The 114,221-nt window shown below is 64.7% G+C and carries 101 protein-coding genes, 2 tRNA genes and 1 pseudogene (2 of these 104 only partly in view); 60 read left to right on the top strand and 44 right to left on the bottom strand.

Annotated elements, in window-relative coordinates:
• Together H7A76_RS05700 and H7A76_RS05695 are read right to left on the bottom strand one after the other, a co-directional pair.
• Positions 1 to 428, bottom strand: partial view of a methyltransferase gene (locus H7A76_RS05700; RefSeq protein WP_185697595.1) — the 5' portion only. 322 nt of this gene lie to the left of the window's left edge; 428 of the gene's 750 nt are visible here — the first part of the coding sequence; it begins with the start codon at positions 426 to 428; the stop codon falls past the left edge of the window.
• Complete coding sequence (locus tag H7A76_RS05695; RefSeq protein ID WP_185697594.1) at positions 425 to 730, bottom strand: MazG-like family protein; 306 nt, start codon at positions 728 to 730, stop codon at positions 425 to 427. The genes H7A76_RS05700 and H7A76_RS05695 overlap by 4 nt, the downstream gene beginning before the upstream one ends.
• Before the next feature lie 189 nt (positions 731 to 919).
• On the opposite strand from H7A76_RS05695, the gene H7A76_RS05690 reads away from it, so the two are divergent.
• The gene (locus H7A76_RS05690) at positions 920 to 1,213 is read left to right on the top strand and encodes a hypothetical protein (RefSeq protein WP_085595360.1); all 294 of its coding nucleotides are present in this window, start codon (positions 920 to 922) and stop codon (positions 1,211 to 1,213) included.
• 70 nt (positions 1,214 to 1,283) lie between these two features.
• The gene (locus H7A76_RS05685; RefSeq protein WP_185697593.1) at positions 1,284 to 2,630 is read left to right on the top strand and encodes an MATE family efflux transporter; all 1,347 of its coding nucleotides are present in this window, start codon (positions 1,284 to 1,286) and stop codon (positions 2,628 to 2,630) included.
• Positions 2,631 to 2,727: 97 nt separating this feature from the next.
• Here H7A76_RS05685 and speA read toward each other — a convergent pair whose 3' ends face one another.
• The 4 genes from speA to H7A76_RS05665 form a co-directional block, all read right to left on the bottom strand.
• Positions 2,728 to 4,641: an arginine decarboxylase gene (gene speA, locus H7A76_RS05680; protein ID WP_185697592.1), complete on the bottom strand. Its 1,914-nt coding sequence runs from the start codon at positions 4,639 to 4,641 to the stop codon at positions 2,728 to 2,730.
• 222 nt (positions 4,642 to 4,863) lie between these two features.
• Positions 4,864 to 5,235 carry a translation initiation factor Sui1 gene (locus H7A76_RS05675; protein WP_185697591.1) on the bottom strand — a complete coding sequence of 124 codons (372 nt, stop codon included), beginning with the start codon at positions 5,233 to 5,235 and terminating at the stop codon, positions 4,864 to 4,866.
• 197 nt (positions 5,236 to 5,432) lie between these two features.
• The gene (locus tag H7A76_RS05670; protein WP_022642067.1) at positions 5,433 to 5,969 is read right to left on the bottom strand and encodes an NUDIX hydrolase; all 537 of its coding nucleotides are present in this window, start codon (positions 5,967 to 5,969) and stop codon (positions 5,433 to 5,435) included.
• 3 nt (positions 5,970 to 5,972) lie between these two features.
• Positions 5,973 to 7,040: a DUF2333 family protein gene (locus H7A76_RS05665; RefSeq protein ID WP_185697590.1), complete on the bottom strand. Its 1,068-nt coding sequence runs from the start codon at positions 7,038 to 7,040 to the stop codon at positions 5,973 to 5,975.
• 291 nt (positions 7,041 to 7,331) lie between these two features.
• On the opposite strand from H7A76_RS05665, the gene H7A76_RS05660 reads away from it, so the two are divergent.
• From H7A76_RS05660 to H7A76_RS05600, 13 genes and pseudogenes are all read left to right on the top strand, one after another.
• On the top strand, positions 7,332 to 9,002 hold the full coding sequence (locus tag H7A76_RS05660; protein ID WP_185697589.1) for a PleD family two-component system response regulator: 1,671 nt from the start codon (positions 7,332 to 7,334) through the stop codon (positions 9,000 to 9,002).
• Positions 9,003 to 10,501: 1,499 nt separating this feature from the next.
• Positions 10,502 to 11,017: pseudogene (locus H7A76_RS32730) on the top strand (methyl-accepting chemotaxis protein); the annotation flags it as partial.
• Between the two features lie 319 nt (positions 11,018 to 11,336).
• On the top strand, positions 11,337 to 11,789 hold the full coding sequence (gene aroQ, locus H7A76_RS05650; RefSeq protein WP_185697587.1) for a type II 3-dehydroquinate dehydratase: 453 nt from the start codon (positions 11,337 to 11,339) through the stop codon (positions 11,787 to 11,789).
• A 48-nt stretch (positions 11,790 to 11,837) separates the two neighbouring features.
• Positions 11,838 to 12,302: an acetyl-CoA carboxylase biotin carboxyl carrier protein gene (accB, locus tag H7A76_RS05645; RefSeq protein WP_185697586.1), complete on the top strand. Its 465-nt coding sequence runs from the start codon at positions 11,838 to 11,840 to the stop codon at positions 12,300 to 12,302.
• A gap of 17 nt (positions 12,303 to 12,319) precedes the next feature.
• Positions 12,320 to 13,678 (top strand): acetyl-CoA carboxylase biotin carboxylase subunit, encoded by a 1,359-nt coding sequence (gene accC, locus H7A76_RS05640; protein ID WP_185697585.1) that lies wholly within the window; start codon positions 12,320 to 12,322, stop codon positions 13,676 to 13,678.
• A 180-nt stretch (positions 13,679 to 13,858) separates the two neighbouring features.
• A complete protein-coding gene (prmA, locus tag H7A76_RS05635) occupies positions 13,859 to 14,737 on the top strand; it encodes a 50S ribosomal protein L11 methyltransferase (RefSeq protein ID WP_185697584.1) in 879 nt (292 codons plus the stop codon).
• Positions 14,738 to 14,767: 30 nt separating this feature from the next.
• Positions 14,768 to 16,087, top strand: coding sequence for a DUF3426 domain-containing protein (locus tag H7A76_RS05630; RefSeq protein ID WP_185697583.1), 1,320 nt, complete (start codon positions 14,768 to 14,770; stop codon positions 16,085 to 16,087).
• A 196-nt stretch (positions 16,088 to 16,283) separates the two neighbouring features.
• Positions 16,284 to 17,297 carry a tRNA dihydrouridine synthase DusB gene (dusB, locus tag H7A76_RS05625; RefSeq protein ID WP_185697582.1) on the top strand — a complete coding sequence of 338 codons (1,014 nt, stop codon included), beginning with the start codon at positions 16,284 to 16,286 and terminating at the stop codon, positions 17,295 to 17,297.
• Positions 17,294 to 17,614: a DNA-binding transcriptional regulator Fis gene (fis, locus tag H7A76_RS05620; RefSeq protein ID WP_003186237.1), complete on the top strand. Its 321-nt coding sequence runs from the start codon at positions 17,294 to 17,296 to the stop codon at positions 17,612 to 17,614. Before dusB ends, fis begins: the two co-directional genes overlap by 4 nt.
• 83 nt (positions 17,615 to 17,697) lie before the next feature.
• Positions 17,698 to 19,305 (top strand): bifunctional phosphoribosylaminoimidazolecarboxamide formyltransferase/IMP cyclohydrolase, encoded by a 1,608-nt coding sequence (purH, locus tag H7A76_RS05615; protein ID WP_185697581.1) that lies wholly within the window; start codon positions 17,698 to 17,700, stop codon positions 19,303 to 19,305.
• Positions 19,306 to 19,493: 188 nt separating this feature from the next.
• Positions 19,494 to 20,783 carry a phosphoribosylamine--glycine ligase gene (purD, locus tag H7A76_RS05610; protein ID WP_185697580.1) on the top strand — a complete coding sequence of 430 codons (1,290 nt, stop codon included), beginning with the start codon at positions 19,494 to 19,496 and terminating at the stop codon, positions 20,781 to 20,783.
• Between the two features lie 101 nt (positions 20,784 to 20,884).
• Complete coding sequence (locus H7A76_RS05605) at positions 20,885 to 23,671, top strand: hybrid sensor histidine kinase/response regulator (RefSeq protein ID WP_185697579.1); 2,787 nt, start codon at positions 20,885 to 20,887, stop codon at positions 23,669 to 23,671.
• A gap of 41 nt (positions 23,672 to 23,712) precedes the next feature.
• A complete protein-coding gene (locus tag H7A76_RS05600) occupies positions 23,713 to 24,306 on the top strand; it encodes a MarC family protein (protein ID WP_185697578.1) in 594 nt (197 codons plus the stop codon).
• An 89-nt stretch (positions 24,307 to 24,395) separates the two neighbouring features.
• Here H7A76_RS05600 and H7A76_RS05595 read toward each other — a convergent pair whose 3' ends face one another.
• Positions 24,396 to 24,656 carry a hypothetical protein gene (locus H7A76_RS05595; protein ID WP_185697577.1) on the bottom strand — a complete coding sequence of 87 codons (261 nt, stop codon included), beginning with the start codon at positions 24,654 to 24,656 and terminating at the stop codon, positions 24,396 to 24,398.
• 91 nt (positions 24,657 to 24,747) lie between these two features.
• Here H7A76_RS05595 and H7A76_RS05590 point away from each other — a divergent pair, with 91 nt between their 5' ends.
• Positions 24,748 to 24,945 (top strand): hypothetical protein, encoded by a 198-nt coding sequence (locus H7A76_RS05590; RefSeq protein ID WP_185697576.1) that lies wholly within the window; start codon positions 24,748 to 24,750, stop codon positions 24,943 to 24,945.
• 362 nt (positions 24,946 to 25,307) lie between these two features.
• On the opposite strand, the gene cobJ is transcribed toward H7A76_RS05590, so the two are convergent.
• The 4 genes from cobJ to cobG are packed head-to-tail and all read right to left on the bottom strand — an operon-like array spanning position 25,308 to position 29,782.
• Positions 25,308 to 27,029, bottom strand: coding sequence for a precorrin-3B C(17)-methyltransferase (gene cobJ / locus H7A76_RS05585; protein ID WP_185697575.1), 1,722 nt, complete (start codon positions 27,027 to 27,029; stop codon positions 25,308 to 25,310).
• Positions 27,029 to 27,760, bottom strand: a complete 732-nt coding sequence (locus H7A76_RS05580) for a precorrin-2 C(20)-methyltransferase (RefSeq protein WP_031320795.1) — start codon at positions 27,758 to 27,760, stop codon at positions 27,029 to 27,031. Before H7A76_RS05580 ends, cobJ begins: the two co-directional genes overlap by 1 nt.
• A complete protein-coding gene (locus H7A76_RS05575; RefSeq protein ID WP_185697574.1) occupies positions 27,760 to 28,386 on the bottom strand; it encodes a precorrin-8X methylmutase in 627 nt (208 codons plus the stop codon). The genes H7A76_RS05580 and H7A76_RS05575 overlap by 1 nt, the downstream gene beginning before the upstream one ends.
• Positions 28,379 to 29,782 carry a precorrin-3B synthase gene (cobG, locus tag H7A76_RS05570; RefSeq protein ID WP_185697573.1) on the bottom strand — a complete coding sequence of 468 codons (1,404 nt, stop codon included), beginning with the start codon at positions 29,780 to 29,782 and terminating at the stop codon, positions 28,379 to 28,381. The genes H7A76_RS05575 and cobG overlap by 8 nt, the downstream gene beginning before the upstream one ends.
• Positions 29,783 to 29,830: 48 nt before the next feature.
• Between cobG and cbiE the strand changes: the two genes are divergently transcribed.
• The 25 genes from cbiE to ureC all read left to right on the top strand — a co-directional run bounded on the left by cbiE (position 29,831) and on the right by ureC (position 54,591).
• A complete protein-coding gene (cbiE, locus tag H7A76_RS05565) occupies positions 29,831 to 31,075 on the top strand; it encodes a precorrin-6y C5,15-methyltransferase (decarboxylating) subunit CbiE (RefSeq protein WP_185697572.1) in 1,245 nt (414 codons plus the stop codon).
• Entirely contained in the window at positions 31,068 to 32,165 is a 1,098-nt protein-coding gene (locus H7A76_RS05560; RefSeq protein WP_185697571.1) for a cobalt-precorrin-5B (C(1))-methyltransferase, read from the top strand. The genes cbiE and H7A76_RS05560 overlap by 8 nt, the downstream gene beginning before the upstream one ends.
• A complete protein-coding gene (locus tag H7A76_RS05555; protein WP_185697570.1) occupies positions 32,162 to 32,890 on the top strand; it encodes a cobalt-precorrin-6A reductase in 729 nt (242 codons plus the stop codon). Before H7A76_RS05560 ends, H7A76_RS05555 begins: the two co-directional genes overlap by 4 nt.
• Before the next feature lie 177 nt (positions 32,891 to 33,067).
• A complete protein-coding gene (locus tag H7A76_RS05550; protein WP_185697569.1) occupies positions 33,068 to 33,370 on the top strand; it encodes a type II toxin-antitoxin system RelE/ParE family toxin in 303 nt (100 codons plus the stop codon).
• Positions 33,371 to 33,373: 3 nt separating this feature from the next.
• Positions 33,374 to 33,664 carry an addiction module antidote protein gene (locus H7A76_RS05545; RefSeq protein ID WP_124345642.1) on the top strand — a complete coding sequence of 97 codons (291 nt, stop codon included), beginning with the start codon at positions 33,374 to 33,376 and terminating at the stop codon, positions 33,662 to 33,664.
• Positions 33,665 to 33,763: 99 nt separating this feature from the next.
• Positions 33,764 to 34,162 (top strand): DUF2946 domain-containing protein, encoded by a 399-nt coding sequence (locus tag H7A76_RS05540; RefSeq protein WP_022642041.1) that lies wholly within the window; start codon positions 33,764 to 33,766, stop codon positions 34,160 to 34,162.
• 49 nt (positions 34,163 to 34,211) lie between these two features.
• Positions 34,212 to 34,706: a copper chaperone PCu(A)C gene (locus H7A76_RS05535; RefSeq protein WP_409298334.1), complete on the top strand. Its 495-nt coding sequence runs from the start codon at positions 34,212 to 34,214 to the stop codon at positions 34,704 to 34,706.
• Positions 34,707 to 34,821: 115 nt separating this feature from the next.
• Positions 34,822 to 35,175 carry a DUF2946 domain-containing protein gene (locus H7A76_RS05530; RefSeq protein WP_409519180.1) on the top strand — a complete coding sequence of 118 codons (354 nt, stop codon included), beginning with the start codon at positions 34,822 to 34,824 and terminating at the stop codon, positions 35,173 to 35,175.
• A gap of 88 nt (positions 35,176 to 35,263) precedes the next feature.
• Positions 35,264 to 37,396 carry a TonB-dependent copper receptor gene (locus tag H7A76_RS05525; protein ID WP_185697568.1) on the top strand — a complete coding sequence of 711 codons (2,133 nt, stop codon included), beginning with the start codon at positions 35,264 to 35,266 and terminating at the stop codon, positions 37,394 to 37,396.
• Positions 37,397 to 37,567: 171 nt separating this feature from the next.
• Positions 37,568 to 38,950 (top strand): PepSY domain-containing protein, encoded by a 1,383-nt coding sequence (locus tag H7A76_RS05520; RefSeq protein WP_185697567.1) that lies wholly within the window; start codon positions 37,568 to 37,570, stop codon positions 38,948 to 38,950.
• 152 nt (positions 38,951 to 39,102) lie between these two features.
• Positions 39,103 to 41,241 (top strand): TonB-dependent siderophore receptor, encoded by a 2,139-nt coding sequence (locus H7A76_RS05515; protein ID WP_185697566.1) that lies wholly within the window; start codon positions 39,103 to 39,105, stop codon positions 41,239 to 41,241.
• Positions 41,242 to 41,278: 37 nt separating this feature from the next.
• Positions 41,279 to 42,067, top strand: coding sequence for an ABC transporter ATP-binding protein (locus tag H7A76_RS05510; protein WP_185697565.1), 789 nt, complete (start codon positions 41,279 to 41,281; stop codon positions 42,065 to 42,067).
• Complete coding sequence (locus H7A76_RS05505) at positions 42,064 to 43,023, top strand: ABC transporter substrate-binding protein (RefSeq protein ID WP_185697564.1); 960 nt, start codon at positions 42,064 to 42,066, stop codon at positions 43,021 to 43,023. Before H7A76_RS05510 ends, H7A76_RS05505 begins: the two co-directional genes overlap by 4 nt.
• Positions 43,020 to 44,030, top strand: coding sequence for an iron ABC transporter permease (locus H7A76_RS05500; protein WP_185697563.1), 1,011 nt, complete (start codon positions 43,020 to 43,022; stop codon positions 44,028 to 44,030). The genes H7A76_RS05505 and H7A76_RS05500 overlap by 4 nt, the downstream gene beginning before the upstream one ends.
• Positions 44,031 to 44,350: 320 nt before the next feature.
• Positions 44,351 to 45,616: an urea ABC transporter substrate-binding protein gene (gene urtA, locus H7A76_RS05495; protein ID WP_185697562.1), complete on the top strand. Its 1,266-nt coding sequence runs from the start codon at positions 44,351 to 44,353 to the stop codon at positions 45,614 to 45,616.
• Between the two features lie 138 nt (positions 45,617 to 45,754).
• Positions 45,755 to 47,257 (top strand): urea ABC transporter permease subunit UrtB, encoded by a 1,503-nt coding sequence (gene urtB, locus H7A76_RS05490; RefSeq protein ID WP_185697561.1) that lies wholly within the window; start codon positions 45,755 to 45,757, stop codon positions 47,255 to 47,257.
• Positions 47,258 to 47,386: 129 nt separating this feature from the next.
• A complete protein-coding gene (gene urtC, locus H7A76_RS05485) occupies positions 47,387 to 48,466 on the top strand; it encodes an urea ABC transporter permease subunit UrtC (RefSeq protein WP_185697560.1) in 1,080 nt (359 codons plus the stop codon).
• Complete coding sequence (gene urtD / locus H7A76_RS05480; RefSeq protein WP_185697559.1) at positions 48,463 to 49,323, top strand: urea ABC transporter ATP-binding protein UrtD; 861 nt, start codon at positions 48,463 to 48,465, stop codon at positions 49,321 to 49,323. Before urtC ends, urtD begins: the two co-directional genes overlap by 4 nt.
• A gap of 145 nt (positions 49,324 to 49,468) precedes the next feature.
• Entirely contained in the window at positions 49,469 to 50,167 is a 699-nt protein-coding gene (urtE, locus tag H7A76_RS05475; protein WP_068577069.1) for an urea ABC transporter ATP-binding subunit UrtE, read from the top strand.
• A gap of 30 nt (positions 50,168 to 50,197) precedes the next feature.
• A complete protein-coding gene (locus H7A76_RS05470) occupies positions 50,198 to 51,037 on the top strand; it encodes an urease accessory protein UreD (RefSeq protein WP_185697558.1) in 840 nt (279 codons plus the stop codon).
• 43 nt (positions 51,038 to 51,080) lie between these two features.
• Positions 51,081 to 51,383: an urease subunit gamma gene (gene ureA, locus H7A76_RS05465; RefSeq protein ID WP_185697557.1), complete on the top strand. Its 303-nt coding sequence runs from the start codon at positions 51,081 to 51,083 to the stop codon at positions 51,381 to 51,383.
• Positions 51,384 to 51,392: 9 nt separating this feature from the next.
• Positions 51,393 to 51,926 (top strand): GNAT family N-acetyltransferase, encoded by a 534-nt coding sequence (locus H7A76_RS05460; protein ID WP_185697556.1) that lies wholly within the window; start codon positions 51,393 to 51,395, stop codon positions 51,924 to 51,926.
• Positions 51,927 to 51,933: 7 nt separating this feature from the next.
• Complete coding sequence (locus H7A76_RS05455; RefSeq protein ID WP_185697555.1) at positions 51,934 to 52,467, top strand: N-acetyltransferase; 534 nt, start codon at positions 51,934 to 51,936, stop codon at positions 52,465 to 52,467.
• On the top strand, positions 52,464 to 52,769 hold the full coding sequence (locus H7A76_RS05450) for an urease subunit beta (RefSeq protein ID WP_185697554.1): 306 nt from the start codon (positions 52,464 to 52,466) through the stop codon (positions 52,767 to 52,769). The genes H7A76_RS05455 and H7A76_RS05450 overlap by 4 nt, the downstream gene beginning before the upstream one ends.
• A gap of 121 nt (positions 52,770 to 52,890) precedes the next feature.
• A complete protein-coding gene (gene ureC / locus H7A76_RS05445; protein WP_185697553.1) occupies positions 52,891 to 54,591 on the top strand; it encodes an urease subunit alpha in 1,701 nt (566 codons plus the stop codon).
• Positions 54,592 to 54,786: 195 nt separating this feature from the next.
• On the opposite strand, the gene H7A76_RS05440 is transcribed toward ureC, so the two are convergent.
• Together H7A76_RS05440 and H7A76_RS05435 are read right to left on the bottom strand one after the other, a co-directional pair.
• A complete protein-coding gene (locus H7A76_RS05440) occupies positions 54,787 to 55,092 on the bottom strand; it encodes a chaperone modulator CbpM (protein WP_185697795.1) in 306 nt (101 codons plus the stop codon).
• A 20-nt stretch (positions 55,093 to 55,112) separates the two neighbouring features.
• Positions 55,113 to 56,051 carry a DnaJ C-terminal domain-containing protein gene (locus tag H7A76_RS05435; RefSeq protein ID WP_185697552.1) on the bottom strand — a complete coding sequence of 313 codons (939 nt, stop codon included), beginning with the start codon at positions 56,049 to 56,051 and terminating at the stop codon, positions 55,113 to 55,115.
• A 298-nt stretch (positions 56,052 to 56,349) separates the two neighbouring features.
• Between H7A76_RS05435 and H7A76_RS05430 the strand changes: the two genes are divergently transcribed.
• Positions 56,350 to 57,615: an Hsp70 family protein gene (locus H7A76_RS05430; RefSeq protein ID WP_185697551.1), complete on the top strand. Its 1,266-nt coding sequence runs from the start codon at positions 56,350 to 56,352 to the stop codon at positions 57,613 to 57,615.
• A 95-nt stretch (positions 57,616 to 57,710) separates the two neighbouring features.
• Here the strand turns inward: H7A76_RS05430 and H7A76_RS05425 are convergent, their stop codons facing one another.
• The 7 genes from H7A76_RS05425 to H7A76_RS05395 form a co-directional block, all read right to left on the bottom strand.
• The gene (locus tag H7A76_RS05425; RefSeq protein ID WP_031320782.1) at positions 57,711 to 58,721 is read right to left on the bottom strand and encodes an AI-2E family transporter; all 1,011 of its coding nucleotides are present in this window, start codon (positions 58,719 to 58,721) and stop codon (positions 57,711 to 57,713) included.
• Positions 58,722 to 58,873: 152 nt separating this feature from the next.
• Entirely contained in the window at positions 58,874 to 59,329 is a 456-nt protein-coding gene (locus H7A76_RS05420) for a hypothetical protein (protein ID WP_260497911.1), read from the bottom strand.
• Between the two features lie 2 nt (positions 59,330 to 59,331).
• Positions 59,332 to 60,189 (bottom strand): hypothetical protein, encoded by an 858-nt coding sequence (locus H7A76_RS05415; protein WP_260497910.1) that lies wholly within the window; start codon positions 60,187 to 60,189, stop codon positions 59,332 to 59,334.
• Positions 60,186 to 69,827, bottom strand: coding sequence for a hemagglutinin repeat-containing protein (locus H7A76_RS05410; protein WP_185697550.1), 9,642 nt, complete (start codon positions 69,825 to 69,827; stop codon positions 60,186 to 60,188). The genes H7A76_RS05415 and H7A76_RS05410 overlap by 4 nt, the downstream gene beginning before the upstream one ends.
• A gap of 35 nt (positions 69,828 to 69,862) precedes the next feature.
• On the bottom strand, positions 69,863 to 71,566 hold the full coding sequence (locus H7A76_RS05405) for a ShlB/FhaC/HecB family hemolysin secretion/activation protein (protein WP_185697549.1): 1,704 nt from the start codon (positions 71,564 to 71,566) through the stop codon (positions 69,863 to 69,865).
• 237 nt (positions 71,567 to 71,803) lie between these two features.
• Positions 71,804 to 72,103, bottom strand: a complete 300-nt coding sequence (locus H7A76_RS05400; RefSeq protein WP_185697548.1) for a PsiF family protein — start codon at positions 72,101 to 72,103, stop codon at positions 71,804 to 71,806.
• Between the two features lie 71 nt (positions 72,104 to 72,174).
• Positions 72,175 to 72,963 (bottom strand): helix-turn-helix transcriptional regulator, encoded by a 789-nt coding sequence (locus H7A76_RS05395; RefSeq protein ID WP_185697547.1) that lies wholly within the window; start codon positions 72,961 to 72,963, stop codon positions 72,175 to 72,177.
• Between the two features lie 96 nt (positions 72,964 to 73,059).
• Between H7A76_RS05395 and H7A76_RS05390 the strand changes: the two genes are divergently transcribed.
• The gene (locus H7A76_RS05390; protein ID WP_185697546.1) at positions 73,060 to 73,947 is read left to right on the top strand and encodes a DMT family transporter; all 888 of its coding nucleotides are present in this window, start codon (positions 73,060 to 73,062) and stop codon (positions 73,945 to 73,947) included.
• Between the two features lie 12 nt (positions 73,948 to 73,959).
• On the opposite strand, the gene H7A76_RS05385 is transcribed toward H7A76_RS05390, so the two are convergent.
• From H7A76_RS05385 to H7A76_RS05375, 3 genes are all read right to left on the bottom strand, one after another.
• On the bottom strand, positions 73,960 to 74,850 hold the full coding sequence (locus H7A76_RS05385; RefSeq protein ID WP_185697545.1) for a triacylglycerol lipase: 891 nt from the start codon (positions 74,848 to 74,850) through the stop codon (positions 73,960 to 73,962).
• 105 nt (positions 74,851 to 74,955) lie between these two features.
• Entirely contained in the window at positions 74,956 to 75,270 is a 315-nt protein-coding gene (locus H7A76_RS05380; RefSeq protein WP_185697544.1) for a DMT family transporter, read from the bottom strand.
• A 9-nt stretch (positions 75,271 to 75,279) separates the two neighbouring features.
• Entirely contained in the window at positions 75,280 to 75,918 is a 639-nt protein-coding gene (locus H7A76_RS05375; protein WP_185697543.1) for an FMN-dependent NADH-azoreductase, read from the bottom strand.
• A gap of 137 nt (positions 75,919 to 76,055) precedes the next feature.
• Between H7A76_RS05375 and H7A76_RS05370 the strand changes: the two genes are divergently transcribed.
• A complete protein-coding gene (locus H7A76_RS05370) occupies positions 76,056 to 76,967 on the top strand; it encodes a LysR substrate-binding domain-containing protein (RefSeq protein ID WP_185697542.1) in 912 nt (303 codons plus the stop codon).
• A 121-nt stretch (positions 76,968 to 77,088) separates the two neighbouring features.
• On the top strand, positions 77,089 to 77,619 hold the full coding sequence (locus H7A76_RS05365) for a bacterioferritin (RefSeq protein WP_185697541.1): 531 nt from the start codon (positions 77,089 to 77,091) through the stop codon (positions 77,617 to 77,619).
• 58 nt (positions 77,620 to 77,677) lie between these two features.
• Here H7A76_RS05365 and H7A76_RS05360 read toward each other — a convergent pair whose 3' ends face one another.
• Positions 77,678 to 79,753 (bottom strand): AsmA family protein, encoded by a 2,076-nt coding sequence (locus tag H7A76_RS05360; RefSeq protein ID WP_185697540.1) that lies wholly within the window; start codon positions 79,751 to 79,753, stop codon positions 77,678 to 77,680.
• A gap of 385 nt (positions 79,754 to 80,138) precedes the next feature.
• Between H7A76_RS05360 and H7A76_RS05355 the strand changes: the two genes are divergently transcribed.
• The 7 genes from H7A76_RS05355 (at position 80,139) to H7A76_RS05325 (ending at position 85,331) form a co-directional block, all read left to right on the top strand.
• The gene (locus tag H7A76_RS05355) at positions 80,139 to 80,606 is read left to right on the top strand and encodes a hypothetical protein (RefSeq protein ID WP_185697539.1); all 468 of its coding nucleotides are present in this window, start codon (positions 80,139 to 80,141) and stop codon (positions 80,604 to 80,606) included.
• Between the two features lie 161 nt (positions 80,607 to 80,767).
• Positions 80,768 to 81,400, top strand: coding sequence for a TetR family transcriptional regulator (locus H7A76_RS05350; protein WP_185697538.1), 633 nt, complete (start codon positions 80,768 to 80,770; stop codon positions 81,398 to 81,400).
• A 266-nt stretch (positions 81,401 to 81,666) separates the two neighbouring features.
• Complete coding sequence (gene ureE, locus H7A76_RS05345) at positions 81,667 to 82,167, top strand: urease accessory protein UreE (RefSeq protein ID WP_185697537.1); 501 nt, start codon at positions 81,667 to 81,669, stop codon at positions 82,165 to 82,167.
• Positions 82,164 to 82,838 carry an urease accessory protein UreF gene (locus tag H7A76_RS05340; RefSeq protein ID WP_185697536.1) on the top strand — a complete coding sequence of 225 codons (675 nt, stop codon included), beginning with the start codon at positions 82,164 to 82,166 and terminating at the stop codon, positions 82,836 to 82,838. Before ureE ends, H7A76_RS05340 begins: the two co-directional genes overlap by 4 nt.
• Before the next feature lie 23 nt (positions 82,839 to 82,861).
• The gene (gene ureG, locus H7A76_RS05335) at positions 82,862 to 83,476 is read left to right on the top strand and encodes an urease accessory protein UreG (RefSeq protein WP_185697535.1); all 615 of its coding nucleotides are present in this window, start codon (positions 82,862 to 82,864) and stop codon (positions 83,474 to 83,476) included.
• Positions 83,477 to 83,510: 34 nt separating this feature from the next.
• On the top strand, positions 83,511 to 84,083 hold the full coding sequence (locus tag H7A76_RS05330) for a HupE/UreJ family protein (RefSeq protein WP_185697534.1): 573 nt from the start codon (positions 83,511 to 83,513) through the stop codon (positions 84,081 to 84,083).
• Positions 84,084 to 84,191: 108 nt separating this feature from the next.
• Positions 84,192 to 85,331 (top strand): AGE family epimerase/isomerase, encoded by a 1,140-nt coding sequence (locus tag H7A76_RS05325; protein ID WP_185697533.1) that lies wholly within the window; start codon positions 84,192 to 84,194, stop codon positions 85,329 to 85,331.
• A gap of 25 nt (positions 85,332 to 85,356) precedes the next feature.
• Here H7A76_RS05325 and H7A76_RS05320 read toward each other — a convergent pair whose 3' ends face one another.
• The 9 genes from H7A76_RS05320 to H7A76_RS05280 all read right to left on the bottom strand — a co-directional run bounded on the left by H7A76_RS05320 (position 85,357) and on the right by H7A76_RS05280 (position 96,434).
• Positions 85,357 to 86,262 (bottom strand): cation diffusion facilitator family transporter, encoded by a 906-nt coding sequence (locus H7A76_RS05320; RefSeq protein ID WP_185697532.1) that lies wholly within the window; start codon positions 86,260 to 86,262, stop codon positions 85,357 to 85,359.
• Positions 86,263 to 86,540: 278 nt separating this feature from the next.
• Complete coding sequence (locus H7A76_RS05315; protein WP_053132321.1) at positions 86,541 to 87,308, bottom strand: SDR family oxidoreductase; 768 nt, start codon at positions 87,306 to 87,308, stop codon at positions 86,541 to 86,543.
• A gap of 825 nt (positions 87,309 to 88,133) precedes the next feature.
• A complete protein-coding gene (locus H7A76_RS05310) occupies positions 88,134 to 88,850 on the bottom strand; it encodes an ABC transporter ATP-binding protein (protein ID WP_103325705.1) in 717 nt (238 codons plus the stop codon).
• On the bottom strand, positions 88,847 to 89,719 hold the full coding sequence (locus H7A76_RS05305) for an ATP-binding cassette domain-containing protein (protein WP_185697531.1): 873 nt from the start codon (positions 89,717 to 89,719) through the stop codon (positions 88,847 to 88,849). Before H7A76_RS05305 ends, H7A76_RS05310 begins: the two co-directional genes overlap by 4 nt.
• On the bottom strand, positions 89,716 to 91,011 hold the full coding sequence (gene livM / locus H7A76_RS05300; RefSeq protein WP_185697530.1) for a high-affinity branched-chain amino acid ABC transporter permease LivM: 1,296 nt from the start codon (positions 91,009 to 91,011) through the stop codon (positions 89,716 to 89,718). The genes H7A76_RS05305 and livM overlap by 4 nt, the downstream gene beginning before the upstream one ends.
• Before the next feature lie 2 nt (positions 91,012 to 91,013).
• Entirely contained in the window at positions 91,014 to 91,928 is a 915-nt protein-coding gene (locus H7A76_RS05295; RefSeq protein ID WP_022641909.1) for an ABC transporter permease subunit, read from the bottom strand.
• 161 nt (positions 91,929 to 92,089) lie between these two features.
• Positions 92,090 to 93,226 carry a branched-chain amino acid ABC transporter substrate-binding protein gene (locus H7A76_RS05290; RefSeq protein ID WP_185697529.1) on the bottom strand — a complete coding sequence of 379 codons (1,137 nt, stop codon included), beginning with the start codon at positions 93,224 to 93,226 and terminating at the stop codon, positions 92,090 to 92,092.
• A 362-nt stretch (positions 93,227 to 93,588) separates the two neighbouring features.
• A complete protein-coding gene (locus tag H7A76_RS05285) occupies positions 93,589 to 94,869 on the bottom strand; it encodes an NAD(P)/FAD-dependent oxidoreductase (RefSeq protein ID WP_185697528.1) in 1,281 nt (426 codons plus the stop codon).
• A 74-nt stretch (positions 94,870 to 94,943) separates the two neighbouring features.
• Positions 94,944 to 96,434: an aldehyde dehydrogenase family protein gene (locus H7A76_RS05280; protein ID WP_312026236.1), complete on the bottom strand. Its 1,491-nt coding sequence runs from the start codon at positions 96,432 to 96,434 to the stop codon at positions 94,944 to 94,946.
• Positions 96,435 to 96,604: 170 nt separating this feature from the next.
• Here H7A76_RS05280 and H7A76_RS05275 point away from each other — a divergent pair, with 170 nt between their 5' ends.
• The 3 genes from H7A76_RS05275 to nadE all read left to right on the top strand — a co-directional run bounded on the left by H7A76_RS05275 (position 96,605) and on the right by nadE (position 99,671).
• Entirely contained in the window at positions 96,605 to 97,498 is an 894-nt protein-coding gene (locus tag H7A76_RS05275; RefSeq protein ID WP_185697526.1) for a LysR family transcriptional regulator, read from the top strand.
• 127 nt (positions 97,499 to 97,625) lie between these two features.
• On the top strand, positions 97,626 to 98,840 hold the full coding sequence (gene pncB, locus H7A76_RS05270) for a nicotinate phosphoribosyltransferase (protein ID WP_185697525.1): 1,215 nt from the start codon (positions 97,626 to 97,628) through the stop codon (positions 98,838 to 98,840).
• A 3-nt stretch (positions 98,841 to 98,843) separates the two neighbouring features.
• Positions 98,844 to 99,671 (top strand): ammonia-dependent NAD(+) synthetase, encoded by an 828-nt coding sequence (nadE, locus tag H7A76_RS05265; protein WP_185697524.1) that lies wholly within the window; start codon positions 98,844 to 98,846, stop codon positions 99,669 to 99,671.
• Between the two features lie 56 nt (positions 99,672 to 99,727).
• On the opposite strand, the gene azu is transcribed toward nadE, so the two are convergent.
• Positions 99,728 to 100,174 carry an azurin gene (gene azu / locus H7A76_RS05260; RefSeq protein WP_185697523.1) on the bottom strand — a complete coding sequence of 149 codons (447 nt, stop codon included), beginning with the start codon at positions 100,172 to 100,174 and terminating at the stop codon, positions 99,728 to 99,730.
• Between the two features lie 350 nt (positions 100,175 to 100,524).
• Between azu and H7A76_RS05255 the strand changes: the two genes are divergently transcribed.
• Positions 100,525 to 101,112, top strand: a complete 588-nt coding sequence (locus H7A76_RS05255; protein ID WP_185697522.1) for a TIGR00730 family Rossman fold protein — start codon at positions 100,525 to 100,527, stop codon at positions 101,110 to 101,112.
• Between the two features lie 33 nt (positions 101,113 to 101,145).
• Here H7A76_RS05255 and H7A76_RS05250 read toward each other — a convergent pair whose 3' ends face one another.
• The 10 genes from H7A76_RS05250 to rnr all read right to left on the bottom strand — a co-directional run bounded on the left by H7A76_RS05250 (position 101,146) and on the right by rnr (position 112,410).
• Positions 101,146 to 101,607, bottom strand: coding sequence for a hypothetical protein (locus H7A76_RS05250; RefSeq protein ID WP_185697521.1), 462 nt, complete (start codon positions 101,605 to 101,607; stop codon positions 101,146 to 101,148).
• Positions 101,604 to 102,488: an NAD synthetase gene (locus H7A76_RS05245; RefSeq protein ID WP_221775132.1), complete on the bottom strand. Its 885-nt coding sequence runs from the start codon at positions 102,486 to 102,488 to the stop codon at positions 101,604 to 101,606. Before H7A76_RS05245 ends, H7A76_RS05250 begins: the two co-directional genes overlap by 4 nt.
• 223 nt (positions 102,489 to 102,711) lie before the next feature.
• On the bottom strand, positions 102,712 to 105,009 hold the full coding sequence (locus H7A76_RS05240; protein WP_185697519.1) for a YgiQ family radical SAM protein: 2,298 nt from the start codon (positions 105,007 to 105,009) through the stop codon (positions 102,712 to 102,714).
• A gap of 177 nt (positions 105,010 to 105,186) precedes the next feature.
• The gene (gene dnaB, locus H7A76_RS05235; protein WP_185697518.1) at positions 105,187 to 106,584 is read right to left on the bottom strand and encodes a replicative DNA helicase; all 1,398 of its coding nucleotides are present in this window, start codon (positions 106,582 to 106,584) and stop codon (positions 105,187 to 105,189) included.
• Between the two features lie 124 nt (positions 106,585 to 106,708).
• Positions 106,709 to 107,155, bottom strand: a complete 447-nt coding sequence (gene rplI / locus H7A76_RS05230; protein WP_007921484.1) for a 50S ribosomal protein L9 — start codon at positions 107,153 to 107,155, stop codon at positions 106,709 to 106,711.
• Positions 107,156 to 107,176: 21 nt separating this feature from the next.
• Positions 107,177 to 108,076, bottom strand: coding sequence for a hypothetical protein (locus H7A76_RS05225; protein WP_185697517.1), 900 nt, complete (start codon positions 108,074 to 108,076; stop codon positions 107,177 to 107,179).
• 36 nt (positions 108,077 to 108,112) lie between these two features.
• Positions 108,113 to 108,343 carry a 30S ribosomal protein S18 gene (rpsR, locus tag H7A76_RS05220; protein ID WP_002551829.1) on the bottom strand — a complete coding sequence of 77 codons (231 nt, stop codon included), beginning with the start codon at positions 108,341 to 108,343 and terminating at the stop codon, positions 108,113 to 108,115.
• Positions 108,344 to 108,371: 28 nt separating this feature from the next.
• Positions 108,372 to 108,797 carry a 30S ribosomal protein S6 gene (rpsF, locus tag H7A76_RS05215; RefSeq protein WP_022641809.1) on the bottom strand — a complete coding sequence of 142 codons (426 nt, stop codon included), beginning with the start codon at positions 108,795 to 108,797 and terminating at the stop codon, positions 108,372 to 108,374.
• A gap of 248 nt (positions 108,798 to 109,045) precedes the next feature.
• Positions 109,046 to 109,807, bottom strand: a complete 762-nt coding sequence (gene rlmB / locus H7A76_RS05210) for a 23S rRNA (guanosine(2251)-2'-O)-methyltransferase RlmB (protein WP_022641808.1) — start codon at positions 109,805 to 109,807, stop codon at positions 109,046 to 109,048.
• Positions 109,804 to 112,410, bottom strand: coding sequence for a ribonuclease R (gene rnr, locus H7A76_RS05205; protein ID WP_185697516.1), 2,607 nt, complete (start codon positions 112,408 to 112,410; stop codon positions 109,804 to 109,806). Before rnr ends, rlmB begins: the two co-directional genes overlap by 4 nt.
• A gap of 225 nt (positions 112,411 to 112,635) precedes the next feature.
• Here rnr and H7A76_RS05200 point away from each other — a divergent pair.
• The 4 genes from H7A76_RS05200 to H7A76_RS05185 form a co-directional block, all read left to right on the top strand.
• Positions 112,636 to 112,722: transfer RNA gene (locus tag H7A76_RS05200), tRNA-Leu, on the top strand.
• Positions 112,723 to 112,906: 184 nt separating this feature from the next.
• Positions 112,907 to 112,993, top strand: a tRNA-Leu gene (locus H7A76_RS05195).
• A gap of 183 nt (positions 112,994 to 113,176) precedes the next feature.
• Positions 113,177 to 114,202, top strand: a complete 1,026-nt coding sequence (locus H7A76_RS05190) for an extracellular solute-binding protein (RefSeq protein ID WP_185697515.1) — start codon at positions 113,177 to 113,179, stop codon at positions 114,200 to 114,202.
• Positions 114,202 to 114,221, top strand: the 5' portion of a protein-coding gene (locus H7A76_RS05185) for an iron ABC transporter permease (RefSeq protein ID WP_185697514.1). It continues 1,540 nt past the right edge of the window; the window shows 20 of its 1,560 coding nt (coding positions 1-20); the start codon lies at positions 114,202 to 114,204; the stop codon falls past the right edge of the window. Before H7A76_RS05190 ends, H7A76_RS05185 begins: the two co-directional genes overlap by 1 nt.

Below are 114,221 nucleotides of genomic sequence, written 5' to 3'. Positions count from 1 at the left end.
GCCAGGGACAGCCAGCCATCGGCGGCGGTCAGCTGGTGCAGCACCGGCAGGATCGAATGGGGTTCGGCCAGCCACTCCAGCACCGCATGGCACAGCACCAGGTCGTAGGACTCGGTCAGTTGCCCCAGCAGGTCCTGCCAGGGCGCCTGGATGAAGGTGGCCTGCTGGCCGGCCTCGGCGAACCGCTGACGGGCCCCTGCGAGCATCGGTGCGGCCGGCTCGGCCAGGGTCACCTGGTGCCCGTGCTGGGCCAGCCACAGGGACATGTGGCCCAGGCCGGCGCCGATATCCAGTACCCGCAACGGCCGCTCAGGCAAGGCTTCCTTGAGGTCCGCCTGGAGCACCGCCAGGCGGATCGCGCCCTTGGCGCCACCATAGATCTTCTCGGCGAAGCGTGTGGCCAGCTGGTCGAAGTGCCGATCGCTCATGAACAGAACCGCCGTTCGCTGTCCGCCAGCTTGCTGCGCACCACCTGGTCCATGTCCAGCCCCAGTTCGCTGCACAACAGCAGCAGGTAGAGGACGATATCGCCGACTTCCTGCCCGGCATGGGCCAGCTTGTCCGCCGGCAACTGGCGCGACTGGTCCTCGGTCAGCCACTGGAAGATCTCCACCAGTTCAGCCATCTCGACGCTGGCGGCCATGGCCAGGTTCTTCGGGCTGTGGAATGGCCGCCAGTCGTTGTGGTCGCGAATGGCATGCAGGCGTTGGGTGAGTTGCTCTAGGTTCATCGGGGTCTCCTGAAGGCCTATAGCTTCCGGGGGTTGGGCAGCGGACGCAAGAGCGCTTTCACCCGCCCGCGTGCTGCTCCAGAATGCGCACCACCGGCCAGCTTCTATGCTGATGGGGAACTCACCGCCAGCGTTGGCGGCCCAAGCATGAGCTCGGCTGACGCGCCCCTCTCTGATCAGGAAATGCACATGCAGGTAGAAAGCTTCTTCGAATGGCTCGGCCAGGCCATCGGCTCGGCCATCCGCTTCATCGTCGATCTGCTGGGCGGGTTGTTCAATACCTTGACCCATGCCGGCGGCAACTTCGTCGATGGCCTGGCCCGGGCGCTGGGCATGGACACCTCGATCGTCAGCATCATCGGCCTGATCATCGGCCTGATGTTCCTCTACTGGGCGATCCGCGCCTTCATGCGCGCCTCGATCCTGCTGGGCATCATCTGGCTGGTGCTCGGCCTCTGGCTGCTGAGCTGGATCATCCATTGACCCCGGCGGTGCCGGGCCTCGGCGCCAACAGGCTGCGCGGCTACAATGCCGGCTCACGCAAGGAGCCCGCATGTCCCCCCTGATCACCGATTGGCGTCATCACCCCACCCATCGTCGCGTCTGGGCCCTGGCCGCGCCGATGATCCTGTCGAACATTTCCGTACCCCTGGTGGCCCTGGTGGACAGCACCGTGGTGGGCCACCTGCCCCACGCCCATCAACTGGGCGCAGTGGCCGTGGGCGCCAGCCTCTATACCTTCCTCGCCTGGGCCATGGGCTTCTTGCGCATGGGCTCCACCGGGTTCGCCGCCCAGGCCGCCGGTCGCTGCGACGGCGCGGCGCTACGGCAGATCCTGCTCCAGGGCTTGTTGCTGGCGCTGGGCCTGGCCCTGCTGCTGGGAATCATCGGCGTGCCCCTCAGCGGTGCCGCCCTGCACCTGATGCAACCCTCGGCGGACCTGGACCAGATGACCCGGGCCTTCTTCCATACGCGCCTGCTGGGCCTGCCCGCGGCCCTGGCCAGCTTCGCCCTGGTGGGCTGGTTCCTCGGCACCCAGAACGCCCGGGCACCGCTGGCCATCCTGCTCAGCACCAACCTGGTGAACATCGCCCTGAACCTGTGGTTCGTCCTTGGCCTGGAATGGGGCGTGGTGGGTTCGGCCCGGGCCTCGGTGCTCGCCGAATGGACCGGGGCGCTGGTGGGCCTGGCCATGACCCGCCCGGCCCTGCGAGCCTATCCGGGGCAGATCGCCTGGGCGGCCCTGCGCCGCTGGCAGAACTGGCGCCCGCTGCTGGCGGTCAACCGCGACATCTTCATCCGCAGCCTGGCCCTGCAGTCGGTGTTCTTCCTGATCACCGTGCAAGGCGCCCGCCTGGGGGACGCCACGGTGGCGGCCAATGCCCTGCTGCTCAATGGCCTGCTGCTTACGGCCCATGCCCTGGATGGCCTGGCCCATGCGGTGGAGGCCCTGTGCGGCCACGCCATCGGTGCGCGCGACCATCGGGCCCTGCGCCGCTCGCTGGTGGTCGCCGGAGGCTGGTCACTGCTGGCGAGCCTGGGCTTCACGGTGTTGTTCCTCTTGGCCGGGCATCTGTTCATCGAGATGCAGACCGACATTGCCGACGTGCGCCAGACGGCCTTCACCTACCTGCCCTACCTTGCCGTACTGCCGCTGATCGCGGTCTGGAGCTACCTGCTGGACGGGCTGTTCATCGGTGCGACCCGGGCCCGGGAAATGCGCAACGGCATGCTGCTCACCGTGCTCCTGCTGCTGCCTTGCGCCTGGGCCTTGCAGGGCCTGGGCAATCACGGCCTGTGGCTGAGCTTCCTGCTGTTCATGCTATTGCGCAGCCTGACCCTGGGTGTCTTCGCCTGGCGCCTGGAGCGCAGCGGTGGCTGGTTCGCCAGGGCCCATTGAGCACAGCTTGTGCCGGAAATGAAAAAACGCCGTTTCCCCCACTGGGGAAACGGCGTTTGGCCTTGGCCCGCAGGCACCGCCAGGGGTGCCCGAAGCGTCAGGACGACAGGTAGGACGAGCGGGTCAAGCCCAGGCGCAGGGCGTCCAGGAACTGGGTGCGCTCGGCGGCGCTGATCCTGGCGCTGGCCACCTTGTCGCGGTAGTGGGTCATCAGCTCTTCGGGCGACAGGTGCACGTAGCGCAGCATGTCCTCGATGGTGTCGTGGGTCTCGATGCCGGCGTGGTACACGCTGCCGTTGGCCCGCTGGTAGATGTTCACCGAGTCGGTGTCGCCGAACAGGTTGTGCATGTCACCGAGGATTTCTTGGTAGGCGCCCACCAGGAAGATCCCCAGCAGGTAGTCCTCGCCCTCGTTGACCGAATGCACCGGCAGGCTGGTCTCGATGCTCTGCTCGTCGACGTACTGCTTGATCTTGCCATCGGAGTCGCAGGTCAGGTCTTGCAGCACCGCGCGGCGCAGCGGTTCTTCGTCCAGACGGTGCAGCGGCAGGATCGGCAGCACCTGGCCGATGGCCCAGGTGTCCGGCAGGCTCTGGAACACCGAGAAGTTGCAGATGTACTTGTCGGCAAGCTTGTCGTTGAGCTCGTCCAGCACCTGGCGATGAGAGCGCTGGCGGGCCTTGAGCGAATTATGCAGGCGCCGGCACACGGCGAAGTAGCACTGCTCGGCCAGGGCTTTCTCGGCCAGGGTCAGCTTGCCATCGGCGTATTGCGCGGCCACGTCGCTCATGTAGTGGGTGGCACGCCAGTAGGTCTCGGTGACCATCTCGATGTCGGTCGGGCCCAGCAGGTCCACCAGCCACTGCACGGTTTCCGGCAGCTCGTCCTTGTTCTCGATGACCGGCACGTCGTCGTTGTGCTTCTCGACGTCGGTCACCTGCACCACCAGCATGGCGTGGTGCGCGGTCAGGGAACGACCGCTCTCGGAGAAGATGTTCGGATGCGGCAGGCTCTGCGCGTCGCAGAACTCCTTGAGCATGCCCACCACCACGCCGGCGTAGTCGTCCATGTCGTAGTTGATCGAACTGGCGTTGCGCGAATGGGTACCGTCGTAGTCCACGCCCAGGCCGCCGCCGACGTCGATGTGGTCCACCGGCAAGCCGAGGTTGCGCAACTCGCCGTAGTAGCGGATGGCTTCCTTGAAGCCGTGCTGGTAGTCGGCCAGGTTGGCGATCTGCGACCCCATGTGGAAGTGCAGCAGGCGGATGCCCTGGTCCAGGCCCGCATCGCGGAAGCGCTCCACTACCGCCAGCAGTTGCGCCGCCGACAGGCCGAACTTGGATTTCTCGCCACCGGTGTCGGCCCACTTGCTCGAGGCCAGGGACGACAGGCGTACCCGCAGGCCGACCTGCGGCTTGACCTTGAGCGACGCCGCTTCCTCGATCACCAGGCCCACTTCGGACTCTTTCTCGATGACGATGAACACGTTGTGGCCCAGTTTCTGGCCCATCAGCGCCAGGCGGATGAACTCGCGGTCCTTGTAGCCGTTGCAGACGATGGTGCCGCCCTTGGGTGCCAGGGCCAGGACCGCCAGCAGCTCGGGCTTGGAGCCGGCTTCCAGGCCGATGGAGACGTTCTGGGTGGCGATGATGTTCTCGATCACCGCTTCCTGCTGGTTGACCTTGATCGGGTACAGGGCGGTGTACTTGCTCTGGTATTCCAGGCGCGCGATGTTGGCATCGAAGGCGCCGGTGAGCTGGCGCACGCGATCCTGGAGGATATCCGGGAAACGCACCAGCAAGGGCAGGGACAAGCCACTCTTGCGCAGCTGCGCGACCTGTTCGAACAGATCGATGGGCAAGCTGCCCGGACCGTTGGGGCGAACTTCGACGCGACCGGCGTCATTGATCGCGAAATATCCGGCCCCCCAATGGCGAATCCCATAAACACTGCGGCTGTCCGCAACTGTCCATTGGCTGCCATCGTCTTTACGTGTGCGTCGTACGGACATCGAAGTCCCCTATAAAGAAGTCATAGAGCGCCGCCCCGATCCAGGGCCGACGCAGTCTAAAGAATGAAAATGACGATTAGCCTGCACGCGCAATAGACCACGCCTGCAGGGCCGAGTTTAGAAACCGTTCATGAACAGGCTCTGTGAAAACCATGGAGACGACGCCGGCATCCCGAGCCAATCAGGACAGCGTCCAGTCAGAGGTGGTTTTCACAGAGGCTGCTAGCCGCCGGACTTCTTCGCCGTGAAACCGCGCTTGACCAGTTCCGCCAAGAGTAGCTCGACGTGGTCGCCCTGGATCTCGATCACGCCCTCTTTCAAGGCGCCACCGGTACCACAGCGCTTCTTCAACGCCGCGGCCAGTTCCTTGAGTGCGTCCTGGGCCAGGGGCACGCCGGTGATGGTGGTCACCGTCTTGCCACCACGACCCTTGCTTTCGCGACGCACGCGAGCAATGCCGTCGCCGGCTGGAATCACGCTTTGTTTGCAGATACAGGCGGCCACCGGCTGGCTACAGTCCGGGCAATGTCGACCTGCGTCGGTGGAAAACACCAGGCCGCCAAGGGCGGCGAAGGATGCGGCTTTTTTGGCCACCGGCAATCCTCTTGGGAGGACAAAGACTGGTCGGGGCACATGGCGGTGTCGCCGACCGCGAAGCCCCACTCAGGCAGGGGCAGCGCTACTGGGCCAGGTCCCTTGCGAGGAAAGCGCTGGCTCAGCTTGAAAAGGCGCGCAGTGTAACGGCAAAAAGCCGACTTGCTAAGAGCCAATCGGCGTCAATTTATGCAACTTTAACGACGTCGCGCCAGATAGCGCTGCAAGGCGGCCAGGGAGTCCGGGCAATAGGGCTTCTCGTGGATTTCCCGCAGCACCTGGTCCAGGGGCAGGAAGCGTGCCTCCAGCACTTCCTCGGGCTGCAAACGCAGCGGTCCGTCCCATACGGCGGAGAAAGCCGAGCACCACAGGCGGTTGTCGGTGTCCTCGAAGAAGAAGTGGTCGTGGGCGACCAGCTCGACCCCGCTCACCCCCAGTTCCTCTTCCAGTTCACGGGCCGCCGACTCGGCATAGCTCTCAGTGGCGAGGACCATGCCACCGGCGGCGACATCCCAGTAACCCGGATAGATGGCCTTGCTCAGGGTGCGCCGGTGCACGCATAGCTCACCGGCGGAGTTGAACAGCATGATGTAGGTCCCACGGCCGATCAGGCCCCGCTCGCGCAGCTCCGAACGGGCCATGGCCCCCAGCAGCTGGTCCTCGCCATCGACCCAGGCGATCTGTTCGGCATCGGAGGCGGCGCGGTGGGCCGCCTCATTGGTGGTCGCGACCATGGATCAGCCCTGGTTGAGCAGTTGGCGCAAGTCGATGACTGCAGCGTTGGCGCGGGAAATGTAGTTGGCCATGACCAGGGAGTGGTTGGCCAGCACGCCGAAGCCGTTACCGTTGAGGATCATCGGGCTCCAGACAGTCTCCTGGGAGGCCTCCAGTTCGCGGATGATCTGGCGCACGCTGACGGTAGCGTTCTTCTTGGCCAGCACATCGGCGAAGTCCACTTCGATCGCGCGCAGCAGGTGCGACAGCGCCCAGGCCTGGCCACGCGCCTCGTAGAACACGTTGTCGATCTGCATCCATGGGGTTTCTTCGATTTCCTCGCCCACCTGCGGAACCTGACCCGGAGCCGGGACTTCGGTCTTCAGCGCGGTGTTGAGCTTGACCCGGCCGACGCTGGCCGACAGCCGCTGGGACAGCGAACCCAGGCGGGTGCCCACGTCACCCAGCCAGTTGTTGAGGTTGTCGGCCCGGGCATAGAACTGCGCGGTCTTCTGGTTCGGGTCCGACAGCCGCGCCTGGTAGCGGCTCAGGGAATTGATGCCTTCCAGGTATTCCGACTCGCTGGAGGGCAGGATCCAGCTCTTGTTGTCGAAGTTGAAGCGTGGCTCGGCCTTGGCCAGGTCGGCGTCCTCGGCGGACTGCGACTGGGACCGGGCGAAATCCTTGCGCAGGGCGCGGGTCAGGTCGCGGACCTGGACCAGGACCCCATATTCCCAGCTGGGCATGTTGTCCAGCCAGATGCCCGGTGGAAAGCGATCATTGGAGATATAGCCGCCCGGCTTGTCGAGCAGGGTGCCGACCACGGTCTTGAGGGTTTCCACGGTGGTGTAGCCCACCACCATCTGCCGGCCTTCCTTCTCGGCGGCCAGCTGGGCGTTCTGCTGGACCGGGAACAGCGCCGGTTCCTGGCTCCAGTACCAGCCCAGGGCACCGGTGACCAGCAGGTACAGGCCCAGCAAGGTCGCCAGGGCGCGACTGAACAGCAGGCTACCGAAGTAGCTGCGAGTCGCCGACTTGGGTTGGGCGGCCCGTTCCGGCGCGCTGTCTGCGCGGTTCTTCCAATCCAGCATGGCTATATCCTTTCAATCACTTGGGTTCATCATCGATTCGACCACAACCCTGCTCCATCGTGCCTCGCCCTGGCGGGATAAATCTTCAGGCAAACGCGCGCCGCACAACGATTGCGTATCGGGCGACCACTATAAATGAAGCACAGTCCGCAGCCTATGCGAGCAATCGCTGGCGAACCCGGCCGAGTCGCCTAGCACATTATTGACGTACGACACTCATGTGAGACAAAAGTGGTGCTAGCATAGAGCCACCAGTCGATCTCAGCATGCACCCTAACTAGTAGTCAGGATATGACCGAGCCAGAAGACCCCAGCCGTGAGCGCCTCAAGCACCACTTTGCCCAGCGGGTAATTCATCAGGCACGGCAGATCCTCGAGATCTGGCAGCGGCTGCAGCGCAGCGAGTGGTCGTCCACCGACATGTCCGAACTCTGCGAAGCCAACCTGCGCCTGCTGCGTTTCGCCGAACGCTTCGAGCAACCCGAGCACACCCAGCTGGCCCGCAGCATCAGCCAGTCGCTGGAAGCGGTGGATGCCAACCGCGGCCGCCTGAGCAGCCACCTGATCACCGAACTCAACCGCCTGATGCAGCGCCTCTCGCGTACCGGCTTGCGCCATGGCGACCAGCTGGAGCAGACCTTCCTGCCGCCGCTGCGCAAGCCGATCTACGTGATGCTGCAGGATCACGACCGGGCCGAACGCCTGGCCAAGCAGCTGGAGTTCTTCGGCCTCAGCGCCCACCCCCTGGACAGCATCGCCGCGTTTCGTTCGTCCATGGTCGAGCGCCTGCCAGCGGCCATCGTCATCGACGTGGACTTCTGCGGCCCCGGCATGGGCCTGACCCTGGCCGCCGAAGCCCAGGTGGGCCTGGAGCAGAAGCTGCCGCTGCTGTTCTTCAGCCTGCACGAAACCGACACCCCGACCCGCCTGGCCGCCGTGCGCGCCGGTGGCCAGGAGTTCCTCACCGGCACCCTGGAAGCCTCCAGCCTGCTGGAAAAGATCGAGGTGCTGACCTGCGTCGCCCAGTACGAGCCCTACAAAGTGCTGATCATCGACGATTCGCGGGCCCAGGCCCTGCACACCGAGCGCCTGCTCAACAGCGCCGGGATCGTCACCCGCACCCTGATCGAGCCGATCCAGGCCATGGCCGAGCTGGCGGATTTCCAACCCGACCTGATCATCCTCGACATGTACATGCCGGCCTGCACCGGTACCGAGCTGGCCAAGGTGATCCGCCACAACGACCGCTACGTCAGCGTGCCGATCATCTACCTGTCCGCCGAGGACGACCTGGACAAGCAACTGGACGCCATGAGCGAGGGCGGCGACGACTTCCTCACCAAGCCCATCAAGCCGCGCCACCTGATCACCACGGTGCGCAACCGCGCGGCCCGGGCGCGCAACCTCAAGGCGCGAATGGTCCGCGACAGCCTGACCGGCCTGTACAACCACACCCATATCCTGCAACTGCTGGAAGACTGCTGCTTCCGCGCCCGCCGCGAGAACAAGCCGCTGAGCTTCGCCATGCTGGACATCGACCACTTCAAGCGGGTCAACGACAGCCACGGCCACCCCATGGGCGACCGGGTGATCAAGAGCCTGGCGCTGTTCCTCAAGCAGCGCCTGCGCAAGACCGACTTCATCGGTCGCTACGGCGGCGAGGAGTTCGCCATCGTCATGCCCGATACCGACCAGGACGCGGCATGCCAGGTGCTGGACGAAATCCGCCAGCGCTTCGCCGAGATCCATTACCCGGCCCAACCCCAGGACCTGTGGTGCACCTTCAGCGCCGGAGTGGTGCAAATGCAGGAAGACTCCGACAGCCTGATGATGGCCAGCCAGGCGGACGAGGCCCTGTACCGGGCCAAGCACAGCGGCCGCAACCGGGTGCAGAGCGCCCGGCAATCAAGTCAAAGTGCCATCTTTTCATCCGAATCCACCGATTCGGTCATAACCTTGTAATACAACCGCAATAAATTCAGGCGCTTGCCATTCAAGTCGTTGGTAGAGCCCCGATGCGCCTGAAGTTGCTGACCAATCTCAACACCCTTCTATTAGTTGCCGTGTGCGTGGCCCTGGGGGCGACGCTGTGGTGGTCGCAGCGCGCCCTGGAACGCCCCTACCTGCTGATGGAGCGCTACCTGGGCCTGTCCCAACAGTTCCAGAACCAGGCCGCGCGCAACATCGAGGACTACCTGACCAGCGGCGATGCCTTGCGCCTGAGCAGCGCCACCCAAGCCATCGAAGCCCTGCAAGGTGCCCTGCCCGAACTGCCGCCCCAACTGGCACGCAGCCTGAGTCCGAGCCTGGCCAGCCTCGCCGAGTTCAGCCAGACCGACCTGCTGGCCGCCGGCAAGCTGGCGGGCGATCCCCAGGCCCTGTTGTTGCAGGCCGAACGCGAGCTGGGCGCCAGCCTGGAGCAACTGAGCCAATACGCGAGCGGTGGCAAGACCGGCGAGGCCAATGCCTACCTGCCCCTGCTGCTGGCCGCTGCGCAGCACCTGGGCAAACTCTCGCTGGCCCGGGACAAGCTGGTCAGCACTGGGCGCAGCGAACTGGCAGCCGACGTCGAGCGCGAATTGAACAGCATCCGTGCCCAGGCCGAGCGCCTGGAGGCCCTGCCTTTACTGGGCGTGGCGACCAGCAGCGAGTCGAGCACCGATGACTTCGCCGCCATGATGGGCCTGGAGAACGCCCAGAAAAGCGCCGTCGAGGACGCCGGCATCGGCCTCAAGCGCGAGCTCAACAGTCTGCTCAATCGTTATCCCGCCGAGCTGGCGCGCACCCGCGAGCAGATCAAGAAACGCGCCGAGCTGAGCGCCGCGACCTTGCTGAAGATCACCGCCGTGCAGCAAGCGATCGCCGCACTGGAGCCGGAAGTGCGCGCCCAGCACGGCCAGATCCAGGGCGAAGTGCGACTGATGCAGGGGTTGATGATCGGCCTGATCCTGTTGATCGCCCTGGTGATCGACACCCTGCAGCGCAAGCTGGCGCGGGTCCTGACCAATCTCGCCCCGGCCCTGTCGACCTGGGCCGGGGGCGATTTCGGCCAGCCGATCCAGCTGGGCAGGACCAACTACGAACTGCATGCCATCGAAGCATCGCTGAACCGCTTGCGGGCCTACCTGGTGGACCTGGTGGATACCATTCGCCAGAACGCCGAACAGGTAGCCGGCAGCAGCCGGGCCTTGGCCGACCTCAGCAGCGGCCTGCACAGTGGCGCCGAACGCCAGGCTGGCGATACCGCGCAGATCCGCGATGCGCTGGGTGAACTGGAAGCCACCATCCAGCAGGTGGCCGGTGATGCCAGCCAGGCCGCGGAGGCCAGCCGCAGCGCCGGCCTGGCGGTCCAGCAGGGGCAGGAAGTCATAGGCCTGAGCCTCACCGGCTTGCATGCCCTTGTCGGGGAAGTCCAGGGCAATGCGCAGATGATCGAACACCTGGCCCAGGAGTCGGCCACCATCGGCGGCGTGCTGACGGTGATCCGCTCCATTGCCGAACAGACCAACCTGCTGGCGCTGAACGCCGCCATCGAAGCCGCCAGGGCCGGCGAGATGGGCCGGGGGTTTGCCGTGGTCGCCGAGGAAGTGCGCTCCCTGGCCCAGCGCACCGCTGGCGCCACTGCACAAATCCAGGCGCTGATCGCTGGCCTGCAAAGCGCCGCGCAGCAGTCGGTACAGGGCATGCGGGCCCAGGTCGAGCACGCCGAGGCCACTGCCAGCCAGGCCCAGGCGGCCGATGGCGCGCTGGATGAAATCGTCGGGGCGATCCAGACCATTGCCGAGACCGCGGTGCGGATCGCCGATGTCACGGCCCAGCAAAGTGGCGCGGTCAGCGAGATCCGCGACCACAGCGAGCGCATCCACCAACTGGGGGGCGACAACCTGCTGCGCATCGGCGAAGGCCGGACCCAGGGCGAGAACCTGCTGCACCTTGGCGACCAGTTGCACACGGCAGTGCAGGCCTTCCGCGTTTGAGCCGACCCACGCCGGCAACTGCCGCCCACTGTGCCAAGTCTGCGAGGGGCTTCCCTCCCGGGCCCACCGCGACCTGATCGGACCGCCGCCCCACATCGGCCGGAAAAACGCTCCGGGCGAAGCCAAGATCGGCGAAAAAGTCAGCAACCACTTCAGCAGCGCCTCATGACGGACATATGACCGGATTCCAGAGGCCAGTCACATATTTCGCGCAAACATCGGTCATCGTGCTGGCTATTGCCGGGAACTGGACAGTCACAAAGTCTTTCCGGCATAGTCGCCGGGTTCTGCCAACCGCCCCCCTGACAAGGAACGATCGATGGCCACCCTACTGGTTCTGCATGGCCCCAACCTGAATCTGCTCGGCACCCGCGAACCGGGAGTCTATGGCGCCACCACCCTGGCCCAGATCAACCAGGACCTGGAGCAGCGGGCCCGTGCCGCCGGGCATCACCTGCAGTACCTGCAGAGCAATGCCGAGTACGAACTGATCGAGCGCATCCATGCCGCGCGGGACGAAGGCGTGGATTTCATCCTGATCAATCCAGCGGCTTTTACACATACAAGCGTCGCATTACGTGACGCGTTGCTGGCGGTGAGCATCCCATTCATCGAAGTGCATTTGTCCAACGTGTACAAACGCGAACCTTTCCGCCATCACTCCTACTTTTCAGACGTTGCGGTAGGAGTGATCTGCGGCCTTGGCGCCAGCGGTTACCGACTGGCCCTGGAGGCCGCCCTGGAACAGCTTGAAATACAGGCAACTGCTTGAACAACAAGCGTTAAACGCCCCTGACCGACCCCTGGGAGTTGATGATTCATGGATATTCGTAAAGTCAAGAAGCTGATCGAACTGCTGGAAGAGTCCGGCATTGACGAACTGGAGATCAAGGAAGGCGAAGAGTCCGTACGCATCAGCCGTCACAGCAAGACTCCAGCCCAGCAGTACTACGCTCCGGCTCCAGTGGCCGCAGCTCCAGTGGCCGCTCCAGCCGCCGCTGCTCCTGCTGCCGCTGCCGCCCCGGCCGCTGCCGCCGCACCCGCGCTGAACGGCACCGTAGCCCGTTCGCCAATGGTCGGTACCTTCTACCGCAAATCCTCGCCAACCTCGCCAGCCTTCGTCGAAGTCGGCCAGAGCGTCAAGAAGGGCGACACCCTGTGCATCGTCGAAGCGATGAAGATGATGAACCACATCGAAGCTGAAACCAGCGGTGTGATCGAATCCATCCTTGTCGAAGACGGCCAGCCGGTTGAGTACGACCAACCGCTGTTCACCATCGTTTGAACCGCGGAGAGTCTTTGATGAAGCCTGCGAAGTTGGAAAAAGTCCTGATCGCCAACCGCGGCGAAATCGCCCTGCGGATCCTGCGTGCCTGCAAGGAAATGGGGATCAAGACCGTCGCCGTCTATTCCAAGGCCGACAAGGAGCTGATGCACCTGGGCCTGGCGGACGAGTCCGTGTGCATCGGCCCGGCGCAAGCCGCGCAGTCCTACCTGCACATCCCGGCCATCATCGCGGCCGCTGAAGTCACCGGCGCCACCGCGATCCACCCTGGCTACGGCTTCCTGGCGGAAAACGCCGACTTTGCCGAACAGGTGGAGAACTCCGGCTTTTCCTTCATTGGCCCCAAGGCCGAGACCATCCGCCTGATGGGCGACAAGGTTTCCGCCAAGCACGCCATGATCGCCGCCGGCGTGCCCACGGTTCCAGGTTCCGACGGCCCGCTGCCGGAAGACGAGGAAACCGCGCTGCGCATCGGCCGTGAAGTCGGCTATCCGGTGATCATCAAGGCCGCCGGCGGCGGCGGTGGTCGCGGCATGCGCGTGGTGCACAAGGAAGAAGACCTGATCGCCTCGGCGAAGCTGACCCGCTCCGAAGCCGGCGCGGCATTCGGCAACCCGATGGTCTACCTGGAGAAGTTCCTGACCAACCCACGCCACGTGGAAGTCCAGGTCCTTTCCGACGGCCAGGGCAACGCCATCCACCTGGGCGACCGCGACTGCTCCCTGCAACGCCGCCACCAGAAGGTACTGGAAGAAGCTCCGGCCCCGGGCATCGACGAGGCCGCCCGCCAGGAAGTCTTCGCTCGCTGCGTCCAGGCGTGCATCGACATCGGCTACCGTGGCGCCGGCACCTTCGAGTTCCTCTACGAGAACGGTCGCTTCTACTTCATCGAGATGAACACTCGCGTACAGGTAGAGCACCCGGTATCGGAGATGGTCACCGGTGTCGACATCGTCAAGGAGATGCTCAGCATCGCCGCTGGCAACAAGCTGTCCATCCGCCAGGAAGACGTGGTGATCCGCGGTCACGCCCTGGAGTGCCGGATCAACGCCGAAGACCCGAAAACCTTCATGCCAAGCCCAGGCACGGTCAAGCACTTCCATGCCCCGGGCGGCAACGGCGTGCGCGTCGACTCGCACCTGTACAGCGGCTACGCGGTTCCACCGAACTACGATTCGTTGATCGGCAAGCTGATCACCTACGGGGCAACCCGTGACGAAGCCATGGCGCGCATGCGCAATGCGCTGGACGAAATCGTCGTCGACGGGATCAAGACCAACATCCCGCTGCACCGCGACCTGACCCGTGACGAAGGCTTCTGCAAAGGGGGAGTGAACATTCACTACCTGGAGCACAAGCTGGCCGAGCAGCACTGATCGGCATTCGCCACACCCCCAAGGCCGCTTTCGAGCGGCCTTGGTGTTTCTGCGGGAACGAGGCTCCTGCAAATGCCTGCCTGCCTTGCCGCAGTCGTCTTCTGCCTCCTGCTCGCGTAAACTTGCGCGCTTCTCGCGGCCCACTAGGCTGCACATCACATATTTTCAAAGGTGCCCGCCATGCCTTGGCTGCAAGTCCGCCTCGCCATCAGCCCAGAACAAGCCGAAACCTATGAAGACGCTTTTCTTGAAGTCGGCGCCGTCTCGGTGACCTTCATGGATGCCGAAGACCAGCCGATCTTCGAACCCGAGCTGAACACCACCCCGCTGTGGTCCCACACCCATCTGCTGGCCCTGTTCGAGGGCGGCACCGAGGCCGCCAGCGTGCTGGCCCACCTCGAGTTGCTGACCGGCAGCCCGCTGCCCGAACATCACAGCGAAGTCATCGAGGACCAGGACTGGGAGCGCAGCTGGATGGACAACTTCCAGCCGATGCGTTTCGGCCAGCGCCTGTGGATCGTCCCCAGCTGGCACGCCGCTCCGGAACCGGATGCGGTCAACCTGCTGCTGGACCCGGGCCTGGCTTTCGGCACCGGCACCCACCCGACCACCGCCCTGTGCCTGGAGTGGCTCGACGGCCAGGACCTGAAGGACTGCGACGTCCTGGACTTCGGTTGCGGCTCGGGGATCCTGGCCATCGCCGCCCTGCTGCTGGGGGCCAGGCGCGCCGTGGGCACCGATATCGACGTGCAGGCCCTGGAGGCCTCCCGCGACAACGCCGGGCGCAACAACATCGCCGAGGAACTGTTCGCGCTGTACCTGCCGGAGCAGATGCCCCAGGAACAGGCCGACGTGCTGGTGGCCAACATCCTGGCCGGTCCGCTGGTGTCCCTGGCGCCGCAATTGTCCGGCCTGGTCAAGCCAGGTGGACGCCTGGCGCTCTCGGGCATCCTCGCCGAGCAGGGTGACGAGGTCGCCGCGGCCTATACCCAGGACTTCGATCTGGACCCGATCGCCAGCCTCGATGGCTGGGTGCGCATCACCGGCCGTCGGCGCTAGAATGGCCGCCTGCATAATCCGGATGGCCGCATGACCGACAGTTTCGTCACCCAGTGCCCGCATTGCCAAACCAGGTTCCGTGTCAGCCACGCCCAATTGAGCGTGGCTCGCGGAGTGGTTCGTTGCGGCTCCTGCCTGCAGGTGTTCAACGCTGCGCGGCAACTGCTCGAACAGCGCGCGGCCAAGGAAGGCGCGGCCGCCAAGCCGGCCGCCAAGCCGACCGCACCAGTGACGACACCCGCCCCCGTATCCCCTCCTCCGGCGGCGGAGCCGGAGCAACCGAAGCCGCAACCCGTTGCCGAGCCGGAACCGGCCCCGGTCCAGCGCGCCATCAGCCAGAAACAATGGTCGGCAGCGGAGATGGACCTGGACCATCTGGACCTCGACGAGGAACTGGCCAAGCTCGAGCAACGGGAAATCCAGCCGGCCAGGGCCTTCGGCCAGGAACGCGAGCCTCGGGAAAACGGCCTCAGCGCCCGGCGTGACCAACAGGACAACGACGAAGCCAACTGGCCCGGCGGCCTGTTCGGCAGCGCCGGCGAGCAGGACGAACCGGCCAGCCTCAAGGCCCCGGCCAAGGACGACGCCGAGCCCGAGCCGGCCAAGGCCGCCCGCACCGAACCCTCGCTGTCCTTCAACCTGGCGGACCTGGACGACGAGCCACCGTCCCCCAAGTTGCGCCTGGACGCCGACCTGGAACCCTTCGTGGCAAAGGTCCCCGCGCCCGCCCTCGAGGACGCAGACAAAACCCCAGTCCCGGCACCGGGCAAGAAACGCCGCGAACGCAGCGAACCGGGAGTCCAGGACGAAGTGCTGCTGGACCTGGTCGACGACCCGCTGCACCTGGATTGGCAAAAGCGTCGCTCGCCCTGGGGCCGGCGCCTGCTCTGGCTGTTGCTGATCCTGCTGGCCGCCGGTGGCCTGGCGGGCCAGTACATCGCCTATCACTTCGACGAACTGGCCCGCCAGGACCAGTACCGCCCCTGGTTCCAGCAACTGTGCCCGGAATTCGGATGTACGGTCCCCTCACGCGTGGACATCGGTCGGATCAAGAGCAGCAACCTGGTGGTACGCAGCCACCCGGAATTCAGCGGTGCCCTGGTAGTGGACGCCATCATCTACAATCGTGCGCCCTTCTCCCAGCCTTTCCCGCTGCTGGAACTGCGCTTCGCCGACCTCAACGGCCACCTGATCGCCAGTCGTAGCTTCAAGCCTGGGGAATACCTGGGCGGCGACCTGCAAGACGCGGCGGACATGCCACCGCAGACCCCGATCCACATCGCCCTCGATATTCTCGACCCCGGCCCCAAAGCCGTGAACTACAGTCTGAGTTTCCATTCGCCAGAGTGAAACGGCCGGAAGGGTTGGCGGACGACTCTGGATTGACGACAGATTCATGACAGTTCCCCGCGTATCGCTCACGGAAGCCGGCGGAAGAACTGTTCAGATTTTATCCAATTCAGCCTTTATCCGGTCATCGAGAGCGGGTATCATGCCAACCCTTTTTCGAACTCTCATGATCCGGCCCCCACAACAGGGAAGTCCTATGTCGGCGGTACGCATCGGCCCATACATACTGCAAAACGGCTTGGTTCTCGCCCCGATGGCGGGAGTGACCGACCAGCCCTTTCGTCAGCTTTGCAAGCAATTGGGTGCCGGCCTTGTAGTCTCGGAAATGGTCACCAGCGACATGAGCTTGTGGAACAGCCGCAAATCGCGGCTGCGCATGATCCACGAAGGCGATCCCGAGCCGCGCTCGGTACAGATTGCCGGTGGCGATGCACAGATGCTGGCGGACGCCGCCCGCGCCAACGTCGAGTTGGGTGCACAGATTATTGATATCAACATGGGTTGCCCGGCGAAGAAGGTCTGCAACAAGGCCGCCGGCTCCGCATTGCTGAAAGACGAAGTCCTGGTCAACGAGATTCTCCAGGCGGTGGTGGCCGCGGTGGACGTACCGGTCACCCTGAAGATCCGCACCGGCTGGGACCGGCAGAACAAGAACGGCCTGACCGTGGCGAAGATCGCCGAACAGGCTGGCATCACGGCACTGGCGGTCCACGGCCGGACCCGCGCCGACCTGTACACCGGTGAAGCCGAGTACGACACCATCGCCGCGATCAAGCAGGCGGTGTCGATCCCGGTCTTCGCCAATGGCGATATCGACTCGCCCGAGAAGGCCCGGCAAGTATTGAATGCCACCGGTGCCGACGGGCTGTTGATCGGCCGGGCCGCCCAGGGGCGGCCATGGATTTTTCGTGAGATCGAACACTTCCTGCGCACCGGTGAAACCCTCCCGGCACCGCAGCTGTTCGAAGTGGAGCGGATTCTGCTGGAGCACCTGGCCGCGCTGCATGCCTTCTATGGGGATGTCATGGGCGTACGCATTGCACGCAAGCATGTGGGCTGGTATCTCGCAACCCTGCCGGGCGCCAGGGAGTTCCGCGCCCACTTCAATCGTTTGGAAGATACGGAAGCACAGTGCGCCAACGTCCGTGAGTTCTTCGCCGGACGTTACAAGAGCCTGGAAACAGGGGACGGAGAGGGGGTGGCCGCATGACGATGATGACCGAGACTTTAGTGAGTGGAACAACACCCGTGAGCGACAACGTGAATTTGAAACAGCACCTCAATACCCCCAGCGAAGAAGGCCAGACCCTTCGCGGGAGTGTCGAGAAGGCGCTGCACAATTATTTCGCCCACCTTGAGGGCGCTGCCGTCACGGACGTGTACAACCTGGTGCTCTCCGAAGTCGAGGCCCCGCTGCTCGAAAGCGTGATGAACTACGTCAAGGGCAACCAGACCAAGGCCAGCGAACTCCTGGGCCTGAACCGCGGAACCCTGCGCAAGAAACTCAAGCAGTACGATTTGCTGTAAGCATTCAACCAAACCAGGAAGGCGCCCGCGTAAAAAACGGTCGCCTTTTTTGCTGACCCCCTAGCTTGTTGATGGAAATTGAGATGACCGACCAGACTACCCGCCTGCCGATCCGCCGCGCCTTGATCAGTGTTTCCGACAAGACCGGGATCCTCGAATTCGCCAAGGAGCTGGAAGCCCTCGGCGTCGAGATCCTCTCTACCGGCGGGACCTTCAAGCTGCTGCGGGACAATGGCGTGTCCGCAGTGGAAGTCGCGGATTACACCGGTTTTGCGGAAATGATGGACGGCCGGGTCAAGACCCTGCATCCGAAGATCCACGGCGGCATCCTGGGCCGTCGCGGTATCGACGACGCCATCATGAGCGAGCACGGCATCAAGCCGATCGACCTGGTGGCGGTCAACCTCTATCCCTTCGAAGCCACCATCTCCAAGCCCGGCTGCGACCTGCCGACCGCGATCGAGAACATCGACATCGGCGGCCCGACCATGGTTCGCTCCGCCGCCAAGAACCACAAGGACGTGGCCATCGTGGTCAACGCCAGCGACTACGCCAGCGTCCTGGATAACCTCAAGGCCGGCGGCCTGACCTACGCCCAGCGCTTCGACCTGATGCTCAAGGCCTTCGAGCACACCGCGGCCTACGACGGCATGATCGCCAACTACATGGGCACCATCGACCAGGCCAAAGAGACCCTGTCGACCGAAGGCCGCAGCGAATTCCCGCGCACTTTCAACAGCCAGTTCGTCAAGGCCCAGGAAATGCGCTACGGCGAGAACCCGCACCAGAGCGCGGCCTTCTACGTCGAGGCCAAGAAAGGCGAGGCCAGCATCTCCACCGCCCTGCAGTTGCAAGGCAAGGAACTGTCGTTCAACAACGTGGCCGACACCGACGCCGCGCTGGAATGCGTGAAGAGCTTCGTCAAGCCGGCCTGCGTCATCGTCAAGCACGCCAACCCCTGCGGCGTGGCCGTGGTCCCTGAAGACGAAGGCGGCATCCGCAAGGCCTACGACCTGGCCTATGCCACCGATACCGAGTCGGCGTTCGGCGGCATCATCGCCTTCAACCGCGAGCTGGACGGTGAAACCGCCAAGGCCATCGTCGATCGTCAGTTCGTCGAAGTGATCATCGCCCCGAAAATCTCCCAGGCTGCCCGCGAAGCAGTGGCGGCCAAGCAGAACGTGCGCCTGCTCGAATGCGGCGAGTGGCCGGCCGAGCGCGCCGCCGGTTGGGACTTCAAGCGGGTCAACGGTGGCCTGCTGGTGCAGAGCCGCGATATCGGCATGATCAGCGCCGATGACTTGAAGATCGTTACCCAGCGTGCTCCGACCGAACAGGAAATCCACGATTTGGTATTCGCCTGGAAAGTGGCCAAGTTCGTAAAATCCAACGCCATCGTCTACGCCAAGAACCGCCAGACCATCGGTGTCGGCGCCGGCCAGATGAGCCGCGTCAACTCCGCCCGCATCGCCGCCATCAAGGCCGAGCATGCCGGCCTGCAAGTGCAGGGCGCGGTCATGGCTTCCGACGCCTTCTTCCCGTTCCGCGACGGCATCGACAATGCCGCCAAGGTCGGCATCCGCGCCGTGATCCAGCCTGGCGGCTCGATGCGTGACGCCGAAGTGATCGCCGCCGCCGACGAAGCCGGCATCGCGATGGTGTTCACCGGCATGCGCCACTTCCGCCACTAATACGGCAGCGGCCGCACTGAAGCAGGCATCTGCTGCGTTGAGGCCGGTTCCACTGATGCTCATTGCCAGAAGGCAACTCCGCTCATCGGAACCGGCCCCGCCTTGCATCTACCTACTTCATTGCGACCTCCTGAAGCGTGAAGCGCTCCAGGCACCTAACAGAATTTGCGTCATCCGAGGTTTTTGAAATGAATGTGTTGATCATTGGTAGCGGCGGTCGTGAACACGCCCTGGCCTGGAAAGTCGCTCAGGACCCACGGGTCGAAAAAGTATTCGTCGCTCCCGGCAACGCCGGTACCGCCATCGAGGCCAAGTGCGAGAACGTGGCCATCGACGTGCTGGCCCTTGAGCAACTGGCCGACTTCGCCGAGAAGAACGTTGCCCTGACCATCGTCGGTCCGGAAGTGCCGCTGGTGGCCGGTGTGGTCGACCTGTTCCGTGCCCGTGGCCTGGACTGCTTCGGCCCGACCCAGGGCGCGGCCCAGCTGGAAGGCTCCAAGGCCTTCACCAAGGATTTCCTGGCCCGCCACAAGATCCCCACCGCCGACTACCAGAACTTCACCGAGATCGAGCCGGCCCTGGCCTACCTGCGGGAAAAAGGCGCGCCGATCGTGATCAAGGCCGACGGCCTGGCCGCTGGCAAGGGCGTGATCGTCGCCATGACCCTGGCCGAGGCCGAGGAAGCCGTGCGCGACATGCTCGCCGGCAACGCTTTCGGTGACGCCGGTTCGCGCGTGGTGATCGAAGAGTTCCTCGATGGCGAGGAAGCCAGCTTCATCGTCATGGTCGACGGCAAGAACGTGCTGCCCATGGCCACCAGCCAGGACCACAAGCGCGTCGGCGATGGCGACACTGGCCCGAATACCGGTGGCATGGGCGCCTATTCGCCTGCCCCGGTGGTCACCGCCCAGGTGCACCAGCGCGTGATGGACCAGGTCATCTGGCCGACCGTGCGCGGCATGGCCGAGGAAGGCAACGTCTATACCGGCTTCCTCTACGCGGGCCTGATGATCGACAAGGCCGGCAACCCGAAAGTCATCGAGTTCAACTGCCGTTTCGGCGACCCGGAAACCCAGCCCGTCATGCTGCGCCTGCAATCGAGCCTGGTGCTGCTGGTGGAAGCCGCCCTGGCCCAGGCCCTGGACAAGGTCGAGGCCCAGTGGGACCCGCGTCCGAGCCTGGGTATCGTCCTCGCGGCCGGCGGCTATCCTGGTGACTATGCCAAGGGCGCGGCCATCACCGGCCTGGACGCCGCCGCCGCGCTGGAAGGCAAGGTCTTCCACGCCGGCACCGCGCTCAAGGACGGCCAGATCGTCACCGCCGGTGGCCGGGTGCTGTGCGCCACTGCCATGGGCGCCAGCGTCGACCAGGCACAGCAGCAAGCCTACCGCCTGGCGAGCGAAATCGACTGGCAGGGCTGCTTCTACCGCAAGGACATCGGCTACCGTGCCATTGCCCGCGAGCGCGGCGAACAGTAAGGCTCGCACGAAACCCCGGCAAGGGCCTCCAGGCCCTTGCCGGGCGCTCATTGCGCCGCGCATAGTTATAATCAGGCATCAACCAACGAAGGGATTTCGCCGTGCGCTGGCTCAGGATTGCCCTAGGCTTCACCGTCACATTGCTGACCCTGCTCTGCATGAATCCGGCCCTGGCCGCTCAAGGCAGTGGCTGGGCGGTGCTGCTCGACGATCAGGGCGACCTGCAACTCAGTGACATCCGTTCCCCGCGCTACACCAACCAATTCAGCCCCATCGAACTGGACAAGCTCACCGCCGCCGAGCCCAACGGCGCCCTGTGGTTGCGCTTCAAGCTCCAGCCGGGGCCCCATGAGCAGATCCTGCGGATCTTCGCTCCCGACCTGTCCCACCTGAATCTCTACGTGCTCGAAGGCGACCAGCTGATCGAGCAAGTGAACACCGGCTCCAGCCAGCCCCAGACGGAAAAGCCGCTGCCCAGCAGCGACTTCGCGTTGCCATTGCCCCAGAGCAGCAAGACACTGGACGTCTACGTACGCCTGGTGTCCGAACACGAACTGCGCCCCTACATCACCCTGCAAGCGGCGGTGATGGCCGCCGCCAGCCAGGGCCAGACCCTGGTCTACGGCCTGCTGTTCGGCTGCCTGGCGATGCTGATCCTGCACAACCTCACACGCTTCGCCTACACCCGCTCGCGCAGCAGCCTGTGGCTGGCAGTCTGCGAGGCCCTGCTGACCCTCAGCCTGATGATGCTGCTGAACCTGTTCGGCCCCTGGCTGCCGGACTGGCAGTCCCTGCAGACGCCCGGCGCCTACCTGGCACTGCTGCTGACCGCCCCTGCCGGCATGATGTTCGCCTATCGGTTCTTCTCCCCGGTGGGGCCGCATCCGCTGAACCGCCTGCTAATGGGCAACATCCTGCTGATCGCCCTGGCCGGCCTGTTGCTGCTGTTCATCAGCAGCCTGCCGCTGAACATCGTCACTTATGCCCTGGTGGCCCTGGCCGGCCTGAGCATGCTGTTCATCGGCGGTTACCACTGGCACAAGGGCTATCGCCCGGCCCGCTGTTTCGTCGCCGCCATGGCGATCTTCAACTTCGGCACCCTGGTGATCATGCCCGCCCTGCTCGGCCTGACACTGGTGCCTCCCCAAGGGCTGATCGTGACCTTGATGAGCGTGGTGTGCGTGGCCGGCCTGCTGATGAGCGTGGCCCTGGGCGAGCGCCAGCGCCACATTACCGAGAACCGTTTCAGCGCCAGCCGCGACCTGGCCGCCAGCACCGCCGAGGTCAACGCCAAGGCCGAGTTCCTGGCCAAGATCAGCCACGAGATCCGCACCCCGATGAACGGCGTGCTGGGCATGACCGAGCTGCTGCTGGGCACGCCGCTGTCGGTCAAGCAGCGCGACTACGTGCAGACCATCCACAGCGCCGGCAACGAGCTGCTGACCCTGATCAACGAGATCCTCGACATTTCCAAGCTCGAATCCGGGCAGATCGAGCTGGACGACGTGCAGTTCGATCTCAATGCCCTGATCGAAGACTGCCTGAGCATCTTCCGGGCCAAGGCCGAGCAGCAGAACGTCGAGCTGATCAGCTTCATCCAGCCCCAGGTGCCGCGGGTCATCAGTGGCGATCCGACACGGCTGCGCCAGGCCCTGCTGAGCTTGCTGGAAAACGCCCTGAAGAAGACCGACGAAGGCGAAGTGCTGATCGTCGTCGCCCTCGACGAGCGCAGCAGCAAACCGCGCCTGCGCATTGCCGTGCAAGATAGCGGGCAGCCCATGGAGCCCGAGGAGCGCGACGCCCTGCTGCATACCGAGCTGCACAGCAAGAATTTCCTGGCCACCACCCGCCTGGGCGGTAACCTCGGCCTGGTGATCGCCCGCCAGTTGATCCTGTTGATGCATGGCGAGTTCGGGATCAAGAGCGGCAACCAGCAGGGCAGTACCCTGTGGCTGACCCTGCCGCTGGATGCCGAGCGCCTGGAGCATCCCACCGCCGACCTCGACGGCCCGCTGCAAGGGGCCCGGGTCTTGGTGGTGGACGACAACGACACCTGCCGCAAGGTCCTGGTGCAGCAATGCAGCGCCTGGGGCCTGAACGTCAGCGCCGTGCCTTCGGGCAAGGAAGCCCTGGCCCTGCTGCGGACCAAGGCGCACCTGCGCGACTACTTCGACGTGGTCCTGCTGGACCAGAACATGCCCGGCATGACCGGCATGCAACTGGCGGCGAAGATCAAGGAAGACCCGAGCCTGAACCACGACATCCTGCTGATCATGCTCACCGGCATCAGCAACGCGCCGAGCAAGGTGATCGCACGCAACGCGGGGATCAAGCGCATCCTCGCCAAGCCAGTGGCCGGCTACACCCTCAAGACCACCCTGGCCGACGAGCTCAGCCACCGTGACAAGGCGCCCGCCACGCCCTACAACCAGCCCCTGGCCCAGGTCCTGGGCCCGGAGCCGATCACCGTGCCCAGCGATTTCCGCATCCTGGTGGCCGAGGACAACAGCATCTCCACCAAGGTGATCCGCGGCATGCTCGGCAAGCTCAACCTGCAGCCCGATACCGCCAGCAACGGCGAGGAAGCCCTGCAGGCGATGAAAGCCAAGCGCTACGACCTGGTGCTGATGGACTGCGAGATGCCGGTGCTCGACGGGTTCTCCGCCACCCAGCAACTGCGGGCCTGGGAAGTGGGCAACCAGCGAGTGCGCACGCCGGTGGTAGCCCTCACCGCCCATATCCTGGCCGAGCACAAGGAGCGCGCGCGCCAGGCCGGCATGGACGGGCACATGGCCAAGCCGGTGGAGCTCTCGCAACTGCGCGAACTGGTGGAGCACTGGGTCACCCAACGCGATTTGCGCGAACGCAGCGCCGCCCACACCAGCTGAGTTAAACTCTGGCTCGCCCTCCCTAGTCGTGAGCTTCCACCATGCTCCACGTGCTGTTCAGCGTTTACCTGAAGATGCTGGTGCTCTACAGCCCCTTCTTCGTCCTCTCGTGTTTCATCAGCCTGACCCGTGGCTACTCCCTCAAGGAGCGTCGGCGCCTGGCCTGGAAAGTCGCCCTGGCGACCCTGGTCTCCAGCGTGCTGCTGTACCTGTTCGGGCGGGTGATCTTCGGTGTGTTCGGCATCACCGTGGATGCGTTCCGCATCGGCGCGGGCTCGGTGCTGTTCATCTCCGCCCTGGGCATGGCCCAGGGCAAGTCGGCGGTACAGACCGACAACGTGCAGCAGGACGTGACGATAGTCCCGCTGACCATCCCCCTGACCGTCGGCCCCGGCACCATCGGCGCCCTGCTGGTGATGGGCGTCAGCCAGCCACACTGGGACGACAAGCTCACCGCCATCCTCAGCATCGCCCTGGCCAGCCTCACGGTGGGCGTGGTGCTGTACCTGTCCAACCGCATCGAGCGCATCCTCGGCGACCAGGGCCTGCAGATCGTCAGCCGGTTGATGGGCCTGTTCGTCTGTGCCCTGGCGGCGCAGATCATCTTCACCGGGGTCAAGGGCTACCTGGGGTAGAAGCAGCTGCAAGCTTCAAGCTTTAAGCGGCAAGAACAAGCGGGCTCACTGGGGACAGTGAGCCTGTGCTGTTTCTGGGGTGGGGCTTTTTATGCCTGCAGCCGCCACTGCAAGGCATCCAGGGCGTCGCAGCCGTCTTGCAACAGGAGGTGAGCGGCGTTGACGAAGTGAATCAAATCCTGATCACCCACGCCTTTGACACTCAGGCAGTTGAGGCTGTGCATCAGATCTCGCGAGGCCTTGATGCGCTGCACCGCACCGCCATGCAAGTCCGCAGCGGGCGCGTTGCGGTCGAGGTGGAAAACCGGGGTGGGGGTGAGATTGCTTTGTAGGGGGATGAAGTCGGTCATTGGAAAGCTCCATGGTTAGCATTTCTGTATTCATAGAGTTGCTTTCCGACCGGCTAAGATCGGCCGCCGATGCGTCGGCGGCCGGGCAACTATGGCTTTGCAAAAAACCAGCGGCAATCGCCAAAGTGTTGCCATTGCCTTGCGCAGAACCAGACTTGCCGCACCAACCGGGAACGAACCCATACCTCCTGTAGCCGACCGGGAGGTCGCGCATGGCGCCGATTCCGGCTCCGTCGTCGGCTTTGGCTTTGGCTTTGGCTTTGGCTTTGGCTTTGGCTTTGGCTTTTGATCTTGCTTTTGATCCACCCGCCCCATCGGCAGGCCGAGTGGAGGTGTTCATCAGGGGGATGGCGCGTAGCGCCCCTCGACGCAGTCGAGGACATCGCCGGCGGCGATGGCCCCCTGATGGGCGCCGGAGCGAGGGCCGTACGCTAGGGGCAAGACCTTTTGGTTACTTTTGGCTGGGCCGGCATTCCGGGCGTTTGCCAAAAGTGACCCGCCGTAAGGGCGGAACCGTAAGCCGCCGTTACCGCAGCAACGGATATGTACACCGTCCAAAACATGCAGCGCCAGAACGGGCGCCATCGCGGGCAAGTCGGATCGCCGCCCGCTCGCTCCTACAAAAGCGTGCCCTACCGTGGCAGCGCAGGCCTACGGCTTCTCGCCATACCAACGAGGCGTATACACCCACTCCCCCCCTTCGGCTTTAGGGAACACGCACGTAGTGGACGATCCCACCAACACCATGGTCCGCATATCCACCTGTTCCGGCGTCAAGGCGCCCAGGGTAATGACCCGCAGGGTCTGCCCCGGCCGCCCGATGTCCCGCCCCAGCACCACCGGCGTCTGCGGCGTCCGGTGCTGACGCACAATCTCCAGCGCCCGCCCCAATTGCCACGGCCGCGAACGCGAAATCGGGTTATAGAACGCCAAAGCCAGATCGGCCTGGGAGGCCAGGTCCAGGCGCTTCTCGATGATCTCCCAGGGCTTGAGGTTGTCCGACAGCGACAACACGCAGAAGTCGTGGCCCAGTGGCGCGCCCGCCTGGGCGGCGGTGGCCAGGGAGGCAGACACCCCGGGCAGGATCTCCAGGTCGACGTTGTGCCAGCCCGGGTCGCTGGACTCATGCAGCGCTTCGAGCACCGCCGCGGCCATGGCAAAGACACCCGGATCACCGGAAGACACCACCACCACCGAACGGCCCTGGGCCGCCAGCTCGAAGGCGTGGCGGGCACGCTGCATTTCCTCGCGGTTGTCGGTGCAGTGCATGACCTGGTCGGCGCGGAACGGGCCGGCCATGCGCACATAGGTTTCGTAGCCGAGGATGTCCTGGGCCCGGGCCAGTTCGGCCTTGACCGCCGGCACCATCAGTTCGGCGGCGCCCGGCCCCAGGCCGATCACGGCCAGGCGACCACGGGGCTGGCCGATCCGCTGCGGGTCCAGGGGCTGGCTGGCCACGGCGATGGCAATGTCCTCGCCCACACTGAGGGGCGGCAGCAATTGCGGCACCGCTTGTTGCGCCAGCTCCGCCGCGCTGCTGGCCGCCGGAGCAAAACGCAGCGGCACCCCCAGCTCGGCGGCGGCTTCACGCAAGGCCGGGCTGGCCATTTCACTGGCGGCGGCCAGCAGGCAAGCGACGGATTGGCGAGCGATCCCGGCCTGGTGCAGAGCGGCCCGCAGATGCTCGGCCAACTCGGGGCCGCTATCGCGAGCCAGCTCGTTCCTGCAGGTGAGTGCGATGAGGACACTGCGCGGGTAGATCAGCAGTTCGTTGGCGGTGGGCTCGCGCTCGGCGGAACCGACCCGGATGGTCAACCGAGCTTCGCGATCTTCCGGCAAGCGGGCCTCGGCCAGCCAGGGCGCGGCGCCTTCGATGCGCACGCTTTCACCGCCCAGCAGGTCGGAGACGAAGCGCTTGCCCAGCTCCAGGTCGCCCAGGGCATAGCCGCTGGGTGGATTGAGCAGACAGGTGCCGAAGCGCAGCTCGCCACTGGTGGTGATGGCTGCTGCTACGCCCAGGCCGGCAGCGATTTCCCGCGCCATGACGTTGACCCCACCCAGGCCGCCCAGCAATGGCACCACCGCGCTGCCGTCCTCGGCCACTGCCAGTACCGGCGGCTCGGCGCCCTTCTCCAGCAGCAGCGGCGCCAGGGTGCGGATCACGATGCCGGCGGCGCACAGGGCGATGATCGGCGTGTCTTGTTGATAGAGCTGGCGCAGGGTCGCGCCGAACCCCTGGTAACTGCGGTCGGCGCCCGTGGTGCGCTCGGCCAGGCCGTAGACCAGGGCATCGGGGTACAGGCGCTGGATCCGCCGCGCGGTATCGAGGCTGCCTTGGCCAAGGATGACGATGGCCGGAATCGAACGCGCCATCAGCCTTGCCACCTTTGTCCGGGAACGATGATCAACGAGAAGTACGGCGACGACATCGGCTCCACCTCGTCCAGGGGCACGATCTTCTGGTTGGCCATGGTCGCGCGCTCGACATACAGCGCCCGCTGCGCCAGCCCCAGCTCATCCAGGACCTGGCGGACCTTGGGGAAATTGCGCCCCAGCTTCATCACCACTGCCGCGTCGGCATCGGCCAGGCGGCGCTTGAGCTCCTCATGGGGCAGCACCCCGGACAGCACCGACAGGCTCTGGTTGCGATACACCAGCGGCGCCCCCAGCACCGAGGCGCCGCCGAGCATCGAGCAGACCCCCGGCACCACTTCGGCCTGGTAGCGCTCGGCCAGGCGGTCGTGCAGGTACATGTAGGAGCCGTAGAAGAACGGGTCGCCCTCGCAGATCACCGCCACATCGCGGCCGGCATCCAGGTGCTCGGCCACTTGCACGCTGGCTTCGTCGTAGAAATCGCTGATCACCTGCTCATAGGACAGCGGCGCCGGCAGCGCTTCGGTGGTCACCGGGTAGACCAGCGGCAGCAGGGTCTGCGCCTCTTGCAGGTGCGCTTCGATGATGCCGAAGGCATTGCCCTTTTTCCCCTTGGCGACGAAGTAGGCCACCACCGGCGACTCGCGCAGCAGGCGCAGGGCCTTGAGGGTAATCAGTTCCGGATCACCAGGGCCCACGCCGAGGCCGATCAAACGTCCAGGTTGCTGCATCATTCGATCTCCGTGGCCAGGGCGTTGACGGCGGCGGCGGCCATGGCACTGCCGCCCAGGCGGCCTTGCATGATCACGAACGGCACGCCACGGCTGTCGGCGGCCAGCATCGCCTTGGATTCGGCAGCGCCGACGAAACCCACCGGGAAGCCAAGGATCAGCGCTGGCTTAGGTGCGCCAGCGTCGAGCATTTCCAACAGGTAGAACAGCGCGGTGGGGGCATTGCCGATCACCACCACGCTGCCTTCCAGGTAGGGCCGCCACAGTTCCAGGGCCACCGCCGAACGGGTGTTGCCCAGCTCCCGGGCCAGCTGCGGCACACTCTCGTCACGCAGGGTGCAGATTACCGGGTTGTTGGCCGGCAGCCGTGCCCGGGTGATGCCTTCGGACACCATCCGCGCATCGCAGAGGATCGGCGCCCCAGCAGCCAGGGCCTCGCGCCCGGCCTTGCCGGCGCCCTCGGAAAACTGCAGGCCATCGATGGCCTCGACCATGCCGCAGGCGTGGATCACCCGTACCGCGAGTTTTTCCAGGTCGGCCGGAATGCGTTCTAGCCTGGCTTCTTCGCGGATGATCGCGAAGGAGTTGCGATAGATCTCCTGACCGTCGCGGATGTAATCAATCATCAAGGTGGCTCCGTTGGCGGACATCAAGCAGCGCTTGTGCCGCTTCTATAGAAAGGTTGCGCGCGCGCAGCCTGCCGAACCCCGGCTGCGTGGCGTCGCGCACATACAAGTCGTAGCGTCCCGGGGCCACCGCCAGCAGGGTGGTGGGCGCCACATGGGCCGCAGCGCACGTGCGCAGGCAGCCAGAAAGGTGTACCGCCGCCTGTTGCCCCTGGGCCTGCAACAAGGCCGCCAGGCGCAGCGCATCGCCCTTGGTGTCGGCCTGGGCCTTGGCGCAACCGCTGGAGCCGGTGCAGGCGATCAAGTGGGCCAGGGCCTGCTCGGGGCGGCAGAGCAGGCCCAGTTCGGCCAGGCCAGCGGTGACCGCCGGAGCATCCGCCACGGCAATTTCGGGCAGCAGCAGACTCTGCCAAGGCGTCAGGCGCAGGCTGGAATCGCCATAGCGCTGGGCCAGTTGCGCGGCCCCCTTGAGCATGCCCGGGTCGAGCCGCCCCAGGGGCGCGACCGCACCGACATAGACCCGCCCGGCCACGGCCTGTGGATAAGTTCCCAGGTGCAAGCCCTCGGCTACCGCCGGCCGGCGCCAGCCATCGACGCTCAGCAGCGGGCCGCCCAGGCGCTGTCGCACCTGGAGCAGAAATTCCGCCACCGGCACCTGGGCCAGCAAGTGCCGCATACGGGTCTGCTCGGGGCTCGCCAGGTCGAGGAACGCCTCCAGCACCGCCACCAGCAGGTCATGGCCCTGCTCCAGCGGCACCGCCGCCAGCGGCGCATCCGCCAGGCAACCAGCCAGGCCGAAGGCCAGCAACCGCTGGCCCTCGCGCTCGCAAGCTGCCAGCCACAAGTCGTGATGATGCTGGAGCATGGCCAGGTCCTCGCCACCGTCCAGTTGCACGGCGAACTTGGGCGACAACTCGTGGAACCGTGGATGACCTTGCAGGGTGTGCAGGATCTGCGCCGCCAGGGGCCGGGTATCGACCAGGCACTGGCGGTCGATACCGGCGCTGGGGCTGAGCATCAGGTTGCGCACATCGTCGCCGGCCGCCGTGGTCGGCCCCAGGCCTGCCTCCAGCAGCTTGGCGATCAGCGCCTGGTGCTCGCCGCCGATGCCACGGATCTGCAGGTTGGCGCGGTTGGTGGCCTCGATCACCCCGCCGGCGAACAGCTGCGCTGCCTCGGCCACGGCCACGGCCTGGGCCGCACTGATGACCCCGCCGGCCAGCTTGATCCGGCAGATACCGCCGTCCAGGGCCGGGACGATACGCAACAACCCCGGACAGGCCGAGGGACGGATGGCAGTGGACAGCGGACGTGGGTTCAAAGGGGTGACCGGCAGTGTGGGAAAAACGCTTCGCGGGCGAAGGCGCGGTATTATGCCTGCTTTGTCCGAAGGCATGAAAAGCCTGCCTGTCGGAACCCTGGCTTTTGTGTTCGAGGAATATCCATGTCGCCCTGGCTGACAGTAGTGGGAATCGGTGAAGACGGCTTCAAGGGCCTGGGTCGCAATGCCCGCCATGCCCTGTTGGGCGCTTCGCGGATCGTCGGCGGGCAACGTCAGCTGGAGCTGCTGCCGGCTTGCATCCGTGGCGAACGCCAGCCGTGGCCCAGCCCGTTTTCCCTGGAGCCGGTGCTCGCCCAGCGTGGTACCGCGGTGTGTGTGCTGGCCAGCGGCGACCCGATGTTCTTCGGCGTCGGCGCCAGCCTGGCGCGGCAGCTGCCCGCCGAAGAACTGCTGATCTTGCCCGCGCCCTCCTCCTGCGCCCTGGCCGCCGCGCGCCTGGGCTGGTCGCTGCAGGAAGTGGTCAGCCTGTCGCTGGTGGCGCGGCCATTGGCCGCACTCAACGCGCAGTTGGCCAACGGCCTGCGCCTGCTGGTGCTGAGCAATGACCGCCACAGCCCGGCGGCGGTGGCCGGCCTGCTGCGCGAACGCGGCTTCGGCCCGAGCCGGATCAGCGTCCTGGAACACCTGGGTGGCCCGCTGGAGCGGCGTGTCGACGGCACCGCCGACGACTGGCAAGACCCGCCCATCGCCGACCTCAACCTGCTGGCCATCGACTGCCGCGCCCGCCCCGACGCACCCCGCCTGTCGCGCCTGGCCGGCCTGCCGGACGCGGCCTTTGCCCATGACGGCCAGCTGACCAAGCGCGACGTGCGCGCCATGACCCTGGCCCGCCTGGCCCCGATGCCCGGCGAGTTGTTGTGGGATGTCGGCGCCGGCAGCGGCTCGATTGGCATCGAGTGGATGCGCGCCCACCCCAGTTGCCGCGCCCTGGCCATCGAGGCCGACGCGGGCCGCCAGCAACTGATCGAACATAACCGCGACACCTTGGGCGTTCCCGGGTTGCAACTGATCCGTGGCAGCGCGCCCCAGGCCCTGGCTGGCCTGGAGCGTCCGGACGCGATCTTCATCGGCGGCGGCGTGACCCGCGACGGCGTGCTCGCCACCTGCTGGGAACGGCTCAAGCCCGGCGGCCGCCTGGTGGCCAATGCGGTGACCCTGCAAAGCGAGATGACCCTGATGGACTGGCGCCAGCGCCACGGCGGCGAGCTGACTCGCATCCATGTGGCCCAGGCCCAGCCGCTGGGCGAGTTCGACACCTGGCGCCAGGCCCTGCCCATCACCCTGCTGGAACTGCACAAACCCCAGGACCCAGCCTACACGCCATCCATGGACGCGCCCCATGCGTGAGGAAACCGCCGAACAGCCCGCTCCACTGCGCAGCGGCCTGACCACCGGCAGTTGCGCCACCGCCACCAGCCTCGCGGCCGCCCGCCTGCTGCTGGGCAACGTCGAGGCCGATGCGGTGGATATCGTCCTGCCCAAGGGCAAGGAGGTGCGGATGCGCCTGGAGTTCTGCCGGCGCACCGCCGACGGTGCGGAAGCCGGGACCATCAAGGATGCCGGCGACGACCCGGACGTGACCCATGGCGCCCTGCTCTACTCCCAGGTGCGCCTGACCCCTGAGCCGGGTATTCGCTTCGTCGCCGGGGCCGGGGTCGGCACCGTGACCCGCCCCGGGCTGGTCCTGGCGGTGGGCGAACCGGCGATCAACCCGGTGCCGCGACGGATGATCAGCGAGCACCTGCAACGCCTGGCCGAGGAGCAGGCCTACAGCGGCGGCTTCGAAGTCACGGTGAACGTCGAGGGCGGCGAGGCCCTGGCGCAGAAGACCATGAACCCGCGCCTGGGGATTCTCGGCGGGCTGTCGATCCTGGGCACCAGTGGCATCGTCCGGCCGTTTTCCTGCGCGGCCTACATCGCCTCGATCCACCAGGGCATCGATGTCGCCAGGAGCAACGGCTACCGGCACGTCGCCGCCTGCACCGGCAACGCCAGCGAAGACACCATGCGCCGGGTCTACGACCTGCCGGAAATCGCCCTGATCGAAATGGGCGACTTCGTCGGCGCGGTTCTCAAGCACCTGCGCAAGGCCCCTGTGGATAAACTCAGTCTGTGCGGCGGCTTCGGCAAGATCAGCAAGCTGGCCGCCGGGCACATGGACCTGCACAGCCGCCACTCCAGCATCGACCTGCCGCAGCTGGCGCAATGGGCCGCCGAAATCGGTGCCGACCAACCGCTGCAAGAGGCCATCCGCCAGGCCAATACCAGCCAGCAGGCACTGGCCCTGGCCAGCGCCGCCGGAGTCGCCCTGGGCGATGCGGTGTGCCGCCACGCCCTGGACTTCGCCCGCAGCGTGGTACCGGCCCAGGTCCAGGTGGAAGTCTTCGCCATCGACCGCCAGGGCGGCATCGTCGGCCATGCCGGAGCCCAGCCATGAGCCGCATCCTGCTGCTGGGTGGGGTCACCGAGGCCCTGGCCATCGCCCGCACCCTGGGGCCGGAACATGTCTACAGCCTGGCCGGCATCGGCCGGGTGCCCACGGACCTGGCCTGCCAGGTGCGGGTCGGTGGCTATGGCGGAGCCGAGGGCCTGGCGCAGTTCATTCGCGCCCAGAACATCACTCTGCTACTGGATGCCACTCACCCCTATGCCGCGCAGATCAGCGCCAATGCCCAGGCCGCCGCCCGGCTCGCCGGCATTCCCTGCTGGGCCCTGCGCCGCCCGGCCTGGCAAGCGCAGCCCGGGGACGACTGGCGCGAGGTGGCCGACTGGCCACAACTGATGCAAGCCCTCGAACCGTTCCAGCGACCGCTGTTCACTCTGGGGCGCGAACCCTTGCAGCATCTGGAGGAGATTCCCGCCAGCCAGTTCTGGACCCTGCGCGCCCTGGAAGCCTGCCCGGGCAACGAGCGCTGCGAAGTGATCGGCGCCCGCGGCCCGTTCCAGATCGACGACGAGCGCGAACTGTTCGCGCGCCGGCGCATCGATGTGCTGATCAGCAAGAACAGCGGCAGCAGCGCCACCGAACCCAAGCTGGAAGTGGCCCGTGAACGGGGAGTACCGGTGTTGATACTCAAGCGCCCCGACCTGCCCGAGGTCGATCGCCATTTTACCGAAGTGCCCCAGCTCCTGGCCGCCCTCGAGCGGCTGTCTAGCGCCTGACCGCCGAAAGCGCCGCGCCTCACCTCAACCTGGGAACGCCCTGGCTGTGCCCGCCAGTCTCCTGCCTTAACTTTCTTGGGAGCTCAGCAACGACCGGCTGCACGCCCGGTCGTCGCAGCGTTGCCTTTCATCTGGCAAATGAGTTGCCAGGGGCGTATCCCAAGGAATACAGTCGCCATGTTCGTCTTCGAGCAAACCCAGGAGTTCAGCCACTGGCTCACTCGCCTCAAGGACCCTCAGGGGAAGACCCGTGTACTGGCCCGGATCAGGGCAGCGCAACTAGGGCGGTTCGGCGACTGTGTATCAATAGGAGGGGGAGTCCATGAGATGCGTATCCACCGTGGGCCCGGCTACCGGGTGTACTTTTCACGGCGAGGCGAACGGATCTACCTGTTGTTGATCGGTGGCGACAAGAGCACCCAGAGTCGCGACATCCAACGAGCCCGGCAACGGGCTCACGACCTCAAGAGCGAGGACTGAAACATGCGCACCCCAGTGACCCGCTTCGATGCGGCCGACTACCTCAAGACCCCGCAGGACATGGTGGCCTACCTCGATGCCTGCTTCGAGGAAGATGCCGGCGATGGCGTGCTGATCCGCGCCGCCCTCAACGACATCGCCCGCGCCCGGGGCATGACCCAGATAGCCCGGGACACCGGCCTGGGCCGCGAAAGCCTGTACAAGGCGCTGGGCAGCCAGGGCAATCCCGAGTTCGCGACTATCATCAAGGTGATGAAGGCGCTGGGACTCAAGCTCCAGGTCAGCCCGGCCTGAGCCAGCACTGCGACACCACACCGCACACGTTGTTTTTTTACTTATCCACAGCGATCAGGCTAAATACCCGCCTGATCGCTCAACCGACGGATCGTCACCATGTCCCGACAACGGCTCGCATTTGCCTGGATCGCCTGCTTCGCAGTGCTGTTCAACATGCTTGCCATGCCGCTTTCCGGGGCCATGCAGAACAGCGACCAGGGGCTGGACGAACAACTGCTATGGGGCAGTTTCTGTTCCTCCAGCGGCACCAAGATGATCGCCATCTCCCTGGGCAAGCTCGAACAAAAAGCCCCGCAGGACGACGATCACTCGAACATGCAGCATTGCTGGTGCTGCTCCGGCTCGGCGCCCCTGGTGGCCCTGCCTGGCCATGCGCCGCAGCTGTACTTCACCCGCTTCATCGCCCAGCCGGGCGCCCCGCAACCACCGCTCGAACAACTCACCCCGCGCCAGCAATGGCCCAGCCTGAATCCCGGTGCACCGCCTCTGGCATGATTCCCTTTCGCAAGTGACCTGCGTTTTTGAATCGTTCTGGAGAACCACCATGCTCAAGTCTTCCCTGGTCAAGCACACCCTGCTGCTGGCCGCCCTGCTGTTGCCTGCCAGCTTCGCCAGCGCCCATGAATACAAGGCCGGCCAATTGCAGATCGACCATCCCTGGTCGCAGGAACTGCCGCCGAACGCGCCGACCGTCGCCGCCTATTTCGTGCTGCACAACCCGGGCAAGAGCGCCGACACCCTGCTCAGCGTCGAGACGCCGATCGCCGGTCGCGCCGAACTGCATGAGCATGTGATGCAGGGCGACATGATGAAGATGCAGCAGGTGGCCAAGGTGGCCGTGCCCGCCGGCGGCGAAGTGCGATTCGCGCCCATGAGCTATCACGTGATGCTCATGGAGCTCAAGGACCGCAGCCTGCTCAGCGATGGCAAGCGCTTCCCGCTGACCCTGCACTTCGAAAAGGCCGGCGACGTCACCGTCGAGGTCGCCGTGCAGAAGCAGGCACCCGGCGCTGCGCAAGAGCATCAGCACGCTCACTAAACACTGACCGCCGGTCCCATCCGTGAACGCCCCGCTCGCGCCTGGCCGCAGGCGGTCCGCCGCGCGCCGTCCCTCCATCGGAGTGCGGCGCGGCAGCTGGATCAGCCTGTTCGCCATGCTGATGATCTTCATCGGTCCGCTGATTTCCCAGTCGATGCCGATGGATCACGCGATGCCGATGGACATGTCCGTATCCATGGACATGGGCAGCGGCGTGTCCGGCTGCCACGGCGATAACCCACACGCTTCGCACCCCGCCAAACCCCAGGGCGAGCAGCATGTGCTCTGGGAGAAATGCGGTTATTGCAGCCTGCTGTTCAACTGCCCGGCACTGCCGTCAGGGCTGTCATTCGCCCAGCTCGATGCACCGCTGGCCCAGCCTTTCCTGGTCCCCACCACGCGCCTGGGCCACGCCCGGCAGACCGTGTTCCCCGGCGCCCTGACCCGCGCTCCGCCGATCGACGCCTGAGTCACCTGCTCACTCCACACGGCCGGCTGTCAGCACGACAGGCGTGCGCTCGCGGCCGTGTCATTCAAGACCGATCGATGGAACCATTATGTTTTCTGCTGACTCGCGCCTGGGCGTTGCCCAGCCATCCAAGCCTTTTGCCCTGAACCCGTCGCGCCAGCACTTCAACCGTGCCCTGGCGGTGCTGTGTGGTGCCCTGCTGGCGCCCCTGGCCGTGGCCGACGAGGCTTCGGCCGAACACGCCCACCACAGCACCGAGCTGAGCCCGACGGTGATCACCGCCATCGCCCCCAGCTCGCCCCTGACCGTGGTCACCAACCCCAAGGACCCACGCCAACCGGTGCCGGCCAGCGATGGCGGCGACTATCTCAAGACCATTCCCGGCTTCGCCCTGGTGCGCAACGGCGGCACCAACGGCGACCCGGTGCTGCGCGGCATGTTCGGCTCACGGCTGAACATCCTCACCAACGGCAGCATGATGCTCGGTGCCTGCCCTGGTCGCATGGACGCCCCGACCTCCTACATTTCCCCGGAAACCTACGACCGGCTGACCGTGATCAAGGGCCCGCAGACCGTGCTCTGGGGCCCCGGTGCCTCCGCCGGCACCGTGCTCTTCGACCGTGAGCCCGAGCACTTCGGCGAACTCGGCACCCGGGTCAACGCCAGCCTGCTGGCCGGCTCCAACGGCCGCTTCGACAAGACCCTGGACGCGGCTGCCGGCGGCCCCCTGGGTTATGTCCGGGTGATCGGCAACACCGCCCACTCCGACGACTACAAGGACGGTAACAACGACACCGTGGCCTCGCGCTACGACAAGTGGAACGGCGATGTCGCCCTGGGCTGGACCCCGGACGCCGACACCCTGCTGGAGCTGACTGCCGGCAAGGGCGACGGCGAGGCCCGCTACGCCGGTCGCGGCATGGATGGCTCGCAGTTCAAGCGCGAGAGCCTGGGCCTGCGGTTCGAGAAATCCAACATCGGCGAGGTCCTGGATAAGGTCGAGGCCCAGGTCTACTACAACTACGCCGATCACGTGATGGACAACTACAGCCTGCGCACCCCGTCGGGCAGCGGCATGATGGGCAAGCCCATGGTCAGCAACGTCGACCGCCGCACTCTCGGGGCGCGGATCAAGGCCACCTGGCGCTGGGCCGATGTGCAGTTGATCGGCGGCATCGATGCCCAGACCAACGAACACCGCCAGCGCGGCGGCATGGGCGTGGATGCGCACAAGGGCCAGCCCTGGGCCAAGGACGCCGACTTCCACAACTATGGCGCCTTCGGCGAGCTGACCTGGTACGCCGCCGAGCGCGACCGGCTGATCACCGGCGCCCGCCTCGACCGGGCCTCGGCCAAGGACTACCGGCAGAGCATCAAGTCGGGAATGATGAGCCGCCCCAACCCCACCGCCGGCGACACGCGGGCCGACACCCTGCCCAGCGGCTTCGTGCGTTACGAGCATGACCTGGCCGACAGTCCGACCACCTTGTACGCCGGTCTCGGCCACGCCCAGCGCTTCCCCGACTACTGGGAATTGTTCTCGCCGAAGATGGGCCCGGCCGGCTCGTTGAACGCTTTTGACTCGATCAAGCCGGAAAAAACCACCCAGCTCGATTTCGGCCTGCAGTACCAGGGCGCCGACCTGGAGGCCTGGGCTTCGGGCTACATCGGCCAGGTACGGGACTACATCCTCTTCGACTACAACTCGAAGATGATGGGCATGAGCACGTCCCGGGCCGAGAACATCGACGCCCGGATCATGGGCGGCGAACTGGGCGCGGCCTACAAGCTGACCTCGAACTGGAAGGCCGATGCCACCCTGGCCTACGCCTGGGGCAAGAACAGCAGCGATGGCAAGGCCCTGCCGCAGATGCCACCGCTGGATGCGCGCTTGGGCCTGACCTACAGCGAGGACGACTGGAGCGCCGGCGCCTTGTGGCGGGTGGTGGCGGCGCAGAACCGCGTCGACCTGAACAAGGGCAACGTGGTCGGCAAGGACTTCGGCCAGAGCGGCGGCTTCGGCGTGTTCTCGCTCAACGGCGCCTACCGCATCAACAAGAACCTCAAGCTCAGCACCGGGGTCGACAACCTGTTCGGCAAGGCCTACGCCGAGCACCTGAACCTGGCGGGCAACGCCGGCTTCGGCTACCCGGCCACTGATCCACAAGCCATCAAGGAACCCGGCCGCACCTTCTGGACCAAGGTCGACCTGAGCTTCTGACGAACCGTTGCGGCCGCTGCGCGACCGTACGCAGCCTGCGGCAGCGGCTACACCAGGCACCTGTAGCCGCTGCCGAGCGGGCGAGGCTGCGACAAGGCCCCCAGGGCCTTCAGCAGTGGTTTCAGGTGCCACCCATAACGACAGATCCACAACCTTGCGGAGCGCTTGCCGATGAACCGACCCAAAGTGTCTTTCTACAACCTGGCCTGGCGCTGGCATTTCTACGCCGGGCTGTTCGTCGCCCCTTTCATGGTGATGCTGGCCCTGACCGGCATCGTCTACCTGTTCAAACCGCAACTCGATCCACTGATGTACCCCAGCTTGCTCAAGGTCCCCGCCGGGCAGCACAGCCTGGCGGCCGACCAGCTACTGCAACGGGTCCAGGCGGCCTATCCCCAGGGCCGAATCAAGCAGTACCTGCCACCTGTGGATGCCGGGCGCAGCGCCCAGTTCGTGGTGCAGCACAAAGGCCAGGAACTCAACGTCTTCATCGACCCCTACCATGGCGACGTGCTTGGCGAGCAGGATGCCAAGCGCAACCTGCAGGCGGTGGCCCGGGCCATTCACGGCGAGCTGATGATCGGCACCGTCGGCGACCGGCTGGTGGAGCTGGCGGCCAGCTGGGGCATCGTCCTGGTGGTCTCGGGCCTGTACCTGTGGTGGCCACGGGGCAAGTCTTCGGCAGGCGTGCTCTGGCCACGCCTGAACGCAAGGGGCCGGCTGTTCTGGCGCGACCTGCATGGCGTGCTGGGGTTCTGGGGCGCGGCCTTCCTGCTGTTGATGCTACTCAGCGGCATGACCTGGACCGGCTTCTGGGGCAAGCAGTACGCCGACCTATGGAACCGCTTCCCGGCGGCCATGTGGAACGACGTACCGACCTCCGACCAGCAGGCCGGCGAGCTCAACAGCGCCACCCGCCAGACCGTGCCCTGGGCCCTGGAGAACACGCCGATGCCGATGTCCGGCGACCATGCCGAGCACATGGGCCAGGCCATGGCCGCAGCGGCCCCGGCAGCCCCAGCCATCAGCCTGCAACAGGTCCAGGACATCGCGCGCCAGCGCCAGGTCGAGCCCGGCTACAGCATCACCCTGCCCAGCAGCGCCACCGGGGTGTTCACCATCGCCCTGTTCGCCGACGACCCGCGCAACGACGCCACCCTGCATGTCGACCAGTACACCGGCAAGGTCCTGGCCGATGTGCGCTGGCAGCACTACAGCAATGTGGCCCGAGCCACCGAGCTGGGAGTGATGTTGCATGAGGGCAAGATGTTCGGCCGCGTCAACCAGCTGGTGGTGCTGGTGGTGTGCCTGATGATCCTGCTCGGTGCGGTGAGCGGCATCGTCATGTGGTGGCAGCGTCGCCCCGCCGGCCGTCTCGGGGTTCCGCCGCTGCGCCACGATTTGCCACGCTGGAAAACCGCAATGCTGGTCATCGCCCTGCTGGCCCTGGCGTTCCCCCTGGTCGGCGCCTCGCTGGTGGTGGTGTGGCTGCTGGATCGCCTGGTGCTTTCGCGCTTGGCCCGGGGTCCTGAATCCGCCTCATCTTCAACATGAAGCCGGCGAGATGCGCGTTGCAGAGCGCCCTGTAGAATTTCGCCGCTTCAGTCGTGCGGATTTATAATGTTACTTTATAACGCTGCATGTAAGATCCTGTCCGCAGCCTCGCCGCTGCGGACACCCTCTGGAAGAAGCGATCCTGCGTCCCGATGAACAAGTACCTGCTGTCCACTTTCTGCCTGCTCGCCCTACCGTCCCTGTCCCAGGCCGGCGATACCGCCCTGACCCTGCCCACCGGCACTATCTCTGCCGCAGCCAACGACAGCGACGACAGCATCAGCCTGAAGACCCCGACCACCGCCGGCTCACGCTTGGGCCTGAGCGCCCTGGAAACCCCGGCCAGCACCGACAGCCTGAGTGGCGAGCGCATTCGCGCCCGGGGCGATCGCAGCATCCAGGACGCGGTATCGCGCAGCGCCGGCATCAGCCGCACCGGCACCCCGGGTGATGGCGGCACCTCGTTGTCGGCCCGGGGCTTCACCGGGCAGAGTTCGGTGATGCAACTCTACGATGGCAACCGCATGTACACCGGCATGGGCACCGTGACCTTTCCGGTGAACAGCTGGGCCGTGGAACGGGTCGACGTATTGCGCGGCCCGGCCTCGGTGCTGTACGGCGAAGGCGCCACTGGCGCGGTGATCAACACCCTCCCCAAGAAGCCCTTCAGTGGCGAGATCGAGAACCACCTGCGCCTGGGCTACGGTTCCTTCGATCGCCAGCAACAGGCCCTGGACAGTGGCGGTTCGCTGAGCGACAGCCTGAGCTACCGGCTCAACCTCAATCGCGAGCGCAGCAACGGCTGGGTCGACCGTGGCGATTCCTCGGGGGATTTCGTCAGCGCCGCCCTGCGCTGGCAGGCCTGCGATGACCTGGCCTTCACCCTGGCCCACGACTACGGCGACCAGAACCCGATGAACGACTTCGGCACGCCACTGATCGACGGGCGCTTGCACAAGCGCCTGCGGGACAAGAACTACAACGTCAGCAACGACAAGCAGCACTACAACGACCAGTGGACCCGCCTGACCAGCGAGTGGCAGATTTCCGACAACCTCAGCGCCAGCAACGAGCTGTACTACCTCAAGGCCCAGCGCCGCTGGCAGAACGCCGAGAACTACAACTGGAGCACGGCGGACCGGCAACTGAGCCGCAGCGGCTACTTCGGTATCGGCCACCAGCAGGAACAGGTAGGCGACCGCCAGACCTTCACCCTCAAGCACTCTCTGTTCGGCCTCGACAGCCAGACCCTGGTCGGCATGGACTACAACCGCATCCGCTTCCATATGAAGAGCAATTCGCCCTTCAACGACAGCTTTGCCAATGGTCAACCGGTAGACGTCTACCATCCGGCCAAAGGCGAGTTCGCCAGCAACAGCCCCTACCGCGACCAATTCAAGACCACCACCCGGCAGATGTCGGTCTTCGCTGAAAACCGCCTGCAACTCAGCGAGCGCTGGTCCCTGGTGACCGGCGTGCGCCGCGACTATGCGCATATCGATCGCGATGACTTGAAGGACGGCAGCCAGAGCGACAAGACCCTGACCGGCAACAACTGGAAGGCCGGCCTGGTATTCGCCGTCACCCCGGACACCTCCCTCTATGGCCAGTACTCCACCAGCACCGACGGTGTCGGCGGGCTGATTTCCCTGAGTCCGGATCAGCAGCAATTCGACCTGTCCACCGCCAAGCAGACCGAGGTCGGTCTCAAGCAGGCGTTCTGGGACCAGCGCGGCGAATGGACCCTGGCGGCCTACCACATCGTCAAGAAGAAGCTGCTGATAGATGTGCCTCAAGTTGCCGGAGCTGCACCCCGCAAGGATCAAGTAGGCCAGCAATCCTCCAATGGCCTGGAGGCCAGCCTGGACCTGCAATTGCCCCGCGCCTGGCAAGTGCAGGCCAACGCCGCCATTGTTCGCGCCCAGTACGATGACTTCACCCAGATGGTGGATGACCAGCCAGTCTCCCGCGATGGCAAGCGCCCGGTGGACGTGCCACGGCGCACCGCCAACCTGTGGCTGAGCAAGGCCATCAACGACGACCTGCGGGCCGGCGCCGGGGTGCGCTACGTCGATGCGCGCTACGCCGACATGGCCAACCGCAACCAGCTGCCCAGCTACACCGTGGTGGACGCCAACCTCTCGTGGCAAGCCTTGCGCAATACCACCCTGGGCCTGCAATTGAACAATCTGTTCGACCGCCAGTACGCCCAAAGCCAATACAATGACGGCCAGCAATGGATACTCGGCGAACCGCGCTCGTTCTTCGTCACCGCCGACTATCGCTTCTGACCCCTGGCGGGACCACCGGCAACCACACGGACAAGGCATGACCTCGCTGAACCTCCTCGACCTGGCCTGGAGCCCCCTGGGCCAGGGCCACTGCCACCACCAGTTCCAACTGCGTGAGGCCAACCTGCACGTGCAGGCCGGGGAGTTCGTCGGCCTGATCGGGCCCAATGGCAGCGGCAAGACCAGCCTGCTGCGCTGCGCCTATCGCTTCAGCAAGCCGCAGCAGGGCGAGGTGCAACTGGCCCATCAGAATGTCTGGAAGCAGTCGCCACGCTGGTGCGCACAACGCATCGCCGTGGTGCTCCAGGAGTTTCCCGATGCCTTCGGCCTCACCGTGCAGGAAGTGGTCGCCATGGGCCGCACCCCGCACAAGGGCCTGTTCGACGGCGACACCCGGCACGACCGCGCCATCGCCCGCGAGGCCCTGGAGTCCGTAGGCCTGCTGGGCTTCGAGGAGCATGCCTTCGCGACCCTCTCGGGCGGGGAAAAACAACGGGTGATCCTGGCTCGGGCCCTGGCCCAGCAACCGCAGTTGCTGATCCTCGACGAGCCGACCAACCACCTCGACCCGCGCTACCAGCTGGAACTGCTGCAACGGGTCAAGCGCCTGGGCATCGGCACCCTGGCCAGCATCCACGACCTGAACCTGGCCGCGGCCTTCTGCGACCGCCTGTACGTCCTCGACCACGGACGCATCGTCGCCAGCGGCACTCCCCGCGAAGTGCTCACCGTCGAGTTGCTGCGCAACGTCTTCGGCGTCGAGGCGCTGATCGATGCCCACCCCCTGTCCGGCTACCCACGAATCACCTGGATCACCCAACCATGACCTTGCGCTCCCTGCTTCGCTCCAGCCTGCTCCTGGCCCTGTCACTGGGGGCCGCCCAGGCCTTCGCCGAGGCCACCCGCTACCCATTGACCCTCGCCAGTTGCAACCGCGAAGTGACCTTCAAGCAAGCGCCCAAGCATGCCCTGAGCCACGACATCAACATGACCCAGATGATGCTCGCCCTGGGCCTCAAATCGCGCATGGTGGGCTACAGCGGAGTCAGTGGCTGGAAGGCCGTGACCCCACAGATGAGCGTCCTGCTGGACGGCCTGCCGGAGCTGGCGGCCAAGTACCCGTCGGTGGAGACCCTGCTCAATGCCAACGTCGACTTCCTGTTCGCCGGCTGGGACTACGGCATGCGCGTGGGCGGCGACCTGACCCCGCAGACCCTGGCGCCCCTGGGCATCAATGTCTATGAGCTGACCGAGTCCTGCGCGTTCGTGATGAAGCGCCCGGCCGCCAGCCTCGACGATACCTACAACGACCTGCGCAACCTCGGCCGGATCTTCGACGTGCAGGATCGCGCCAATGCCCTGATCGCCCAGATGCAGGAGCAGGTGGCCCAGGTGCAACAGGACCTGCCCGCGGAAAAACCCCGGGTGTTCCTCTACGACAGCGGTGAAGACCGGGCCATGACCTCCGGCCGCCTGGGCATGCCCCAGGCGCTGATCGACGCCGCCGGCGGGCGCAACATCCTCGACGACGTCGAGGCCAGCTGGACCCGGGTCAACTGGGAGACCGTGGTGGAGCGCAACCCGCAAGTGATCGTCATCGTCGACTACAGCGAAGTCACCGCCGAGCAGAAGCAGCGGTTCCTGCTGGACAACCCGGCGCTGCAAGGCGTCGACGCCATCAAGAACCAGCGCTTCATCGTCATCCCCTATGTGCAGGCCACCCCGGGCATCGACAACGTGCTGGCGGTGGAAACCCTGGCCAAGGGTTTCCACGGCGAATGACTACACGTCGCTACAGCTGGCTGCTCTTGACCCTGGCCGGCCTGCTCCTGGCCTCTTGCGTGCTGTCCCTGGGCTTCGGTCCGGCGCGGGTGCCGGTGGACGTGGTGGGCCGCATCCTGTTGCACAAGACCCTGGGCCTGGGCGAGGTGGACTGGAGCCCCGGCCAGGAACATATCGTCTGGCTGATCCGCGTGCCGCGCATGCTCCTGGGAGCGCTGGTGGGCGCCGGGCTGGCGCTGATCGGCGCAGTGCTGCAAGCGGTGACCCGCAACCCGCTGGCCGACCCGCACCTGCTGGGCGTCACCTCCGGCGCCACCCTCGGCGCGGTGATCGTGGTCCTGCACGTGGGGCAGGTCATTGGCCTGTTGACCCTGCCCCTGGCCGCCTTCATCGGCGCCGTGGCGAGCATGCTCCTGGTGCTGGGCATAGCCGCCCGCAGCGGTCGCCTGGACAGCGACCGCCTGCTGCTGTGCGGGGTGGCGGTGTCGTTCGTGATGATGGCGGTGGCCAACCTGCTGCTGTTCATGGGCGACCACCGGGCCAGCTCGGCGGTGATGTTCTGGATGCTCGGCGGCCTGGGCCTGGCGCGCTGGGAGCTGCTGGCGATTCCCGCGATCAGCGTGCTGCTCGGGTTGCTGTTGCTGCTGGGCATGGCCCGGCCATTGAACGCCCTGATGGCCGGCGAGCAGACCGCCGTGACCCTGGGCCTGAACGCGCGCAACGTGCGCCTGAAGGTGTTCCTGATCGCCTCGCTGATGACCGGGGTGCTGGTGTCCATCAGCGGTTCCATCGGCTTCGTCGGGCTGATGGTGCCGCACATCGCCCGGCGCCTGGTGGGTGCCGAACACCGTCGGCTGCTGCCGGCCTGCGTGCTGCTGGGCAGCCTGTTCCTGGTGTGGGTGGACGTCGCCGCGCGAACCCTGATCGCCCCCGAGGACCTGCCCATCGGCGTGGCCACCGCGGCCATCGGCGGCTTGTTCTTCATCGGCCTGATGCGCCGACGCTGAGGTCCTTTGTATTTGTAGGGCGAGGCTTGCCCGCGATAGCGGTGTACCTGATGCGCCGCCATCGCGGGCAAGTCGGATCGCCGCCCGCTCGCTCCTACAGAAAAGCCATGCCGGGTTGCCTCCAACCCGGCACCAACCAAGCGCATTCGTCCGCACCAAAGGCTCCACCTGGCCCCGCAATGGTGCGCCAAGCCGGCTCCCCCACGCCGTGGGGGCAACGTTTCCATGCCTTGGCCAACCCGGCACAGCCCTTGCAAAACACCCTTCACTGGTTCGCATCTGCCTCTTAAAAAAATCCAAGAGTTCACGGAGATCGCACAATGAAGCGTCGTAGCTTGCTCAAGGCTTTCACCCTCTCGACCGCTCTTGCCGCCATGGGCCTGACCTGGACCGTCCAGGCCGCCGAGACCATCAAGGTGGGCATCCTGCATTCGCTGTCGGGCACCATGGCGATCTCCGAGACCTCGCTCAAGGACATGGCCCTGATGACCATCGACGAGATCAACGCCAAGGGTGGGGTCAACGGCAAGCAACTGGAAGCGGTAGTGGTGGACCCGGCCTCCAACTGGCCGCTGTTCGCCGAGAAGGGCCGGCAGTTGCTGAGCCAGGACAAGGTGGCGGTGGTGTTCGGCTGCTGGACTTCGGTCTCGCGCAAATCGGTGCTGCCGGTGTTCGAGGAACTCAACGGCCTCTTGTTCTATCCGGTGCAATACGAGGGCGAGGAAATGTCGCCCAACGTGTTCTACACCGGCGCGGCGCCGAACCAGCAGGCGATCCCGGCGGTGGAGTACCTGATGAGCGAAGACGGCGGCAGCGCCAAGCGCTTCTTCCTGCTGGGCACCGACTACGTCTACCCACGCACCACCAACAAGATCCTGCGCTCCTTCCTGCACGCCAAGGGCGTGGCCGACAAGGACATCGAAGAGGTCTACACCCCGTTCGGCCATAGCGACTACCAGACCATCGTCGCCAGCATCAAGAAGTTCGCCGCCGGCGGCAAGACCGCGGTGATCTCCACGGTCAACGGCGACTCCAACGTGCCCTTCTACAAGGAGTTGGCCAACCAGGGCCTGAAGGCCACCGAGGTGCCGGTGGTGGCCTTCTCGGTGGGCGAGGAAGAACTGCGCGGCATCGACACCAAGCCGCTGGTGGGCAACCTCGCCGCCTGGAACTACTTCGAGTCGGTGGATAACCCGGTGAACCAGAAGTTCGTCGCGGCCTGGAAGGCCTACGCCAAGGCCAAGAACCTGCCGGGGGCCGACAAGGCGGTGACCAACGACCCGATGGAGGCCACCTACGTGGGCATCCACATGTGGGCCCAGGCCGTGGAGAAGGCCAAGTCCACCGATGTCGACAAGGTCCGCGAGGCCCTGGCCGGACAGACCTTCGCCGCGCCCTCGGGCTACACCCTGACCATGGACCCGAGCAACCACCACCTGCACAAGCCGGTGATGATCGGCGAGATCCAGCCCGACGGTCAGTTCAACGTGGTCTGGCAGACCGCGGGCCCGGTCCGCGCCCAGCCCTGGAGCCCCTACATCCCGGGCAACGACAAGAAGCCGGACTACGCGGTGAAGAGCAACTGACCGCCGCCCCCATCTGTAGGAGCGCAGTTTGCTCGCGATAGCGTCCTCAAGAAGTACGTTGTCGACCCGACGATCGCCATCGCGGGCAAGGGCTCGGCGCCCCCTGCTCCTACAAGGTTCTCTGTCGTATTCAAGGACGTGACAATGTCGCTTTATCGTCTGCTTATGGCCTGCCTCCTGCTGCTGCCGCTCGCCGCCCATGCCGGGGATGCCGAAGACTTCGTCGCCGGCAATTCCGGCGAGCAGGCCCGGCTCTTGGAAACCTGGGCCGCACAGCCCGACCCGGCGCGCATCGAACTGCTCGGCGCCATGCAGCAAGGCCAGTTGAACATCGCCGGGGCAACCAAGCCCCTGCGCTTGAACAACCGCCTGCGCGGCTTGGTCGATACCGCCCTGGCCAGCCACCAACTGCTGGCCGCTGACCCCGGCACCCGCCTGGCCGGTGCCCGACAATTGCAGAAGAGCGCCAAGCCGGCGCAGTTGAAGTTCCTCGACACACGGCTGGCCGCCGAGCGGGACCCAGGCGTACACGACGCCCTGGGCCTGGCCCTGGCCAACCTGCAACTGGCGGACCGCGAGCCGGCCGTGCGCCTGGCCGCGGTACGCCTGCTGGGCGAGAGCGGCGAACCACTGGCCCGCACCCGCCTCGAAGGCCTGCTGGAAGCGGGGGCGGAGAGCGACGCCGGCGTGCGCACCGCCGCGCAAACCAGCCTGGCCCAGGTCAAGCGCAAGCTGCTGGCGGGCGAGGTGCTCGGCCAGGCCTTCAGCGGCCTGTCCCTGGGTTCGATCCTGTTGCTGGCGGCCCTGGGCCTGGCGATCACCTTCGGCCTCCTGGGGGTGATCAACATGGCCCACGGCGAAATGCTGATGCTCGGCGCCTACGCCACCTACGTGGTGCAATCGCTGTTGCAGCGCTACCTGCCCCAGGCCATGGAGTACTACCCATTGCTGGCCCTGCCGGTAGCGTTCCTGGTCACCGCCGGCATCGGCATGGCCCTGGAGCGCACGGTGATCCGCCATCTCTATGGCCGCCCGCTGGAGACCCTGCTGGCGACCTGGGGCATCAGCCTGATCCTGATCCAGCTGGTGCGCCTGTTGTTCGGCGCGCAGAACGTCGAAGTCGCGAACCCGGCCTGGCTCTCCGGCGGTATCCAGGTACTGCCCAACCTGGTGCTGCCCTACAACCGCCTGGCAATCATCGGTTTCGCCCTGGCCGTGGTGCTGCTGACCTGGCTGCTACTGAACCGGACCCGGCTGGGGCTGAACGTGCGCGCGGTGACCCAGAACCGCAATATGGCCGCCTGCTGCGGGGTGCCCACCGGCCGAGTGGACATGCTCGCCTTCGGCCTGGGCTCGGGCATCGCCGGCCTGGGTGGCGTGGCCCTGAGCCAGATCGGCAACGTCGGCCCGGAGCTGGGCCAGGGCTACATCATCGACTCGTTCCTGGTGGTGGTGGCAGGCGGCGTCGGGCAGCTGGCCGGCAGCATCCTGGCGGCCTTCGGCCTGGGGATCGCCAACAAGATCCTCGAACCGGCGATCGGCGCCGTGCTGGGCAAGATTCTGATCCTGGGGTTGATCATCCTGTTCATCCAGAAACGCCCACAAGGACTCTTCGCCCTGAAAGGCCGGGTGATCGACTAGCCGGCAAAGACTCACGCCCATTGACGAACGCGCCGTCGCCTCGCTGGCGGCGGCCCCGAGAAGGAACACCACTATGTTTGCCAGCAGCCCTAGCGAAACCGCCCGTACCACCATCGCGAGCACGCCGCGATGAACCAGCCACTGCTCATCACCGCGAGCCAGAAGGCCGGGCCCAGAGTCACCATCAGCGTCGGCGCCCTGCTGCTCCTGGCGCTGCTGGCCCTGCCACTGCTGGCGCTGTTGCCGGCGGACAATCCACTGCACGTCTCGGCCTATACCCTGACCCTGGTGGGCAAGATCCTCTGCTACGCCGTGGTCGCCCTGGCCCTGGACCTGGTCTGGGGTTATGCCGGGCTGCTGTCCCTGGGGCATGGCCTGTTCTTCGCCCTGGGTGGCTACGCCATGGGCATGTACCTGATGCGCCAGGCCGCGGGCGACGGCCTGCCAGCGTTCATGACCTTCTTGTCGTGGAGCGAGTTGCCCTGGTACTGGGCCGGCACCGAGCACTTCCTCTGGGCCTTGTGCCTGGTGGTGCTGGCACCGGGACTCTTGGCCCTGGCGTTCGGTTTCTTCGCCTTCCGCTCGCGAATCAAGGGCGTGTATTTCTCGATCATGACCCAGGCCCTGACCTTCGCCGCGATGCTGCTGTTCTTTCGCAACGAGACGGGTTTGGGCGGCAACAACGGCTTCACCAATTTCCGCAGCATCATGGGCTTCGGCATCACCGAGCCCGGCACCCGGGCGGCGCTGTTCCTGGCCACGCTGGCGTTGCTGGTGGGCAGCCTGTACCTGGGTTGGCGCCTGTCGCGAAGCAAGTTCGGCCGGGTGCTGACGGCGCTGCGCGATGCCGAGAACCGCCTGATGTTCTGCGGCTACGATCCTCGCGGGTTCAAGCTTTTCGTCTGGGTCCTGAGTGCGGTGCTGTGCGGCCTGGCCGGGGCCCTGTATGTGCCCCAGGTCGGCATCATCAACCCCAGCGAAATGTCCCCGACCAACTCCATCGAGGCCGCCGTCTGGGTCGCCCTGGGCGGACGCGGCACGCTGATCGGCCCGCTGCTCGGCGCCGGCCTGGTCAATGGCATGAAGAGCTGGTTCACCGTGGCCTTCCCGGACTACTGGCTGTTCTTCCTGGGCGCGCTGTTCATCGTGGTGACCCTGTACCTGCCCAAGGGCGTGATCGGCCTGTTCAAGCACAGGGGTGAATCATGAGAATCACGGCCACGGTGGACGGCATGCTCGACCCCATTCTCGACAGCAACAAGGATGCCGGCAGCGGCCGCGATGCCATCGGCCTCGGCCAGGCCACGGGCAAGGGCCTGGACACCCGCCATGGCACCATCCTGACCCTGGAGGACATCAGCGTCAGCTTCGATGGCTTCAAGGCCCTCAACGACCTGAACCTGTACATCGGCGTCGGCGAGCTGCGCTGCATCATCGGCCCCAACGGCGCCGGCAAGACCACCCTGATGGACGTGATCACCGGCAAGACCCGCCCCACCCGGGGCAAGGCCTGGTTCGGCGAGACCCTGGACCTGACCCGCTTGAGCGAGGTGCAGATCGCCCAGGCCGGGATCGGCCGCAAATTCCAGAAGCCCACGGTGTTCGAGGCCCTGAGCGTGTTCGAGAACCTGGAACTGGCCTACCGCACCGACAAGTCGGTATGGGCCTGCCTCGGCGCGCGCCTGGGCAGCGAACAGCAGGATCGCATCGCCCAGGTGCTGGACACCATCCGCCTGGCCAGTTCGGCCCGACGCCCGGCCGGCTTGCTGTCCCACGGCCAGAAGCAGTTCCTGGAGATCGGCATGCTGCTGGTGCAGGAGCCCCAACTGTTGTTGCTCGACGAGCCGGTGGCGGGCATGACCGACGCCGAGACCGAGTTCACCGCCGAGCTGTTCAAGGGCCTGGCCGGCCAGCACTCGCTGATGGTGGTGGAGCACGACATGGGCTTCGTCGGCGCGATCGCCGACCACGTCACCGTGCTGCACCAGGGCAGCGTGCTGGCCGAAGGCTCCCTGGCGCAGGTGCAGGAAAACCAGCGGGTGATCGAGGTCTACCTCGGCCGCTGATGATTCTTTGTAGGAGCGAGGCTTGCCCGCGAAGAACCTGAAAGCGATGCGTTCACTCAGGCAGCACGCGTCATCGTTAACGTCCATCGCGGGCAAGGACTGGGCGTCCCCCCATGCTCCTACAGTTTGTTTAAAGGAATTCGACATGCTGCAAGTCGACAAGCTTCACCAGTACTACGGCGGTAGCCACATCCTGCGGGGCCTTTCGTTCGAGGCCAGGGTCGGCGAAGTCACTTGCCTGCTCGGGCGCAACGGGGTGGGCAAGACCACCTTGCTCAAATGCCTGATGGGCCTGCTGCCGGCCAGGGACGGTGCGGTTACCTGGGAAGGCCGGGCCATTACCGGCGACAAGCCGCACCAGCGGGTCCATGCCGGCATCGCCTACGTGCCCCAGGGCCGGGAGATCTTCGCCCGCCTGAGTGTGGAGGAGAACCTGCTGATGGGCCTGTCACGCTTCGCCGCGCATGAGGCCCGGGAGGTGCCGGCCTTCATCTACGAACTGTTCCCGGTGCTGCAGCAGATGAAGCAACGCCGGGGCGGCGATCTTTCCGGCGGCCAGCAGCAACAACTGGCCATCGGCCGGGCCCTGGCCAGTCGCCCGCGCTTGCTGATCCTCGATGAACCCACCGAAGGCATCCAGCCCTCGGTGATCAAGGAGATCGGCGCGGTGATCCGCCAACTGGCGGCCCGGGGCGACATGGCGATCCTGCTGGTGGAGCAGTTCTACGATTTTGCCGCCGAACTGGCGGACCACTACCTGGTGATGTCCCGCGGGGAAATCATCCAGCAGGGCCGGGGTGAAAATATGCAGGCCGACGGTGTACGCGGCCTGGTTACGATCTAATCTGTAGCCTCCTAACAATATCGATTGCCCATGAACTCACCTGCCGCCCACGCCCTGTTCACCCCCAGCTGGCACGCCGAGCTGGAACTGGCCTATGCCTGCACCGGCAACGCCACGCGCCCGGTGCTGCGCCGCCACCAGGGCCCGCTGCGGGTGCAGAAGCACCTGTATGCCGAAGGCCCGCAGGTCTGCCAGCACATCATCGTCCACCCTCCGGGGGGCATTGCCGGTGGCGACCGCCTGGCCATCCGCACCCGGGTCGATAGCGGCGCCTGGGCCCAGTTGACCAGCCCCGGAGCGGCCAAGTGGTACCGCGCCGCCAGCCCCGCCAGCCAGCTCCTGGAACTTGCGGTGGCGCCAGGAGCGACCCTGGAATGGCTGCCCCAGGAAACCATCGTGTTCAGCGCCGCCCAGACCGAGCTGACGACCCGCATCGAACTGCATGGCGATGCCCGGCTGTGCTACTGGGACATCGTCGCCCTCGGACGCCCGGCCAGTGGCGAGCGCTTCGCCCAAGGGCACTTCCAGGCCCACCTGGAGATCCGTCGCGATGGCCGGCCGCTGTGGCATGAGCGCCAGCGCATCAGCGGCGGCGACGGCTTGCTCGACTCCCCGGTCGGCCTCGACGGCCAGCCGGTGTTCGCCACCTTGCTGGTCACCGGCGAGATCGATGCCCAACTACTGGAACGCTGCCGCGCGCTGGAACACCCGGTGCGCGGCGACCTGAGCCAGTTGCCGGGCCTGTTGCTGGCGCGCTGCCTGGCCAGCGAAGCCTTGCAGGCCCGGGCCTGGCTGATGGACCTGTGGCGCTTGTTGCGCCCGGCACTGCTGGGACGCGCCGCCGTACCACCAAGGATCTGGAACACATGAACCGCCCGTTTTCCTTCAACTGCCCGACCACGGACCGACCACGATGGACCTGACCCCACGCGAAAAAGACAAGCTGCTGATCTTCACTGCCGGCCTGGTGGCCGAACGACGCCTGGCCCGTGGCCTCAAGCTGAACTACCCGGAGGCCATGGCCTACATCTGCGCCGCCCTGCTCGAAGGCGCCCGTGACGGCCAGAGCGTGGCCGAGCTGATGCACTACGGCACCACCTTGCTCAGCCGCGAGCAGGTGATGGAGGGCATTGCGGAAATGATTCCGGAGGTCCAGGTAGAAGCCACTTTCGTCGATGGGACCAAGCTGGTCACCGTCCACCAGCCCATTGCCTGAGGAACGCCCATGACGTATCGGATCCGTGACGCGGTGCACGCCGACCTGCCGGCGATCCGCGATATCTACAACGACGCCGTGCTCAATACCACCGCGATCTGGAACGAGTCCCCGGTGGACCTGGATAACCGCCAGGCCTGGTTCAGCGCCCGCCAGGCCCAGGGTTATCCGGTGCTGGTGGTGGTCGACAGCGCAGGGCAGGTACTGGGCTACGCTTCCTTCGGTGACTGGCGGCCCTTCGATGGGTTTCGCCACAGCGTCGAGCATTCGGTCTACGTGCGCAGCGACCAGCGCGGCAACGGCCTGGGCCCGAAGTTGATGGAGGTGCTGCTCGAACGCGCCCGCGCCTGCCACAAGCACGTGGTGGTGGCCGCCATCGAAAGCGGCAATGGCGCCTCGATCCGCCTGCATCAACGCCTGGGCTTCATCACCACTGGGCAGATGCCCCAGGTGGGCACCAAGTTCGGACGCTGGCTGGACCTGACCTTCATGCAACTGATCCTCAACCCCGGGGCACAACCACCCGCCCCTCACAAGGAGTGACACTTCGATGAACGCCGGCCAATTGCGACGGGTCCATGGAGAAAGCTTTGCCCACTACCGCCAGGGCTTGATCGAACTGCTGTTCGACTCGGTCCGCCATGGCGCGTCCATCGGCTTCATGGCCGACCTCGACGACAGCCAGGCCCAGGCCTATGTCGCCGACGTGCAGGCCGGTGTCGAGGACGGCAGCCTGTTGCTGTGGGTGGTGGTCGATGAGGAAAAGGTCCTGGCCAGCGTGCAGCTGGCGCTGTGCATGAAGGCCAACGGACGCAACCGGGCCGAAGTGCAGAAGCTCCAGGTCTTGCATAGCGCCCGGCGCCGGGGCCTGGGCCAGCAGTTGATGAATGTCCTGGAACAGGCCGCGCGCCATCTCAAGCGTGGCCTGCTGTACCTGGATACCGAGGCCGGTTCGCCCGCCGAGGAGTTCTACCGTGCCCTGGGCTACACCCGGGTGGGCGAGCTGCCCAACTACTGCCAGGGCCCGGACGGCCGCCACAGCCCGACCGCCATCTACTTCAAGACCCTGGAGCAACCCCAGTGATCCCCGGCCAATACCAGCTCCTGCCCGGCGACATCGAACTCAACGCCGGGCGCCGCACCCTGACCCTGAATGTGGCCAACAGCGGCGACCGACCGATCCAGGTCGGCTCCCACTATCACTTCTTCGAAACCAACGACGCCCTGGTCTTCGACCGTGCCGCCAGCCGCGGCATGCGCCTGAACATCGCCGCCGGCACCGCGGTGCGCTTCGAACCGGGACAGACCCGCGAGGTGGAACTGGTGGAGCTGGGCGGCCAGCGCCGGGTGTTCGGTTTCGCCGGGCGGGTCATGGGCGATCTTTAAAGATCAGCTTCAAGCTGCGAGCCACAAGCTGCAAGAAAGAGCAGTGCGGCGGCTCTGGGCGGCTTTCTTTTACTTGTAGCTTGCAGCTTATGGCTTGCAGCTCTGTTCCGAGGAACGAGGAATGCGCATTTCCCGCGAGGCATATGCCGACATGTTCGGCCCAACGGTGGGCGACAAGGTCCGGCTGGCCGATACCGAGCTGTGGATCGAGGTAGAGAAGGACTTCACCACCTACGGTGAAGAGGTGAAGTTCGGCGGCGGCAAGGTGATCCGCGACGGCATGGGCCAGGGCCAGTTGCTGGCGGCCGAGGTGGTGGACACCCTGATCACCAACGCCCTGATCATCGACCACTGGGGCATCGTCAAGGCCGACGTCGGCCTGAAGGACGGGCGTATCGCCGCCATCGGCAAGGCCGGCAACCCGGATATCCAGCCCGACGTGACCATCGCCATCGGCGCCAGCACCGAGGTGATCGCCGGCGAAGGCATGCTGCTCACCGCTGGCGGTGTCGATACCCATATCCACTTCATCTGCCCGCAGCAGATCGAAGAAGCGCTGATGAGCGGCGTCACCACCATGATCGGCGGCGGCACGGGACCTGCCACCGGGACCAACGCCACCACTTGCACCCCGGGGCCCTGGCACATGGCGCGCATGCTCCAGGCCGCCGACGCCTTCCCCATGAACATCGGCTTCACCGGCAAGGGCAACGCCAGCCTGCCGGGACCGCTGGTGGAGCAGGTTCGGGCCGGGGCCATCGGCCTCAAGTTGCACGAAGACTGGGGCAGCACCCCGGCCAGCATCGACAACTGCCTGAGCGTGGCCGACGAATACGATGTGCAGGTGGCGATCCACACCGACACCCTGAACGAGTCGGGTTTCGTCGAGACCACCCTCGGTGCCTTCAAGGGCCGCACCATCCACACCTACCACACCGAAGGCGCCGGTGGCGGCCATGCGCCGGACATCATCAAGGCCTGCGGTTTTTCCAACGTGCTGCCCAGCTCCACCAACCCGACCCGGCCCTTCACCCGCAACACCATCGACGAACACCTGGACATGCTCATGGTCTGCCATCACCTGGACCCGAGCATCGCCGAGGACGTGGCCTTCGCCGAAAGCCGCATCCGTCGGGAAACCATCGCCGCCGAGGACATCCTCCACGACCTGGGGGCGTTCTCGATGATCAGCTCCGACAGCCAGGCCATGGGCAGGGTCGGCGAGGTGGTGACCCGCACCTGGCAGACCGCCGACAAGATGCTGCGCCAGCGCGGGCCATTGCCGGAAGACGGGCCGGGCAACAGCAATTTCCGGGTCAAGCGCTACATCGCCAAGTACACCATCAACCCGGCCATCACCCACGGCATCAGCCATGAGGTGGGTTCCATCGAAGTGGGCAAGTGGGCCGACCTGGTGCTGTGGCGCCCGGCGTTCTTCGGGGTCAAGCCGAGCCTGATCCTCAAGGGCGGGGCCATCGCCGCGAGCCTGATGGGCGATGCCAACGCTTCGATCCCGACACCCCAGCCGGTGCACTACCGGCCGATGTTCGCCAGCTTCGCCGGCAGCCGCCATGCCACCAGCCTGACCTTCATCAGCCAGGCGGCGCAGGACGCCGGGGTACCGGAGCGGTTGGGCTTGAAGAAGCGCATCGCCGTGGCCAAGGGTTGTCGCAGCGTGCGCAAGGGCGACCTGATCCACAACGACTACCTGCCGCAGATCGAGGTCGACCCACAGACCTACCAGGTCAAGGCCGATGGCGTGCTGCTGTGGTGCGAACCGGCGGATGTACTGCCCATGGCCCAGCGCTACTTCCTGTTCTAGCCCTGTAGCCGCTGTCGAGCACCAGCGAGGCTGCGCACGGACGCGCAGCGACCGCAAAAGCGGTGGGTTTACGAGGATCGGGATTGCACGCAGCCCCCGCAATGGCGCGGGATCGACAAGGACCGCGTCCTGGGTCGCAGCTTCGCTGGCGCTCAGCCGCGGCTACCACATTCGGCTGATAGGCCGGGGCGCCGGTCAATCCACCAGCAGGCGACCCAGGCGCTGGCGGAGCATGCGGTTTTCGGTGCGCAGTTGCCGCACTTCTTCGAGCAGGTCCAGCGCCAGGGCGACGCCTTCCCATTCCAGGTCCAGCTCGCGGTGCAACTTCGCCGCGCGCTTGGCCAGGGATAACTCATGATCGTTGAATCGCCACTCCTTGGGCGCACGGCCCTGAGGTTCGAGGATGCCGTGCTCGACGATTTCGATCACGTAGGCCGCCGGCAGGTCGGCCACTTCACAGAATTCTTCCATGTCCAGCTCAACGATCAGGGTGCTCATGATCAGCGCCTCCTAGTGTCGAATCAGAATTGTTCCCGTGGGTCGAACGCCGCCTTCTTCGCCAGTTCCTGCCACAAGGCCTTGACCTCGTCGCTGGTGTGCTTGGGCATCACCGCCTTGAGCTGCACGAACAGGTAGCCGCGCTGGCCGGCCTTGTTCAACAAGCCGTGGCCCTTGGCACGCATGCGCTGGCCGTTCTGGCTGCCGGCAGGCACCTTGAGGTTGATCTTGCCGGTCAGGGTCGGCACCGCCACCTCGGTCCCCAGCGCCAGTTCCCAGGGTGCCAGCGGCAGGGTGATGATCAGGTTCTCACCCTCGACATCGAACTTCGGATGGGGGGCGAAACGGATGGTCAGGTACAGGTCGCCATTGGCCCCGCCACCGACGCCCGGAGCCCCCTGGCCCTTGAGGCGGATACGCTCACCATCGGTGACCCCGGCCGGGATCTTCACGTTCAGGCTCTTGCTGGTGTTGCTCACATGCTGGCCGGACGCGTTGTATTGCGGCACCTGGAAACTGATCTTCTTGGACTCGGTCGACAGGGTTTCTTCGAGAAAGATCGGCAGTTCCATTTCCACATCCTGTCCGCGACGGCCGCTGCTGCGACGCTGTTCCGGGCCGCCGAATCCTGGCCCCCGGTTACCAAAGATCGAGCTGAAGAAGTCCGAGAAATCCCCACCGCCACCGCCGCCGAAGCCGCTACGGCTCTGCCAGCCCGGCGGCCCCTGGAACGGCTGGCCATGCTGGCCGTACTTGCGCAGGTCGTCGTACTCGGCGCGCTTATCGGCGCTCTTGAGCGCCTCGTAGGCTTCCGAGGCGTCCTTGAACTTGGCCTCGGCATCCTTTTCCTTACTGACGTCGGGGTGGTACTTGCGCGCCAGCTTGCGATAGGCGGCCTTGATCGCCTTGTCGTCCGCTGTCGGCTCCACGCCGAGAATCTTGTAATAGTCTTTGAAGTCCATCGAGGGAATCACCATCCGTTATCGAAGTCGCGCGGCGTGCAGCACAGCTGGCCCGGTCTGGCAGCATGAGAATCGACCTGTCTGATTCTCTGACTGAACGGCGCATCAGAAGTTTATCGGCAGCCGCCGGCGGATCTTGCGACCCCTTGTGGCTACCAGGCTCATGCCTGCAAGTTTGGGGGTCAAGGATAGTCTTTCAAGACGAACCCGGTGACGAATTAGCAGATATCCGGCCTTTGCAACGGCGGGCGACTGGCGTACGCTGCGCGGCCGTTTTTTTGACCGGAACTGGAAAGACATGAACAACGCCTCCCCGGCCCGCGGCTGCGGCATCGACTTCGGCACCTCCAACTCCACCGTCGGCTGGCTGCGCCCCGGGCAGGAGACGTTGATCGCCCTGGAGGACGACAAGATCACCCTGCCGTCGGTGGTGTTCTTCAATATCGAGGAACGGCGTCCGGTCTATGGCCGCCTGGCCCTGCACGAGTACCTGGAAGGCTACGAAGGCCGCCTGATGCGCTCGCTGAAAAGCCTGCTGGGCTCCAAGCTGATCAAGCACGACACCAGCGTGCTGGGCACGGCCATGCCGTTCAAGGATCTCCTGGGACTGTTCATCGGCCAGCTCAAGAGCCGCGCCGAAGCCACCGCCGGTCGGGAATTCACCGAAGTGGTGCTGGGGCGCCCGGTGTTCTTCGTCGATGACGATGCCGCCGCCGACCAGGAAGCCGAAGACACCCTGGTGGAAGTGGCGCGCAAGGTCGGCTTCAAGGAGGTGTCCTTCCAGTACGAACCCATTGCCGCGGCCTTCGACTACGAATCCAGTATCGAGCGCGAGGAACTGGTGCTGATCGTCGACATCGGCGGTGGTACCTCGGACTTCTCCCTGGTGCGCCTGTCCCCCGAGCGCCGTGGCGTCGACAACCGCCACGACGACATCCTCGCCACCGGCGGCGTGCATGTGGGTGGTACCGACTTCGACAAGCAACTGTCCCTGGCCGGGGTGATGCCGTTGTTCGGTTATGGCAGCCGGATGAAAAGCGGCGCCTACATGCCCACCAGCCACCACATGAACCTGGCGACCTGGCACACCATCAACTCGGTGTATTCGCAGAAGTCCCAGCTGGCCCTGGGCAGCATGCGCTACGACATCGAGGACACTGGCGGCATCGACCGGCTGTTCAAGCTGATCGAGCAACGTGCCGGCCATTGGCTGGCCATGGAAGTGGAAGAAACCAAGATCCAGCTGACCCACGCCGACCACCGCCTGGTGCCCCTGGACCGCATCGAGCGCGACCTGAGCGTCGACCTCACCCGGGCCCTGTTCGAGTCGTCCATCGACAACCTGCTGGAGCGCATCCGCGCCAGCGTCACCCAGCTGCTTGGCGAGGCCAATGTCAGCGTGGGCCAGGTCGACACGGTGTTCTTCACCGGTGGTTCCAGCGGCATTCCAGCCCTGCGCCAGAGCGTGGCGGCCATGCTGCCCAATGCCCGGCACGTGGAAGGCAACATTTTCGGCAGCATCGGCAGCGGCCTGGCCATCGAGGCCAAGAAGCGCTACGGGTAAAAGCAGCGGCAAGCTTCAAGCGGCAAGCCACAAGTAAGAGCAAGAGCGCAGTCGGCTTTAGCTTGCGGCTTGAAGCTGCAAGCTTGCCGCTGCTCTTAAACCAGGCCCGCCTGTTTCAATTCGCTTTTCAGGTAGGCGTAGTAGATCGGCCCCGCCACCACCCCCGGCAGGCCGAACGCTGCTTCGAACACCAGCATCGCCAACAGCAGCTCCCAGGACTTGGCGCTGATCTGCCCACCAACGATCCGTGCGTTGAGGAAGTATTCCAGCTTGTGGATCACGATCAGGTAGCCCAGGGCCGCCACCGCCACCCAGATCGACAGCGACAGGCCGACGATGGTGATCAGGGTGTTGGAGATCAGGTTGCCGATCACCGGCAGCAGCCCCAGCAGGAAGGTCAGGACGATCAGGGTCTTGGTCAGGGGCAGCTTGACCCCGAACATCGGCAGCACCAGGGCCAGGAAGATCCCGGTGAAGAAGGTGTTGAGCAGGGAAATCTTGATCTGCGCGAAGACGATGTTGCGAAACGCCTGGACCAACAGGTGCAGGCGGTCGAACAGGGCCGCCGCCAGGGGCTTGCGCTTGGTCAGGTCGGGAATGCGCTGCAAGGCGATGATCGCCCCCAGCACCATGCCGATCAGCAAGGTCACGAACATGTGCGCCGCGTCCTTGCCCACCAGTTGCAGCTCGCTCAGGTGCTTGCTGGCCCAGGCGCCGATGGCCGCCTGGAACTCGGCAGCGCTGGCCGGCAGGTAGGAATCGAGGAACGGCGGCAGCTGGCCCCGGGCCTTGTCCACCACCAGCATGAACTTGCCCAGCGACGCCCCGGGGTTCTCCGCTTCATGCAACAGGAAACTGATGGCCCCGGCGAACAGCAGGGTCAGCAGGCTGACCACCAGGGTGCCGAGCAGGGCCACCGCCAGCCAGCGCGCGCGCCGGCCCTCGATCAGGCGCTGCAGTTGCGGGGTGAGCATGTTCACCAGCTCGAACACCAGCAGCCCGGCCAGCAGGCTGGGCAGCAAGCGCAACGGCAGGGCCAGCAGCAAGCCGCCAAAGATGATGATCCAACTGATGAACAACAGGTGACGCTGTGAAAACGTTGGCATACAGCCTCAAGACAGACAGCGGGAAAAGACCCGCAGTCTGCCAGCCTTCACCCCGCAGGAATAGTGCCGGGCGCCCTGCGGGAGCCTGCGCGCAGCCTACCTGCGGACTGTGACAGCCGAGGTTCAGCCAGCCGTGGAAGACGTCCGGAGGGTCACTGGTAGCGGCTGATGAACCAGTACCTGAGGCCCGCTGCTTCGGCGCTGGCCTGCATCTGCCGGGACTGCTCCGGTTCGCCGACGAAGAGCAGCCAGACGCCGGGAAAACGCTGTTCGCTCAGCGCGCCAGCAACGATCGCCTGGTCCAGGGCCGGGTTGGCGCCGAAGATCACCACCCGGGCGTCGCCGCTGGCAGCAGCCTGGGCGAACAGCTCACGTACATTCATACGGTCCTGCCCGCCTCCCGCCGCGATCGTCACACGATCGGCCAGCAGGCCGTGGCTGTTGATCCGGGTAACCAGCAACGAAGGCGGCTGGCCGCTGGCCTGCCCCTGCCGGGACATCAGGCTCGCCACTTCGGCCAACACCGCTTCCTGGCTCTTTTGCGCCGGTTGCGAAGCACAACCCCCCATTGCCAGGAGCAACCCGGCGATCATCCAGTACTGACGCATGTTCATTTCCTTATGCCGTCCGATGGCGTCGGTGCCTTGAGGTCAGGCAAGGGCACGTCGTAGCCGCAGTAATGCAACTCGGTGAGGGTCAGGCGTTTATCCGGATAATCGCTGCCCCAGGGCAGCCCCTGGTCGTAGCGAGACTTCGCATGGGCGCAGATCTCCTGCAACTTGCGTTGCGATGCTGCCAGCACCGACTCCGGCAAGGGATTGATCTTCAAGCTGTGGAAAAATGGCAGGATGAAGGTCTGGTCCAGATCGTAGCCCTTGGCACCCAACGGCATGCGCTGCCCGGCATGCACATAGAAGGGTTGCTTGAGACCACTCTCGCCTTCCCAGCACCAGTACTTGACCTCATCCTCCTGTAGCCCCACCGCCTGGCCCTTCCACGACTCGTAGAATCGCAGGCACTGATATCCCCCACGGGTGACCCAGTCCACCTGATTGGGCTGGAACCCGCTCCCCGGTAACGCCAGCGCAGCCAGCTTGGCTTTGGCGAACACATCCTTGGGATACAGCAGTCCATCGCCCTTGCCACTTAGGAAGCTGTCGACTCCCATGTAAAGCGACCCCGCCGTGACCTGGACATTCCCATAGACGAAGGTGCCCGAGGTCCCGACGGACAGCGCATCATCACCTTTACGGTAAGTGAAACCGCTGCTGAGCGTTCCACACTCCGTATGCCGGAAAGGCTCCGGCAGATCGAAGGAATAACGCTGGGTCAGGGTGACGCGCTTCGCCCCTTCGGTACACAGCATCCGGGAATCGAGACGCTGGTTCTCGTAGACCAGGGACGGCTTGCCGCAACCACTCAACAGCAGCATCGACAAGCAGGCCCCCAGTACTTTGTTCAAACTCATAGGTTGTTGGTCTTGTTCGCAGGATCCGGAATGCGCCCATGGTTGCCATAGGCGTCGATCAACGTCGGCGTAATGTAGCGCGAGTTGCCCTTGAACTGGTCCTGCAAGGCATTGGGCTTGTCGCCACACAAGGCCTTGGATACGCACAGGTAGTTCGAGTGGGGGCTGGAGGCCTGGAACAACTGGGTACTGGTGGCCAAGGAGCCGAAGAACCGGGCCACAGGCTCGGAGGAGTGCACAGCGTTGAAGCCCAGGAGGTCCGAAACCGTATCGGTAACCGGCAACATCCCGAAGAAGGTCTTCGAATTAGGCCGGTTCACCTGGAAGAAAGCTCCATCCTCGATGTTGAAACCGGCATCCTTGGCTGCTTGGAAGAAGTCCGCCGAGGCGACCGGAGCTCCGGAAAGCTGAATGCTGCCGACCTTGCCATTGAGATTGAAGTCCACTCCCGAAATGGCCCGGTAGGTCAACAGCCCCCCTTGGCTGTGGCCGGTAATGTCGAGCTTGAACTTGTCATCGACACCGGCCTGGAAGAAGTCGTGCAACTGCTGGGCAGTGCCGGAACGCACCGTGCCTCCCAGAGCCACGTCCCACAACGACTCGACCAGGTCCCCGAGCAAACCGTGCTCCGGGTTGTAGGCCTGGGTGAAGGTGTCCGATCCGGTCTGCATCGAGCCGTTGACCAGCGCCGCCAGCAACGAGTTCTGGATGCCGTTGGTGAAGATCGCGCCATCGCCGGCAGGTCGCTCGATCTCCATCAGGTTCGGAACCTGGGTGATCATCGGCTTGCCATCGGCATCGATCTTGATGGTCTTGCCATCGGCCTCGTACTGGTACTGGCTCTTGACCTGGTAGAAACGCATGTCACCGGTGATCAGGGTCGGGACCTGGGTGATCAGGCCGCCGTGGTTCTCCACGCCAGGCATGACACCACCGGTATATTTACCGGCCTTGTCGAGCACGGTTTCCAACAACCCTGGCACCCAGGCCAGCGGCAGCAACGACGGGTTATCGGCCACGGCCTTGTCCGCCGCGGCGGTCAGGTTGCCGTATTGGGTGAAGGCATCGGAGGCATTCTTGCCATAGTTCTTCATCCCCTCCTTCCATTGATTCAGGGTCTGCAACGGATGGCTCACCGAATCCAGGGATGATTGCGAGACATACAGGTCGGTACGCTTCTCCTTGTCACGGGTGATTTCGTAGGCCCGGGACAGGTCGCGATTCAGGCCACTGGTGGAGTCCAGGCCGGTCTTGGCATCGTTGCGCACCACGATGCTGCCGGCGCCCACGGTGGCGCGTACCTCCTGCTCGCGGTCCTTGCGGTAGTCGTAGCCGCTGACGCTCCAGCCGGAACTGCCGGTCTTGCCCCGGCCTTCCTGGCTCTTGTCGGTGGTGAAGGCCACGTCCTTGCCGCCAGTGGCCTTGGCCCCGTCGCCAGCGCCCCAGCCGAAGGTGCCACCGGCATTCAGGTAGTAGCTGTGCTCCTTGTCTTGGCCTGCGATATCGCGAAAGCCCAGGGTGCCGGTGTCCAGCTTGAGCTTGCCGTTGTCGGCGGAGATCACCGAGCCGTCGAGCTGCGTGTGGTTCTCGGTACGGATATCCACGCCGTTCTGGCCAGTGATGCTGGTCTGTTCCTGCACCCAGTTGGTCTTGCCGGTGGTCTTGCCCAGGCCCAGGGAACCGCTGACGCTGCCACCGCCGCCCAGGCCGATGCTCACGGTGACGCTGGCATCCATTTCCTTGCCGCTGACCTTGCCGGTGTCCGGCACCGAGGAGACCGTCAGGTCGCCGCCGACCCGGCCGATGACTTCGCCTCCACGCAGGGTCGCGCCGGCGATGGTGGTGTCCTTGCCGCTGCTGAAGCGCAGTTGGTCGCCAGCCACCAGGTTGGCGTTCTGCTGGGCCTGGCCCTCGCGCTCCAGCTTGCCCTTGCCCATGTCGACGCTGGCATAGACCGAGATGAAGTCCTTGCCGCCCACGGCCAGGCCCACCTCGCCACCACCGCTGCGCCGCTTGGACTCGGCGCTGGAGTCGTTCTGCGCTGCGCGAATGGTCAGGTCCTTGCCGGCACTGAGGTCGATGTCGCGCCCGCTCTGCACCTGGGTGCCCACCAGGGTCAGGTTGTCCTTGGCCTCGAGACTGACGTCGCGCCCAGCCAGGAGCACCGATGGCGTGCTGGTGCCCTGGCTCATTTGCTCGCTCGCCGTGCCATGGCTGCCACCGATCCCGGCGCGAGCGCTACCGCCGCCACTCTGACCGTTGATACCGGTCTGGCTGCGGCTGTTCTTGCGCTCTTCAGCCACCGAACCACGGGCCACATCGACGGTGATATCACGTCCGGCCAGGGTGATGTCGCGCCCGGCATCGAAGTGCCCGCCGCGGATGCTGATGTCGTTGCCGGCCACCGCGCTGATATCGCGCCCGGCGCCCAGGCTGCTCGGGCTGTTGCCGTGGGTCTCCTGCCGCGAGCTGCTGGACTGGCTGGACGAGCCCAAATGGGTAGCCGTGGTGGGACCCGAGGTGAACTGGTTGATCGCATCCACGGTGCTCAGCACGCTGGACGCCTTGCTCACGTTGTCCTGGCCTTTGCCGGTGCCCTTGAGGGCGTCCATGGTATTGCCGAAGTTATGGCTGACATTGACCGTCAGGCCATTGCGCTCACGGCTTTTGCTGCGCTCCTCGATGAAGGTTTCCTTGCCGGCGTCGATGTTGATGTCATGCCCGGCCTGCAGGTTGAGGTCACGCTTGGCATCCACCCGCGAACCTTCCAGGGTCAGGTCGCGACCGGCCTTGATGGTCGCATCCTGTCCGGCCAGCAACTGGCTCGGCGCCACGGTTTCCTGGGCATCACGGGATTTTTTCTTGAGGGCCTCATTGCCCAGGAATGCAGTGACGCCATTGCGATCACTCTGCAGGCTCACGCCCGTGTGTTTCTCGGACTTCCAGTGGCTCTGGTCCTGGCTGTTGCTGCCGGCCAGGACATTGATGTCGCGCCCCGCACCGACGTTGAGGTTACGTTCGGCGGCCGCCGTGCTGCCGATCATGTTCACGTCCCGGGCCGCCTGCAGGGTGGTATCGCGCCCGGCGCTGACCACGCTGCCGACACTCTGGCTCTGCTGCTGCTCCTGCCCCGACTTCTTCGACGAGGCAATGGAGAGCAAGCCTCCGGAGGTGGAGAGGCCCACCTTGCTCTTGTACTTCTCGCTGTGGCTGCTGGACGTGTCGGCGGCGTCCATCAGGTTGATGTCGCCGCTCTTGTCGACCAGCCCGGCCCGCAGCTCGGCGTCGCGCTTGGCCTCTATCGAGCTGGCCGACAGGTTGACGTTGGTCCCGGCAATGATCACCGCGTCGTTGCCGGCGCTGAGCTCGCTGCCCACCTGAGTGGTGCTGCTGGAATTGCGACTGTTGCCGCTCTTGCTCAAACCGAAGCTGCCTTTCTTCTTCTGGCTGTAGGAGCTGTCCTGCTGCTCCTGGGCCGAAACCAGGCTGACATCGTGGGTGGCGCCCACCAGCAGGTCGTTGCCGGACTTGAGCTGGCTGCCGACCACGGTCACGTCGCGGCCGCCGTTGAGGCTGATGCGGCCGTCCTTGTCCTGGCTGACGTTGACCATCAGGTCGTGCCCGGCGCTGATCTCGGAGGCCACGTTGGTGGTCGAGGAGTCGGCGCTGCGCGTGGTCTTGCTCTTGCCCCAGGAGCCTTTCTTCTTCTGGTAGAAGGTCGAGGACTGCTCGTCCTGGGCCGAGGCGATGACCATGTCGCGCTTGGCATTGAGCGACAGGTCATGGCCGGCATCGACCTTGCTCGCCACCACCGCCAGATCGCGTCCAGCCTCCAGCTGCAGGTTGCCGCCGGCACTGACGCTGGAACCCAGGGTCTGCACCGTGTCCTTGGTCACCAGGCCGCGACGGATGGCGCTCTGGGTGAAGGTATGGTCCTGCACCGCCAGCAGGTCGATGTCACGCCCGGCGCTGAGCTTGGCATCGCCGGCGCTGGCGATCTGGCCCTTGTTGGTCAGGTCGCGGCCGGCGCTGAGGTCGAGCGTCTGCCGCGCGCTGATCTGGCTGCCCTGGTCGAGGATGGTCCGGCTGCCGGAGCCATAGCCCACGGCCACCGCCGTACGATCGTTGAGGATGTCGCCCTTGATGGCGCTGACGCTGACCTGGTTGCCGCGGATCTCGCCGGCCAGGGCGTTGCGCACGCTGTCCTGGGCCATCAGGCTGACGCGCTCGTTGGCTTCGATCAGGCCGCCCTGGTAGAGGCTGCCCCCGGCGTTCACGTTCAGGTCGTTGCTGGCGCGCAGGGTACCGACGTTGCTCAGGTCGCCCCCGGCGATCAGGTGCATGTCGCGCCCCTGTACCAGGCTGCCGCCGCGCAGGTTGCGACTTTCCGCCTGGGCCAGGTACAGCACCGGCACCAGCACTTTCTCACCCTGCACTTCGCGGGTTTCCATCCACACGATGTCGTGGGTCAGCGAAGCCACCTGGGCCGGAGTCAGGGACACACCGACACTGAGCTTGAGCTGGTCCCTGGAAGCGATGGCGTTGTCCATCAGGTAGCGATACTGGTCGTAGTCGCTGGTCAATCCGGCCGCCAGGAAGCGTTGCCCGGTCTGGGCCAGCACCGCGTCGCGGATCATCCGGGTCTCATAGAGCCCGTCGCCCAGGCGGCGCCAGGTCTTATCGTCGTTGTAGTTCAGGTGGCCGAGCATGTAGTCCGAACTCATGAAGCGTGAGAGGTCGGTAAAGGTCGGATTGGTTTCGATCAGGTAGCGGCCTTGCGGGTTCTGGCTCTTGACGAACAGGCCGTACTCTCCCTGGGGCACGCGGAAGCTGGAGAGCGATGTCGGGTCCACGGCGGCGAAAGGCACGCCGGCGAAGTCCACCGGAACGAAGCTGACCTGGGTCGTGCCATCGGCGGCGACCCGCTCGACTCGCTGCACGTCCTTGGCCACCTGGTTGGCGGCGGCGGAGCTCTGCGCGTTGACCGTGATCACCTGGCCGCCCACCTGGGACAGGCTGTTCTGCAGTGTCTGGCCGGTGAGCTGGGCCCGGGTCTGCTGGCTCAGTACACCATTCTCCAGGTTGCCGCTGACGTTCAGGTCCAGGCGCTGCCCGGCCTGCAGGGTAGCGGCGTAGGCGGTCTGGGTACCCGGGCGGACCACGGTATGGGGCTCCAGTTGCGGATACCGGGTCACCACCGTCGGCAGCGGGTCTTGCTGGCCCGGTGCACGATCGCGGTTAGCGGCATTCCAGGCGTTGGTGGCACGCTCGGCGGCGCGGAACGCCCCCTTGCTCACACTCTTCAGGTAGTAGCTGATGCTCTCGACCCGCTCGTCCAGGGTCAGGCCCCGGTTGTAGAAGTTGGTGGCCGTGACCGAGGCGTTGCGGTTGGCGGCGATCAGGCTCTGCTGGTTCTCCACCGTGTCGGCACTGATGGTCAGGTCACGGTTGGACACCAGCCGGGCCGCGGCCGCATGGTCGCCCATCACGTCCTGGTAGGTGGTGTTGACGATGTAGGTGGCGGTGTGATGACGGCCGGAGCAGTCGGTGCAGTTGATCTCGATAAAGCGCTTGCTGATGCTCTGGCTGGTCTTGTACCAGTCCATGGCGTTCTCCAGGGTCGCCATGTCGAGGTGCATGTCGCCTTCGCTCTCGATGGTCCCGGAGCGGTTGCTCAGCAAGCTGGCGCGGCCACCGTCGCGGGCGGCGAAACTGAGGTTGCCGACGCTGTAGATGTCGCCGTAGCTGTTGTTCAGGCTGTTGCCCCGCAGGAGCATGTCGGTGCCGCTGTAGATCAGGCTATCGGCGCCGTTGCCGATGCCATTGCCGGAGCGCAGTTGCACCTGGCCCAGAGCGCCGAGGGTGCCACGGTTGTTGATCTGCGCCGCCGAGGCGTAGAGATTCTGGCTGGCGATCAGCCGGCCGAGGTTGTCCAGCGTGCCACGCAGGTTCAGCTCGGTATCGCCGCCACTGGCGATGCGCCCGCCATTCTGGTTCAGGTCGCCGGCGCCGATGGTCAGCTTGCCTTTGGAAGACAACAGGCCGCTGTTGTTCAGGTTGCCGGCCAGGTCCAGGGTCAGGTAGCCATCGCTGGCCAGTTCGCCAGCGTTGTTCAGCGTCGCGGCGCCCAGGCGCAGGCCACTGGCACTGGCGATGCGGTCACCGGCATTGAGTGTGAGATCGCCGCCGGTGCTCAGGTCCAGCGCACCGTTGAGCTGCATCAGCCCACTACGATCCACGGTACCGATATCCCAGTCTCCATGGCCCAGGCCAGTGATGCGCCCCTGGGCGCCGGACAGCGAACCCAGGTCGAGCTTGAACAGGCCGGTACCGGCATGTTCGACAGCACCACCGATGTTGCTCAATTGCCCGGCACTCAGTGCCAGGGCGCTGGAACCCAGGGCCAGGCTGCCGCCCTGGTTGTTCAAGACGCCGCCCAGGGTGATCCGGCTCTGCTCGCCAGCCAGGGCCCGGACGCGACCGCCGGCGCTGTTGTCGAGGTTGCCGCCCACCAGTAGCAGGGAACCGGCCGACTCCACCAAGCCGCCCTGGTTGTAGAGGTTGGCCGCAGCGTTCAGCTCGAGCTGCTGCGCACTGATCTGGCCACCCAGGCGGTTGTCGATAACCTGCCCGGTGCTTTTGAGCAGGCCATTGGCGTAGAGCTTGCCCGCCTGGTTGGTCAGGCGGTCCACCACCAGCTTGAGGGTGCCGGCCTGGCTGCTGATCAATCCGGCCTTGCCGTCCAGGGCGCTGTTGTCCAGGGTTCCGGCAGTCACGCCCAGGGACGCGCCTTGTACGGTGCCACCCTGGTTGTCGAGGGTGCCCTGGCCCAGGGCGATCTCGCCATGACCGTCCTTGGCCAGGACCAGGCCCTGGCTGTTCTTCAGACGACCACCCACCAGGCTCAAGCCGTCGGCACCGGCCAGCAGTTGCCCCTGGCGGTTGTCCAGGGTCGTGCCCTGGACCTCGAGGCGCTTGCCCTTGAGGGTGCCACCCTGGTTGTCCAGCAGCGCCAGCTGGCTGGCGCGCAGCTTCTGCTCGGCGGCCTCGATGGTGCCGCCGCGGTTGTCCAGCACGCCGTTGTTCAGGTCCAACTCCACGGCACCGGCCTTGGCCACCACCGCGCCCTTGGCGCTGTTGTCCAGGCCTGCGGCGTCGATCCCGACACTGTTACCCAGCAGCACCCCGCCGGCGTTGTTCAACTGGCCACCGCTCAGTTGCAGATGACCGTCGCTTTGCAGGCGGCCCTGGCTGTTGAACAACTGGCCCTGGGTCGCGCCGTCGGCCTCTAGGGTCAGTTTCAAGCCATCGTTGCCCGCCGCCAGCAGGCCGGCTTCGCGGTTGTCCAGGCGCTGGGCGCCAATGGCCAGGCGATCCCCCACCAACTGCCCGCCACGGTTATCCAGCAAGCCATGGCTGCTGACCTGCACCTGGTTGCCCACCACCACGCCACCTCGGTTGGCCAACCCACCCGTCTTGAGCTGCACGTCGCCATGCTTGGCCTGCAGATGGCCCAGGGCGTTGTTCAGGTGCTGGGTGACGGTCAGCGTCAGCTTGCCAGCCTCGGCGCTCACCACCCCGCCCTGGTTCTGGCTGAGGCTGTCGAGGGTGGCCTCCACCGCGTTGCCGATGACCTGGCCCTGGTCGTTCGCCAAGTCCCTGGCCACCAGCAGCAGGTGCTCCTTGCCTTGCAGCAGGCCGCCCTGGTTATCGACATCGGCGACCCGCAGCTCCAGGTTGCCGGCATCCACGGTGCCGCCCTGGTTGTCGAGCTTGCCGGCACTGCCGAGGATCAGTTGCGGGGCGTGCAGGGTCCCGTTGTGGTTGTCGACGCTGGCGGCCTTGAGGTCCAGCCGCGAGGTGGCCTGGAGCTTGCCGCTGGCGTTGAGCAGATCCTGCTCGAGTTCCAGGTGCAAAGCGCCCTGCTCGGCGCTGACCAGGCCGTCATGGCTGTTGTCCAGGCGCTTGCCGGCCACCGTGACCTGGTCGGCGAGCAGCTTGCCACCCTGGTTGAGTACTTCGCCGCCCGAGGTCTTGAGCAGGGTCTGGGCCTGGAGCCGGCCGGCATTGTTGTTGAGCTGCTCGGCAATGACGAAGGTCGCTGCGGCCTGGCTGGCACCGATCAGGCCCTGCCGGTTATCCAGCCGGTCGGCGCCGATGTGCAGCGTGTCGGCGATCACCGAGCCCTTCTGGTTGCTCACCTCGCGGGCCTTGACGGTCAACCCCGCGGCGGCCACCTCCAGGCGCCCGCCATCGTTGTTCAAGCTATCGAGCGCCAGGTCCACGGCTTGCCGGTCGCCGAAGCGGATCAGGCCGCCCAGGTTGGCGATGGCCGGGGTATTGAGCACCAATTCGCCCTGGGCCAGCAGCCGCGCCTGTTCACCCTGGTTGAGAACTCGTGCGGCGTTGACCCGCACCTTGGGCCCCTGGATCACCCCGCCCTGGTTGTTCAGGACCTGGCGTGCCGTGAGGTCGAGATTGCGACTGGCCAGGACATCGCCACGGTTCTCCAGGTAGCCGGCGACCAGCTTGACCTCGCCGTGGTCGTTGCGGCTGTTGTCGGCATTGACCCCGGCCTCGATGATGCCGTGGTTGACCACCTGCGCGGCGTCCACCACCTGGACCCGGTCACGGGCCGCCAGGCTGGTGCGTACCTGGACCTGCTCGCTGGCCTCCAGGGTCGCCTCGGTACCGGCATAGGCCTTGCCCTTGAGATCGATGTCCCGGGCCTTCACGGCGATGGCCTGGTTGGCGCTGATACCCGCTACCGTGACCTTGCCATTGGCGTCGATCTGGATATCGCCGGTGCTGGCGGCCATGTCCCCGGACATGTTCACCCCCACGCCCCGTTCGGTACCCACCAGGCGGATGGCCCCGGCATACATCCCACCCAGCGCCGAGCTGTCGATGGCCAGCTCCGGCTTGGCCTCGGCCTCGCCGTCGCGGGCCGTGACGCTCAGGTCGTCGGCCTTGACGTCGTTGCGCCCGGTGATGACGTTGAGCTTCTTGGCGTAGAGGTTGGCATTGAGCTTGGTGCTGCGGGTGATCAGGTCGAACTGGTCGATATTGCTGGCATTGAGCCCGGCGCCCTCGATGCTGATATCGCCACCCTCGACCTGGAACCGGTCGAGCCGCTGGCCTTCGATCACCGGCTTGCCGGTGGTCAGGGTCGCCCTCGGGGTGTTGATGAAGCCGCAACCGTTGCAGGTGATGCCATGGGGGTTGGCGACGATGACCCGGGCGGACTGCCCGGCCACCTCGGTGTAGCCGGCCAGCTTGCTGCGGTTGCTGCCGGTGACTTCGTTGAGGATGACCTGCGCCGCCTGGCCCTTGAGGTTGGGGTTGCCGAGGATGTAGCCACCCAATTGGGTGCTCTGGGTCGCATTGGTGGCGTTGTTGAGGATCAGGCCGTTACTGCCGACGTTGTATTCGCTGAACTTGTTATGGGACAAGCCGCTGCCATTGGCCCCGTTGATATTGACGATGGGCACGCCGTTACCCGCCGCGCCGATGGTCGCATTGCCACCGGCCGCCGGGTCCAGGGCCAGCTCGGCGGCGACGCTGATGATCGGGTTGAGGAACAGGATCCCCGACAGCGACAAGGCAATGCATTGGGCAAAAGGCTTGCGTACGTCCATGTACAAATCATCCATCCACTAACGGTTGAGCAGAGTCAGAAGAACAGGTCTACCCGGAAGTACACCGGGTGTTCTCGCCTCTCGATAATTGCCGGTCGCTCCAGGGAGCGGGCGAAACTGAGCGATGCCGCCAGGTACTGGCCGCGGGCATTGAGCTCGATGGCGTTGCCACTCAGGCGCCCCTTGGCGTCGCGGTTGTAGCGATCGCCCTTGATCGCCCCGACGTCGTAGGCGAAGGCCAGGCCGTACTCCTGGACGAAGGGTTGCAGCGCCTGCCAGGTCACCGCCCGGCGCCAGCGCAGTTGGTTGCGCCAGTAGCCACCGCTGTTGCCGGAGAGGGTCTGGTCCTGGAAGCCACGCACCGAGTTGAGGCCGCCGAGGCTGATGCGCTGGGGGCTGAAGAGCGGGTCTTCGCTACGCTGCCCGGTGGCCATGCTGTCGAAGCTGAAGTTCTCGTCCCACAGGCGAAAGGGCTGCAGGTAGCTCAGGGTCAGGCTGTACTTGTTGTAGCGCGCCACCGGCTCGCTGCCGCGGGGATGCCCGCTGGCCTGGGCGTCGAGGGCGCCGATGCCCTGCTGCCAGCCGATGTCGGCGTTGACCAGGGCGTTGCCGATGCGCCGCCCGTGGTTGAAGCCCAGTTGGCTTTCGGTGATGCGGTTGCTGGAGACATCGATCAGGTTGTCGTCGATGTAGTTGCGGGTCCGCAGGTGGCTGATCCCCAGGTTCATGCCGGTCTTGCTGAGGTTGTCCCGGTGCAGCACGCGCTCGGCCCGCAACTGCTGGTTCTTGCTCAGGCCGTCCATGGAGAAATTGAAGCCGGTGGCGTCGTTGCGAGTGCGGTAGTAGCTCTGGCTATAGGAGTAGCTGAAGGTCCACCAACCCCAGGGCAGGCTGTAGAACAGGCTCTGGTTGTCGGAATGGCGCCAGCGGTCGCTGACCGCGTCCTGGTTGGCCCGCAGGCTCAACTGGTCCGCCAGCCCGAGGGGGCTGTCCCAATCCAGGCCGAGGCCCATCTGTTGTTCGCCGGTGCTCTTGTCACCGTTGTTGTTGCGCGTCGCCGATAGCCGCCAGGGCTTGAGGCGCTCGCCCTTGAGCCCCACCCGGCTATCGCCGAGCTGCGCGCCGGGGGCCAGTTCCAGTTCGACCTGGCGCGACGGCAGGCGGCTCAGTTGATCCACCAGTTGCTCCAGCTCCCGCAGGTTCAGCACCTCGCCGGTGGAGCCGGGAAAGGCCATGGCCAGCTCCCGGGAACTGGCCAGGGCAGAACTGTCCAGGCTCTCCAGGCGCCCTTCGACCACCACGATCGTCAGTTGCCCGGCCCCCAGCTCCTGGGCCGGCAGGTAGGCCCGGGTGGTGACATAACCCAGTTGCAGGTAGTGGTGGGTGATGGCCTTGAGCAAAGTGTTGATCTGCGCGACCGACAGGCACTGATCGCGATAGGGGGCGATCAGGCGCTCCTGGTCGGCGGCGCTCAGGTGTTCGGCCCCCTTGAGGACCACGGTCCTGATGGTGAAGCAGCGCTGTTCGCCAGGCTGGGGAGCCGGTTCGGCGGGCAAGGTCTTGCCAGGCAGTTGCTGGAGTTCATCGAGGCGTCGTTGCTGCTCCTGCAGCAATTGCTGCTGGCGATCGCGAATCAGGTCGCGGTCGCCCGGCGTCTGGAAAGGCTCGGCGCAAACGACAAAAGAACCAGATAGAGCACAAAACGCTACAACAGGCTTCAACCAGCCAAAACGTGGCATGCCGTCATTCCCTTGAAACGGACACTGGGGAAGGTCCGTACGGCGCATCCAGGCGCCTGTTTTTGAAGGGCATGAATTCTAAATGTAAATCGGGCAACCCCCTAAAAAACCGACGAACGGTCAATATTTAGCTAACTAATTGAAACGATGGAGGTTTATGGCAGGCCCATAGCGCCGGACCTCGATGAGGGCCAGGACCCAGCGGGTTCCCGGCGCCCCGCCCCCATCGAGCCGCGATCATTTTTTCTTCAGGCAGTCGCTCATGAAGGTCTTGCGCGCATCGCCCTTGAGCGCCTTGGCCGTGGCGTCGGCGTTGCACGATTTCATTCTTTCCTGGGGCGTGGAAGGCGTCGCGGCGGCGGCCGGCGCAGTCTTGAGGCAAGTACTCATGAAGGCCTTGCGCTCATCGCCCTTGAGGCTCTTGGCGGTGGCTTCGGTGTTACAGGTGGTCATCTTGTTCTGTTGGGCGGTGGCGGCAAAACCCTGGGAGCACAGCAGCAGGCCCACCATCAGCAACGGGATACGCAACATCTTCATGGAGTTTTCTCCTTGTCACCGCACCGATGGGCGCGGCCTCCCAGGCAGTGTAGACAAAGCCTGTTACACCTTCACCTGTTCTGCAGACCCGCCCGGCGGTACTGCTCGGGGGTGCAGCCGGCGTGGCGCTGGAACATCGCGATGAACGCCGAGGCGGTGCTGTAGCCCATGTCGAAGGCGATCTCCTGGATGCTGCGGTGGCTCTCCAGGGCCTGGATCGCGGCCAGGAACCGCTGGCGCTGGCGCCACTCGCCGAAGCTCATGCCCAGCTCACGCACGAACTGCCGGGCCAGGGTCCGCTCGCTGACATGGGCCTGTTGCGCCCAGTAGGCCAACGGCTGGTTGTTGCCCGGCTCGGCCTGCAGCGCCTGGAGTACCCGCGACAGGTCGGGGTGGTTGGCATAGGGCAGGAAGCAGGTATGCACCGGAGCCTGGCGCAACTGGTCCAGCAGTACCTGGGCCAGGCGCTGGTCGGCTGCGCCCTCGGGAATCTGCACGTCCCGGCTGGCGAAGTCCTTGAGGATCGCCTTGAGGATCTCGCTGATGCTCAAGGTGCAACCCTGCCGCGGCAGGTCGTGGCACAACTCCGGCGCCAGCAGCACCGCGCGATAGTTGATCGGCTGGCTGCTATAGAAACTGTGGGCGGTGTAGGGCGGCACCCAGACCGCGTACTGGGGCGGGGACATGAAGCGCTGGCCGGCGATCTCCATGTGCATCACGCCATGGGCCGAATACTCCAGGCAGCCCCAGGGATGGCGGTGCTCCAGGGCATGGCTGTGGGCGGCGAAGTCGGCATAGCGGAAGTACACCGGCGCGGGCAGGCCGTGGAAGTCCAACAGATCGATGTGTTTTTTGCTCATGCTGTCCGGATACAGGGGCGGGTTGTCCGGTTCGCAGTATAGGCGCTGATCCGGACAGGAGGATAATCAGCCCTCATTCACTTCCTGGCTGTCTCCATGCAATACGCTTATCCATTACTGGCCGTCTTCATCTGGGCCGGCAATACCGTGGTCAACAAACTCGCGGTGGGGGCCATCTTCCCAGCGGAGATCGGTTTCTATCGCTGGCTGCTGGCGGGCTTGCTGTTCACCCCGTTCATGCTCGGGCCGGTGCGGCGCCACTGGCCGGTGATCCGCCCGAATCTTGGCCGCATCTTCGTCCTCGGCGTACTGGGCATGGCGGTGTACCAGAGCCTGGCCTACTTCGCCGCCATCCAGACCTCGGCCACCAACATGGGCATCATCCTTTCGCTGATGCCGCTGATGTCCCTGGCCATGGCCATCGCGGTGCTGGGTCAGCGCCTGACCGCCGGGGCCCTGGTTGGCGCGGTGCTGTCCTTCGCCGGGGTGCTGGTGGTGGTGTCCTCCGGTAGCCTGGCCAGCTTGCTGCAGCACGGGGTCAACCTGGGCGACGCGATGATGCTGGTGGCCACCCTGGCCTATGCGGTGTACAGCACCCTGTTGAAGAAGTGGCAGCTGCGCCTGCCCCCCCTGGTACTGCTGTACTTGCAGGTATTGGTCGCGGTGCTGGTGCTGCTGCCGCTGTTCCTGGCATCGCCGAAAGTCGGCCCGACCCTGCAGAACATCCCACTGGTGCTCTACGCCTGCCTGCTGGCCTCGATGCTCGCGCCACTGGCCTGGATGCAAGCCGTGATACGCCTGGGGCCGAGCCGGACCACGCTGTTCTTCAACCTGCTGCCGTTGGTCACCGCGCTGATCGCCGCCGTGGTGCTGCGCGAGCAACTGGCCTGGTTCCACCTGGTGGGCGGGGTCCTGACCCTGGGCGGCGTGGTGCTGTCCGAACGCTGGACCCGGGAGCTGGGCTCGCGCCTGCGTGCAGCCTGAAGAACCAGCGGCTCAAAGCCCGGCCGCCTTCAGGCGCCGGGCATGCTCGACGAACAGGCGGATCGGCTCGGCGCCCTTGCCCACCAGCCCCAGGGACTGGTTGACGATATCGAAGTGATCCAGGGGATAGTCGTCGCCGATGACCATTCCCAGGTGCGAGCTGTAGCGCCCCACCATGCCGTCGCATTGCCCGGCCTCGCGCACGAAGGTCCGGGCGAACAACCGGCAACTGCGGCTCGAGCCGTCCAGCAAGTTCCCGCCACGATTGGTCTTGCCCGGCTGCAAGGTGCCGGACCAGGAGTAGTAGCGCACGCCGGCGACCTCTTCCGCGCCCTGCCCGCCCCAGGTCGTCGGCAGGCCCTGTGGATACTGGCGGTTGAACAGGGCCACGCCCTCGCTGGTCAACGACTGGTGCGAAGCATGGATGTCCGCCGGCAGCTTCGGCCCGCGATAGCCGGTCTCCAGCAGCGTCATCAAGGCCGAGATCCCACGCAGCAGCAGGCTCAGCATGCGTCCGCGCCAGCTGTGGGCCGGCGCATGACGCTGCAGGTAGTCCGCCAGCTCGGAACCGTGGTTGGGGCCCGCCACCGACGTCACCGAAGCCACCAGGTCCGCCCGCCGGGCCGCCGCGTAGCGCGCCGTGAGCGCGCCCTGGCTATGGCCGATCAGGTTGACCCGGGCGGCGCCGGTCTGCTCCAGGATCCGCTGGATCTGTACCAGCAGTTGCTCGCCACGCACCTCGCTGGAGTTGAGCGGCGAGACCTGTACCGCGAACACCTGGGCGCCACCCTGGCGCAAGGCCGGGATGATCCCGTACCAGTAGGGGTAGAGCAGCAGGCGGACAAAACCGAGCATGCCGGGCACCAGGACCAGGGGGTAACGGGTGGCAAGCTCTTGGGACATGGAAGACATCCTTGTGCGGAAACGGTGACCAGGCTGAAAGCTAGACCATAACCAAGGCGCTGGTCAGTCTTCGTGACCGTTTGGCGACCGCCCCATGACAAGCCATCACGCTCCCTGCTTGAGCCCCACCACCCCCGCCAGGATCAACCCCACCGACACTAGCTTGACCGGCGTCAGGCTCTCGCCCAGCAAGGCGAACCCCAGCAGCACCGTGCCCAGGGAGCCGATGGCGGTCCAGATCGGATACGCCACGCTGACCGGCAACTCGCGCAGGGCCAGGGTCAGGAAGTAGACCCCGCCCAGCGCCGCCACCAGGGTCAGCAGCGACGGCCAGGGCCGGGTGAAACCGGCGGCGTACTTCATGCCCATGGCGAACGCCACCTCGAAGGCCGCGGCCAGCAATAGCAATCCCCAGGCCATGGCCGTACCTCAGAAGCGCCGGGCCAGGGCCAGCAATTGCTGTTCGGCCTGGGCGCAGGATTGCTGGAATCGCTCGGGCACCGACTCTTCGCCTTCGGCCGCGATCACCGTAACGTCGTCGATGCCCATGAAGCCCAGGGCGGTACGCAGCCAGCGGTCGGCGTGGTTCATCGCCTCGTGTTCGCCACCCGGGCCGAAACCGCCGCCGCCACGGCTGGTGATGACCAGCACCTTCTTGCCCAGTACCAGCGGCTGGTAGTGGGCCACGCCGTTGTCCAGCTGGGTGTCGAAGGTCAGGCCCAGGCGCACGATGTGGTCGACCCAGGCCTTGATGCCGCTGGGTACGCTGAAATTGTACATGGGCGCCGAGATCACCAGGCGCGGGTGCTCGAACAGCTCGCCGACCAGCTCATCGCTCAGGGCCAGGTCGGCCTGCATCGAAAGAGGGCGGGCCTCGGGTTGTGGATGGAACGCCGCGGCGATGAAGGCCTCGCTGACATGGGGAATGGCCCCGCGCCCGACTTCCCGGCGGGTCAACGAACCTTGGGGATTGGCCGCTTGCCAGGCCTGCAGGAATACCTCGGCCAGGCGCCGGCTGTGGGATCGCTCGCCTCGGGGACTGCCATGGACTACAAGAACTTTACTCATCTGAACTCCCTCATGCGCTAGAACCTCGACGGCCTTGAATGCCCGCCAATTTCGCGCTAAAGCTAGAGCCATCGGCATTCGCCAACAAACGAATTAAAATTCATTCAGATGAATTCATATCAGCCATGGAGCGCTCTATGTTCGCCCACCTGCCTCTCACCGCCCTGCGGACCTTCGAGTCTGCCGCGCGCCTGCTGAGTTTCAAGGAGGCGGCCGACGACCTGTCGGTGACGCCCACGGCGGTGTCCCATCAGATCCGCAGCCTGGAACATTGGCTGGGCGTGCCCTTGTTCGAGCGGCTGCCACGCCAGGTACGCCTCACCGAAGCCGGCGATCGCTTGTTCCACAGCCTGCATGGTGCCCTGCTGGATGTGGCGCAAAGCGTCGCCACCCTGCGCCCGGCCCCGGACAACGGGCAGTTGACGGTGTCCACCACGGCCGCCTTCGCCGCCCTGTGGCTGGTGCCGCGCCTGGGACGCTTCTACGCCCAGCACCCGGGGATCAACCTGCGCCTGGACACCCAGTGCGAGGTGGTGGACCTGCAGCAGGATGCCAGCATCGACGTGGCGATCCGCTATAGCCAGGACGGCTACCTGAACCTGCATGGCCTGTGCCTGTTCGATGAACGCTTCGCGGTCTATGGCTCGCCGCAGCAAGTGGCGCTGGCCGGGCAGCAACGGCCGGCGCTGATCAGCGTGCACTGGCGCAGTTCCACGCTGTACGCCGATGGCTGGCAGGCCTGGTGTGCCCAGGCCGGGGAGAACTGGCTCGAGGACCAGCCGCAGGTGCGCTCCTACGACGAAGAGCAGTACGCCCTGCAAGCGGCCATCGCCGGCCAGGGCCTGGTACTGGCCAGCAATATCCTGGTATCGCAGAGCGTGGCCAGCGGCCTGTTGCAGGCCTATCGCCCGGACATCCATGTGGGCGGCGCCGGCTATAGCGCTTTGTGCGTACCCGGGCGCGAGCGCCATCCACCGGTGCGGGTGTTCCTGCAGTGGTTGCAGCAGGAGGCGCTGCTGGCCGGGCACCCGCTGCTGGCTCGCAGCTGAAACCTGGCCGTCGCGGCACATTCGATCAAACTTTTTGCCGCTCCCGCGACTCACATCCTAGGTAGCGACCAGGCCCATAGAGCCCGGCGCAAGACGGATTAGCCCCCTAGGAGAAACCGAGATGAGCGAGATGCATTTGTCCGATGTGAACAGCCTGCGCGAACGGGCCCGCAGCCATGTGGAGAACGGCGCCGTGACCGCCGGCTATAACGCCGATCGGGAGGAAGTGCTGCGCCTGCTCAATGAAGCCCTGGCCACCGAGCTGGTCTGCGTGCTGCGCTACAAGCGCCACTACTTCATGGCCAACGGGCTCAAGGCCAGCGTGGCCGCCGACGAATTCCTCGAGCACGCCACCCAGGAAGCCGAGCATGCCGACAAGCTGGCCGAGCGCATCGTTCAGCTGGGTGGCGAACCGGAATTCAACCCCGACCTGCTGTCGGCCAAGTCCCATGCGCAATACGTGGCCGGCAGGACCTTGAAGGAAATGGTCTACGAGGACCTGGTGGCCGAGCGGATCGCCATCGATAGCTACCGCGAGATCATCCAGTACATCGGCGACAAGGACCCGACCACCCGCCGCCTGTTCGAAGAGATCCTGGCCCAGGAAGAAGAGCACGCCGACGACATGGCGGACATCCTCCAGGACCTGTAGCGCCTATGCCAGGCCGGCCCCAGCGCACAGGAGCGGGCCGGCCAGCCCCTCCCCGCCCTCACTTGCCCGGCTTGACCGTCGTCGGCGCCTTGCCCGCACGCATCTGCTGCAACAGTGGCGCGCACTGGTTGGGTTCGTCGTTGCTCGGCGCCACCAGCGCCAGGAGCCCGGCCGCCGGACCGGCGATCACCCCCAGCGCCACCATTCCCGCGCCACGCAGCACCAGCGGCACGGCCTTGACCCCGGCGCTGGGCTGGATGAACTTGCCCTGCACGTAGAGGGGTGAACGCAGGGAGAACAGGCGCAGGCCCTTGGACTCGGGGGTGATGGTCAGGTCCAGCTGCTCGGTGGCCATGTTGGCGGTGCCATCGACGTAGATGATGGCGTTCTCGGTATCGAAGACGAACAGGCGCGAAGTGGCGAGGCCGGTCTTGATGCCGAAGTCGGCGGCAGCGCAGTTGATCTTCACATCCTTGTCGCCGAACAACTTGCCCACCACATAGTTGCCGACATTGAGCCCGGCGATCTCCATCAGCCCACGGCTGATGGCGCCATCGTTGATCAGCATCTTCAAGTCACCGTTGGCGCTGCCCAGCAGGGCCGCCACCGAGTTGCCGCGCCCGGAGAGATCGGCATCGCCGTTGAGCTCGCCGAAGCTGGTCTTCATGGGCTCGAAGGTGGGGAACAGTTGCTTGAGCTTGAAGTTGCGCGCGGTCAGACGGGCCCGGCCCTCCATGGGCGTGGCATGGCCATTGAGGCGCACCTGGGCATCGAGCTTGCCGCCGGCCACGCCGAAACGCAGGGGTTCCAGGCTGAGCTGGCCGTCGTTGAGCACCAGGTGGGTGTAGAGATCGGTGAACGGCAGGTCGGCGCTGTGGACGATGCGCTTGCCGGTGAACTCGACGTCGGCATCCATGTCGCGCCAGCGCTCGGTGCGGAACTCCTCCACCGGCAGCACCTTGTCCGCCGGTTGCTTGCTCTCGCCGCCCCGGGCCTTCTGCTTGGCATTGGAGTCGGCGCCGATCAGCGGCCCCAGGTCGCGGAACAGGAGCTGGTTGGAGACCAGCGCCCCGCTGAGCTTGGGCCGGGGTTGGCTGGCGACGTAGGTCAGGTTGCCATGGATGTCGCTGTCGCCGATCTTGCCGTTGAAATCCTTGTAGCTGAACGTTGCGCCGGCCGGGTCGTGCAGCTTGGCGCTCAGGTGGCCATCGGTGGAGTACGGCGGCGAATCGGGCAGGGTCACCCCGGTCAATGGATAGAGGTTGCCCAGGCTGGTGCCCGCCAGCTTCAGGCGCAGGTCCAGGGCGCCCAAGTTCAGCGGATCGGTGAGGCTGCCATGCAGCTCGATGCGCGAGTCGCCGATCTGCGCCTGGGCCTGGAGCGGGAACGGCTTGCTGCTGTCCTTGAGGGCCAGCAGGCCGCCGATCTTGCCGGTGCCGGCGAGCTTCTGCCCGTGGTACTGGCCCTTGACCTTGAGGGCGAAGGCATAGGCCTGGGGTTCGGCGCCTTGCTCGACGACTTTCTTCGCCTCGCTCTGGCCAACGATGTCACTGAACGGAATCGGCTGGCCAAGCAGTTCCACCAGAAGGTCCAGGCGAGTCTTGAGGCTCTGGTCGTCCAGGGTCACGTGGCCCTTGTCGAAGCCGATGGCGCCGATGTCCACCGTCCAGCTGGATGGCTGGGCATCGGGGTCCGCGGGATCGAAGGTGAAAGTCCAGTTGGCACGACCGTCGGCCAGCCGCTGCAAGTCGGCCTCGGGTTCGGTGAGGTCTATGCGCGGGATGGTCACCCGCCGCGCCAGCAGCGCCAGGGGCGAGATCCGCAGTTCGACCCGCTTGAGACCGACCATCCGCGGTGCCTTGGACCAGTCCGGGTTGCCCAGGGTCAGGTCCTCGGCGACCACATGGGGCCAAGGCACCCAGGCCCGCCAGCCACCCTCGTCGGGCTCGCGCCGCCAGGCCACCGACAAGTCGCCATTGATCGCGAACGGCCGGTGCAGTTCCTCGGACACCTTGGCATTGAGGGCCGGCTTGATCCGGTTCCAGTCGAAAAAGACCACCACCAGCACCAGTAGGGCCAGCAACAGGACCAGGCCGGTGAAGGTCCAGGCGAGGATTTTACGAGTGCGCGTCATGGCACGAGGCTCCTTGAGACAACTGAGCGCCGAACCACGACGCATCGATGAAGAACCGGGGCAAAACCACCGGCATTGGAACTACGACTGACAAAGTCCCCACAGGTTTGATCGGCGACGCCGGCCCGGGGGAAAAACCGGCCATTTCTGGCCACTTGGACAACCATGTGTTACCGCTCAACGCTCCTCCCTGGAGCATGAGTGAGTCGAAACTACCCACCCCGGTGCACGACCCTGAAAGCTGAGAGGCCCGGACTAGAGCCTCGCGACAAACAATCAATTCTGTTGATTATCATCATTGTGTTTATGAACTTTTATATCGATTTAGTGGCGGTAACATTAGCCCCGTACCCAATTTTTCGCCCCCCACGGAGCACCCCCTATCATGAAACGCCACATCCTCTTGAGCCTGACCTTATCCATCCTGGCCGCCAACGCCTTCGCCCTGCCCGCCGCCGAACAGGCCACTCCACAGGTCCAGGCCAGCCATAGCAGCGCGTTCACCCAGACGCTGGCCGAAGGTGGTTCGGATCGCCTGATCGAACGCAACAAGGTCGCCGCCGATGGCTATGATCGCACCCCACAAGGCCAGAGCGTTGCCGAAGATGGCTACGACCGTACTCCACAAGGCCAGACCGTTGCCGAAGGTGGCCGTGATCGCCTGGAAGAGAAAGGCCTGGTCGAAGATGGCTACGACCGTACCCCACAAGGCCAGACCGTTGCCGAAGGCGGTCGCGATCGCCTGGAAGAAAAAGGCCTGGTCGAAGATGGCTACAGCCGTACCCCACAAGGCCAGACCGTTGCCGAAGGCGGTGCCGATCGCCTGGCCGAACGTCATCAAGCTGCGAGCTGAGGCCATGTTGGCCCAGAAAAAAGCCCGGTCCCTGGACCGGGCTTTTGACTTTTCAGCGTACCCGTCCACCCCCTGCCTGCCCAGGCCTGACGCCAGTTCGACTCGGGCAAAGTTGATTTGCTAGAGTGCCCCGCTCTCCCAAGCGAAGAATTCCCTTCCAGATGCTGCCCCGCGCCGAACAGAAGCAACAGACCCGCAACGCCCTGATGGATGCCGCCCGGCACTTGATGGAGGGTGGTCGTGGTTTTGGCAGCCTGAGCCTGCGGGAGGTGGCCAAGGCCGCTGGCATCGTCCCCACCGGTTTCTACCGGCACTTCAGCGACATGGACCAGCTTGGCCTGGAACTGGTCAGCGAAGTGGGCCAGACCTTTCGCGAAACCATCCGCCTGGTCCGCCATAACGAATTCGTCATGGGCGGCATCATCGACGCCTCGGTGCGCATCTTCCTCGATGTGGTGGAAGCCAAACGCGTGCAGTTCCTGTTTCTCGCCCGCGAGCAATACGGTGGCTCGCTGCCGGTACGCCAAGCCATCGCCAGCCTGCGGGAAAACATCAGTTCGGACCTGGCCGCCGACCTGGCGCTGATGCCCAAGCTGCAGCATCTCGATGCCGCCGACCTCAGCGTCATGGCCGACCTGGTGGTCAAGAGCGTGTTCGCCACCCTGCCGGACATCATCGATCCGCCAATCCAGGCCTTGCCCGAACACCTCACGCCCCAGGCGAAGATGACCCAGCAACTGCGCTTCATCTTCATCGGGCTCAAGCACTGGAACGGCTTGGGCAGTACCGAGTAATTCCCCCACCACTGCGCCAGATCTCCCTCGCCCTGCTCTGGAGCAGGCCTTTGCGCCTACCCGGCAAACAGGCACCCAATTGCGGCAAAAACATTTGCAGCGCACCAAGCCAGTGCTATAAATCAGCTCGGCGCAGCAATTTGTAACAAGATAAAACAAGGTTTTGCCCCTTTTCCAGTCGCAGTACCAGGGGTTTTCCTTTCCTTCGAGCGATTGGCAAGGCCCTTGCTCTGGCTTGTGCATCGTTCATAGCTGGAAGCTTTCCGATGCTGGTGATCCATCGCCGAACCGCCCCCCAGGCCACCTGGTCCGCTGAACTGCACCTGACCTATGAAGCACGCAGCAAGAGCCGCCTGCGCTGCTTCAGTGCCGAGGGCGAGGACGTCGGCCTGTTCCTGGAGCGTGGCCAGCCACCGCTACATGATGGCGAATGCCTGGTCGCCGAGGACGGGCGTATCGTCAAGGTCCGCGCCCGCGCCGAGACCCTGCTGCATGTCACTTGTGGCAATGCCCTGGAACTGACCCGCGCGGCCTATCACCTGGGCAACCGCCATGTGGCCTTACAAGTGGGTGATGGCTGGCTGCGCCTGCTGGACGACTACGTACTCAAGGCCATGCTCGAACAACTGGGAGCCAGCGCCAGCGTCATCGAGGCGCCGTTCCAACCCGAGCATGGCGCCTATGGTGGCGGGCACCATCATTCCCATCACGGCGATGCGGACTTCAACTACCCGCCACGCCTGCACCAGTTCGGCGCTCGCCCGTGAATCCGGCCTGGGCCCTGTTGCGCCTGGCCAGCCCGCAACTGCCCATCGGTGGCTACAGCTATTCCCAGGGCCTGGAGACGGCGGTGGACCAGCAGCGGGTGCATGACCCGGACAGCGCCCGGCGCTGGATCGGCGACCAGCTGTTGCTCAACCTGGCGCGCTTCGAGGCCCCGCTGCTTTGGGCCCATTGCCAGGCCGCAGCGGAGCAGAATTGGGAACGCCTGCACCAGCTCGGCGAAGAGCATCGGGCCAGCCGTGAAACCCGCGAGCTGTACCTGGAGAGCCGGCAAATGGGCTACTCCCTCAAGCAGCTGCTCGAAGGCCTGCCGGAACTGGACGCCGGCGCCCGGCAAATGCTGGCGCGGCAGGACGAACCGCACCTGGCCCTGGGCTGGGCCCTGGCCGCCCGTGCCTGGCAAATCGCCCCGCGCGATGCCCTGGCCGCCTGGCTCTGGAGCTGGCTGGAGAACCAACTGGCGGTGCTGATGAAGACCCTGCCCCTGGGTCAGCAGGCCGCCCAGCGCCTGACCAGCGACCTGCTGCCGCTGCTGCAACAGGCCCAGCAGCAGGCCACTACCCTTGATTCCCAACACTACGGCAGCGCCGCCTTCGGCCTGTCCCTGGCGAGCATGGCCCATGAGCGCCAGTACAGCCGCCTGTTTCGTTCCTGAGGGCCGTCATTTTGGAGAAGCACATGAATACACAACCCTTGCGCGTCGGTATCGGCGGCCCGGTGGGCTCCGGCAAGACCGCCTTGACCCTGGCCCTGTGCCTGGCCCTGCGCGAGCGCTACAACCTGGCGGTGGTGACTAACGATATCTATACCCGCGAAGACGCCGATTTCCTGGTGCGCAACCAGGCCTTGGCCCCGGAACGGATCATCGGCGTGGAGACCGGCGGCTGTCCGCATACCGCCATTCGCGAAGACGCCTCGATCAACCTGGAGGCCGTGGATCAGTTGAACCGGCGCTTCCCGGGGCTGGACCTGATCCTGGTGGAGTCCGGCGGCGACAACCTGTCGGCCACCTTCAGCCCGGAACTCTCGGACCTGACCCTCTACGTCATCGATGTCTCGGCCGGCGACAAGCTGCCACGCAAGGGTGGCCCGGGCATCTGCAAATCCGACCTGCTGGTGATCAACAAGATCGACCTGGCGCCGCTGGTCGGCGCCTCCCTGGACCTGATGAACAGCGACACCCAACGCATGCGTGGCGGCAAGCCGTTCGTCTTCAGCAACCAGAAGACCGGCCAGGGCCTGGCGGAGATCATCGCCTTCATCGAACGCCAGGGCCTGCTGAGCGCAGCCTGAACCCAACCTCGACCCTCGACAAGGACAGCGATCCATGACCTTCCAACGCATCCTCGGGGCCCTGGCCCTGCTGCTGGTTCCCACCCTGGCCCTGGCCCACCCCGGCCATGGCGACAACGGCCTGATGGCCGGCATCGGCCATCCGCTCGGCGGCCTCGATCATCTGCTGGCGATGGTCGCGGTAGGCCTGTGGGCCGCCCAGCAACAAGGCGTGGCGCGCTGGGCGCTGCCCTGCACCTTCGTCAGCACCATGTTGCTGGGCGGGCTGCTGGGTTTCGCCGGCCTGCAACTGCCGGCCCTGGAAAGCGGCATCGCCGCCTCGGTCCTGGCCCTGGGCCTGGCGGTCGCGCTGGCAGTACGCCCGCCGCTGGCCCTGGCCATGGCGGCCACGGCCTTGTTCGCCCTGTTCCACGGCGTGGCCCATGGCCTGGAGCTGCCGGACATGTCCAGCCCCTGGGCCTATGCCGCAGGCTTCGTGGCCGCCACCGCCGCCCTGCATGCCGCAGGCTATGCCCTGGTGCGAGCGCTACCGCGGACCGCCGCGCCCCTGGTGCGCATGGCCGGCGCGGCCTCTGCCGCCGCCGGCGTGTGGCTGCTCGCCGGTTGAAGCCCTTAGGTCGCGGCCGCCACGGTGGCTGCGACGCAGGGCCAATCGGCACGGCCTTCTCTGCTACCATGTCGCGCATTCAAACCTGCCGTTAGAAGACGCCAGCCAATGCTCGATGTATCCCGCCCTACTCCCTCGCCAGTCGCCAATGCTGTGTTCCAGGCCGTGCAGCAGCATTTCCACGAGGTGATCGTGCCCCTGTGGCAAGGGCCGGGCTGGAACCGGCAACTGGCGCTGCCCTACGAGGCGCTGGACACCGAGCACCGGCCCCTGCCGCCGCAGCGCTACCGGGCCATGGCCTGTGCCCGGCAGCTGTACGTGTTTTCCCAACTGATCGGCGAGGCCAGCGCGCCCTTCGCCGCGGAGCGCGCCGCCGCGCTGTTCCGATCGCTGCAACGGCATTTCCACGATGCCGAGCACGGCGGCTGGTTCTACAGCATCGACCCCGAGGGCGCGCCGCTGGACCGGCGCAAGGACCTCTACACCCACGCGTTCATCGTCTTCGCCTGCGCCCACTACTGGGCCAAGGTCCGCGAACCGCTGGTGGAGTCGACGCTCAATGCCGCCCTGGAAGTGGTGGCCCAGCGTTTCGCCCAGGGCGAGGGACTCTACGAAGCCAGCCTGGACGAGGATTGGTCCCTGCTGGGCAGCGGTCCGTTGCAGAACCCCTCGATGCACCTGGCCGAGGCTTTCCTCGCTACCCTCGCGGCCCGTGACGATGCCTCGGTGGAGGCGGCCTTGCTCGAGTTGTGCCAGGCCATGCAGCAGCACTTCATCGAGCCACAGCAGGGCGTGATGATGGAGAAACCCCTGGGGGCCGTGGATAACTGGTTCGAGCCAGGGCACCAGTTCGAGTGGTATTTCCTCCTCGCCTCCTCGCCCCTGCTGCGCCAGGGTCCGCTGCACGCCTGCCTGGAACGGGCTTTCTCCTTCAGCGAACGGCAGGGGGTCGATCCCCAGAGCGGCGCGGTATGCGCGATGCTCGAACTGCCACCCCGGGCCAGCCCCAGGGATGCCACCCAGCGTATCTGGGCCCAGGCCGAATACCTGCGCGCACTGACCTTGCGCACCGATGGCCAGGTCTTCCTGGAGCGCCAGCTACAGGCGCTGCAAGGCAACTTCCTGCATGCCGGCGGCTGGTACGAATGCCTGGACGCCAATGGTGCGGTCAGCCGCCAGGACATGCCTTCGACCACGCCTTATCACCTGGCCACCTGTTACCAGGCCCTGGCTGGCTACTTCGGCTGAAGCGCCTGGCCGGCCCACAGGCCGGTCAGGCGATCCACTTGCGATCCCCGGTGAAGCTGATGGTCAGCCAGCGCGCGGTATCGGCCCCTCCCAGTTGGCTGGAGATGTCCTCGCGCAAACGGTCCAGGGTCGCGACATCCTGTAGCGGATAGTCGGCCGGCAGCACCACGTGGATCTCGATGAAACGCGCCCGGCCGTGCTTTTGCACATAGCTGACATAGTCCTCGAAACCATGGGTGGCCTTGGCCTGTTCCATCACCGTGCGCACGGTCTCGTCCAGTTGGTCGGGGGCGATACCCAGCACCTCGCGCAGGGCCGGGCGCAGGATCTTCAGGGCCGGCGCCAGCATGCTCAGGGCCAGCACGATCAGGATCAGCGGATCGACATACATCGCCCACCGGTCATGGCCGTAGTGCTTGAGCAACAAGGCGCTGACGAAGCTCACCAGCAGCCCCACCGAGAGCATGGCGTCCACCAGCCAGCTGATGTTGTCGAACTGGATCAGCGATGACTTGAGCTTGCGGTTGCGATGGCGCACGAACAAGAAGTAGGCGAACTCCACCACGCTGAACACGGCGGCATAGACGATCACCAGGCCCAGCTCGATCTCACGACCGCCGTTGATGATGCCGAACACGCCGTTGAGAAAGGCGTAGATGGCGATCAGCAGCAGGAAGCTGCCCTCGATCAACAGCACCATGGGCTCCAGGTGCCAGAAACCGAACTGGAAGCGTTGATTACCCGGCTTGGTGATCAGCCTGGCGGTGATCAGCATCAGCACCTTGATGAAGGTGGCGACCAAGGAAAAGAAACCATCGAACAGGATGGATTGGGCGCCAGAAACAAAACCCGTGACGATACCGGCGATCGCCACGGCGAACATCAGTACGGTCGATTGCTTGAGCAGAGCCTGCTCACCTCGGTTACTCACGATTCCTCCCACGGAACTTGGAAAACACCGCCTCAATGACAGCGGCAGTACACATTCAGGGGAGGAATTCTAGCGTGCTTCGGCTTCGGCCAGCTGAAACGAATCAGCTTATATATTTCCGCATGCGACCGTCCTCACTGCGAGGCGGTGGATAACGGCTGTCGCTGGGGCATGATCATGAGCGTCATGAAAGGTCTGCGGGCCTTGGCGCAGCTTCGCCAGCTCAGCAGCGGCTACAAGAGTACCGCGCACTGCCTGCGAAGCTGCACCCTGGCAGGTCAGGCCTTGGCGTTGCGATCGATGGCGAAACCGGCCCAGGACTGGCTCACCGGCATCAGTTCCAGGCTGTTGATGTTGACGTGGGCCGGGGTGTTCATGACCCAGAAGATGGTCTCGGCGATGTCCTCGGGCTGGATCGGCTCGGCACCGGCGTAGGTGGCGTCATAACGGGCCTGGTCGCCGGCGAAGCGCACCAGCGAGAACTCGCTTTCGCACAGGCCCGGCTCGATGTTGGTCACCCGTACCCCGGTGCCCTGCAGGTCGCAGCGCAGGTTCAGGGAGAACTGTTTGACGAAGGCCTTGGTGCCGCCATACACATGGCTGCCGGGATAGGGGTAGTTGCCGGCGACGGAGCCCAGGTTGACGATCCCGGCACCACGGCCATGGGCGATCAGCCGTGGCAGCAGCAGGCGGGTGCTGTACATCAGGCCCTTGATGTTGGTGTCGACCATGGTGTCCCAATCGTCCAGGTCGCACTTGGGCGCCGGATCCGTGCCCAGGGCCAATCCGGCGTTGTTGATCAGGCCGCGCAGCTTGGCGAATGTCGGCGGCAGGTTGTCGATGGCCTGTTCCATGGCCTTGCGGTCCCGCACGTCCAGCACCAGGCCATGGACCTCGGTCTGCTTGGAGAGCTCCGCGCACAAGGCATCGAGGCGCTCCTGGCGGCGACCGGTCAGAACCAGCGACCAGCCGGCCTCGGCAAAGCGCCGGGCACAGGCTTCGCCGAAACCGGAAGTCGCGCCGGTGATGAACAGAGTGGAAGTCATGGTGTTCTCCTTGCTGGGGGGCGGGCCGCCATTTCAATAAAAAAACGTTTCGCAGCATGCCCGGCCCGGCCTCGGGCGGCAACCGGCCCGGTGCCCAGGAAGCTTCATGGCCACAGCGCCCGCCATCGCTGTGGATATCTCCAGGAGGCTGTACAAAAAACGACCACCTGGCGCAAGGCCACGCCCTACGGGGCCTGTAGCCAGGTGCGCGCACCTTATCCACAGGCCGGTCCACAGTCTTTGGGGGCAACTGGCAAATACTCCAGGCCACGCTCCACGAGACCTGCATGGGCACAGGCAAAGTTTTTCCCTTGACCTGGGCCGACCGTCCGTGCCGCCGCAGCCTGAAAAAATGACCGGACGGTCAAGCAATAGAAGGCCAGAGACCAGTAACCACGCCGCCCCGGGAGTTCTTTCCAGAGTTTAACCACAGACTTATCCACAGGCTTATACAGACCTTCGCCCACTGCCTGCCGCGACAATAAAAAGGTTGACAACGCCGTCCTCAAGACCACCAAAAACCGCTGATCAAAAAACCAACGATTGCTTGCAAGCCACGTCCTGCAAGGCTTTCAGCCAGCTACTCCCACGTTACCCACAGCCCGCTCCACAACAAACGGGGACAACTCAAAACGGTGGAAAAACAACCGTTTGCGGCATCTTCATGCGGCGTTTTGGCAACTTGCCCAAGAGGTTTTCCACAATTGTCGGACGCAGATCAGCATTCTCCGTAAATCCAGGCCCGCCAATGAGCCTGAATCTGCGGGTGTGGATAAAAAAGGCCCCGCCGGCACGAACCGGCGGGGCCTTTTCATCCACAGCCGGTCAGTGGCCGCCCAGGTAGGCGTTGCGCACCTCCTCGTTGACCAGCAGTTCCTTGCCGCTGCCGCTGAGGCGGATCTCGCCGTTGACCATCACATAGGCGCGGTCGGACAGCTTGAGCGCATGGTTGGCGTTCTGCTCCACCAGGAAGATGGTCATGCCGCTGGCCGCCAGCTCCCGCAGGGTGGCGAAAATCTGCTTCACCACGATCGGCGCCAGGCCCAGGCTCGGTTCGTCCAGCAGCAGCAACTTGGGCCGGCTCATCAAGGCCCGGGCGATGGCCAGCATCTGCTGCTCACCGCCGGACATGGTCATGGCCCGCTGGTTGCGCCGCTCCTTGAGCCTGGGAAACAGCTCGAACATACGCTGCATGTCCTCGCTCGCGTACTGGTCGCCGATGGGGATGGTGCCCATCAGCAGGTTTTCCTCCACGGTCATGTCGGGGAACACCCGGCGCCCTTCCGGGGACTGGGCGATGCCGTTGGACGCGATGTAGTGGGACGACTTGCGGGTGATGTCCACACCGCGATAGAGGATCTGCCCGGACTCGGCCCGGGGCTGGCCGAAGATCGACATCAAGAGGGTCGACTTGCCGGCACCGTTGGAGCCGATCAGGCTCACGGTCTCTCCTTCGTCGATGTGCAGCGAGACCTTCTTCAGGGCCTGGATCGGGCCGTAGTACACGTCCAGGTCCTTGAGTTCGAGGATAGGTTGAGTCATGCCAGCTCCTCTTCGTCGGCACCCAGGTAGGCGGCGATCACCTTCGGATCGTTGCGGATCGCCTCCGGCCCGCCTTCGGCGATCACGTTGCCGTGGTCCAGTACCACGATATGGTCGGAAATGCTCATCACCATGCCCATGTCGTGCTCGATCAACACCACGGTCAGGTCATGTTCGTCGCGCAGCAACCGGATCATCGCGCTCAGCGCCTCGGTTTCCTGGGGGTTGAGGCCCGCGGCCGGTTCGTCGAGGCAGATCACCTGCGGCCGCGTGCACATGGCCCGGGCGATCTCCAGGCGCCGCTGCTGGCCGTAGGACAACTCGCCGGCCAGGCGGTTGGCGCAGTCCACCAGGTCCACCACTTCCAGCCAGTAGAACGCCTGGTCCAGGGCATCGCTTTCCGCCTTGCGATAGCCCCTGGTATTGAGCACCCCCGCCAGCAGGTTGCGATTGACCCACATGTGCTGGGCCACCAGCAGGTTCTCCACCACCGACATTTCCCGGAACAGGCGGATGTTCTGGAAGGTCCGCGCCAGGCCGGCCCGGTTCACCAGGTGGGTGCCGCCGAACATCTTGTAGTACAGGCGGCTGGAGAAGTGTTTCGGCGACACGAAGTCGCTGGCCCGGAACGGCTCGCCCAACAGCTTGATGACGTTGGTCTGCCGGCCCCGGGTGTTGAGTTCGATGCGCCCGCCGGACGCCTTGTAGAAACCGGTGAGGCAGTTGAACACGGTGGTCTTGCCGGCGCCGTTGGGGCCGATCAGGGCGAAGATCGAGTTGCGCTTGACCTTGAGGCTGACGTCGCTGAGGGCCTTGATGCCGCCGAAATGCATCATCAGGTTCTCGACCGAAAGAATGTATTCGCTCATGGTGCGCTCCTTGGGGTCAAAACGCCTTTGCGCGGGGTCACCCCGGTGCGGCTGATGCGGATCAAGCCCCGCGGCCGCCAGATCATCATCAACACCATCAGGATGCCGAACAGCAGCACCCGGTATTCGGAGAAGCTGCGCAGCAGTTCAGGCGCCACGGTGAGCACGAAGGCGGCGATCACCACGCCCACGGTGGAGCCCATGCCCCCCAGCACCACGATGGCGAGGATCAGCGCCGACTCGAAGAAGGTGAAGGACGAGGGGTTGACGAAACCCTGGTAGCTGGCGAAGAACACCCCGGCCAGGCCCGCGGTGGAGGCACCCAGGGTAAAGGCCGAGAGCTTCACCAGTACATGGTTCAGCCCCATGGCACGGCAGGCGATCTCGTCCTCGCGCAAGGCTTCCCAGGCCCGGCCGACGGGCATGCGGGTCAGCCGGTGCTTGATGTAGAGCACCAGCAGCACCACCAGGAACAGCACGATGTAGATGAACAGGAATTTCAGGTTGGGGTTGTATTCCAGGCCGAAGAACTCATGGAACGGCACTCCGCCGTCCTTGGCCTTGCGCCCGAACTCCAGGCCCAGGAAGGTCGGCGACGGTACCGGCATGCCGTTGGGGCCCCCGGTGAAGGACAGCCAGTTGTTGAGCACAAGGCGGATGATCTCGCCGAACCCGAGGGTGACGATGGCCAGGTAGTCGCCGTGCATGCGCAACACCGGGAAGCCCAATATGCATCCCGCCAGCGCCGCGGCGATCGCCGCCAGGGGCAGCACCGTCCAGAAGCCCAGGCCCAGGTACTGGTAGCCCAGGGCCAGGCCATAGGCGCCGATGGCGTAGAACGCCACGTAGCCCAGGTCCAGCAGACCGGCCAGGCCCACCACGATGTTCAGCCCCAGGCCCAGCAGCACGTAGATCAGGCCGAGGATCACCACGGTCAACAGGTACTTGTTGGCGAAGAACGGAAAGACGATGGCGATCACGATCAGCGCCGGGATGATCCAGCGCAGCCGCGACTTGTAGTCCGGCGCCAGCACATGCACGCCCGAGCCGCTGCCTTCGAAGCCCTGGAGGATCTTCAGCCCGCGCGGGGTCTGCAGGAACAGGCTCAGGGCCAGGCGCCCGGCCATGACGATGGCCACCAGCCAGGCGACCCGGGTCGGTTCCAGGTTGAAACTGTAGCCGTCCAGGACCACGCCCACGATGGGGCCGAACACGATCAGCGAGATCAGCCCGGCGAGCACGGCGTCGACGACGCTCTTCTTGATATCGATCGGTTTATTGGCAGCAGACATACTTACACCTTCGCCACGAGTGGGCGACCCAGCAGGCCTTGGGGACGGAAGATCAGGATCAGCACCAGCAGCGAGAAGCTGAACACGTCTTTGTAGTCGGAGTTGATCAAGCCGGAGAACAACGACTCGGAGATACCGAGGATGATCCCGCCGAGCATGGCGCCGGGCAGCGAGCCAATGCCGCCGAGCACCGCGGCGGTGAAGGCCTTGATGCCGATGACGAAGCCGGCGTAGAAGTCGAAGGTGCCGTAGTTCATGGTGATCAGCACCCCGGCCAGGGCGGCCATGGCCGCGCCGATGATGAACACGTAGGAGATCACCCGGTCGGTGTTGATCCCCAGGATCGAGGCCATCTTGCGATCTTGCTGGGTGGCCCGGCACATGCGCCCGAGCTTGGTGTACTTGATGATGTAGGTCAGCAGCGCCATGCCGGCGAAGGCCGCCACCAGGATGAAGATCTTGGTGTAGGTCAGTTGCACGAAACCACTGCCGATATCCACCTTCCAGGCCCCGGCCAGCAGGGTGGGCACGCCCTGCTGCTTGGCGCCCTGGCTGATCTGCGCGTAGTTCTGCAGGATCAGCGAGATGCCGATGGCGCTGATCAGCGGCGCCAGGCGGGTGGAGTTGCGCAGGGGCTTGTAGGCGACGCGCTCGATGACCCAGCCGTAGATCCCGGTGACCACGATGGTGAAGATCAGGGTGCCGAGGATGAGTAGCGGGAAGGATTCGATGCCGAAGTAGGCCAGCAAGGCCAGGCTGATTGCCGCGAGGTAGGCGGAAATCATGTACACCTCGCCGTGGGCGAAGTTGATCATGCCGATGATGCCATAGACCATTGTGTAGCCGATGGCGATCAGACCGTAGACGGACCCGAGGGTCAGTCCGTTGATCAGTTGCTGCAGGAAAATACCATCCATAACGCAATCTCACGGACTTGAGAGACGGCACAGGGCGTCGACGCCGGACAGGGATCACCCATCCGCGCAACACGTCCGTTGTGCAGCTCTACGAGAAAAGGCAAGTACTGCACGAGTACGGGCCGATACCGGGGGCCGGTATCGGTCCGTGCGGACTCATGTCACTTCTGTTTTTCCAGCTGGTGGTATTTGCCGTCCTTGTCCCACTGGTAGACCACGTAGTCGGAGACCTTGAGGTCGCCCTTGGCATCCCAGGCCTTCTCGCCCATCACGGTCTTCACCGGATTGGCCTTGAGCCACTTGGCGGCGTCCTCGCCCTTGTTCGACTTGGCGCCATTGAAGCCGGCGGCCAGGGCCTGGATCGAGGCGTAGGCGTACAGGGTGTAGCCCTCGGGCTCGGTGCCGGCCTTGCGGAAGGCGTCCACCACGGCCTTGCTGTCCGGCAGCAGGCGTGGGTCGGCGCCGAAGGTCATGTACACGCCATCGACGTACTGCGGGCCACCGGCGGTGGTCACCAGTTCGTCGGTGACGATACCGTCGTCGGACATGAACTTGACGTCCTTCAGGCCCTGCTCGCGCAGTTGGCGCACCAGCGGGCCGGCCTCGGGATGCAGGCCGCCGAAGTACACCACGTCGGCACCGGCGGCGCGGATCTTGGTGACCACGGCACTGAAGTCCTTCTCGCCCCGGGTCAGGCCCTCATACAGCACCGGGGTCACGCCGCGCTTGGTCAGCTGCGCCTTGGTGGCGTCGGCCAGGCCCTGGCCGTAGGTGTCCTTGTCGTGCAGCACCACGACCTTCTTGCCCTTGAGCACATCGATGATGTAGTCGCCGGCCACCACGCCTTGCTGGTCGTCACGCCCACACATGCGGAACATCGCCGACAGGCCGCGCTCGGTGACCTGGGGGTTGGTGGAGCCCGGAGTGATGGCAATCACCCCGGCGTCGCTGTAGACCTCGGAAGCCGGGATGGTCGACGAGGAACAGAAGTGCCCGACCACCCCGGCCACCTTGTCCTGGTCCACCAGGCGGTTGGCCACCGCGACCGCCTGCTTGGGCTCGCAAGCGTCGTCGCCCTTGACCAGCACGATCTTCTCGCCGTTGACCCCGCCCTTGGCGTTGATTTCGTCAGCCGCTGCCTGTGCACCCTTCATGTACTGCTCGCCAAATGCCGCGTTGGCGCCTGTCATGGGACCCGCTACGCCGATCTTCAGGTCGGCTTGAGCAAACGCAGAAACACCCAGCGCAGCTGCCACTGCGAGGGCCAGGAAGCCTTTCTTGTAAAACGTCTGGGACATGAGGTGATGCTCCAAGGTTTTTTTAGTTGGCACTGCGACTTACATCAATGCTCAGAGCAAGCGCCGTGCCAGTGGTTTTTTATTCTTAGAAAAGTCGCTGTCTTATTGTTATTTCGACTGTTTCGAGCCCATTTTCATTGGGCGTGCAACCGTCTAAACCGCGGAAGGTAAAACCCTGTCTTCCAGTGGGCGCAACCCACTCGTGCCATCATTGCAACCGCGACACAATTCAACGTGCAACCCTCTTGTAACAGCCTGCGTCACCGAACTGCACACCACTGGTGCGCAACTGCTACGAGCCGCACCACTACAGGCTAGTCGCTGCATCGAAAAGCGTCGTCAATGGCTGCGCATTTCCTCATTCAGATAACGATTCGCAGGCATTGGCCGGCGTGGTAGAGAGAGAACCCGGCCTCATACAGGCAACTGCGCAGGGCCGCGCCAGGCAACGGCTGCATGGGCGCAAAGGGGATCGGCAAGGCCTGCGGGTCGCCATTGCACAGGTAGTCGGCGAAAGCCTTGCCGACCACGGTGCCGGTGGTCACCCCGCGGCCGTTGTAACCGGTGACGGCCACCAGCCCCGGGGCCGGCTCGAACAGGCGCATCAGGTGGTCGGGGGTGAAGGCGATGCAGCCGGTCCAGGTGCATTCCCACTCCACGGGCTTGAGGTAGGGGAAATAATGCTGCTGCACCCGGTCGGCCCAAGCCTTGAGGAACCACAGGGGCTTCTGGTCGCCATTGCCCAGGCTGCCCAGCAGCAAGCGGCCCTCGGCATCCCGGCGGATGCTGCTCAGCACCTGGCGGGTATCCCAGGAACCCTGGCCACCGGGCAGGATCTGCTGGGCAGCCTCTTCGGTCAGCGGCACCGAGGCCACCTGGTAGTAGTAACCCGGGAAGAAATTGCGCCGCAGTTCGGTCCAGTCGCCCTCGGTGTAGGCGTTGGAGGCGATCACCACCTGCTCGGCCAGCACCGAGCCCTGGTCGGTCTGCACCGACCAGCGCTGGCCCTGGCGCTCCAGGCGGGTCACCGGCGAATGATCGAACAGCCGGCCGCCCAGGTCGGCCGCCTTGGCCAGGCCACTGACATAGGCCATGGGGTTGAGGGTCCCGGCCCGGCGATCGAGCAAGGCCGCGGAGATCTTCCGGGTCCCGGTGGCGGTTTCGCAGGCCGCGCCGGTGAGCAATTCCACCGGCGCGCCACGGCGCTTCCATTGCTGCTCGCGGCTGCGCAGGTCGGCCTCGCCCCGGGCGTTGTGGGCCATATGCAAGGTGCCTTCGCGGCGCAACTGGCAATCGATGCGGTACTTGTCCACCAGGCTGAACACCAGCGACGGCGCCGCACCGAGCATGCGATTGAGCCGGCTGCCGATCTGCTCGCCGAAACCGGCCTCGATCTCGTCCGGTGGAATCCACATGCCGGCATTCACCAGGCCGACGTTACGCCCCGAGCCCCCCTGCCCGGCACGCTGGGCCTCCACCACGCAGACCCGCTTGCCCTGCTCCAGCAGATGCACCGCCGCCGACAAGCCGGTGAAGCCGGCGCCGATGATGCAGACATCCGCCGTCTGCTCGCCCCGCAGTGGCGCGTGGTCAGGCCGGTGCGGAGTCAATCGTTCCCATAGACATTGTTCTTGTAGTGCCATCGCCAACTCCGAAATCAACCCACATGGACCAACCGCCCCTGGCACGCCCGGCTGGCAGGCGTGCCGCGCGGGGCTTAGTCGAAGGTAATGCCCTGGGCCAGCGGCAGCTCGCGGGAGTAGTTGACGGTATTGGTCTGGCGACGCATGTAGCCACGCCAGGCGTCGGAGCCGGACTCGCGCCCGCCACCGGTTTCCTTCTCGCCACCGAAGGCGCCACCGATTTCCGCACCGCTGGGGCCGATGTTGACGTTGGCGATGCCACAGTCGCTGCCCACCGCCGACATGAAGCGCTCGGCCTCACGCACATCGGTGGTGAAGATGCACGAAGACAGGCCCTGGGGCACGGCGTTGTTCAGGCGCAAGGCCTCGTCGAAGTCCTGGTAGCCGATCACGTAGAGGATCGGGGCGAAGGTCTCGCTGCACACCACGTCGCTCTGCTCGGGCATTTCCACGATCGCCGGCGACACGTAGTAGGCGTTGGGGTACTGGTCCTGCAACTGGCGCTGGCCACCGAACACCCGCCCGCCCTCGCTCAGGGCCTGCTCCAGGGCGTCCTGCATGGCCTCGAAGCTGTGCTTGTCGATCAGCGGGCCGACCAGGTTGCCTTGCAGCGGATGGCCGATGCGTACCTTGGCATAGGCGGTCTTGAGGCGAGCGACGATCTCTTCCTTCACCGACTCATGGGCAATCAGGCGGCGCAGGGTGGTGCAACGCTGGCCGGCGGTGCCGACGGCGCTGAACAGGATCGCGCGCACGGCCATGTCCAGGTCGGCGCTGGGCCCGAGGATCATGGCGTTGTTGCCGCCCAGTTCGAGAATGCTGCGGGCGAAGCGCGCGGCGACCTTGGGCGCCACTTCACGGCCCATGCGGGTGCTGCCGGTGGCGCTGACCAGGGCCACGCGGGGATCGTCCACCAGCGCCGCGCCGGCATCGCGCCCGCCGATGATCACCTGGCTCAGGTATTCGGGGGCGTCATGGAAGTTCTTCAGCACCCGCTCCAGCAAGGCATGGCAAGCCAGGGCGGTCAGCGGAGTCTTCTCCGAGGGCTTCCAGATCACCGGGTTACCGCAGACCAGGGCCAGGGCGGCGTTCCAGGACCAGACCGCCACCGGGAAGTTGAAGGCGCTGATCACCCCCACCACTCCCAGCGGATGCCAGGTCTCGCGCATATGGTGGCCGGGGCGCTCGGAGGCGATGGTCAGGCCATAGAGCTGGCGCGACAGGCCGACGGCGAAGTCGCAGATGTCGATCATCTCCTGCACTTCCCCCAGGCCTTCCTGGGTGATCTTGCCGGCCTCCCAGGACACCAGCTCGCCGAGGTCGGCCTTGTGCTCGCGCAGCACCTCGCCGAATTGCCGTACCAGCTCGCCACGGCGAGGGGCCGGGACGTTGCGCCAGAGGGCGAATGCATGCTCGGCGCGACTGACCTGCTGCTCCACTTCGGCGGCCCCTTGCCAGTTCACCGCGGCGATCCGGCTGCCGTCGATGGGCGAATGCACAGGGTGTGCGCCCGACTGGTAGAGGGCCGGGTTCACGCCCAGACGATCAAGCAATGCGGTAACCATGGGTGACTCCTTACAAGTGGCAAGCGAAAGACCAGGACCGCCGTGGCGGTCGTCGAGACCTGTAGTTGTAGCTGGCCGCAGACTTGCCAACAAACGACCTTTAAGCGAGATATCATTCCGTTTATTCATGCTGGAGCGGTACCCGGCACCGATAAGAACAAGGACAAGCCATGCTGAACAAACGCTACCTGCCGTCGATCACGGCCCTGCAATGCTTCGAGGCCGTGACCCGGCACCTGAGCTTCACCCGCGCGGCCGAGGAACTGAACCTGACCCAGAGCGCGGTGAGCAAGCAGGTGGCGCAGTTGGAGGAACTGCTCCAGCACTTGTTGTTCCGCCGCGTGCGCCGACGCCTGCAGCTGACCCCGGCCGGCGACCTGTACCTGGTGGAGGTGCGCAAGATCCTCACCCAGGTGGAGATGTCTACCCACTACCTGCGCTCCTACGGCGGCGAGACCGAAGTGCTGCGGGTCTCCACGCCCTATACCTTCGGCGCGCGCTGGCTGGTACCCCGGCTCAAGGGCTGGCGCCTGCGCCACCCGCATATTCACCTGGACCTGTGCAACGAACAGGAACCCGACGAACTGCTCCAGGGCCATAGCGACCTGGCGTTCTACTTCGGCCAAGGCGCGCGCCCCGGCACCGAGAGCCTGAAGCTGTTCAGCGAGGAACTGGTAGCGGTATGCGCTCCCGACAGCCTGCCGGCCGCACCGCTGACCGATCCCCGGCAACTGGCCGACCTGGTGCTACTGCAGAACGCCTCGCGGCCCCAGGGTTGGCACGAGTGGTTCGAGCAGCAGGGCTACCAGACCGAGCACAGCTACCATGGCCCGCGCTTCGAGACCTTCTACATGTGCATCCGCGCCGCCCAGGTCGGCTGCGGCGTGGCCCTGCTGCCACGCTTCCTGGTGGAAGAGGAACTGGCCGAGGGCAAGCTGGTGATCGCCTGGAAATACGCCATGCCCAGCCAGGATGCCTACTACCTGGCCTACCCCGAGCATGCGGCGGAAGTGCCCAAGGTTCGCGATTTCGTGCGCTGGATGCTGGAGCGGATCGATCCGTAGCCCCCGACTTCAGCCCCGGACCGAAAAAACACTGGCAAAGCCCAGGACGTCTATGCGCCACTAGCGCCTTCACTGAAAGAGCTGAGCGCCGCACCCGTCAGTCGCGGCCAGCATGGAGATTCCCGTTATGAGCGAGAGTGTATTTGCCGATCGCATCGTGCAGAACCTGCTCGACACCGACTTCTACAAACTGACCATGATGCAGGCGGTGCTGCACAACTACCCCAACGCCGAGGTGGAATGGGAGTTTCGCTGCCGTAACAGCGAGGATCTGCAGCCCTACCTGGCGGAGATCCGCTATCAGTTCGAGCACCTGGCGGAGCTGAGCCTGAGTCCTGACCAGTTGGGCTTTCTCGAACGCATCAGTTTCCTCAAGCCGGATTTCCTGCGCTTTCTCGGGCTGTTCCGCTTCAACCTGCGCTACGTGCACACCGGCATCGAGAACGGCGAGCTGTTCATCCGCCTGCGTGGCCCATGGTTGCATGTGATCCTGTTCGAAGTGCCGATGCTGGCCATCATCAGCGAGGTGCGCAATCGCTACCGCTACCGGGAAGTCCAACTGGTGCAGGCCCGCGAGCAGCTGTACCGCAAGTTCGACTGGCTGACTGCCAACGCCAGCAGCGAGGAATTGTCCGAGCTGCAAGTGGCGGATTTCGGTACTCGCCGGCGCTTCTCCTACCGAGTCCAGGAAGAAGTGGTGAATGTGCTCAAGCACGATTTCCCCGGGCGTTTCGTCGGCACCAGCAACGTGCACCTGTCCCGCGAGCTGGGCATGAAGCCCCTCGGCACCATGGCCCATGAATGGATCATGGCCCACCAGCAACTGGGGCCACGGTTGATCGACAGCCAGATCGCCGCCCTCGATTGCTGGGTCCGCGAGTACCGGGGCCTGTTGGGCATCGCCTTGACCGACTGCATCACCACCGATGCTTTCCTGGGCGATTTCGACCTGTTCTTCGCCAAGCTGTTCGACGGCCTGCGCCATGACTCGGGGGACCCGATCCTCTGGGCGGAAAAGGCCATCGCCCACTATCACAAGCTGGGCATCGACCCGATGAGCAAGACCCTGGTGTTCTCCGACAGCCTGACCCTGCCGCGCTCCCTGGAAATCTTCCGGGCGCTGCGCGGGCGGATCAACGTCAGCTTCGGCATCGGCACCAACCTGACCTGTGACATTCCCGGTGTCGAGCCGATGAGCATCGTGCTTAAAATGGCCGCCTGCAATGGCCAGCCCGTCGCCAAGATCTCCGACGAAGCGGGCAAGACCCATTGCAAGGATCCGAACTTCGTCGCCTATTTGCGCCACGTTTTCCAAGTACCAGCCCAACCTGGCAAGGAGTGAATCATGCAAGCCGTACAGCGTGAGATTGCGCAGCAGCTCAAGGTCCAAGCACCTTTTCCCGACCACACCGCCCTGGAAGCGGAAATCGCCCGGCGCGTGCGGTTCATCCAGGACTGCCTGGTCAATTCCGGCCTCAAGACCCTGGTATTGGGCATCAGCGGCGGGGTCGACTCGCTGACCGCCGGCCTGCTGGCCCAGCGGGCCATGGTCGAGCTACGTGCCAGCAGCGGCGACCAGCGCTACCGCTTCATCGCCGTGCGCCTGCCCTACGAGACCCAGTTCGACGAACATGACGCCCAGGCCGCGGTGGACTTCATCAACCCCGACGAGCGCCACACGGTGAACATCGGCCCGGCGGTCAAGGCCCTGGCCAATGAAGTGGCGGCCTTCGAAGGCCAGCACGCGGTATCCCGGGACTTCGTACTGGGCAACACCAAGGCGCGGATGCGCATGGTCGCCCAGTACACCATCGCCGGCGCCACCCAGGGCCTGGTGATCGGTACCGATCATGCCGCCGAGGCCGTGATGGGCTTCTTCACCAAGTTCGGCGACGGCGCCTGCGACCTGGCGCCCCTGAGCGGCCTGGTGAAAAACCAGGTGCGCGCCATTGCCCGGTATTTCGGGGCCCCCGAGTCGCTGGTGGAGAAGATCCCCACCGCCGATCTCGAGGACCTGTCGCCGGGCAAGCCGGACGAAGCCTCCCATGGCGTCACCTATGCCGAGATCGATGCCTTCCTGCACGGCCAGCCGGTGCGCGAGGAAGCCTTCAAGACCATCTGCGACACCTACCGCAAGACCCAGCACAAGCGGGTCATGCCCTTCGCGCCCTGAGCGCCAGGCACAAAAAAGCGCCCCGAGGGGCGCTTTTTCGTTGCAGCCGGGCCTGATTACTTCAGGATCACGGCGCCTTTCATCATCGAGTTGTGGCCTGGGAACGAGCAGAAGAACTGGTAGCTCTCGCCAGCGGTCAGCTTGGACACGTCGAAGGTCACCGAATCCTTTTCACCGGCACCGATGATCTTGGTGTGGGCGATGACGCGGGTGTCGCCTTCCTTCAGGTAGTTCTTGTCGATGCCTGCGGCCATGCCGTCGGCAGCGATGCCCGCCATGTCTGCGGTCTTGCTCAGTACCCAGTTATGGCCCATGACGTTCTTCGGCAGGCTGCCGGAGTGAGCCAGGTTCACGGTGAAGGTCTTGCAGCTCTTGTCGATGGTGATTTCCTTGGTGCTGAAGGACATCTGGTCGGTAGAGTCGACGTCGACCTTGCATTCGGCGGCCATCAGTTGGCTGCTGGCCAGTGTCAACAGGGATACCGCGACGAGTTTGGCAAACATGGTGAATCTCCAAGGCAGGGTTAACAAAATCCATCTGAATCCATGGGGGGCAAGACTGCCTGAATTTCTCGCTATTGCCTATGATTTGCATCAAGAAACTGTATACAACTCTCTGCTATCAGGCCGATCGAAACAATCAAGCAGCCAGTCCCCGGGACTGTCCCTAGAATCGCCGACATCACCCCATCGGAGCCTGGATCATGTCGCTCAACAGCCTGTTTCGCAGCTTGCTCGCCGCCTACGCCTGTGGTGCCAGTGGCACCCACGAGATGCCACGAGGCGACGCTTAATGCTTGGACGCAGCTCATCGAGCCTTTACCCTGAGGCGATCTTTGAGCTGGGAGCAAGACATGTCGTTAACTTCTGTCTGTGTATTTTGTGGCGCCAGCGCCGGCGCCAATCCTGCCTACCGTGAAGCCGCCCAGGCCATGGGCCGGGCCATCGCCGAACGCAACCTCACCCTGGTCTACGGCGGTGGCGCGGTGGGCCTGATGGGCATCGTCGCCGATGCGGCCATGGCCGCTGGCGGGGAAGTCGTGGGCATCATTCCGCAAAGCCTGAAAGACATCGAGATCGGCCACAACGGCCTGACCCGCCTGGAGGTGGTGGATGGCATGCATGCGCGCAAGGCACGCATGGCCGAACTCAGCGATGCCTTCATCGCCCTGCCCGGTGGCCTGGGTACCCTGGAAGAACTGTTCGAAGTCTGGACCTGGGGCCAGCTGGGCTACCACCGCAAACCCCTGGGGCTGCTGGAAGTGAATGGCTTCTACGAAAAACTCGGAGGTTTCCTCGACCATATCGTCGGCGAGGGTTTCGTCAGTACTGCGCACCGCCAGATGCTGCAGATCAACCAGTCGCCTGCCGGCCTGCTGGATGCCCTGAGCACCTGGCAACCTTCGGTCTCGGCCAAGTGGGTCGACTCAAAGCCGAGCTGAAGCCGAAGCCCCCGACAAGCGTCCCAAGCGGTATCAGGGGCGCTTGCGCTGCGGCTTCAACGACACCTTGAGCAACTGGCGCTGATGGCGAATCTCCAGCAGCTTTCCACGCATTTGCCGGTGACGCCGGCTGTTGAGCAACAGCAATCCCAGCAAGGGCAGCAACAGCCCCACCAGGTAGATGCCCTGGTGCGGATGGTATTGGAACATCGGCACCACCAGGACCAGGCACAGGGCGAAGTAACCGGCCACCAGCCACACCCCCCAGGCAATGCCGCGCACCACCAGCAGGTTACCCACCACCAGCAGCAGGATCAGCACCAGCAGGCCCAGGCCCATGTAGTCGTTGCTCTGCTCCGGCGCGATGCCGCGCCAGTAGGTGACTTGCGCCAGCGACAACAACAGCGATGCACTGAAGCAGCCCAGCAGCACCGTGAGCATGAAGGTCGGAAAATAGCGCGCCAGGAACTCGCGCATGTTGCCCCCGCCGATCATTCGTCGAACTCCTCGTAGAGCCCCACGGCCAGGGTCTTCGCCGTGCCCAGGTTACCGGAGCGGATGCTGCCGGTCGTGCTCAGGACCGCGCCCAGGGCATCTTGCATCTGTGTCAGGGTCGCGTGCCGGATCTGCGTCGTCGAATAGCGCTTGGGCAACCCGCCGGCCCGCTGCTGCAACTTCATCAACTTGGGAGTCAGGCTCGGGTCGCGCAGGCTCAACAGTTCCTTGGTCAGCCTGGCTCGCTCCTGGCGGTTGAGCCCCTTGAGCAGCTGGGTCCAGCTCTTGCCGGTGTTGGCCGCCTTGCTGGCCTTGAGCAGCTTGACCGTGGTCAGCGCGGAGCCCCCGACACCCACCAGGGAAATACCATCCAGGATCGGCGAAACAATGGCGTACCACTCGGCGTCGTCCATCCGGTCGTTGGCCGCCGGATCCTGGATCTCGTTGATCACCCGCGCCCCACCGATCACGCACTGGGCGGTCCCGGCCACCGCCGCCGACACCCCAAGCGCCACCATCCAGGCACTGGCGCCGGCGGTGAACGGCACGGCGACGCTGCCGCTGAACACCACCAGCCAGCCGATCACCGCGGCGGCACAGGACAACGAGGTGTTGAAGGATTCGGTGGCCAGGCGCGACTCGCGGGGGTTGTTCTTCACCTGGTCGACGAACTGCTGGGGCGCGATATACCTCTTCGCTTCCCGCAGGACCACACGCTTGGGGGTGATGCTGCAAATCGGCCTGAACTCACGCAGGGTGATCACATTGAAGTCGGCATCGATGTACACCACCCCCGCCCCGACGATCGATGAATCGCTATCGATGGCGGCGAACAGCCGTGGCAGGTTGAGTTGGCTTGCGATCCGCTGGCGGGCGAGCATCTGGGTGATGTTGAGGTCCCTGGTGACTCCGTCTATAGCGCTGGCCACGTGATTCGTCCTTGGTCTGGCGGTGGAGGGTTGCCTGATGGCTTGAGGCCACCTCGGCATGCACTGAATGAAGGTCGCCAACCTTAACAAAGCGCCGGGCTCTTGTTGCCCTGTGCCCGTTAAAAATCCGCAGGGAAAAGCCAGACGCCAGCTTCACGGCTGGCGTCTGGTCATATCAGCGCGGTACCACCGGCTTGCGAGCCGGTTTCTTGCCCTTGCCCTTGGCAGCGTCGGCACGCTCCTTGGCGGCCTGCTTGTTGCGGGCGAAGGCCGCGGCCTTGGCCTGCTCGCGCTTGTCCCAGGCGTTGCCGCCATCGCTGGCACGGGGCGGCAAGCCAGTGTGCTGGGTCAGGATCCGGGTTTCCTTGGCCACCTTGTGGCTGCCGGCCGGGGTCGAGTTCTTGCGCCGGGCGCTCTGGTAGCTGTCGGTAGATGGCTGGTGCGCCGGGATCAGCTGGTGCTTGCCCGAACCGATCAGGTCGCCGCGGCCCATGCGCAGCAGGGCCTCGCGCAGCATCGGCCAGCCCTTGGGATCGTGGTAGCGCAGGAATGCCTTGTGCAGCCGGCGCTGCTCCTCGCTCTTGACGATGGTCACGCCGTCGCTCTTGTAGGTGACCTTGCGCAGCGGGTTCTTGCCCGAGTGATACATGGCGGTGGCGCTGGCCATCGGCGACGGATAGAACGCCTGCACCTGGTCGGCGCGAAAGCCATTGCCCTTGAGCCACAGCGCCAGGTTCATCATGTCTTCATCGGTGGTGCCCGGGTGGGCGGCGATGAAGTACGGGATCAGGTATTGCTCCTTGCCCGCTTCCTTGGAGTATTTCTCGAACATCCGCTTGAAGCGATCATAGGTGCCGATCCCAGGTTTCATCATCTGGTTCAGCGGGCCTTCCTCGGTGTGCTCCGGAGCGATCTTCAGGTAGCCACCCACGTGGTGGGTCACCAGTTCCTTGACGTACTCCGGCGATTCCACCGCCAGGTCATAGCGCAAGCCGGAAGCGATAAGGATCTTCTTCACCCCTGGCAGGGCGCGGGCGCTGCGGTACAGCTGGATCAGCGACGAGTGGTCGGTGTTCAGGTTCGGGCAGATGCCGGGAAACACGCAGGACGGCTTGCGGCACGCGGATTCGATTTCCGGGCTCTTGCAGGCGATGCGGTACATGTTCGCGGTCGGGCCGCCGAGGTCGGAAATCACTCCGGTAAAACCCGGAACCTTGTCGCGGATTTCTTCGATTTCGCGAATGATCGACTCTTCGGAGCGATTCTGGATGATCCGCCCTTCGTGCTCGGTGATGGAGCAGAAGGTGCAACCACCAAAGCAGCCACGCATGATGTTCACCGAGAAACGGATCATCTCGTAGGCCGGGATTTTTTCCTTGCCATAGGCCGGATGCGGAATGCGCTGGTAAGGCATGCCGAACACGTAGTCCATTTCCTCGGTGGTCATCGGGATGGGCGGCGGGTTGAACCAGACATCGACTTCGCCATGCTTCTGCACCAGCGCACGGGCGTTGCCCGGGTTGGTCTCCAGGTGCAGCACGCGGTTGGCATGGGCGTAGAGCACCGGATCGTTACGCACCTTTTCCATGGACGGCAGGCGGATCACGGTCTTGTCCCGGGTCATCTTCGGGCTGGCCAGGATCTGCACCACCTTGGCTTCCTGCGGGTCTTCCACCGGCCCCTTTTCTTGCTCGATGGCGCAGGCGGCCGTGTCCTGGGTATTGACGTAGGGGTTGATGATCTTGTCGATCTTGCCCGGGCGGTCGATACGGGTGGAATCGACCTCGTACCAACCTTGCGGCGTGTCCCGGCGAATGAACGCGGTGCCGCGCACATCGGTGATGTCTTCGATCTTCTGGCCGTAGGACAAGCGCTGGGCGACTTCGACAATCGCCCGCTCGGCGTTGCCGTAGAGCAGGATATCGGCGCAAGCGTCGATCAGGATCGAGTTGCGCACCCGGTCCTGCCAGTAATCGTAATGGGCGATGCGGCGCAGGGAGGCCTCGATGCCGCCGAGGATGATCGGCACATGCTTGTAGGCTTCCTTGCAACGCTGGCTGTAGACCAGGCTGGCGCGGTCCGGACGCTTGCCCGCCAAGCCGCCCGGGGTATAGGCGTCGTCGGAGCGGACCTTCTTGTCGGCGGTGTAGCGGTTGATCATCGAGTCCATGTTGCCCGCTGCCACCCCGAAGAACAGGTTCGGCTCGCCGAGCTTCATGAAGTCGTCCTTGGACTGCCAGTTGGGCTGGGCGATGATCCCTACGCGAAAGCCCTGGGCCTCCAGCAGCCGGCCGATGATCGCCATGCCGAAGGACGGGTGATCGACGTAGGCATCGCCGGTGACGATGATGATGTCGCAGGAATCCCAGCCGAGCTGATCCATCTCCTCCCTGCTCATGGGCAGGAATGGCGCCGGCCCGAAACATTCGGCCCAGTACTTTGGATAGTCGAATAACGGCTTGGCTGCTTGCATGTCGATGACCGGTGTTGGCGCAGATAAGGACGCGCTGAATGACAGGGAAATTCGCGGGCGCGGAATATAGCACAAAAAATGACCAATTCCGACGACCATGGTCGGAAATTGGTGGAGGCGTTAATCGCGGGCAAGCCTCGCTCCTACAGGAGCCGCCCGCGATCGGGACGGCGAGTCTTACTCGTCGTCGTCGAAGTTGTAGCTGCCCGGAGCCAGGTTCTCGAAGCGCGTGTACTTGCCGATGAAAGCCAGGCGGACGAAGCCGATGGGGCCGTTCCGCTGCTTGCCGATGATGATTTCGGCAATGCCCTTGTGCTCGGTCTCCGGGTGGTACACCTCGTCCCGGTACACGAACATGATCACGTCGGCGTCTTGCTCGATCGCTCCGGATTCCCGGAGGTCGGAGTTCACCGGACGCTTGTTGGGACGCTGTTCCAGGGAGCGGTTGAGCTGGGACAGGGCCACCACCGGGCAGTTGAATTCCTTGGCCAGGGCCTTGAGGGAACGGGAGATCTCGGAAATCTCGTTGGTCCGGTTGTCGCCGCTGGAGCCCGGGATCTGCATCAGTTGCAGGTAGTCGATCATGATCAGCGCGATATCGCCGTGCTCGCGCACCAGACGCCGGGTCCGGGCACGCATCTCCGAAGGGCTGATGCCTGCGGTGTCGTCGATGAACAGCTTGCGGTCGTTGAGCAGGTTGACCGCCGAGGTCAGGCGCGGCCAGTCGTCGTCTTCCAACTGGCCGGAACGAACCTTGGTCTGGTCGATCCGGCCGAGGGACGACAGCATACGCATGATCAGCGATTCGCCTGGCATCTCGAGGGAGTACACCAGCACCGCCTTGTCGCTGCGCAGTACGGCGTTCTCTACCAGGTTCATGGCGAAGGTGGTCTTACCCATGGACGGACGACCGGCGACGATGATCAGGTCCGCTGGCTGCAGCCCGCTGGTCTTCTCGTCGAGGTCGGTATAGCCGGTGGACAGGCCGGTGATGGCGTCGGACGTGTTGAACAGGGTATCGATGCGGTCGATGGCCTTGGTCAACAGTTCGTTGACGCCCACCGGGCCGCCGGTCTTGGGCCGTGCTTCGGCGATCTGGAAGATCTGCCGCTCGGCCTCGTCGAGGATCTCCTCGGCGGTGCGGCCTTCGGGATTGAAGGCGCTGTCGGCGATCTCGTTGCTGATGCCGATCAGCTGGCGCAGGGTCGCCCGCTGGCGCACGATCTGCGCATAGGCCTTGATGTTGGCGACCGACGGGGTGTTCTTCGCCAGTTCGCCAAGGTAACCCAGGCCGCCGACCTGGGCGGTCTGGCCTTCCTTGTCCAGTTGCTCGGACAAGGTCACCACGTCGATGGGCAGGTTCTGGTCGGCCAGGCGGGCGATGGCACGGAAAATCAGGCGGTGGTCATGTCGATAGAAATCGCCGTCGGAGACCTGATCCAGCACACGCTCCCAGGCGTTGTTGTCCAGCATCAGACCACCGAGCACGGCCTGTTCGGCCTCGATGGAGTGCGGCGGCACCTTCAGGGCAGCGGTTTGCAGATCGTATTGCTCGGGAGCGGAAATATCGTTCATGGCCACTTGGAATTCTAGAGACGGAAATCAGGATCGGCAGAAAGACAAAGGGCACGACCTGTAAACAGGATCGTGCCCGATGTTAACCGTCAGTCACACGAGGTGCCAGACGATTTGGTACTGCTTAAGCAGCCACCACGACAACGCGTACGGTAGCTTCGACTTCAGCGTGCAGGTGCACGGCTACGTCGAACTCGCCCACGTTACGGATGGTGCCGTTCGGCAGACGAACTTCGCTCTTGGCAACTTCAACGCCGGAGGCGGTCAGTGCGTCAGCGATGTCGTGGGTGCCGATCGAACCGAACAGCTTGCCTTCGTCACCAGCGGTGGCAGTGATGGTCACTTCCAGCTCAGCCAGTTGCGCAGCGCGAGTTTCGGCAGAAGCCTTCTTCTCTGCAGCCAGTTTTTCCAGCTCGGCACGACGCGCTTCGAATGCAGCCAGGTTGGCAGCGGTAGCAGCGGTGGCTTTGCCGAAAGGCAGCAGGTAGTTACGGCCGTAACCAGCCTTAACGTTTACCTTATCGCCCAGGTTGCCCAGGTTGGCGATTTTTTCCAGCAGGATCAGTTCCATTTGGTAATAACCTCTTAACTTTTAACCTTCACCGTTCGCAGAACCGTTATCGGCGTCTTTCGGCGCCAAACGACCGCGAAAATCAATCAGGCTGTCGACAATGGCCAGGACCACGAGCAACGGATAGATCAGCTGCATGAACGGCAGCATCGTGATGTACACCCCAACCAGCCAGAACCTGGCCAGTCGCCCTTGCGCCACCAGCCCGTGAATCAGGGCCAGCCCGGCGAAGGCCAGCGGCACACTGCACATCGGCGTCAGCATGGCCAGTTGCGGTCCGAAGCTCGGCCCGACCAGCATGCACGCCAGCAGCAACATCGCTGGCCCAAGGGGAATTCTGATGGCGCGAAATTCGCGACCAAAACCACCCGGGTTATACAACACAGCTTGCCAGTAACGCCCAAGAATCAGGCTCAGCACGCTGATGGCTTGCAGCAAGGCCGCTATCAGGCCGGTCAGGATCGGGGCGATCAGCGTGGCGAGGCGCGCTCGCTCTTCCACCGAAAGCTGCTGGTAGACCTCACCCAAGGCCATCGGCAGGATCTTGATCAGTTCCTGTGACAGCGCTTCGATCTGAGGGCGGAATGCCGCACCCAGGACTCCAGCGAACACCAACCCCATCGCTATGCTGACCAGCAGCACGCGGTTCCAGGATTCGCTTGCGCGTAAAACCAACGCAAGGCTCGAAGACCCCAGCAGCACCAGAAGCGCTCGTGGATCATCGAACGTCAGCCACCAGAGCAACGCCGGCAGCACTCCCAGAGCCAGGACACCCATGGCGTCCTGCAATCCGCGCCGCAACAGCACGAGGCTTGCAGCGGCAGCACCCAACCAATACAACAACGGCAATGCCGAACAACCAGCCACTACCAGAGTGGCCTGCACACGACCGCGCATGATGAACTCAGCTAAGGCGCGCATGCATTCAATCCCTTACTACTTGTCGACTGCCCGGTCTCAGCGGCCGTGGCTGTCGGTGTAGGCCAGCAGGGCCAGGAAGCGGGCGCGCTTGATAGCGGTGGCCAGCTGACGCTGATAACGAGCTTTGGTACCGGTGATGCGGCTTGGAACGATTTTGCCGGTCTCGGATACGTAGGCTTTCAGAGTGTTGAGATCTTTGTAATCGATCTCTTTCACGTCTTCAGCGGTGAAGCGGCAGAATTTACGACGACGGAAGAAACGTGCCATGTGATTGGCTCCTCAAAAGATCCGTGGATTACTCGTCAGCGTTATCGCTGTTGTCGCTGTCATTGCTGTCGTCGCCATCGGCGCTGTCAGCATGCTCAGGACGGTCACGACGCTCACGGCGCTCGCTGCGGTTTTCTTCGGCCTTGAGCATCTCGGATTGGCCAGTGATGGCTTCTTCGCGACGGATGACCAGGTTACGGATCACTGCATCGTTGTAACGGAAGTTGTCTTCCAGCTCAGCCAGGGCTTTACCGGTGCACTCAACGTTCAGCATCACGTAGTGAGCCTTGTGAACATTGTTGATTGCGTAGGCCAGTTGACGACGGCCCCAGTCTTCCAGACGGTGGATCTTGCCGCCGTCTTCTTCGATCAGCTTGGTGTAACGCTCAACCATGCCGCCGACTTGCTCGCTCTGATCCGGGTGGACCAGGAAGATGATTTCGTAATGACGCATGAATGCTCCTTACGGGTTGTAGCCTGCCGCCTGTAAGCGGTCAGACAAGGAGTGAATGACACTTTGTGTGTCTTGCCTGGTCGTAGGCCCCCAAGAAACGAAGGGGTACCTGCCGTGCGGCAAGGGGCGCAATTGTAGAGAAGGGGAAACAGCGGCGCAAGGCAATTGGTGAATATTTGAACAGCAACTAAAAGCCATGGGTCGCAAGCGGCAAGCAATAATACTTGCCGCCCATGACCTACCGCTTGCTACTTGCGCGCGGCCTTGGCCTTGGCGCCGCGCTGGCGCATGGCCTCGAACAGGCAGACGCCCGTGGCCACGGAGACGTTGAGACTGCTGACACTACCGGCCATCGGCAGGCGCACCAGGTAATCGCAGTGCTCGCGGGTCAGGCGGCGCATGCCCTTGCCCTCGGCCCCCATGATGATGATGGTCGGCCCGGTCAGGTCCTGATCGTACAGTTCCTGCTCGGCTTCGCCAGCAGTGCCGACGATCCACAGGCCACGCTGCTGGAGCTTCTCCAGGGTGCGGGCCAGGTTGGTCACCGCCACCAGCGGAATCACTTCTGCAGCGCCACAAGCCACCTTGCGCACGGTTGGCGTCAGGGTCGCCGACTTGTCCTTGGGTACCAGCACCGCCAAGGCCCCCGCGGCATCGGCGGTACGCAGGCAGGCACCAAGGTTATGCGGATCGGTCACACCATCGAGCACCAGCAACAGCGGTGCACCCTCAGTGCGATCCAGCAGCTCATCGAGCATGGCTTCGCCCCAGACCTGGCTGGGGCTGACTTCCGCCACCACGCCCTGGTGCACGCCCTCGACCCAAGCGTCCATTTCACGGCGCTCGGCCTGACCGACCGCAACCCGGTTCTGCCCCGCCAAGTCCAGCAGTACCTGGACCCGGGGATCACTGCGGCCTTCAGCCAGCCAGATCTGCTTGACCCGCTTGGGATGGTGACGCAGCAATGCTTCCACGGCATGTACACCGTAGATCTTTTCCAATTGACTCATGACTTGGCCTTAGGTTTACGCGCCCCACCGCTCTTTGCGCCGGAGCCTGACTTGGACGGCCCCTTGCGATGCTTGGTGGGCTTGGCAGGCTTGTCGAACGCCGGCTTGCCGGACTTTCCAGCCGCGGGCTTGCCGCCGGCCTTGGCCTCGGCCAGCAGCGCCTTCTTCATCTCCCGGCTTTTGCGTACCTCGGCGTTTTTCGCCGCGGCATCGCTGGGACGGTAGGCGTCGGAGGCCTTTTCCTTGCTGGAGCCGCGGCGGGCCGGCTTGGCCGGGCCGCGCTCCTCGACCACCTTGCTCGCCGGCCCGTCGGCCACGCCGCGCTTCTTGTGTCCAACGGGGGCGTTGAAGGTTTTTTCCGCCATTTCGAAGTCGATCTTGCGCTCATCCAGGTCGACGCGCATGACCCGCACTTCCACCGTGTCACCGAGGCGGAAGCTGCGACCCGTGCGCTCGCCCGCCAGGCGGTGGTGCACAGGATCGAAATGATAGTAGTCAGCCGGCAGCGCCGTGACATGCACCAGGCCCTCGACATAGATATCGGTCAGCTCGACGAACAGGCCAAAACCCGTCACGGCGGTGATCACACCCGGGAAGGACTCGCCTACACGGTCCTTCATGAACTCGCACTTGAGCCAGTTCACCACGTCCCGGGTGGCTTCGTCGGCGCGCCGCTCGCTCATCGAGCATTGCTCGCCGAGCTGCTCCAGGATGGCTTCGTCGTACGGATAGATACGCGCCTTGGGAATGCTCGTCGCACCGGCACGACGCACGTGCGGCGTCTCTTGCCGGGAGTGGATGACGCTGCGAATGGCCCGGTGGGTCAGCAGGTCCGGATAGCGACGGATCGGCGAGGTAAAATGGGTATAGGCCTCGTAGTTCAGGCCGAAGTGACCCTGGTTGTCGGCGCTGTATACCGCCTGGCTCAGCGAGCGCAGCATCACGGTCTGGATCAGGTGGTAGTCCGGACGATCCTTGATCTTTTCCAGCAGGGCCTGGTAGTCCTTCGGCGTCGGACCTTCCTTGCCCTTGTGCAAGGTCAGGCCGAGTTCGCCAAGGAAGGCGCGCAGCTTTTCCAGGCGCTCCGGTGGCGGGCCATCGTGCACCCGGTACAACGCAGGGATTTCATGCTTCTTGAGGAATTCGGCGGTTGCCACGTTGGCCGCCAGCATGCACTCCTCGATCAGCTTGTGGGCATCGTTGCGCGCGGTCGGCCGGATCTCCGCGATCTTGCGCTCGGAACCGAAGATGATCCGGGTTTCCTGGGTTTCGAAATCGATGGCGCCACGGGTATGGCGGGCACCCAGCAACACCTTGTACAGCGCGTAGAGCTGCTTGAGGTGCGGCACCACATCGGCATACTCGCCGCGCAACTGCTTGGCTTCGCCGGTCTTGGGATGCTCGAGCATGGTGCTGACCTTGTTATAGGTCAGGCGCGCCTTGGAGTGGATCACCGCTTCGTAGAACTGGTAGTCGGTCATTTCGCCGGACTTGGAGATGGTCATTTCACAGACCATGGCCAGGCGATCGACCTTCGGATTCAACGAACACAGGCCGTTGGACAACTCTTCAGGCAGCATCGGGATCACGCGCTCGGGGAAGTACACCGAGTTGCCGCGCACCTGAGCCTCGGCATCCAGGGCCGAACCGATCTTCACGTAGCTGGAGACGTCGGCGATCGCCACGTACAGCTTCCAACCACCGCCGAACAGGCGCAGCTTGCCGGGCTTGGCTTCGCAATAGACCGCATCGTCGAAGTCCCGGGCGTCCTCGCCGTCGATGGTGACGAAGGGCAGGTCACGCAGGTCGATACGTTTTTCCTTGTCCTTCTCTTCCACCTCCGGCTTGAGCCGGCCGGCCTCCTTGAGCACGGCCTGGGGCCAGACATGGGGGATATCGTAGGTGCGCAGGGCGACATCGATCTCCATGCCCGGCGCCATGTAGTTGCCGACCACTTCGATCACATCGCCTTGCGGCTGGAAGCGCGGCGTCGGCCAGTGGGTGATCTTCACCTCGACGAACTGGCCGATCTTGGCATTGGCGTTGCGGCCCGGGGTCACCAGCACTTCCTGCTGGATCTTCGGATTGTCCGCGACCACGAAGCCGATACCGCCTTCTTCGAAGTAGCGACCCACGATGCTTTCATGGGCACGCGATACCACCTCGACGATCACGCCTTCACGCCGGCCGCGGCGATCCACGCCGGACACCCGGGCCAGAGCCCGATCACCGTCGAATACCAGGCGCATTTGCGCCGGGCTCATGAACAGGTCTTCACTGCCGTCGTCCGGCACGAGGAAGCCAAAACCGTCACGGTGACCGCTGATGCGGCCGAGAATCAGGTCGAGCTTGTCCACCGGTGCATAGGTGCCGCGGCGGGTATAGATCAGTTGAGCGTCGCGCTCCATGGCGCGCAGGCGGCGGCGCAGGGCTTCGAGTTGGTCTTCTGTGGTCAGACCGAACTCTTCCACCAACTGCTCGCGACTAGCTGGCGAACCCCGGTCAGCCAGATGCTGGAGGATGAGTTCGCGGCTAGGAATAGGGTTTTCGTATTTTTCCGCTTCACGAGCGGCCTCGGGATCGAGGGACTGCCAATCGGCCATTAGATAGATTTCACCTTGTCTATATCCCCGTTAGTTTGGCATACGCGTATTGAAACGGGAAATTTCAGGCTTGGACAAAGCCGGAAAACACTTCGTCACTCCCCTGATACCTCCTTGCGTCTACCCCCGGAGCATTTTTTCAAACTTTTTTGAATCCAGGGGTTTACAGCTCAAAACAGCGTCCGTATAGTGCGCGCCATCGACGACACAGACGTCAGCGATACTGCCCAGATGGTGAAATTGGTAGACACGCCAGCTTCAGGTGCTGGTGGCCGCAAGGCCGTGGAAGTTCGAGTCTTCTTCTGGGCACCAATTCAAGAGCTTGAGATTAGATCAATTTCAAGGCTCGGACAAAAACCCGCGAAAGCGGGTTTTTTCGTTCTAAGCCCCTGATTTTATTAAATATTTTATTTAATAAAAACAAAACAGGGGGTTTACAGATCAAAATACTGCCCGTATAGTTCGCCCCATCAACGACACAGACGTCAGCGATACTGCCCAGATGGTGAAATTGGTAGACACGCCAGCTTCAGGTGCTGGTGGCCGCAAGGCCGTGGAAGTTCGAGTCTTCTTCTGGGCACCAATTCAAAGCTTCAGGACCTTTACCTGAAGCCTCACAAAAACCCGCGAAAGCGGGTTTTTGCGTTTCTATGCCCCAAGTTTTCCTTCTCTCTTCCGGGCTCCCCTCCCGCAAAGCGCACATGAGAAACGATATCGTTTATGATTGTTACAAGTTTTTGCAATGCAAGAGTGAGGAAACCTGCGAATGATGTTCAGAAATACCCTCCTACCAACATCCCTTCTGCGTGGCTTGACCATCACTTTGCTGGGATTGACCCTGGCAACCCCCATCACCCAAGCCGCTGAACCCGTGTCCCTGACCCTCTACAACGGCCAGCACAAGGAAGTCGGCGAAGCGATCGCCAAGGCCTTCGAAGCCAAGACCGGCATCCACGTCAATGTTCGCAAGGGCAGCAGCAACCAGCTGGCCAGCCAGGTAGTCGAAGAAGGCGAGCGCTCCCCCGCCGACGTGATCTATTCCGAAGAATCCCCACCCCTGAACAAACTGGGGGAACAGGGCCTGCTGGCCCAGACCGACACCGCCACCCTGGCCGTCCTGCCCAAGGAGTACGTGGCCAGCAACGGCACCTGGATCGGTATCACCGCTCGCGTGCGCGTGGTGGCCTTCAACCCCAAGCTAGTCGCTGAAAAGGACCTGCCCACATCGGTACTGGAATTCTCCCAGCCCCAATGGCAAGGCAAGATCGGCTTCGTCCCCACCAGCGGTGCCTTCCAGGAACAGGCCGTGGCGATCATCAAGCTGCACGGCATGGATGCAGCCGAAGAATGGCTGACCGGACTGCGAGCCTTCGGCAAGGTCTACAGCAACAACATGGTCGCGCTCAAAGCCGTGGAAAACGGTGAAGTGGCTGCGGTCCTGGCGAACAACTACTACTGGTTCGCCCTGCAACGGGAAAGAGGCCAGCTGGACTCCAAGCTGCACTACTTCACCAATGGCGACGCTGGAGGCCTGATCACCGTCTCCAGTGCGGCGGTACTCAAGTCCAGCAAGCATCCCAAGGAAGCCCAGCAATTCCTCGCCTACATGGCCAGCGAAGAAGGCCAGCGCGTGATCACCCAGACCACCGCGGAATATCCGCTGCACAAGGGCATGGAGTCCAACCGCGGGCTCAAGCCCTTCAGCGAGCTGAACCCTCCACGGGTGACACCCGCCGACCTGGGTAATGCCGAACAGGCCCTGGAGCTGGAACGCGATGTCGGCCTGAACTGATGGGCCCTTCGTTTTCCGC

The organism is Pseudomonas sp. MSSRFD41, assembly GCF_014230245.1.
GTDB classification, from domain to species: Bacteria; Pseudomonadota; Gammaproteobacteria; order Pseudomonadales; family Pseudomonadaceae; genus Aquipseudomonas; species Aquipseudomonas piscis.
Note: the sequence above shows the minus strand (reverse complement) of the source record. Positions and strands in the feature narration are given on the sequence as shown.

Bases quoted from the DNA above. Each gene is read 5' to 3' on its own strand.
- H7A76_RS05695 (WP_185697594.1), bottom strand. From the start codon at position 730: ATGAACCTAGAGCAACTCACCCAACGCCTGCATGCCATTCGCGACCAC.
- H7A76_RS05690 (WP_085595360.1), top strand. From the start codon at position 920: ATGCAGGTAGAAAGCTTCTTCGAATGGCTCGGCCAGGCCATCGGCTCG.
- H7A76_RS05685 (WP_185697593.1), top strand. From the start codon at position 1,284: ATGTCCCCCCTGATCACCGATTGGCGTCATCACCCCACCCATCGTCGC.
- speA (WP_185697592.1), bottom strand. From the start codon at position 4,641: ATGTCCGTACGACGCACACGTAAAGACGATGGCAGCCAATGGACAGTT.
- H7A76_RS05670 (WP_022642067.1), bottom strand. From the start codon at position 5,969: ATGGTCGCGACCACCAATGAGGCGGCCCACCGCGCCGCCTCCGATGCC.
- H7A76_RS05665 (WP_185697590.1), bottom strand. From the start codon at position 7,040: ATGCTGGATTGGAAGAACCGCGCAGACAGCGCGCCGGAACGGGCCGCC.
- H7A76_RS05660 (WP_185697589.1), top strand. From the start codon at position 7,332: ATGACCGAGCCAGAAGACCCCAGCCGTGAGCGCCTCAAGCACCACTTT.
- aroQ (WP_185697587.1), top strand. From the start codon at position 11,337: ATGGCCACCCTACTGGTTCTGCATGGCCCCAACCTGAATCTGCTCGGC.
- accB (WP_185697586.1), top strand. From the start codon at position 11,838: ATGGATATTCGTAAAGTCAAGAAGCTGATCGAACTGCTGGAAGAGTCC.
- accC (WP_185697585.1), top strand. From the start codon at position 12,320: ATGAAGCCTGCGAAGTTGGAAAAAGTCCTGATCGCCAACCGCGGCGAA.
- prmA (WP_185697584.1), top strand. From the start codon at position 13,859: ATGCCTTGGCTGCAAGTCCGCCTCGCCATCAGCCCAGAACAAGCCGAA.
- H7A76_RS05630 (WP_185697583.1), top strand. From the start codon at position 14,768: ATGACCGACAGTTTCGTCACCCAGTGCCCGCATTGCCAAACCAGGTTC.
- dusB (WP_185697582.1), top strand. From the start codon at position 16,284: ATGTCGGCGGTACGCATCGGCCCATACATACTGCAAAACGGCTTGGTT.
- fis (WP_003186237.1), top strand. From the start codon at position 17,294: ATGACGATGATGACCGAGACTTTAGTGAGTGGAACAACACCCGTGAGC.
- purH (WP_185697581.1), top strand. From the start codon at position 17,698: ATGACCGACCAGACTACCCGCCTGCCGATCCGCCGCGCCTTGATCAGT.
- purD (WP_185697580.1), top strand. From the start codon at position 19,494: ATGAATGTGTTGATCATTGGTAGCGGCGGTCGTGAACACGCCCTGGCC.
- H7A76_RS05600 (WP_185697578.1), top strand. From the start codon at position 23,713: ATGCTCCACGTGCTGTTCAGCGTTTACCTGAAGATGCTGGTGCTCTAC.
- H7A76_RS05595 (WP_185697577.1), bottom strand. From the start codon at position 24,656: ATGACCGACTTCATCCCCCTACAAAGCAATCTCACCCCCACCCCGGTT.
- H7A76_RS05590 (WP_185697576.1), top strand. From the start codon at position 24,748: ATGGCTTTGCAAAAAACCAGCGGCAATCGCCAAAGTGTTGCCATTGCC.
- cobJ (WP_185697575.1), bottom strand. From the start codon at position 27,029: ATGGCGCGTTCGATTCCGGCCATCGTCATCCTTGGCCAAGGCAGCCTC.
- H7A76_RS05580 (WP_031320795.1), bottom strand. From the start codon at position 27,760: ATGCAGCAACCTGGACGTTTGATCGGCCTCGGCGTGGGCCCTGGTGAT.
- H7A76_RS05575 (WP_185697574.1), bottom strand. From the start codon at position 28,386: ATGATTGATTACATCCGCGACGGTCAGGAGATCTATCGCAACTCCTTC.
- cobG (WP_185697573.1), bottom strand. From the start codon at position 29,782: ATGCCTTCGGACAAAGCAGGCATAATACCGCGCCTTCGCCCGCGAAGC.
- cbiE (WP_185697572.1), top strand. From the start codon at position 29,831: ATGTCGCCCTGGCTGACAGTAGTGGGAATCGGTGAAGACGGCTTCAAG.
- H7A76_RS05560 (WP_185697571.1), top strand. From the start codon at position 31,068: ATGCGTGAGGAAACCGCCGAACAGCCCGCTCCACTGCGCAGCGGCCTG.
- H7A76_RS05555 (WP_185697570.1), top strand. From the start codon at position 32,162: ATGAGCCGCATCCTGCTGCTGGGTGGGGTCACCGAGGCCCTGGCCATC.
- H7A76_RS05550 (WP_185697569.1), top strand. From the start codon at position 33,068: ATGTTCGTCTTCGAGCAAACCCAGGAGTTCAGCCACTGGCTCACTCGC.
- H7A76_RS05545 (WP_124345642.1), top strand. From the start codon at position 33,374: ATGCGCACCCCAGTGACCCGCTTCGATGCGGCCGACTACCTCAAGACC.
- H7A76_RS05540 (WP_022642041.1), top strand. From the start codon at position 33,764: ATGTCCCGACAACGGCTCGCATTTGCCTGGATCGCCTGCTTCGCAGTG.
- H7A76_RS05535 (WP_409298334.1), top strand. From the start codon at position 34,212: ATGCTCAAGTCTTCCCTGGTCAAGCACACCCTGCTGCTGGCCGCCCTG.
- H7A76_RS05530 (WP_409519180.1), top strand. From the start codon at position 34,822: ATGCTGATGATCTTCATCGGTCCGCTGATTTCCCAGTCGATGCCGATG.
- H7A76_RS05525 (WP_185697568.1), top strand. From the start codon at position 35,264: ATGTTTTCTGCTGACTCGCGCCTGGGCGTTGCCCAGCCATCCAAGCCT.
- H7A76_RS05520 (WP_185697567.1), top strand. From the start codon at position 37,568: ATGAACCGACCCAAAGTGTCTTTCTACAACCTGGCCTGGCGCTGGCAT.
- H7A76_RS05515 (WP_185697566.1), top strand. From the start codon at position 39,103: ATGAACAAGTACCTGCTGTCCACTTTCTGCCTGCTCGCCCTACCGTCC.
- H7A76_RS05510 (WP_185697565.1), top strand. From the start codon at position 41,279: ATGACCTCGCTGAACCTCCTCGACCTGGCCTGGAGCCCCCTGGGCCAG.
- H7A76_RS05505 (WP_185697564.1), top strand. From the start codon at position 42,064: ATGACCTTGCGCTCCCTGCTTCGCTCCAGCCTGCTCCTGGCCCTGTCA.
- H7A76_RS05500 (WP_185697563.1), top strand. From the start codon at position 43,020: ATGACTACACGTCGCTACAGCTGGCTGCTCTTGACCCTGGCCGGCCTG.
- urtA (WP_185697562.1), top strand. From the start codon at position 44,351: ATGAAGCGTCGTAGCTTGCTCAAGGCTTTCACCCTCTCGACCGCTCTT.
- urtC (WP_185697560.1), top strand. From the start codon at position 47,387: ATGAACCAGCCACTGCTCATCACCGCGAGCCAGAAGGCCGGGCCCAGA.
- urtD (WP_185697559.1), top strand. From the start codon at position 48,463: ATGAGAATCACGGCCACGGTGGACGGCATGCTCGACCCCATTCTCGAC.
- urtE (WP_068577069.1), top strand. From the start codon at position 49,469: ATGCTGCAAGTCGACAAGCTTCACCAGTACTACGGCGGTAGCCACATC.
- H7A76_RS05470 (WP_185697558.1), top strand. From the start codon at position 50,198: ATGAACTCACCTGCCGCCCACGCCCTGTTCACCCCCAGCTGGCACGCC.
- ureA (WP_185697557.1), top strand. From the start codon at position 51,081: ATGGACCTGACCCCACGCGAAAAAGACAAGCTGCTGATCTTCACTGCC.
- H7A76_RS05460 (WP_185697556.1), top strand. From the start codon at position 51,393: ATGACGTATCGGATCCGTGACGCGGTGCACGCCGACCTGCCGGCGATC.
- H7A76_RS05455 (WP_185697555.1), top strand. From the start codon at position 51,934: ATGAACGCCGGCCAATTGCGACGGGTCCATGGAGAAAGCTTTGCCCAC.
- ureC (WP_185697553.1), top strand. From the start codon at position 52,891: ATGCGCATTTCCCGCGAGGCATATGCCGACATGTTCGGCCCAACGGTG.
- H7A76_RS05435 (WP_185697552.1), bottom strand. From the start codon at position 56,051: ATGGACTTCAAAGACTATTACAAGATTCTCGGCGTGGAGCCGACAGCG.
- H7A76_RS05430 (WP_185697551.1), top strand. From the start codon at position 56,350: ATGAACAACGCCTCCCCGGCCCGCGGCTGCGGCATCGACTTCGGCACC.
- H7A76_RS05425 (WP_031320782.1), bottom strand. From the start codon at position 58,721: ATGCCAACGTTTTCACAGCGTCACCTGTTGTTCATCAGTTGGATCATC.
- H7A76_RS05420 (WP_260497911.1), bottom strand. From the start codon at position 59,329: ATGCGTCAGTACTGGATGATCGCCGGGTTGCTCCTGGCAATGGGGGGT.
- H7A76_RS05415 (WP_260497910.1), bottom strand. From the start codon at position 60,189: ATGAGTTTGAACAAAGTACTGGGGGCCTGCTTGTCGATGCTGCTGTTG.
- H7A76_RS05410 (WP_185697550.1), bottom strand. From the start codon at position 69,827: ATGGACGTACGCAAGCCTTTTGCCCAATGCATTGCCTTGTCGCTGTCG.
- H7A76_RS05405 (WP_185697549.1), bottom strand. From the start codon at position 71,566: ATGCCACGTTTTGGCTGGTTGAAGCCTGTTGTAGCGTTTTGTGCTCTA.
- H7A76_RS05400 (WP_185697548.1), bottom strand. From the start codon at position 72,103: ATGAAGATGTTGCGTATCCCGTTGCTGATGGTGGGCCTGCTGCTGTGC.
- H7A76_RS05395 (WP_185697547.1), bottom strand. From the start codon at position 72,963: ATGAGCAAAAAACACATCGATCTGTTGGACTTCCACGGCCTGCCCGCG.
- H7A76_RS05390 (WP_185697546.1), top strand. From the start codon at position 73,060: ATGCAATACGCTTATCCATTACTGGCCGTCTTCATCTGGGCCGGCAAT.
- H7A76_RS05385 (WP_185697545.1), bottom strand. From the start codon at position 74,850: ATGTCCCAAGAGCTTGCCACCCGTTACCCCCTGGTCCTGGTGCCCGGC.
- H7A76_RS05380 (WP_185697544.1), bottom strand. From the start codon at position 75,270: ATGGCCTGGGGATTGCTATTGCTGGCCGCGGCCTTCGAGGTGGCGTTC.
- H7A76_RS05375 (WP_185697543.1), bottom strand. From the start codon at position 75,918: ATGAGTAAAGTTCTTGTAGTCCATGGCAGTCCCCGAGGCGAGCGATCC.
- H7A76_RS05370 (WP_185697542.1), top strand. From the start codon at position 76,056: ATGTTCGCCCACCTGCCTCTCACCGCCCTGCGGACCTTCGAGTCTGCC.
- H7A76_RS05365 (WP_185697541.1), top strand. From the start codon at position 77,089: ATGAGCGAGATGCATTTGTCCGATGTGAACAGCCTGCGCGAACGGGCC.
- H7A76_RS05360 (WP_185697540.1), bottom strand. From the start codon at position 79,753: ATGACGCGCACTCGTAAAATCCTCGCCTGGACCTTCACCGGCCTGGTC.
- H7A76_RS05355 (WP_185697539.1), top strand. From the start codon at position 80,139: ATGAAACGCCACATCCTCTTGAGCCTGACCTTATCCATCCTGGCCGCC.
- H7A76_RS05350 (WP_185697538.1), top strand. From the start codon at position 80,768: ATGCTGCCCCGCGCCGAACAGAAGCAACAGACCCGCAACGCCCTGATG.
- ureE (WP_185697537.1), top strand. From the start codon at position 81,667: ATGCTGGTGATCCATCGCCGAACCGCCCCCCAGGCCACCTGGTCCGCT.
- ureG (WP_185697535.1), top strand. From the start codon at position 82,862: ATGAATACACAACCCTTGCGCGTCGGTATCGGCGGCCCGGTGGGCTCC.
- H7A76_RS05330 (WP_185697534.1), top strand. From the start codon at position 83,511: ATGACCTTCCAACGCATCCTCGGGGCCCTGGCCCTGCTGCTGGTTCCC.
- H7A76_RS05325 (WP_185697533.1), top strand. From the start codon at position 84,192: ATGCTCGATGTATCCCGCCCTACTCCCTCGCCAGTCGCCAATGCTGTG.
- H7A76_RS05315 (WP_053132321.1), bottom strand. From the start codon at position 87,308: ATGACTTCCACTCTGTTCATCACCGGCGCGACTTCCGGTTTCGGCGAA.
- H7A76_RS05310 (WP_103325705.1), bottom strand. From the start codon at position 88,850: ATGACTCAACCTATCCTCGAACTCAAGGACCTGGACGTGTACTACGGC.
- H7A76_RS05305 (WP_185697531.1), bottom strand. From the start codon at position 89,719: ATGAGCGAATACATTCTTTCGGTCGAGAACCTGATGATGCATTTCGGC.
- livM (WP_185697530.1), bottom strand. From the start codon at position 91,011: ATGTCTGCTGCCAATAAACCGATCGATATCAAGAAGAGCGTCGTCGAC.
- H7A76_RS05295 (WP_022641909.1), bottom strand. From the start codon at position 91,928: ATGGATGGTATTTTCCTGCAGCAACTGATCAACGGACTGACCCTCGGG.
- H7A76_RS05290 (WP_185697529.1), bottom strand. From the start codon at position 93,226: ATGTCCCAGACGTTTTACAAGAAAGGCTTCCTGGCCCTCGCAGTGGCA.
- H7A76_RS05285 (WP_185697528.1), bottom strand. From the start codon at position 94,869: ATGGCACTACAAGAACAATGTCTATGGGAACGATTGACTCCGCACCGG.
- H7A76_RS05280 (WP_312026236.1), bottom strand. From the start codon at position 96,434: ATGGTTACCGCATTGCTTGATCGTCTGGGCGTGAACCCGGCCCTCTAC.
- H7A76_RS05275 (WP_185697526.1), top strand. From the start codon at position 96,605: ATGCTGAACAAACGCTACCTGCCGTCGATCACGGCCCTGCAATGCTTC.
- pncB (WP_185697525.1), top strand. From the start codon at position 97,626: ATGAGCGAGAGTGTATTTGCCGATCGCATCGTGCAGAACCTGCTCGAC.
- nadE (WP_185697524.1), top strand. From the start codon at position 98,844: ATGCAAGCCGTACAGCGTGAGATTGCGCAGCAGCTCAAGGTCCAAGCA.
- azu (WP_185697523.1), bottom strand. From the start codon at position 100,174: ATGTTTGCCAAACTCGTCGCGGTATCCCTGTTGACACTGGCCAGCAGC.
- H7A76_RS05255 (WP_185697522.1), top strand. From the start codon at position 100,525: ATGTCGTTAACTTCTGTCTGTGTATTTTGTGGCGCCAGCGCCGGCGCC.
- H7A76_RS05250 (WP_185697521.1), bottom strand. From the start codon at position 101,607: ATGATCGGCGGGGGCAACATGCGCGAGTTCCTGGCGCGCTATTTTCCG.
- H7A76_RS05245 (WP_221775132.1), bottom strand. From the start codon at position 102,488: ATGCTCGCCCGCCAGCGGATCGCAAGCCAACTCAACCTGCCACGGCTG.
- H7A76_RS05240 (WP_185697519.1), bottom strand. From the start codon at position 105,009: ATGCAAGCAGCCAAGCCGTTATTCGACTATCCAAAGTACTGGGCCGAA.
- dnaB (WP_185697518.1), bottom strand. From the start codon at position 106,584: ATGAACGATATTTCCGCTCCCGAGCAATACGATCTGCAAACCGCTGCC.
- rplI (WP_007921484.1), bottom strand. From the start codon at position 107,155: ATGGAACTGATCCTGCTGGAAAAAATCGCCAACCTGGGCAACCTGGGC.
- H7A76_RS05225 (WP_185697517.1), bottom strand. From the start codon at position 108,076: ATGCGCGCCTTAGCTGAGTTCATCATGCGCGGTCGTGTGCAGGCCACT.
- rpsR (WP_002551829.1), bottom strand. From the start codon at position 108,343: ATGGCACGTTTCTTCCGTCGTCGTAAATTCTGCCGCTTCACCGCTGAA.
- rpsF (WP_022641809.1), bottom strand. From the start codon at position 108,797: ATGCGTCATTACGAAATCATCTTCCTGGTCCACCCGGATCAGAGCGAG.
- rlmB (WP_022641808.1), bottom strand. From the start codon at position 109,807: ATGAGTCAATTGGAAAAGATCTACGGTGTACATGCCGTGGAAGCATTG.
- rnr (WP_185697516.1), bottom strand. From the start codon at position 112,410: ATGGCCGATTGGCAGTCCCTCGATCCCGAGGCCGCTCGTGAAGCGGAA.
- H7A76_RS05190 (WP_185697515.1), top strand. From the start codon at position 113,177: ATGATGTTCAGAAATACCCTCCTACCAACATCCCTTCTGCGTGGCTTG.